Genomic DNA, 114190 nt, shown 5'->3' with positions numbered 1-114190 from the left:
GGCTGGTTCGAGTTCTACGATCTGTTTTTCACCGCCTATGTCGGGCCCGGCCTCGTCAAGACCGGCATGTACGCAACGACCACCGCGTCGTTCTTCGGCGTGTCGGGTCTCGGCGCGTTCGTGGCGGCGTCGTTCGCCGGGCTGTTCATCGGCACGTTCTTTCTGGCGGGCATGGCCGACCGTTATGGCCGCAAGACCGTCTTTACCGTGTCGCTGCTGTGGTACTCCGTCGCCACGCTCGTCATGGCGTTCCAAACCTCGGCGCCGGCCATCAATCTGTGGCGGCTGATCGCCGGCATCGGTGTGGGTGTCGAACTGGTGACGATCGACACCTACGTCAGCGAACTCGTGCCGAAGCATCTGCGCGGCCGCGCGTTCGCGTTCGTCCATCTCGTGCAGTACACCGCCGTGCCCTCGGTCGCGTTCCTTGCGTGGTGGCTGGTGCCACGCACGCCGTTCGGACTCGATGGCTGGCGCTGGGTCGTCATCATCGGCGCATTGGGCGCGGTGGTGGTATGGGCGATTCGCCGTCGCGTGCCGGAAAGCCCGCGCTGGCTCGCGCAACAAGGACGCACCGCCGAAGCCGAGCAGGTGTTGCAGACGCTGGAAGCCAAGGTCGCCGCGCAATACGGCAAGCCGTTGCCGCCGCCCGTGCCGACCGTCGAACCGGCCACGACCAAAGCCGCTTTCCGCGAAATCTGGCAACCGCCGTATCGCCGTCGCGCGATCACGATGCTCGTGTTCAACCTGTTCCAGGCGATCGGGTTTTACGGCTTCGCTTCGTGGGTGCCGACCCTGCTGGTGTCCAAAGGCGTGACGATCACGCACAGCCTGCTGTATTCGTTCGTCATTGCGATTTCGAATCCGTTCGGACCGTTGCTCGGCATGGCGATCGCGGACCGGATCGAACGCAAGACGCTGATCGTGCTGTCGGCACTCGGCATTGTCATTTTCGGCAGCCTCTTTGCCACGCAAACCTCGCCCGCCATGCTGATGACGCTCGGTGTGCTGATCACGTTGTGCGGCACGCTGCTCTCGGTCGGCTATCACGCGTATCAAACCGAGCTCTTCCCCACGCGGTTGCGAGCACGCGCCGTCGGCTTCGTTTATTCGATGTCGCGCCTGTCCGCGATGTTCTCGGGCTTCATGATCGCGTTCGCGTTGCGTCACTTCGACGTAACCGGTGTGTTCGCGCTCATCAGCGTGTCGATGGTGATGGTGATGGGCGCAATCGGCATTTTCGGGCCGCGCACCAACAACCTCAATCTCGACGAAATCTCGCATTGAACCAGAGGCTTTTGACATGACGCTGCCATTGGCTGGAGTCCGCGTACTGGACTTATCGAATGTATTGGCGGGGCCGTTTTGCGCTTATCAACTCGCGCTGCTCGGCGCCGAAGTAATCAAGGTCGAGCATCCCGAAGGCGGCGATCTCGCGCGACGGCTGGGCGCCGACAAGGAAGCGTCGGCGCGCAACATGGGCGCCTCGTTCGTCGCGGTCAACGCGGGCAAGCAGTCCGTCACGCTCAATCTGAAAGATCCGCGCGGCAAGGAAATTCTGCGTGAGCTCGTCAAGACCGCCGACGTGCTCGTCGAAAATTTCCGGCCCGGCGTGATGACGCGCCTCGGGCTCGATTTCGACGCGCTGCGCGAGGTCAATCCGAAGCTCGTGTATTGCGCGATCTCCGGCTTCGGCATGGACGGCGAGTTCGCGAAGCGCCCGGCCTACGATCAGATCATTCAAGGCATTTCCGGTGTGATGAGCGTGACCGGCGACGCCGACAGCGCACCGTTACGCGTCGGCTATCCGGTGTCGGACACCGTGGGCGGCCTCACCGCCGCGTTCGGCATTTGCGCGGCGCTGCTCGACGCGCGGACCACCGGACACGGCCGCATGCTCGACGTGTCGATGCTCGAAGCCACGCTCGCGACCATGGGTTGGGTCGTGTCGAACTACCTGAACGCCGGTGTCACGCCGACGCCGATGGGCAACGAGAATTTCACTGCGGCGCCCTCGGGCACCTTCAAGACCGGCGACGGCCCGCTCAATATCGCGGCCAACGAAAACAAACAGTTCGCGAGCCTGTGCGAACTGATCGGCCGCGCGGACCTGCTCGACGATCCGCGCTTCGCCGAACGCAATGCGCGCAAGGTGAATCGCGCGGCGTTGAAGGCGGAGATCGAAGCCGCCCTCGCGAACGACAGCGCCTCGAACTGGGAAGCGAAGTGCTTCGAAGCGGGCGTGCCGGCCGGCCGCGTGATGTCGGTGCCGGAAATTCTCGCGCATCCGCATCTGGAATCGCGCGCGTTTATCCGCGAATTTGCCGGCACGCAAGACACCGACCGGCAACGCGTGACGCGCGCGGGTTTCCGTCTGCATGACGCGGATACCGCGCCCGCCACCCCTGCGCCAGTCCTTTCGGCGCATACCCGCGAACAACTCGGCGCGCTCGGCTACGACGACGCGCACATCGACCAACTGCGCGCCGAAGGAGTGATCTGACCATGACGCAAACATTCGACGCGGCCAGGCTCGCCGCCGACTATTGGAGCACCGCCATCATCGACATCCACCCGGGGTCGATCAAGGTGCGCGGCTTTCCGATTCAGGAGCTGATCGGCAACGTCAGCTTTCCGCAGATGATATGGCTGATGCTGCGCGGCGAATTGCCCGACGCGGCGCAGGCGCGTTTGTTCGAAGCCGCGCTGGTGGCTTCCGTCGATCATGGCCCCCATGCGCCTTCCATTGCGATTTCGCGGATGGCGACCAGTTGCGGCCTGCCCTTGAACGGCGCGATGGCCTCGGCGATCAACGCGCTGGACGACGTGCACGGCGGCGCCGGACAGCAGGCGGTCGAGCTGTACGACTCGATCGGCGCACTGATGGAAGCGGGCGCGACGCTGGAACACGCGGTCGAACAAGGCGTGGATGCCTTCACCACGGCGCACGGCAAATATCTGCCCGGTTTCGGCCACCGTTTCCATCCGGTCGATCCGCGCGCGGTGCGACTGCTTGCGCTGGTCGACGCGAGCGTCGCCGAGGGGCACATCAGCGGACGCTATGCGACGATCGCGCGCGGCATCGAGGCGCTGCTCCAGCGCCGCAAGAGCAAACCCGTGCCGATGAATATCGACGGCGCGACTGCGGTGATCTACGCCGAACTCGGTTTCGCGCCGGAACTGGCGCGTGGCGTTTTCTGCCTGTCGCGTGCGGTCGGGATTCTGTCGCACGCGTGGGAACAGCGCGGACGCCATGAGCGCAACAAAGGGCCGATGCCGCGTCAGATGGACTACACGTACACGGGCGAGCCGGAGCGTCATCTGCCCTGAGCGGGCGGCCCGCGATGCCCCGATCCACCTTGAGACGCTTGCGCGATTTGTTGAGCTTTTCCCGCGTTTACGGCTATGCCGCCGCCTTTTACAGTACGTCATCGAACGCGTAGGCCAGAACATCGGAGCGCGTCGCAACGACAGTCGGAGGTACGGTGATGAACGGCAATCGTGGGACGATTCCAGTGAGTTTCTTCGGTATCGCGGTGGGCGCGCTGGCGCTTGCCAATCTGTGGCGCGTGGCGATCAAGGTGTGGGACCTGCCCGCCGAAATCGGACCGTTGATGACGGCCGTCGCGCTGGCCGTCTGGCTGGCCGTGCTGGTGGCGTACGGACGTAAATGGCTGACGAATGCCGACGAAGCACGCGCCGAAATGCAGCACCCGGTGCAGTCGTCGTTCGCGGCGCTCGTGCCGGTGTCGAGCCTGCTGGCCGCGCAACTGCTGCAGCCTTATGAGCATCGGTTGGCGCTCGGTGTATTCGGCGCGGCCATGGTGGGGCAACTGGCTCTCGGTGCTTATCTGCACGGACGGCTCTGGAAAGGCGGCCGTAACCCTGAACTGACCACGCCCGCCATGTACCTGCCGAGTGTCGCATCGAGCTTCGTTGCGGGTACGGCGGCGGCCTCGTTCGGTTTTCATCAACTCGGCGTACTGTTTTTCGGCGCAGGCCTGTTTTCATGGCTCGCCATTGAATCGATGCTGCTGCACCGCGCCGCCGTGCTCGAACCGCTGCCGGCCGCGTTGCGCCCCGTGCTCGGCATTCAGCTTGCCCCGCCGGTTGTCGGCGGCGTGGCCTACCTGAGCCTGACCAGCGGTACGCCGGATCTGTTCGCACTGATGTTGCTCGGTTATGGTCTCTACCAGGCCGTGATGCTGCTGCGCCTGCTGCCGTGGATCCGCCAGCAAGCCTTCGCACCCGGTTACTGGGCCTTCAGTTTCGGCGTAGCCGCACTGCCGACAATGGCTGCCCGGATGGTCGAACGCGGTGCGACGGGTCCGATCGAATGGGCTGCACCGATTCTGTTTATCGCCGCGAACGTGATCATCGGCATTCTGGCGGTGAAGACGGTGAGCTTGCTGGTGCAAGGCAAGCTGCTTCCGCCGGCTGCCGCACGGGCTCCGTCGGCGGCACAAGTGCCGGTCGGTTCGAAAATCGCAAAGTGCCACTAAACCGCCAAATATTCACGGCAGCCGATTGAGCGAGGCGCATAACCGGCCTCGCTCAATCGCTTCAACGCCACACCCCTCGCTTCAATCCCTGCAGTTTTCCACACCCCAGTCTGGTCAAACGGACTGCACCACCAACGCCCCCACCTGCGCAATGGCCGCATTGCAGCGCGCCGCGTCGCCATCCGTTCCGGTGAGATAAACCGCCACCAGCACCGGCCCGCGTCCAGGCGGCCACAGAATCGCGATGTCGTTGGCCGTGCCATGATCGCCGGTACCAGTCTTGTCGCCGACGCCCCAATCCTGCGGCAGCTTCGCGCGAATCCGCGCGCCGCCGGTTTCATTCGCCACTAGCCACGCAAGGAGTTGCGCCCGAGAGGATGCAGACAAATGCTCGCCGAGCACCAGTTCGCGCAAGTTGCCAAGCATCGCATTCGGCGTGCTGGTGTCGCGCGGATCGCCGGGAATCGCTTCGTTGAGCGTCGGCTCGATGCGATCCAGACGCGTAATGCCGTCGCCGAGATCACGCGCAAATGCGGTCAATCCGGCCGGACCGCCGAACGTGCTTAGCAACAGATTGGCTGCCGTGTTGTCGCTCAGCGTGATCGCCGCCTTGCACAAATCGGCGATGCTCATGCCCGCTTCGCCGGTTCGCTCACGCGTATGCCGGCTCGTGGCCGGCGAGTTCGGCACCACGTCGCGCTGCGAGAAAACGATGCGACGCGCGAGCGACTCCTGACCGCGATCCACGCGCGTCAGCACCGCGCCCGCTGCCAGCACCTTGAACGTGCTGCACATCGGAAAACGCTCGTCGGTGCGCAGGCCGGCGTGCAGACCCGAGGTCGTATCGACGATCGATACACCGAGCCGGCCGCCGCTTTCCGCCTCGATCCGCGCGAGCCGCCGGCGGATCGTTTCCGCTTTCGCCAGTTCCCGTTCCGGCGGCGCGTTGCCCGTTTTCGGCGCCGCCTTGCCGAACGCGCCCACGCTGCCAACCGCAACGCCAGCTATCGACACACCCAGCATCGCGCCCGCGAATTTCCGTCTCGTGATCATTGCCGCTCCTTATGTGAAGCCGCAACTATCGGTTTTCCGCCGCGCGCTGACAAACGATGATAAGTTAGACGACTCCCAAGAAAAACTTATGACTTCGTCATGCGACCTTATCTGCCGTTGAACGCGCTACGGGCCTTCGAATCGTCGGCCCGACACTTGAGTTTCACGCGCGCGGCGCTCGAATTGAACGTGACCCAGGCGGCCGTGAGCCAGCAGGTCAGAACACTGGAAGAGCGTCTCGGCACCGCGCTTTTCAAGCGCCTGCCGCGCGGCCTCGCCATGACCGACGAAGGTCTCGCGCTGCGTCCGGTCCTGACCGACGCGTTCGATCGCATCGAAGCGGTACTCAAGCAGTTCGAAGGCGGCCACTTCCATGAAGTGTTGACGGTCGGCGTGGTGGGCACGTTTGCGGTCGGCTGGCTGATGCCGCGCCTCAAGTCGTTCCGCGACGCGCATCCGTTTGTCGAACTGCGACTGCAGACGAACAACAACCTGGTCGATCTCGCCACCGAAGGCCTCGACTTCGCGATCCGTTTCGGCGACGGCACGTGGCCCGGTTCGCTCGCCACGCGCCTGCTCGATGCGCCGCTGTCGCTGCTGTGCGCGCCCGAGATTGCCCGGCGTCTGTCGAAGCCCGCCGATCTCGTCGACGAAACCTTGCTGCGCTCCTATCGCAGCGACGACTGGATGAACTGGTTCAACGCGGCCGGCATTCCGCCACGGCCGGTTCGCGGGCCGGTGTTCGATTCATCGCGCTTGATGGTGGAAGCGGCCATGCAGGGCGCGGGGATCGCGCTCGCGCCCGCACTGATGTTCGGTCATGAGATCAACACAGGGCGGCTGGTGCGCCCATTCGATGTCGAGGTCCACGCGGGCAGCTATTGGCTGACCTGTCTGAAGGGCAAACCGATGACGCCGGCCATGCTGCTGTTCAGCCAGTGGATCGTCACGGAAGCGGCAGCCCAACCCTCCAGTTAGGAAAGCGCCGCCCGGCGATGGCCGTTCATGGCCGGCCGCTCGGCTTGCGGCGGGAACACGTTCCACGAGCCGTCGTCGTGGCGAAAGAAGAAGATCGACAGCAAGCCGCCTGGCCGCAACGCTTCCACGCAGACATAGCGCTGATGCGAAGCGCGGTGGCAAAACCGCACGACGCGGGCGGGCATCGACGGGGTCGGGGCGAGCCATTTGTCGACAGCCCAGTGCAAGGTCTTTTCTGCGGCAACCATGATGCTCTCCTCAAAACGTTCGATCTCTGAAATCTGAATTCCGTGTGATGCGCTCACGCCAGTTGCGCGCCGAGTCGGGCGGCAGTCTGAACACCCCGGTTGCCACTTTCGACAAAAGCCTTCACGAGGCACACCAGCGTTTGCATGCCGGCACGCGGATGACGCAAGCAGCAATGCACCTGTTCGCTACGGCTTTCGCCGAGCAGGCACCATGCGCAAAAGTGTTCGCAATTGTTGGTCAGCAGGCGGTAACGGTTTTCACCGAGACGGGAACGCGCGCGGCTCACCGCTTCGTCGCCGACATAGCGGGCGGACGGCGTAGCGCGAACCGTCAGCGGATGGCCGGCGGCGAAGCGTTCTAGTTCCACTTCTTCCACCGGACCGCGATGCGTCGAGCTTGCGAAGCCCGCGTAGTGCACCACGCGGCCGTTGCCGACATAGATGCCGTGATGTTCGTAACCCCGGCGTTGCGTGACGAGGTGCGCGCCGATCGGCAGGTCGATGGTGGACGCTTCTTCGCTGGCTGCGTGATTCGTCGGGAGAAGGTAGGTGTTCATGGCTGGCCTCGCATCAATTTCCAACACTGTTGCGAGAGCTTTTGCATGATCCGGGCCATGCGCGGCGAAGCCTTTGTTTAAAGGGCACAACGCCATACCCACGGCGATTCGGCGGGGCAATGTGTGCGTGTCGAGCCAACAGAATTCGATGCGAAATGTTGGTGCGTGTCACGCTGTTGCGGACACGTTACGGGGTAACAGAGCGGACACTGGCGAAGCGCTACCCGCCGTTTCGAAGTGTTGGGTCCCACACCGGTTCGCGCTCGCGCTTGTTGGCCGAAAGCCGACCTCTAACGCACCGCACATCGCCTTGCAGTTTGGGCTGAGGAGCGCAATCGCCCAGCCACCAACCCGTTGCGGACACAACGTCGAACGCCGCCGCTCATTGGCATAACCCTTGCACCATCGAGTTCAAATCCCAGTTAACAACGCGCATGACGCACGCGGCCAACCGGAGAACGATATGGCTTCCATCACAGTGAACGACCTCACGCTCAACCTCGCGCTCGACCGTAAAGCGATGGCGGCGATCCGCGGCGGCGGCGGCGCGCCGTGGGTATATGGCTGGATTCAACCTTATGTGCGGGAAACGCCGAGCATTGGTCCGGTCGTCAACCTGTACGAGGTGTCCAACAACTTCTATGCTAACCAGATGATCAACCAGTTCCAGTCGGTCGACGTCCACAATACCGGCGCGAATTCGAACATCAACGTTTCCCCCGACGCACGCAGCAGAAACGATACGGTGTAGCCGTTGTGACCTGTGCCAGCCCCTTTCGCTGGACGTCGTCCGCCCGTTCCGACGCCGGACGCGTCCGCGAGATCAACGAAGATGCCTGCCTCGACCAGCCCGAACTCGGACGCTGGGCCGTCGCCGACGGCATGGGCGGGCACGCGGTCGGCGATCTGGCGAGCCGCCTCGTGATCGACACGCTGAGCCGGCTCGCCTCGACCGTCAGCATGAAGACGTGCGTCGCCGATGCGCGTGCGCGCCTGCAGGCCGCGAACCGCCAACTCAGGGACGAAGCCGCGCGTCGCCAGGTGCAGCGTATCGGCAGCACGGTCGTGGCGATGATTGCGTGCGACCGCTTCTGCGCTTACGTGTGGGCCGGCGACAGCCGTCTATATCTGGCGCGCGAAGGCAGCCTGCGCCAACTCACGCGCGATCATAGTCAGGTGGAACAGCTCAAGTCGCTCGGCGTGATTACCGAAGAAGAGGCGCGCCATCATCCCGCGCAACATATGATCACTCGCGCGGTCGGCGCCACGGATTCGCTCGAACTCGACGACGATGCCATTGAAGTCGCGGACGGCGACATCTTTCTGCTGTGCAGCGATGGACTCAGCAACGAGGTTGATGACAATGAAATACTCACCGTGCTAACTACGGCTGCCGGCGACACGGCATCGGAGGAATTGATCGCGCTGGCACTAGCACGGGGAGGTCGCGACAACATCACCGCCGTGGTGGTGCACGCGGAAGATCCCTATGCGTCGGATAAAACGCTGTTGAATCCAGCGCCGTAGCAAATTCATGCGTCGCTGTCTTCCTCATCGTGCCCGTCGTTCTTATTCGCGGCTGCCGTATTCCGATTGCGAAAGTCCTTCGAGTGCAGCCCGTGTTTTTTTAGCAGCATTTGCAAATGCGAGCGGTTCATATCGATGCGCCGCGCCAGTTCGGCCACCGTGCCACTCACTTCGCGCAGGCCTCGCTCGAGAAAGGCTTTTTCGGCGTCGTCGCTGGCGGCACGCTTGGCGTCGCTCAATGACATCAGATTCGCCACGCTGATCGGTTGCTGGCCGTTGGCGCTCGCCGCGTTCGCTAACGACGCCGCCGACCCCGGCGCCGCCGGCCGCATGTCGACCGGCAAGTGATCGATGTCCGCCATGCCGCCGGCGAGACACGACAACCGGTACATCACGTTGCGCAGCTCGCGGATATTCCCCGGGTACGCGTAATTCAGCAGAAAATCGCGCAAACGGGGGGTCAATCTGATCGGCCTGCGTTTCAACGAACCGGCCGCCTCGTCGCCGAACCATGCAATCAGCAACGGTATCTCGTCGCGACGTTCGCGCAATGGCGGCAGCGTGACGTGAATCACACTCAGACGGTAAAACAGATCCTCACGAAACCGGCCCTCTTCGCTGAGTTGCCGCAAATTGCGATTGGTCGCCGCGACAATGCGGGTGTCCACCGCGATCGTTTCGTCGGAACCTACCCGTTGAATCTCGTGCGCTTCGAGCACGCGCAGTAGCTTCACCTGGCCCGCCAGCGGCAACTCGCCGATTTCGTCGAGAAAGATCGTGCCGGTATGCGCGCTTTCGAATTTCCCTTTACGATCATTCGAGGCCCCGGTGAACGCGCCCTTCCGATGCCCGAACAATTCCGATTCAAGCAGGTTGTCGGGAATCGCGCCGCAATTCACCGAAATAAACGGCTTGTCCGCTCGCGATCCGTTTGCATGGACCACTTTCGCCATCAGCTCCTTGCCGGTGCCGCTTTCCCCGTCGATCAACACCGGCAGATCGGTCGGCGCAGCCTTCTCCGCGATTTCGAGCGATTCGAGCAGGCGCGGATTGTCGCCGAACGTGCCTTCGAAAATAAAGCTGCGCTCCAGCAGCGCTTTTCTGCGCGCACTGCGGGAGAGTTCGACACGCTCCTGCGGACCGGCGGCCACGGCCGCCTGCACGAAACGCTCCTTGTGCGAGAGTTGCATCACCTCGTCGCGCAACGACGTGGCTTGCCGCAAGAGCTTGTCGATATCGCCACGCTCCAGCCGCGACGACCAGCGCAGCGTGGAACGCAAAATCTCGATCCGTTCCAGCAGTCCGGCATAAGAAATTGCCGGGCTCGTCTCCTCAATCTGGTCGAGTATTTTCATCATCACGCGCTCAGCTGTTTCTGGACCAGTTGGTAATACATGCCGCCGCGTGCGATCAGTTCGTCGTGACGCCCCTGTTCGACGATCGCTCCCTCATACAGCACGATAATCTTGTCCGCACGCATGATCGTGCTGAGCCGATGCGCAATGATCACCGCCGTTCGGCCCTTCAGAATGTCGTGCATATTGCCGAGGATATTGCTTTCCGACTGCGAATCCAGCGCGGAGGTGGCCTCGTCGAAAACCAGCAGACGTGGATCGTGATACAGCGCACGCGCAATGCAAAGCCGCTGGATCTGCCCGCCGGAGAGCCCAATCCCCCGCTCGCCGACAATCTGCTCATAGCCGAGCGGCATCTTGCTGATAAAGGCGTGCGCGTCGGCCATCTTCGCGACTTCCTCGATACGGCGCCGCTCGGGCGCGTCGTCGCCGCTCGCAATGTTCTCCGCAATCGTGCCGGAGAACAGTAGATTGCTCTGCATCACATAGCCGATCTGCGCGCGGTAATAGGCTTTGTCGACCACACCGAGATCGTAGCCGTCGATCGTCATCTTGCCCTCGCTCGGCGTGTAGAAACCGACTAGTAACTTGGCCAGGGTCGTTTTACCAGAACCGCTGCGCCCCACGATCGCCACCAGCTCACCCGGTTTGATGTCGAAGCTGATGTTCTCAAGCACGTACGACGAATCATTGTCGCCGTAACGGAAATAGACACCGCTCAGGCTGATTTCGCCTTGCAGTTCGGGCAGCATCACGCGCGACGGCAAATCCTGCGGCTTCTGCTCGGGCTCGATATCGAGCACGTCACCGAGGCGTTCCATCGCCACGCCTGCATCATTCAACATGCTCCACAAGCCGACCAGTCCCATCAACGGACCCAGTACGCTGCCCATGAACGCATTAAAGGCAATCAACTGACCGATCGTCATCTCACGCGCCAGCACCAGATTTGCACCGACCCAGAGAATGGCGATGGTCGTTGCCGCATTCAGCAATTGACTGCCAAGGCCGACGAGTATGTTGAATGCGTGAGCGCGATATTGCACTTCAAGCGCCTTTGCGTACTTCTTCTCCCAACGCAATCGCACCGGCCGCTCGATCCCCATACCCTTGATCGTTTCCACCCCGGCGAGCGCTTCCATCAGAAACGACTTCGACTCCGTCGACGCAGTGAAGACCTCGCGCGCGTAACCTTTAATTTTGGGGGTGGCGATCGCGGTCAACGCCATGATCGGAATCACGAACGCGATCAGCACCAGCGTCATCTTCACGTTGTAGACAAACATGATCGTGAAGTAGATGAACACCATCAGCAGGTTCAGCGCCGTGGTCACCGTGGATTCGGTGAGAAACGCGCGAATCGTCTGGTTCTCCTGGAAGCGCGCGAAGATATCGCCGGTCTTACGCTTGGCGAAAAACGAAAATGGCAGCGACAGCGTGTGCTTGAAGAACTGCGACATCATCGCAAAGTCCATGTTGCGCACCATGAAGTTCGCGAGGTAGGCGCGAATCGACGACATCAATTGCGAAAACACGTTGGCGATAATCAGGCCGCCAATCAGCAGATGCAGCAGACTGACGTTCTGATGCACGATCACGCCGTCCAGAATGTTCTGGATAATCAGCGGGGGAATCACGCCTAATACCTGGATCACAAAGGTGGCGAGAAACAGGTGGCCGAGAATCTTCTTGTACGGCGTGAGGTAGCCGACAAAGCGTATCCACGGCGAACGGGCAGCCGACATTTGCAATAGATGCGGGCCACCCGTAAAGAGCAGACAGGTGCCGCTCCAGCCGCGCTCGAAATCCTCGACGCTCAGCTTTCTGAACCCGACCGCCGGGTCCGCCACCCAAACGTAGTCTTTGGAGAGCCCGTACACCACCACGTAGTGATAGCCCTCCCAATGCACGATGAACGGCAGATCGAAGCCCCGCAACGAGTCGAACGTGCACTGCACGCCACGCGCAGTGAAACCGAGCGATTCACCGGCGCGTGCGAGACTGTCGAGTGTCGCGCCCTGGGTCGTGACGTTGGCCAGCTCGCGCAACTTGCCGAGCGTCATGGGAATGCCGTAGTGGCGGCACACCATCGCGAGGCACGCGGCGCCGCAATCCATTTCCTCCGCCTGCTCGACCAGCGCGAAGCGTTTGATGACCTTTTCGCCGAACTCCGGTTTGCTCTGCAAGTCGAGCATCAACGGCAACTTGCGCCGCTGTTCGAGGCGCTTTTGCCGCTGCAATTCACGGTCGCCATAGCGAATCCGCTCGTCGAGCACTTCGCGGAGTTTGGGGTTGCGCTCCAGAATGAAATGGACCGTGCGCTCGGGAATTACCAGCAGGCGCGTATCGGTTACCGCCACGGCCGAGGCCATCTGCTCCTGACGCATCAAACACGCTTTCTCGCCGAATATCTCTCCTTCGCCTAGCGTGGCAAGCGTGTAATCCTGGCCCTCTTCCTGCCGGACGATACGCACTTCACCCTGCCGCACCACGTAGAGCCGCCGGTCGTCGCGGCCCTCCTGTTTGAAAATTTCCTTGCCTGCCGCCACGCGTTTCACGCCGACGCTACGCACGTATTCCTCGAGTTCCGCCTTGTTCAGTTTGCCGCGCAGATCGAACAACTGCGCGACGAAGCCGCCGGCCGAACTGATCGCTACGTAACTGGCCACAAATGCCAACGCGGCCTGGTTGCCGGTGATAACCGGTTCGATCGCCTCGCGCGGAATGAACAGCAACTCGGTTTTCGCCGACGCCCGCACCGACGCCTCGTGGACGTAGGCGCGCAGCATCGCGATGTCGGCGAAGATCTCGCCCGATTTGCGCACGCCGATGCTGGTTTCCTTGCCGTGTTCCTCGGTGAAGAGGCGCACCGTGCCGGAGCGCACCACGTACAGACCGTCGGCTGTCTCACCCGCGGAGCAGACGGTTTCGCCGAACGAATAGAACCGCGCCTGCGCGTAATCGGCGAGACGCTCGATCTCATCGCGCGAAAACGGCGACAGGATTTCCACCGAGGCGAGAAACTCGGCGGCCGAGGGAGCGGTCTGAGGGGCGTCCATGGGTTTGCGGACCTCCGGTCGGCGGGGTGTTCCGTTGCGGCGTTAACGCGCTTCGATGACGTGCTCCTGGGAGCGCGCGATCAGCCAGCTTTCGCGCAACAGGCGCCGGACTTCGGCGGCTACGTCGTCATCGAGCGCGGCCGGATATTTGGCGGTCACCGCAAAAATCTCGAAGCACGAGCGGTCCGCCGACGGAAACGGTCCGAGCAGATCGCCCACCGCCGCGTTGAAGATTTTCGCTTCAATGTCCGCCTTCAGCGAACCGCGCAACACCTTGCCGATCACGCCGCCCGCCTCGCGGGTATCCGCAATGGAATGCTCGCGTGCCATGTCGGCAAAGCTCTCGGGATCATCGTGCAGATACGAGATCATTTCCTTCGCCTTACCCTCGCTGTCCAGCACGATATGGCTCACTTCGATCGCATCGAACTTCGGCGAATTCAGTGCGAAATAGTCTTTGATCGCCGTGTCGTTGCCGACCTCGTCGAGCATCTTCTCCTGATACAGCCCGTCGGTAATGAAAGCCTCGAATTCGTCGAGACTCACATGGAGCGCATCGAGGTATTGATTCATATCCGTCGCGCGGTGCAGTCCACGCACGCGGCGGAACTGATCGGCGCGCTGCTGGATTTCGTCGGCGCTGACGGTCATGCCCTGCTTCTTCGCGGCATGCACGGTAAGCTTGTCGCGCACAATCTGCTCGATCAGGCTCTCGAACTGGCCGGTCAGTTTCAGAAGACGAATGAACTCGGCCACATCCACGACTTCGTCATCGATACGCACTATCGCGGTCATTTCATCCGCTCCTTTTATTGACATGTAATCCGCGCGTTCAACCCGCCACCTGGCGGAACGGATCAAGACCCAGATCGATCAGACGCCGCTCGCGCACCACGATTTCCGCACTCGCCGTCATGCCGTAGCGCAACGGGTAACGGGTGTCGGCAATCTGGTAGTAGTTTCGGTCGAGCGTGACACGGCCCTCGTACACCGGCTGTTTGTCCTGCAGCGACGGCTTCGTGGCCGGCGAAATATAGGCGAGCGTGCCGCTGATCAGCCCATAGCGCTGATAAGGAAACGCGTTGAATTTCAGTTTGACCGGCAGGCCTTCATGCAGAAAAGCACGGTCGTGTTCGGCGATCTCGATCTTCAACACGGGCCGCGCGTCTTTGGGCGCGATACCGCCGAGCGGCGCGTTCGCCTGGATCTTGTCGCCGCGCTGGGTCGACGTGACGTCGGTGATGACGCCCGAGACCGGCGCGAGGATCAGCAGAAAATTGTCTTTATCGATGTTCTCGAAGCGGATTCGCGCCGCCGCTTCGGCGACCAGCCGTGCGCTCTGCAATTGCAGGCGCGCCTTGTCTTCCGCGTCGGTGATGTCGCGGACCGCCGAGTCGTATTGCAGTTGCAGATCGGTCGTCTGCTGTCCGCTCGTTTCGAGTTGTGCATTCGCCTGTGCGTATTCGTGGCTCAGGCGGAAATCCAGTTCCGCGAGTTTCGATTGTGCGACCCGGTAGGCGTTGTCCGCTTCCAGCGCGGCGGTGCGCTTCTGCTCCACCTGCAATTCGGCAATGCCGCCGCCACCTGGTTGCGCGAACAACTGTGAATAACGGTCCAGCTCCTGGCGTGCCGCTTCGCGCGTGCGGCGTGCGTTATCGAGCACGCTGCGCGCTTCGTCGAGTTCGGCTTTTTGCCCTTCGGCGAGTTTGGTGGTGCCTTCGGAAACGCGGTTTTCGTGCAGACGGGATTCCACTTCCATTTGCGCCTTCAGCGCGGCGGCTTTGCGCTCCATCAGCGCTTTCTTCTCAGGAAACTGTTTCCAGTCGCGCTCGGCATCTTCGAGTTTGAGTTGCGCTTGCAATGCATTGCTGGCCGCTTCGATCGCGCCGCGTGCGTTCAGGCGCGCCAATACATCGCCCTTCGACACCGGCTGCCCTTCGGCGATATACAGATCGGCGAGTTCGCCGTCGATCGGTGCATAAATGCGGCGCACGTCCGACTCCGGCGACAAGGTGCCTTGGGCACTGACAATCACGTCCGCGCGCCCCACGAACGACCACAGCAGGCCGGCCACCACCAGCGCGACCATCGCCCAGATCAGCGCGCGCGCGATCCGCACCGGCTCGGCGGTGAGGATCGCGATGCCCTCGACGCTGTGATCCTCCAGCGCTTCGGACAACGGCCTAGGGTGATTGTCGCGTTTCACTCTGCTCGTCTCCGATCAACGCCAACTTGGCCTTCAGCAGGCCCGGATCCAGCACCATGCGCAATTCGGTCAGCGAACGGCGCTGCAAATCGGCTTCGGCGTCGATGTCGGCGAGAAGCCGGTCGAAGTCCGCGGGATGGTCGGCCTTCAACTGCGTAAAAATCCGCATGCCCTGCCGTGCCGCGCTCTGCGCGTCGGACAATAGCCGCGCCGCGCTGCGAAAACCCGGCGAAATCCCCGCTTCGAGCCGCTGCGTGCCGCCAATCGGCCCGTTCGCGCGATATTGTTTCCACAGGCTCTGCGCGCGCAGCAGCAGGTCTTGCGCACGCGCCAGCGCCTTATCGTGCAGCGCGGCTACGTCTTTCTGGATCGACTGCGCGAACCACACGTCGCTGACCGGATCCAGGCTTGCGTAGAACGACAGCAGACGTTCGTCGTAATCCTTGCCGCCACGCGTTTTCTGCAAATCGCCGAATTGGTCGAGCAAGGCCTTCTTATGCGTCTGCTCTGCTGCAAGCACGTCGGACCACGGTCCCGCAGGCATCGCCGCCAGACCCGCCAGCGCCTGCTGCGCATCGCCGCGTTGCCATGCTGCCGTCACCGCTGCCTGCCGCTGAATGACGTCCTGAGAAGGCAGGCGGCTTGCCGCCAATTGCTGAAACTGCGCCTGGAACGGCGGCGTGCTGAAACGCGTGGTTTTCAGCATCGCGAGCAGCGGCACCCATTGCCTGCCGAGCGCGGCATTCAATAGCGCCGTGTATTGCCGCAAATCGCCGCGCACCCGATCCAGCCCCGCGAGACGCGGATAACGCTGCGCGTAATCGTCGAGCACGGCGGGCAACGCGTCCGGTTTGTCGCGCGCCAGCTCGGTGCGGATCGTTCCATTCAGACGGTCGATCGCTGCCATGTACACCGAATCGTCGCTCTCCAGTTTGCGCAGATGGCTGAGCGCCTGCGCGTACGGCTCCGCGAACACCGGCACGTAGGATGCAATGCGATCGAGCGCACGCTGATGACTTTTGGCGTCGTCGTCCCAGCGTTGCAGCAAACCGGTGATGATGGTCTCGTCCGAGTACATGCGGATCGGCGCCTCCACGCCGCCGCGCACCGCGACGAACCGCTCCAGATCGCCTACCCACTGCAATTCGCCGATCAGCGACAGCGCGTCTGCATTGTTCGTGCTCAATGAACGCATCTCGTTGAGCTGCGTGTCGGCCTGATCGAATTGCGCTTTTTGCAGCGTATTCAGCCAGGCGGGGAGGCGCGCCTTCAGTAGCGCCTCGCTTGCCAGCGCGCTGACTTTCGTATCGGCGGGGTGATCCGCCAGGAAGCCTTTCGCTGCCGTGACCGCGCTGTTGTAATCGCCGCTCGCCAGCAGGTTCTTCAATTCGCGCTCGGACGAGCCGCGCAGATAGAGCGTCGACACCAGTGCAATCAGCACGACGAGGCCGACACCGCCCCACATGGCGATTCGCCGTACGCTCGTTCGATCGCCACCCGCGAACGCGTTGCTGAGTTCGCCGGCAATAAGACGCCAACGATGCGTGCGGCCCTTCGCGGCGCCCTTATTATTCGTGCCATGCGAACCACGCGCGTCAGCGGCCTCGTTCGTGCCATTTGCCGCGTGGGCGCCGTTCACATGCTCCGCGATACGAGCGTCACTCAGGCCGTTTCCCACTCGCGCCGCCGAGCCGGTCGCGTCGCGCCTGGTCGGTCCCGACCACGGCTGGGCGGCCTGATTGACTTCGTCTTCGCGTTGCCGCGCCGGATCGACGCAAAAGATATCGAGGAACGAATTCGCCGCGCCGACAAAGGTGGTTTTGTCGGCATCGGCGGTTTCGTCGGCGGCGGGGTGGAACACGAGTTGGGTCACGGTGGGCTCGACTTCAGGAGGCTTCTGCAGCGTCACCCTGTAGACGAAGTGATCGCCCCCAAATGCAAGCAGGTTGCCGTCCGCGAGCGGCAGCGCGGATTCGTCCAGGCGTTTTCCACCGACGAATGTGCCATTCGTGCTGCCGAGATCCTCGACATAGAATTCGCCGCTCTTCAGGAAAATGTGCGCGTGACGCCGCGAAATGTAATTGACCTGATGCGGGTAACGTTCCTTGTAGCGCGAGAAAACCTCGTCGGCTTTGCTGATGAGAAACGGGAAGGCTTGCACTTCGATGGGCTGCAAGCCGAGGTCGTCGCGCTGCGGTACCAATAGCAACGCCGACACGGGCGCTGAACCGGCTTCCGCGACGATCCGCGCACGCGGCTCGATACTCACCCGGTAGCAAAGCTCTCCGCCAAAGCACAACTCGTCGCCGGCGCGCACGCGGGCCGGCGTTTGCCGCACCGCGACGCCATTGACGGTCGTGCCGTTCTTGCTGTCGAGATCGGCGACGTACAACGCGCCCTGTTCCATGAAAACGCGTGCATGCCGACGCGAGAGCCGCGCGATCCGTTCGGCGGGGTAATCGGTGAAAGGCGCCTCGCTGCGGCCGATGGCGAACAGGTTGTCGACGATCCGGATGGCGTCGAGCGCGGGACGCTGCGCGGACGCAACCGGAGACAGCACCACGTCGAAGGCGGCGCCCGCTGTCACGCGCATCTCAGCAATCGGAGCTTCGCCGGTGGCCATTTTATCTGGATCACTAAGCGTTTACCCGTTGCGAAATACACGCAACGAAAACGGCACGAAGTACTACAGCGAAAGGAGCCTGTTCGAGCGAGCCGGGCGACAGCCGGCTTCTTAAGGATTGTAAGTCACGCATGGCGAGTGTCAATTTCCAGATGATCGGTGATAAAAGCAATCGGTACATCATCAGCAGCCGAAATACCCGCGCTGCGCGCCACGTTGCGGTTTCGCTCAGTGTTCCTTTACTTCGGCCTGTACGTCGACGCTCGGCCAACCGCCGCCGAGCGCCTTATAGAGGAGCACGGTGTCGGACAAAATCAGTTGATGGTTGGCGAGTAGAGACTGTTGCGCGTCCAGCAGCGTGCGCTCGGTTTCGAACACCTCCAGTTGCGACACCACGCCGAGACGCAATTGCGACTGGATCTGAGCGGCGACGATCTGCAAGCGGTCCACCTCCTGCTGCAACTCCACGCGCTGCTGTTTGTGAGAGTTCAGATTGACCAGCGCATTCTCCACTTCCTCGAACGCGCCCATCACGGCAACGCGGTACTGCTGTTCGGCCACCGTCGATTGCGCTTTCGTGACCTTCACATGCGCGCGCACGCCGGGATCGAGCAGCGGAATATTGATGCTCGGCATGAATCCGTAGGTAAACGATTTCAGCAAATCGGTCAGTGCGAAGCTGGCCGTACCGCCGTGCCCGGTGAGGCTAATGGTGGGCAATTGCGCGAGTTTCGCCTGGCCGACCAGGTCGTACGCTTCGAGTACTCTGAATTCCGCGGCCACCACGTCGGGACGCCGCGCCAGCAGTTGCGCAGGCAAACCATCAGGGACGGCCGGCAATTGCACGCGTTGCTGCAAATGGCCTTTAGGCAGCTGGAATTCGCCCGCCGGCACGCCGATCAGCGTACACAACGCGTTATTGGCGATATCGCGTGAACGGCGCAGTTCGAGCAACTGGTTCGTCAGGCGATTGATTTCCGCCTGCTGCCGCAGCACCTGGGTCTGCGGCACGATACCGTTGCGGCGCTGGCCCTCGTAGATCGAGAGAATCAGCTTATTGGTGGCGAGGGTTTTTTGCTGCTGCTCGATCTGGTCGTCGAATTGCAGAATCTGAAAGTACGTGCTGGAAACGTTCGATACCAGCTCCAGATAGCCCGCGCGCCAATCCGCTTCGCTGGCGTGAAATTCGGCCTTCTGCGCCTGAACGCCTTTTTCGACTTTGCCCCAGATATCGATGTCCCAGTTCACCTGAGTCGCAACGTTGTACTGCTTCGCGAACGTCTGGCCGGTGCTCTTTTCAAAATCGGCGCCGGCGCCGAGATCCATGGTCGGTAATGCGCCTGCTTTCGCTTCGCCGACTTGCGTACCGGCCACGTCGATTCGCGCGGCCAGCACCTTGATATCGAAGTTGCCGGCGATCGCTTTCGCGATCAACGTGTCCAGATACGGATCGCGGAAACCCTTCCACCAATCGGGTTCGATCGTCGCGGCGGCCGATACCGGCGCGCCTTTCTGGTCCGACCATGCGGTTTTCGCCGGTGTATCGGGACGCTGATACGCGGGCATGCTGACGTCGATACACGCGCCCAGCGAAAGCGCGCAGAGCATCGCCGCGCAAACGGCTCGCAGCGTGCGCACCGAGGCTTGCCAGAAGCGCTGATGGACCGGGAAATCAAGCAACGCGGACACGATGGTCTCCGATGACACCCATTTCGCTGCACGAGCAAAACGCACCTTGCCGATCGGCCATTTCGTGCGCGGCTTCGGTATTGAAGCTTGAAGCGGTGCCGGGAATCGAACGGTAGCGTTGGGGGCGTGAAAAGAACGATTGATCGCAGAATCTTTTTGAGTAGGGATCGGCGGTCGAACCACGGAAGCCCTTGAGGCCTCCGCGGTTCTCAACGCCGTTCAAACGTTGATGTTGTTGCTCGCGCTCACATGCGGGTTGATGGTGGTCGTGACGCCGGCCACGAACGCCGCATTGTTGCCGTTGGCGTTCTGGATGCTCATCGACGTATTGATCAACTGGGTCGCGTCGACGGTCTTGCTGTTGTTCGGCGCGTACACAGGGTCAAAGCTGAAGTACGACGACGACGGGTAGCCGTAGCCGCCGCGCACGGCGCTCATGGCCTTGCTGTCGAGTTGAGCGGTGATGGACAGGTCTTTGATGGTCAGCGTGTTCATGGTCAATCTCCTGGAAGGGAAGCTACACAGTCTTGCGGTTGGGTTCGAGCATCTTGTCTGCTCGAGTGTCACTAATGCATGGGCTGTGCCAGTTTCGCTTCACGCTCCTGAATAAATCAACGAACCGCTGTGGATAAAGGGCTGCGGGGAGCCGTCCCGTTGCTCGGCAAAACATGGCGACGAAGCGGCGTGCCATGGGTGGTGGCTCGTAGCCAACAAACGGTGTGATGCTGTTGGTCACCGTGTGACACTGCGCGGCGCAGACCGTAATCGCACGACGTCATCGCGCGATCACCGTGATCTTCTTCGAGTACACCGGTGGGTTGTGCGGCACATGCATGTCGTCGCCCATCAGCAGTTGCAACGTGTGCTTGCCCGGTGGCAACTGAATCATGGTTTCCGTTTCACCCGCGCCGAAGTGCAGATGATTGCGATCCGATGGAATTTCCTGATCCATCGGCGGCAGGTCGGTATCGATCAGCAGATGATGGTGGCCGGTATTCGGATACTTCACGCCTTTCGGCGCCACGCCCATGTAGCGCAGGCCGAACCAGACGCGGAAGGGTTTATTGGCCGCGACTACCTGGCCATCGTTCGGATAGCCAATATAAGCATGAGCGCCGGCCGGTGACGGTGTCGTACCGGCGACGGCGGGAATCGACGAAATCAAAGCCGCCGACGCCACCAGCGCCGCGACCGCGATGATCTTGAACATGAAGGTCTCTCCGTCCTGACGCGCCCGCGTGGAAGCAGCGAGCAACGCTAGTCTTTTTGCACGGTGATGGTGATTTTTTTCGAGTACACGGGCGGTACATGCGGCACGTGGTTGTGGTCGCCAAGAATGAGTTGCAACGTGTGTTTGCCCGGCGGCAACTCGATACGCGCATCGGTTTCGCCCGCGCCGAAGTGCAGATGATTGCGATCCGACGGAATTTCCTGGTCGAGCGGCGGCAGGTCGGTATCGATCAGCAGATGGTGATGCCCGGTGTTCGGAAACACGACGCCTTTCGGACACACGCCCATATTGCGCAGCCCCATGCGGACCCACAGCTTGCCGCCGTGAATCACCGCGCCGTCCGGCGGCCAGATGATGTACTCCTCGGCGCCCGGCGGCGAGGGGGTTTGCGCGGCGGCCGTCGCTGCGCGCGACACGACGCAAGCGAGCGCGGTGGCGAGAATCGCGCACAAGGCAGTACGACGCCTGGCGAAATGCGCCGCCACGCCATGCTGCCTGTGAGGATCAATAGGGGTGTGAGTTCTTCGCATAGCGCACTCTCCCGGAGAGGGTCATGGCCATCTCGGCCGCGCAAGGCAGACCGAGTGTTCCAGCCGAATTTCGCGGGCGCTCGCTCGATGGGTCGGCCGCCTAGTTAAAACGACCGTACCGCGTTACTTTGTGAATTAGCTTAGGACGTAACTTGCCAAAAAGATACGCCACACTCGTTAACCGTATAGCGCAATGAGGAGAAGCAGACCCTCGTGACGCGCAACGCGCGTGCTATCGTTATTAACAGGTTGCAGATGGATGGTCGATAGCGGCATCGATACCTTGTCCGATGTACTCCGGCGATTGCGGCGTGCGTCGCGGTCCTCGAATGCCTATGTTCTGTCCGGATCAAACAGGATGTGAAGATGTGGCGAATATTCCTGCTGGTATGCATGGCCGGGGCAATTCAGGCGCATTGGGATCATGCTCGTGCCGCGACGCTACGCGACAGTGCGAGTGACACCACGGCGAATGCCGCCGCCGGTTTTAACGGCGCGATTTCGCCATTCAGGCTACGACGGGACGATTCACCTTCGCCGCGTGTTGCGCTCGTGATTGGCAATGGCGAATATAGCCATCAGCCGGGTGCGAAGGTAGATGCGGTCCGCGATAATGCGCCGCGAGATGCGGAGGCCATGCGTGAGAGCCTTCGCGCGCTCGGCTTCGCGGTCATCCTGCGGACGAATGCGTCGCCGTCGCAAATGAGGGAGGCTATTGCGCAATTTCATCGACGGTTGCAAACGGGAGGAGTCGGGCTTTTTTATTTTGCCGGACACGGTATGCAGATCGGCGGGCAGACGTTGCTGGTTCCGGCTGGCCTCGATATCAACGCGCCCGCCGCGTTAGTGCGAAACGGCCTCGACCTGAATGAGGTGATGCAGGCAATGGCTTCGCCGCATCCGCGTCATCGCCAGCTCAACCTCGTGATCCTCGACACGTGTCTGAACAATCCATTCTCGGCAAGCACGCGCTCTGCGGCACTCGAGCTACCGCCCAACACCATAGTTGCGTACGCAACGGCGCCTGGCGGGTTTGCAGCAGACGGCGCACTGCACGGCGTTTATACGAACGCATGGCTGCACGCGCTTCACGATGCGCCAACGGACTCTCTGCCGACTCTGCTGCGACGCGCAGCGATTTACACTCGCAACGCGACCGGTGGCGAGCAAACGCCGCGGATTGCATCGTCGCTACCTCACGAAATCAACGACGCGGAGGCTATTGAACCGTCCGCGAACTCCGCCCCCCAAGAACAGGTCGTCGACTTGCATAGCCGCGGCATTCTTCCGAAAGATAGCAGCGAACAGTATGAAATCACGTTCTGGAATTCGATCAAGGACAGCAACTACCCGGGCGATTACGAAGCGTATTTAAAGGCCTATCCGAACGGCCGCTTCGCCACGCTGGCGCATGCGCGTATCGACCGCTTGCGTGCCGCGTCGGCGGCGAGCGCGCCGACGTCTGCTGCGGTGCCGCCAGGCACACCGGCACCGCAAGCCGGAAAGCCAGTCGCGCCAACCACGCCAACCGCACCGGCTAACCCCACTGCGCAAGAACATCCGCGCCCCGCTCCCACACCCGGCGCCCCACCCGCTGCCGCTGCGGTTGCTGCCGCCGCCGTTGCGCAAAAGCCCACAACCCATCCCCCCACCGCAGGTGAAAGCCGCGACTGTGCCACCTGTCCGATCATGATCCCCATACCGGCCGGCGCGTTCGCCATGGGCAGCAATACCGACGACCCTTCCGAGAAACCAGTCCACCACGTAACGATCGGCGCGCCGTTCGCGATCGGCAAATTCCCGGTAACAGTCGACCAATGGAACGCGTGCGTCGCCGCCAACGCATGTCAAAAACTCACGCCGGAGAACAACCCGAACAAGGCTGCGCCCGCGCGCGATCTCAGTTGGGACGACGCACAGCAATACGTGAAGTGGCTCGGCAAAATCACCGGCAAGCCCTACCGCTTACCCACCGAAGCCGAGTGGGAATACGCGGACCGAGGCGGCACTGTTACGAAGTACTGGTGGGGCGATCAGATGCACAAGGGCAACGCCAATTGCAAAGATTGCGGCGATCCGTGGCACAAGGAAGGTCCTGAGGCCGCCGGTTCGTTCGCGCCGAATCCGCTCGGTCTGTACGACATGAATGGCGGCGTCTGGGAGTGGACCGCCGACTGCTGGCACAACACGTACCAGGGCGCGCCCGCCGACGGTCATGTGTGGGATAACCCCGGCTGCGATATGCGAGTGATTCGCGGCGGCTCATGGCGCGAAGGCGGCGACTACATGCTCAGTGCGACGCGCTTCAAGTACAGCTCGGGGGTACGGCAATCGCAGGACGGTCTGCGGGTCGTTAAAGATATCAAGTGATTCCATCGAGCGCATCGCCACCGCTGCTCGCCGCTCAAGGCGTGGCGGGCTTCGTCGTAATCGGCGCAAAGTCGGCGACGATGCGATCCTGACCATATTTACCGCCGATCTGCGCGAGCCGTGCTTCGAGCGCACGCAGATAATCGGCACGCGGTTCGCTTTCGGGGCGCGGCTTGTCGAATAGCGCGACCGGTGTAATCAGCAACACCACCATCTCCGATCCAAACGGTTTCGAAATGATCCAGTCGCCCGCGCTGCCGATCGTCGCCGAATAGTGCGGCGGCGCCTGATTGTCTTTCGCGCGCGGACTCGGGACCATGTGCACGACGCTGCCATCGAGCTGGTAATAGTCCAGATTCACGTACGAATCGTAGGCCGGCGTGACCACATCGACGACCAGCGGGTTGCCTTCGGTGAGTTGTCCACCGGGCGGCCGCACATGCAGGGCCGCAACGCGTCCGGTTTGCCAGTTGCGCGTCCAGTACGGGGCGAGTGCTTTGACGGTGTCGCATTTGTCGTCGGCGAGCGCGTCGACATCGAGCGCGACCGTATCGACGCCGGGCAATGCCGACAAGGTTTCCTTCAGATGCGCCTCCCCGTAGCGCTGCGAGACATAGCCGCGCACAGACAGCGAATGATCCTGAGTCGAGGCAGAAAGCGCGGAGCATGGCACCTGCGCTAGTGCCGGCGCTATCGCTGCCAAGGTTAGCGCCGGTTTGGGTACGGGCGGTGTGGGCGGTATGACCGGCGGCGCAGCAAGCGCGACGCGAGGCGACGCGCCGGCTGAAGCTGCGGACGCCAACGCGGACGCAGGCACGGACGGCGACGCAGCAGGTGTCGAAAGCGCTGCTGAAACCGGGGCCGAAGACACGGCGGAAGCCGGCGCATCCACGCCACTTGCCGCCGAAGAAGCAGTCTGCTCGGCCGCCGCTTGCGACGCCGCCGACGCAACCGTCTCCCCCTGCCGACTCGGCGCCGACCGCAGTGCAAACACGCCGACCACCGCCGCACACACCACCGCAAAACCCGCGAGCCCCGCTTTCGCCAACGTACCCGACTTCTCCGCGCGCGCTTCATTGTCGAATTCGGCGATGAAGCGCGTCACGCTCGGCATGCGTGTATTGCGATCGAACGACAGCGCGGCGCGCAACGCACGCCACTGTTTCGTGTCGAGATTAGGCGGCCGCTGCAGCTTGAAATCCGCGTTGCGTGCCTGAGTGGCCGACAATCGGTCATACGGGTGGTGGCCCGTCAACAGTTCGTACGTGATGCAGCCCAGCGCATAAATATCGTCACGCGGATCCGGCTCGCGATGCTCGATCATCTCCGGGCTCGCATACGCAGGCGTCAACGCGCCGAGGCTGCCGGGGTCGAAGACCGTCGCGTCGCTCTCCTCTTCCGGCCGCTGAAACACGCGGGCAATACCGAAGTCGATCACTTTCACTTCGGCATTCGTCGTGAGAAACACGTTGGCGGGCTTGAAATCGCAATGGACGAAGCCACGCTCATGCGCATAGGCGAGCGCGCTGCACATGCCGCGCACGATCGGCAGCGCCGCGCGCACCGGCATGCCCTGATAGCCCGGCGTACGCAATAGCTGGCTGAGCGGCTTGCCGGTCAGGTACTCCATCGTCAGATAGACGATCGGTCCGTCGCGATCGAAGTCGTACACCGTGATGATGTTACGGTGCGCGAGCACCTGCGCCTTGCGCGCCTCGCGCTGCAGCGCAACCAGCGAGTTCGGGTTGCCGCGAAACTGGACGTTGAGCACCTTGATCGCAAGATACGGTTTGCGATCCGACGCCTCCAGCTTGCGCAGATCGAGCGCCTTGTAGACAGTACCCATGCCGCCCACGCCGAGACATTCCTCGAGCACGAAGCGGTTGTTCAGCGTGTCGCCGGTGCCTTTGATCTGATCGTGTCCGGCCGCGCCCGGTGCATTGCCGGTGTTGCTCCCGCTCGCCGCGTAGCTGCCGCCCATGCCGTGCAGCGATGGAATCTCGACCGTGGTCTGAATGCCGGTTTCCTCGCCGCCCGCAGCGACGTTCGACACCCGCAACTGTTCGATGCGGCGGCGCACTTCCACGTACAGATCGTCGGGTAACGGCGACTTGCGTTGCGCGCTGCCGAGCATCTCCAGCAGCTGCGTGGGACCGAGTCCTTCGGTCGTCAACGTGCTGTCGAGTTGAGCGACGAACTCGTCACGGGACAGGTCGCCGCTCTGGAAGTCGTGAATCACACGCGCAAGGCTAGCCATGTGTTCGAAGCGCTGCCGCTGCCGTTGAGCCGAATTTCGTGCGGCGGACGCCGCTCCGGCTGGGAGAGAACCTGTCGTAACCAGTTACATGTGCCGGTTCGATACTAGCGCCAGGTCGGCGCTTTCGCAAACCAGGATTGCCCCGCTGCGCACTCGGCGCGGTGGTGTCGTGCGATAGCCAACAGCTTGCGCGTGTTTGTCGGGTGCGCACCGTCAGTCTCGAATCGCGCCGACATGCCGCAGCTACGTGCGTGGCCTGCGCGCTTAACGCGAAAGCCTTACGCAATGGGCCTTCCAAAACTTTATTAGGAACCTTGAATAAAACTGGCACAGCCCATGCATTAGTGACACTCGAGCAGACAAGATGCTCGAACCCAACCGCAACACTGTGCTGTTTTCTTCCAGGAGATTGACCATGAACACGCTGACCATCAAAGACCTGTCCATCACCGCTCAACTCGACAGCAAGGCCATGAGCGCCGTACGCGGCGGCTACGGCTACGGTTACCCGACGAGCTCGTACTTCAGCTTCAGCCCCGTCGTCGCGCCGAACAACAGCAAGACCGTCGACGCCACGCAGCTGATCAATTCGTCGATGAATATCCAGAACGCGAATGCCAACAACGTCGCCTTCGCCACTGGCCTGACCTCGACGATCAACCCGAGCATCACGTCGAGCAACAACATCCACGTGTAATGCCCGGCGCGGCGAAGCATCGGCCCACGTGCTCCCGGTGGCCCGCTTCGCCGCGTCAGGATCCGATTTGTCTTCCGCGCACCTTTGGAGAATCACCATGTCATCCCTCATGATTCGCGATCTGTCCCGCACCCGCGAGCTCGACCGGCGCGCCATGTCGGCGGTAGTCGGTGGCACCGGCAGCAGCGTGCCGGGCCTGCCTTCGATCTCCGGCCTCGGCGGCATCGCCAACGTCAACGTCTCGGTGAACCAGAACCTCACCCAGATGCAGTACGTCAACGTTGCCGCACTCAACAATGTCGGCGTGATCGGCGCGGGCTTCGGGCCGCTGCACCTGGAGGTCAGCCCTTCGCTGTCGGGTGCCAATTTCGCCAGCGTGTAACGAACCGCCGTCGCGATGCGCCGGGGACTGCGTAACACCGCGGCGGCTCGTGCATAAACACCCGGCGAGCCTTAACCAGATTTCCTATACTGCTTGTGCGAGGAGACCTCAGCACATTCAGCAGCACAACGAGCGGCGTCCGGACCATCGCACCGGCCAGCCGCTCGACTTCTCTTACGGAGCCGCCATGACCCAGCTCGTCATCAAAGACCTCAGCGACAACGTCGAACTCGACCGCGAGGCGATGGCCGCCATTGTCGGCGGCGCGCGTATCGGCGCACGTTCGAGCCTGGCCGTGCCCTTGGTGCCGGCGTCGGCCCGCGTCGTCGATTACCCACCCGGCTTTCCGGCCGCGCATCAGGCGATCGTCAAGGCTGCGATGCAACGCAAAACGCCGCGCGCTTAGTCCGCGGCCGAGGCATTGACGTCGCGGCCTTCGGAGGCCGCGCACAGGGCACCTACCTATAGGACGCAAGAGCCGTCCGCAATTTGGAAATACGATGCCCCGTCATGCATTCATGCGTGACGGGGCATCTGCTTTTTCGACCTGGCGATTGTCCGCATGCAGTGACGTTAGCCACGGCGCGCTCACCTATGCCGATAAGGACGCCACGTGGTTCGATGCACGCCGTCCGCCAATCGCCCGCGTTATTCGGACAGCTTGCCGGCGTATCTGTGATTGCGGCGTACCAAATGAGGTCTTCGCGTCTACGCCTGGACATCTCGTTCAAACAAGCGGAAACGCGGCGGGGAACGTTGGTTGGACCGGCGCAAAACCAGTCGCCGGTCCAACGTCGACTTACTTCATGCGGCGTCGGCCTTACGCTCCAGCTCCGCATTCGCCACGTTATACGACGCTTCTATCGCCACTGCTTCGTCGAGGCCGACAAAACGGTTGAAGTCTGTAAATGACGTCAGACGATCCGCGACCGCATCGGTCGACCCTTCGCGCAAGAAGATTTCCATCATCTCCTTGACGGCCTTGTGCGTCGCGAGCATCGATTCGATCGGACAAAGCGTGTAGTCGAAGCCGAGCTTGTATACCTGATCGAGCGTCAGATAAGGGCTTTTGCCGGTGCGCGCCATATTGAACAGGATCGGCTTGCCGAGCGGTTTCAATCTTCGCACCAGTTCCTGCATGTGCTCGATGCTTTCCGGCGCATCCGCATAGAGACCGTCCGCGCCGGCTTCGGCGTAGGCAGTCAACCGGTCTATCGCGTCGTCGATTCCCGTGACGGCAATCGCATCGGTGCGCGCCACCACGAAGAAATCCGGATCGGTGCGCGCGGCCAGCATGGCGCGCAATTTTGCTTGCATCTCTTCCTTGGGAATCACCTGCTTGCCCGCAAAGTGGCCGCATTTCTTCGGCACCGCCTGATCTTCCAGATGCAGCACCGAAGCGCCCGCCTCTTCCCACAACCGAATCGTGCGCTGCACGTCGAGAATGCCCCCGTAACCGGTGTCGGCATCGGCGAAAACCGGCAGCGATGTTGCCCGGCAAATCCGCCGGATGTGGTCGAACATCTCCGTCTGGGTCAGTAGCCCGACATCCGGCTCGCCGGCCAGAATGCCGGACGCCGCGAACCCGCTCACATAGATCGCTTTGGCGCCCGCCTGCTCTGCGAGCTTCGCGGTCAACGCGTCGTGCGCGCCGAGGCAAACGAAAGGTGGGGACTTCAACAACGCTCTGAAACGTGCGGAACGGCTCACGGTGCTTCTCCCAGTCAAGGTCGGATCGGTCGATACTCGTGACACGGGGCTCGCGCAACGGTTCGCGCCGGTCCCATGTCGGCGCGCTATCGCGGCAGGTAAGCCCAGGCACGCCTCGCGCGATCCTCGCGGCGAAAAGCGTCGATGTCGCTCGCGAGACGCAGCGTCTGGTCGACCTCGTCGAGACCTTCGAGCAACACCGCGCGACGCGCAGCGTCGAATTCGAACGGGATCGGCGGCAATCCGCGCGTGCGAATTTCGAGGGCGCGTAAATCGATTTCGATCGATTCGCCGTCCGCCGCGACTGCGGCCAGCGTGTCGATCGCCGCAGCGTCGAGACGCAGCGGCAGCAGCCCATTCTGCAGACAATTGTTGAAGAAGATATCGCCGAACGAAGGCGCGATCACGCAGCGAATGCCAAACTCCTCGAGCGCCCACACCGCCATTTCACGCGAACTGCCACAACCGAAATTCGCGCCGCCCAGCAGAATCGAAGCGCGCCGGAAAGCGGGCTGATTCAGCACGAAGTCTTCGCGCTCGCCCTGCTCGGGACCGCCGTCGCGATAGCGTAGCGTTTCGAATAGCCACGGCCCAAGCTGGCCGCGCACGAGTTGCGAGATTCGTTCGATACGAATGATCAGGTCGGTGTCGACGTTATTGCGCAGCAGCGGCGCGGCCGGACCCTTGACTACCGTGAACGCTTTCATCGTACGACTCCGGCCCGCGCGGGCGCGGCGATATGGCCTGCCAGCGCGCTGGCCGCCGCGACAGCGGGACTCGCCAGATGCGTGCGCGCACCCGGTCCTTGCCGGCCGACAAAGTTACGATTCGACGTCGACACGCAACGCTCGCCACGCCCTACCACGTCGCCATTCGCGCCCACGCACATCGAGCAGCCGGGCTCGCGCCAGTCGAAGCCCGCCGCGCGGAATACTTGCGCGAGGCCTTGCGCTTCCGCTTCCCGCGCGACGCTCAACGAACCCGGCACCACCCACGCGGTGACGCCGTCGGCCACATGGTGTCCCGCGACGACGCGCGCGGCGGCCTGCAAATCTTCGATACGGCTGTTGGTGCATGAGCCGATAAACACGCGGTCGATGCTCAACTCCTCCAGATGCTGCCCCGCGTGTACGCCCATGTAATCGAGCGCGCGTTGCAGCGCTTCACGGCGCGCCGGATCGGTTTCCTCGACGGGGTCGGGCACGGCGGCGTCGATCGCGATCACATGCTCGGGGCTCGTGCCCCACGTGACCTGCACCGCAATCGCCGACGCGTCGATCTCGACTTCGCGGTCGAAGAGCGCGCCTTCGTCGCTCGGCAGGCGGCGCCAGTCTTCCAGCGCCGCGTCGAAGCTCGCGCCTTGCGGCGCGTAGGGGCGCTCGCGCAGATAGGCGAACGTCACGTCGTCCGGTGCGACGAGGCCGAACTTGGCGCCGAGTTCGATTGTCAGGTTGCAGAGCGTCAACCGCGCTTCCATCGATAACGCCTCGACCGCCGCGCCGGCGAACTCGACGGCGTAACCCGTCCCCGCGCTGGCGCCGAGCGTGCCGATCACGTACAGAATCATGTCCTTGGCGGTAACGCCTTCGTCAACGTTGCCGTTGAAACGGACCCGCATGGTGCGCGGTTGCTTCTGACGCACGGTTTGCGTGGCAAGCACATGCACCAGTTCGGTCGAGCCGATGCCGAACGCCAGCGCACCCATCGCGCCATGCGTACAGGTGTGGCTATCCGCGCAAACGATCAACGTGCCCGGCAACGACAAGCCCAACTCCGGACCAATCACGTGCACGATGCCCTGCCTGCCCTCCGCCCCGATATCGAAGAGAGGAATCGCGTGCTGCGTCATCTGCTCGCGCATCGCGTCGACCATCGTCGTGCTCCAGTCCGCGTCGCCGGCGCGGCGTCCGGGTTGCGTGGAGATCACATGATCGAGCGTCGCGAAGGTCAATTCGGGAGCGCTGACCGGCAATTCGCGCGCTTCAAGCACGCGGATCGCTTCGACGCCGGTCAGTTCGTGCATCAGATTGCGGTCCACCTGCAACAGGTCGACGCCACCCGGCAATTTAGCAATCGTGTGGCTGTCCCAAAGCTTGTCGAACAGTGTGCGCGGCGCGTTCATGATGCCGCCTCACCGCTTTGCGCGTGGCGTTTCTCGAACGCCCATACCTCGGGAAAGCCGACCAGTTCGTGCAACTGGTCCATCGTGAACGACGGCACCTGCAAATCTAGCGAGTCGCCGTGTTCCAGCAGATGACGGTACGCGCTGTCCAATGCGGAAGTTGCGGCCGCCATGCCGATCGACGGATAGATCGCGATGCTGAAGCCCCACGCTTTCAGCGTGCTACTTGCGACCACCGGCGAGCGGCCCGTGGGCACCATATTGGCGAACAGCCACGCGCCGCAATCGGCAAGCTCGCCGCCAATCCGCTCGAATTCGTCAGCGCTTTCGGGCGATTCGACGAACACGATATCCGCGCCCGCGCGAGCAAACGCCTTGCCGCGCCGGATCGCTTCGTCGAGGCCGAGCGTGGTGCGTGAATCGGTTCGTGCAATGATCAGCATGTCGTCGCTGCGGCGCGCTTCGAGCGCGACTTCGATTTTCTTCAGCATGTCGTCTAGCGGCACGACCTGACGGCCCTGGGTATGGCCGCATTTTTTCGGCATCACCTGATCTTCCATCTGGATCGCCTGCACGCCGGCGGCTTCGTAACCGCGTACGGTGTGCCGCACATTGAGCAGGCCACCGAAGCCTGTATCCGCGTCCGCGATCAACGGCTTGCCGATACCTTCGGCGATTTGCCGCGCACGTCCCACCATGTCCGCATAACTGACGAGTCCCGCATCGGCCACGCCCAGATAGGAGCCTGACACGCCGTAGCCGGTCATGTACAGCGCCTCGAACGGCAAGCGATCGGCGACCCGCGCCGAGAACATGTCGAATACACCGGGCGCGACGACAAAGCGTCCGCTCTTGAGAATCGCTTTCAGCTTTCCGGGAGTACTCATCGAACGCTCCTGCTCAATTGCTGTGGGTAAGACGCCGTTGCCACGCCAGCAACAGCAGATTGACGAGCGTCGCGAAGACGAACAGCAGCAGCGCGAGTGCCATGATCGTGCTGGTCTCGCTGCGGTTCATCGCAATCATCAGCATGTGGCCGATACCGCTTTGCGACGCGAACATCTCGCCGATCAGCGTGCCGAGCAGCGTCAGCGAAAAACCGATCCGCAGGCCGGCGACCACTTCCGGCACACACGCGGGCAGCAGAATACGACGCGCGAACGCGACGGGACTCAGCCGGTACGTGCGCGCTGCTCGCGTATAAATGGGCGGCATGTTGCGCACGGCGTTCATCGTGAAGATCGTGATCGGTACGATGCCGTGCATCACGCCGAACACGATCTTGGCCCACAGGCCCAGGCCGAACGCGAGCAGCACGACCGGATACAGCGTGACTTTGGGAATCGAGTAGAAGCCCATCATCAGCGGCTCCATGACGTCGCCGGCCAGTTTGCGCGCGCCGAGCAGCATGCCGAGGCACACCCCGCAGATTGCCGAGATCAGAAACGCCGAACCGAACGCGAACGCGGTCACGTACAGGCTCGCCGGGAAATCCGGGTCGCTGACAATATGAACCGCGCGCACCAGCGTACGCCACGGCGTGGTGAGCACGTCCGGACCCAGCATCTCGCTCGATACCTGCCAGAGCACGGCCAGCACGACGAGCAGCACCGCGCCGTCGAGCCAGCGCCGCGCGTGCCGCGGTTTGATTGTGTGCGCAACGACGATCGTGCTCATACCATCTCCCTGCGGATCCGCCGGTACAGACGCGCTTCGGCCGAGCGCAACAACGCGTTGACGGTGCCGACGAACAGCAGCATCAACACCATCAGACCGTACATGGTCGGGTTGTCAAAGTTGTTGTATGCAAAGGCAATCTGATAGCCGAAACCCGAACCCGACAGGACGAATTCACCGGCCACGACGGCGATAAACGCATATACCACCGTCAACTTGATGCCGGTAAACACAAACGGCAAACTCGACGGCAACGTGATCAGGCGAATTTCATCGAACGTATTCAGACGGCACACGCGGGCCGTGCGCAGCAGAACACGCGGCACGCGCTCCAGACCGTTGAGCGTATTCACCGCCATCGCGACCACCGCGAACAGAAAGCCGATGCCCACCAGCGGCCAGCGATTCAGGCCGAGCAGCACGATCAGGATCGGGTAGAGCACGAACACCGGCACGGCGTAATACGACAACAGCAGCGGATCGAGCACACGCCGCACGCGCGGCAACCGGAACAGCAGCACGCCGCCGACAAAACCCACCACCACCGCCAGCGCCACCGCGAGCAACGCGCTGCCGAGGGTTTGCAGAATGTCGGACGTGTATTCGCCGGACACCAGCAGTTGCACGGCGCTCACGATCATCCGCGACGGCGGAATGAACGAAACCGGATTGATCCACGCGGCGCGGCTCGCGATCTCCAGCAGCACGATCAGCCCGACGATCAGACCGAGCCGCCAACGCGCGGCGGTATTCATTGCTGGCTCCCGAGCGCTTTCAGCGCCTCTTCACGCAACAGGCCCCACACTTGCGCGGTCAATTCGCCGAAACGCGCGTCGAGCGCCGTCGTGCTGTCACGCAAACGCGGCCAGCCGGTGTCGATCGTCGCGATGAAGCGGCCCGGACACGCCGACATCACGCCGATGCGGTCGGACAGCAACACGGCTTCGTCAATGGAGTGAGTGATCAGCAACACGGTCGCGCCGGTATCGCGCCAGAGCTTCAAGGTTTCGTCGCCCATCAGCAGACGGGTTTGCTGATCGAGCGCGCCGAACGGTTCATCGAGCAACAGCAGGCGCGGCCGCACCACCATGGCGCGCGCGATGCAAACCCGCTGGCGCATGCCGCCCGACAGTTGCGCGGGGTAGGCGCTCGCAAACCGTTTGAGTCCCATGAACGACAGCGCGTGGTCGACCCTCTCGCGCACTTCCGCCTCGGCGACGCCTGCCTGACGCGCGGCGAACGCCGCGTTGTCGAAGACGTTGAGCCACGGAAAGCTCGCGTCTTCCTGAAACACCACGGCGACTCCGTCCGGCACTTCCGCGCCGACCGGTTTGCCTTCGAACGTCACCGTCCCGCCGCTGGCGGGATTCAAGCCGGCCAGCACATCGAGTAGCGTGGACTTACCGCAGCCTGATGGCCCCACCACGGAGAAGAACTCGCCTGCACGCAATTCGAGGCTCACGGGGCCGAGCGCGTGAAACGGCGGCTTGCCGCCGGTGCCCGGATAGATTCGCGTGACGTCGGTAAGCGTGGCTTCGATACGCTTGCCGTCGGGCGACAGCGCACTCGGCGCGACCACCGAGATATTGGCTTTCTGGCGAGATAGTGCGCTCATCGCGTCCTCACTTCTTGCTACGCAGATCGGCCGGCAACATCGACTCGTCGACGATCTTCGACCAGTCGAATGGCCCTTCGGGAATGGCCTTGACGAGTACCAGGCCTTTGAGTACTTCGTCCATGCTCTTGTAGTCGAGACTGCCTTCGCTCCAGTACTTCGGATCGGCATCGAGCACGTTGTTGATGGCCGACGCCGCCACCGCCGGGTCCATCTTGTACTCCCTGGCAAGGATCTGCGCGGCCTCGGCACGATGCGCGGCCATATAGACCACCGCCTTGCGGCGCGCCAGGATAATGCCGCGAATGACCTCGGGATGCGCCTTCAGATAATCGGTGCGCACAATCCCCACGGTCTGCGTTTCGTTCGGCACGACGTCGTTCGAACGAAACGCGATACGTAGGCCCTCTTTCTTCGCGCTATACGACGGCTCGGTCATATAGCCGACGTCGACCGCGCCCTGCTGAAGCGACGTGAGCATGCCGCTCGAACTGCCTACCGGTTTGCGCTGCACCTGGCCCAGCAGGCCGACGCGGTCGAGCGCGATCGTGGAGATCATGTCGGTTGTCGATTTCGGACTGCTGTAGCCGATCGTCTTGCCCTTCATCTGCTTGATGTTGGTGATCGAGCCGTTCTTCAGTTCGACCCACACGAGGTCGCCGAGACTTTGCACGCCGCCGTGCACGATCGTCAGATCGACGCCCTGCTTCACCGCGGCGATCGCAGCGGGCAACGCCACCTCGCCGTACGGAATGTCCGACGCCATCGCGTTGCGAATGCTGGTGCCACCGCCTTCCGACGTGATGAAACCAGTGACGTCGACTTTCTCTTCCTTGAAGAAACCTTTGTCCAGCGCCACCGCAAACGGCACGCCGTACATACCGTCACCCCAATGCGTCACCGTCAGCGAACTAGCGTGGGCACCGACGCTCGCAAGCGTCAGCGTCGCGCTCAGGCAGATACCCCGCACGACATTGCGAATCGCGTTCATGTGGTTCGTCTCCATCCACGATTGACGGTTGAGTGCCCGTCATTCTCGTTATGCCGCCGCGCGCCGTGACGCCGACGACGGGTCAGAAAACGGCTTCGTCGAGTCGACGTTGCCGTTCACTGTGTAAGTTAATGTATGCATTAAATCGTTAAAAGTACAGAACATCGGTGCGGGAAAACGGTTGGGTTTACCCGTTGTGGCGAAGCGAATTTGTCAGTTTTAAAGGGCTTTTCAAGCCTGATGAATGCCGTGTTGCTGCAGCACCGCAGTCTGTTCGCGCCAGCCGCGTTCACGATGAAGGCGGTATAGGCGGCTCGCCCGCGCTGCATCGCCGCGACGAATCGCGTCGATGATTTCGTAATGCTCGGCAATCGATTTTTTCGGCTGTGGATGCGGCCGCAACTGTTGCGTGAAGCGCCGCACGCGATGCACCTGGTCGCGGCAATTCATGACGACCTGCGCGAGGCGGGCATTGCCGCCGAGTTGCACGAGCGCCTCGTGGAAGGCTTCGTCGGCGGCCGCCCAAGCCTGCATGTCTTGCGTGGCGAGCGCGTCGCTCATCTGCTGGCAGGCGTTGTCGAGCGGACTCAGGTCGACGCCGCCGCGCGCGGCCACCAAACCCGCCGCCGTCGATTCGAGGCTGATCAGCACCTGGTAGATATGGCTGATATCGGATACGGACGTCGGCACGATGCGAATGCCATGACGCGGCACGATCTCGACCAGTCCTTCCCCTTGCAGGCGGATCGCCGCTTCGCGAATCGGCGTGCGGCTCACGCCGAGCATGAGCGCGAGTTCCTGTTCGAGCACGTAAGAGCCGGGTGTCAGCTCGCTTTCTATAATTTTTTGCCGAAGACTTTCATAGGCGAGTTGCGATGAGTTGCCGTTGCGCGCTTCGGGCTGGGTGGCCGATTTGAGTTTTGGCACGACGCTCCTCCAGGCGGCGCCGAAGCGCTCGCGGCTATCCATCTACCGTGCACGGCGCCATGCGCAGCGTGCATGCAGGTTGCGCATACCGCCGAGCGCAACGCGTGAACGTTTCGATGCTAGCACCGCGAGACATGCTGCGGCATGAAGGGAAACGCTTAAATCAATGCGCCACGCCATGAGTGGCAAACGCCAATCACACCGCGCGTAAATGCGCGACCAGCATGCGGCAAGCCATCGGCAACGCCTCCAGCGAACGCACGGCTAACAACAGGTCGCGCTCGGCCCACGCATCGGTCAGCGCAACGATCGACAAACCCAGCTTGTCCGCCTGCTCCCGCGCGATCGCTCGCGGCATCACGCCGAGCCCGAGTCCCGCGGCAATCATCAGACATTGCGCGTCGTAGCTCGTCACCTGAATGCGCAGATTGACCGGACGCGCATGCTCATGCGCCGCGCGGGTGAGCTGCTGACTGATTGCGGTATCGGGCGGCAAGCCGACATACTCGAAGTCGAGCGTGTCCGCGAAAGCGATCGCCTCATGGCGCGCCAGCGCGTGGCCGGCCGGCGTAACGAGCGTCAGCGAATCGCGCCGGTAAGGGAACGTTTGGACATCGTAGCCATGCGGCACGGCGGTGAACACGCCGATATCCGCCGCGTTATCGGCGACCGCTTTTACCACGCCTGTACTGGGCTTTTCCTCGAGCTGGATCTGAATCCGCGGATGCTGCGCGGCGAACGACTGGATCTCGCGCGGCAGAAACTGCACGACCGACGACACGTTCGCCGCCAGCCGGATCAGCCCGCTGGCGCCGCTGGCGTAATCGCGCATCTGCACGGCAATATCGTCGAGTTCATGCAGCGCGCGATGCGCCAGCGCGACCAGTCGTTCACCGGCGGCGGTCGGCATGACGCCTTTGTTGGTGCGCCGTAGAAGCGCCACGCCCAAGGTGGCTTCGATCTCGCTGATGCGCTTGCTGACGGCCGCCGCCGCGATATGTTCGCGCTGCGCCGCGGCCGCGATGGTGCCGGTTTCAGCAACGCTGACAAACAGCCTGAGCGAAAGCGGATCGAGTGTCGGCATGACGTCCCGGGGCAAGTAGCCGAGTTCGCCGATGAATTCGGCGCCCCTCGGTACAGCGTGCGCGTGTCATCACGACTGACACGTTTTCCCGCCATCGTGGCTCGCGATGGCGGCATGGTCAAGCAATGCTTTGCACCGAGGCGCGGCCTGGCAACAATGACATCGAACGGCGGCCTCGTTCGAGGCCAACCGCGCGAAAGGAGACAGCGATGCAAACCGCGACCCACGCAAAGATCAAGGTGTTCTGGCAGCCCGGCTGTTCGTCGTGCTTACGCACCAAGGAGTTTCTGACGAAGCAGGGCATCGAATTCGAATCGATCGACGTACACAACGATCCAGACGGCTCCCGGCAACTGGCCGCGCTGGGCGCGCGCAGCGTGCCTGTGGTCGCGCTCGGCGGCCGCTACACGTTCTGTCAGTCGATCAATGACGTCATCAAGTTTCTGGATCTGAAAACGAAGATCATGACGCCGCTGCCGCCAGAGGAACTGGTCAGGCGTCTCGAGCTCGTGCTTGAATCGAACGCGCGTTATACACGGCAATTCAGCGGCGCCGCGTATCGCGAGCCGTTCAGAAATCGCAACCGGACGCCGGCCGGGCTAACGTTTCACGTCTTCCGCGTGGCCGAAATGGGTATCGAAGCCGCGCAGCAGATCGAGTTGCGATTCGAAGGATTCGATGAAGTGCCGGCCCCCGAGTGGGGACCGCAGGAGATTGCCGCCTGGGGCGACAGAGTGAGGGCGCACTTGCGTGCATGGTGGCAAGCCGAGACGGATCGCTCTCTGAGCTACGACGTGCCGACCTATTACGGACGGCGTCCCATGCACGAAGTGCTGGAACGCACCGCGTGGCACAGCGCGCAACACACGCGGCAAGTCATGCTGATGCTAGAAAGCCAAGGCGTAGCAGTGGACCGACCGCTAACGGCTCAGGATCTCGCCGGTTTGCCGCTGCCGGACGAAGTGTGGGACCGGTAAGGGTCAATCCGGCCGTTCGGCGTTGTGCGGCGCGATAAGCGCCGCATTGAAAGCGTGACGGGGCTTCCCGCGCGGCTCATAAACTGAACCCATCTTCCGCGTCTGCGTGGCAGAATCGCCTTCAATCCGTCGGCGAGACAGAACCACATGACCACGCTGCGCGAAACATCCACCGACTCGGTGTATCAACAGCTGCGCACCAAGATTCTCAGCAACGAGCTTCGTCCCGGCATGCAATTGCTGGAACGCGACCTCGTGAGTCTGTTCGGTGTGAGCCGCACGCCCGTGCGGGAAGCGCTCGTGCGTTTGCAGAAGGAAAACCTGCTGCAGATCGTGCCGCGTCATGGCATTCGCGTACGCCAGGTGTCGCTCGCGGATATCGAAGAAATCAACCAGGTGCAAACCAGTCTCGAAGCGACCGCTGCCGGCATTGCCGCAACGGCGACACTGCGCGCCAAAGAGCTGGCGCCCTTCGATCAGGCCTGCAACGCCATGGAGCGGGCGCGCGAGAAAAATGACCTCGCCGCCTGGAGCGCCGCCGACGAAGCTTTTTACGTGCATCTACTGAAGCTGGGCGGCAACCCTCGGCTTACGCAGATCGTCAACGAATGCTGGGATCAGATTCGACGCGTGCGCGATCTTACGTTGCGTCTCACCGCGTTGGCGGAACTGCCGGCGGCGCAGCATCGGGCGATCGTCGAAGCGATCCGGGCCGGGGACGGCGCGACCGCCGAACGCTTGTGCCGCGACTATCGCGCGAGTTGCCTGCAGTTCGAGATCGAAACGTTGCGGCGATTCCGCATTCTCGACGTGTGAGACCTATCATGCTTATGAACGCCTCGCCCCTTCAGATAGGCACGTCATGACCGCAGCGTCGAGTGCAGCGCCCCCCAACGTCCCCAGCGGACAACTCCTGCCATTCCGCGAATCGCTGCTGGCGATGCTCGGCATCTCGTTCGTCGCGATGCTGGTCGCGCTGGATCAAACCATCGTGGGCACGGCGCTGCCGCGTATCGTCGCCGAGTTGAAGGGCTTCGACCTGTACGCGTGGGTCGCGACGGCGTACATGCTGGCCTCCGTCGTTACGATTCCGATCTTCGGGCGGCTCGGCGATCAGTTCGGCCGTAAGCCCTTTCTGATCGCGGCAATCATCCTGTTCACCGGGGCTTCCGTGTTGTGCGGGCTCGCCGGCAGCATGCTGCTGCTCGTCATGTCGCGCGGGCTGCAAGGGATCGGCGGCGGCATTCTGATCGGCACGGTGTTTGCCACCGTCGCCGATCTGTTCCCCGATCCGAAACGGCGGCTGCGCTGGCTGGTGTTCGTCACGTCCTCGTTCGGCGTGGCCAATATGGTGGGACCGTCGCTCGGCGGCATGCTGACGCAATACGGCGGCTGGCGCCTGGTGTTCTTCGTCAACGTGCCGGTCGGGCTGGTCTCGTTGTTGTTCGTGCAGCGCTTTCTACCGCCCCTGCATGAATTGCGGCGCAAGGGACCAGTCCGGCTCGACTGGCTCGGTGCGGGCGTGCTCGCGCTCACGTTCGGCGCGCTGCAAGTGCTGATCGAACTGTTTCCCAAGCACGGCATCGACACGATGACGATCGCGCTCACCGCCGTTGCGGCAAGTTGCGCCCTGATCCTGTGGTTGTGGGAACGCCGCGTCGGCTATCCGATCGTGCCGGTGGACATGCTGATGGATCGCAAGCTGTCCGCGTTATTCGCCATGTCGGTGCTCGGCGGCTTCGCGCTGTTTTCGCTGGTGTTCTATGTGCCGCTGCTGTTTCAAGGCGGCTATGCGATGTCCGCGCACGACTCGGGCATGCTGATCACGCCGCGGCTGCTGGGCACGACGATCGGCAGCGTGGTCAACAACCGGATCGTCACACGAATCCGCCGCGCCAACGGCATCATGTATGTGGGCTTTGCGCTGTCCGCACTGGCCTGCCTCAGCGTGGTCGCGCTGCACGGCAACGAGCCGCATCTGGTGTGGATGTCGTGCATGGGCATCAGCGGACTCGGCCTCGGTCTGGTCGCCACCAGCCTGACGGTCTGTTCGCAACAGATCGTTGCGCGCGATCACGTCGGCGCGGCGACCGCGCTGCTGCAATCGCTGCGGACCTTCGGCGGCATGCTCGGCACGGTGATGACAGGCGCGCTGCTCGGCCACCTCTACTCGCGCGGCGTGCACCGGTCGCTCGATTCGTATCAGGCGACGCAGTGGTTCAAATCGTTCGCCAGTCCCGAACTGCTGGTGGATCGCGCGGAACAGGCCGCGCTGATCAACCGGCTCGTCAGCGCCGGCCACGCGGGCGACGCGATGATGAATTCCGCCCGCGACGCCCTCGTGCAGTCGATTCACATCGGCATTCTGGTCGCCGGCGCTGCCGCGCTGGTCGGACTTTGCCTTGCCTGGTTCGTGCCGCCGGTGCGAATCAGTTTTCCGGAAACCGCCATCGCGACGGACGATCCGACGCCGGCCGACGCCCCTCCCGCCGTGCCCCGCAGCGCGCTCTGAACACCCGCCACGGCGCGCCGCAGGGCGCCGCGCGACAACCGCCTTCGCCCCCGCTCGAACGACTCCGCACCTGGGCATGCCGTTTGCTGAATGAAGACGTCGATCTGCCGATCGCGAACCCTTCTCACGATGGGCGCTGCGTGGCTAGCGTGACGGCCGATCCTGTCAACCCAAGCGGAGGTCATTAATATGTTGGGAACTATTCTTCTGATTGTGCTGATTCTTCTTCTCATCGGTGCATTTCCGACCTGGCCGCATAGCCGCTCGTGGGGCTACGCGCCGACCGGGGGTATCGGCGTCGTGCTGATTGTGATCATCGTGTTGCTTGTGGCGGGCGTGATATAGCCACTGCAGATTGAACTACCCGGCGCCTCGTTCCAACGGAACTTTGAACCGGGCTGGCCGCCGGATATCGATGCAGTTTCTGCTCGATTATCCGGCGGCCTCATTATGTCGACGCTCGCCATTCCTTCACACACGTTACGCTCGTCACGCTGGAGAATGCGATGGAAAAGTTACTCGCGAATCAGGTTGCCTTGATCACTGGCGCCAGCTCCGGCATTGGTTATGGCGTCGCGAAAGCGCTGGCGGATGCCGGCGCCGCCGTGGTGCTGAACTACCACTCGCATGCGGAAGCAGCGCAACAACTCGCTGAAGAAATCGAGCAGGCCGGAGGCGCGGCGCTCGCGGTTCAAGCCGATGTGGCGGACCCCGCTCAGGTCGACCATATGTTCGGCGCCTGCCGCGCGCGCTTTGGCACGGTCGACATCGTGGTCGCGAATTCGGGCATGCAGAAAGACAGCGCGTTTGCCGACATGACGCTGCAAGATTGGCAAACGGTACTGGCCACCAATCTGACCGGGCAATTCCTGACCGCGCAAGCCGCCGTGAAAGAGTTCCGGCGACGTGGGCCGCGCGACCTGTCCAAAGCGTTGGGCAAGATTATCTGCATGAGCTCCGTGCACGAGGTGATTCCGTGGGCAGGACACGTGAACTACGCGGCGTCGAAAGGGGGCATTCAGATGTTCATGAAATCCCTCGCTCAAGAGGTCGCGCCCGAACGGATTCGCGTCAACTCCATTGCGCCCGGCGCGATCCGCACGCCGATCAATAAAGACGCGTGGGACACCGACGCCGCGCGCGAAAAGCTACTGAAGTTGATTCCGTATGGCCGTGTGGGCGACGTGGAGGATATCGGCAAGGCCGCTGTGTGGCTCGCCTCGGATGATAGCGACTATGTGGTCGGCACGACGTTGTTCGTCGACGGTGGCATGACGCTATATCCTGGCTTTGCGGATAACGGCTGACGGTTACGCGCTTGGCACTTCGTTACCGTTGAGCAGTTGTTCGAACAGATCCGCATCGCCCATTTGACCACCCTTGAGCATGATCTCCATGCCGTCGAGTTCCGCGCGATCGGCATGCAAGCGGCACACCGTGACGCCTGCCGATAATGGCGCGAGATACGATAAACCCCACGCACCGAGCGCGCGCACGGCAAAGCTCGATGTGTCGCCGCCGGCGATGCCGATACGGTGCAGACGTACGGTGCCGAGCACCTGTTGCAGCAAAGCCGCGCAAGCATCGGCGAGTTGGGGGCGGGCGGCTACGGCGGCTGAAGGTGCGTCTATCCGCGCGTTCGCATTCGTACTGACATTCGCCGTCGTTTCGCGATCCGCCGCGCGGCGCTTCGTAAAAGCGAGCACATTGCGCCCGCCGCGCAACGACGCAGCTATCGCTTCCACACGCGCCGCGAGATACTCGGCTGCCGCGTCGCCGGTCATTTGCAAGGGGTCCAACTCGACACGCACATAGGATCGCGCGGCTTCGATCTGTATCGCGGTCAGCGGCGACAGGCTGCCCGCCAGCACGAGCACGGGTCCACGAGCAGGCGCTAGCCTGACGGGTCCGCTGGCCGCTGCGGATCGGCCCGCGCCGCCGCGCGCCAGCGCATACGCCCGCGCGACACTGCTCGCGCCAACCGCCAGCAGCGGCGCCGACATCGCGGCGTAACGCAATATCAAATCGCCGATCGCTTGCAGATGCGATTCGTCGAGCACGTCGAACAGCAGCGCGTCCGGCTTTGAATCGAGCCGACGTCGCACATCCGATTGCAACGCGGCAGCACCGGCTGCATAACTCCGCCAGTCGATCGATTGCACATTCTCCAAGCCTTGCCGCTGCAAATGCACGCGCAAATCGGCTTCCTGCATCGGTGTCACCGGATGGCGACTCATGGTCGGATGACGGTCGATCCGGTAAACCGCTTGCCGCGCATCGTCGGCGCCGGCCGCCGCGAATAACTCGCCGAACACGCAGTAGCGCCGCAAATCCGGCTGCCCGCCGACCACCGCGACCAGTTCGTTCGCGCAATACTCGCGCAAGGTCCGAACCGCCATGCCGATGCTGCCTGTCTGCGGCGCACTGTCGAAGGTGGAGCACACTTTGTAGTGCATAACGCGCACGCCGAGCTTCGCGAATGCCGCACCGACACCGGCGAGCTCACGTTGCTGCACGGAAGGTGCCATGGTCCGCGCCGCGCCCGCGACACCGAGCGCATCGAGCGGGCCCAGCGTCGACAGACGTGCGGCACTCGGCACCTCGAAAAACAGCATCGTGCGCAAACCGGCGCGGGCGAGATGCGCGAGCGTGTCGGTCGCGCCGGTGAAATCGTCGCCGTAGAACACGTAGTCCGGGCCAGCGTCGCGTAGTAGATCGCTCATTGTCTGTCTGCCCCTATACGACGTGTCGATGCACCGCTCACGCGCGGCCGCCGAAAAATTCCAACGCGCGCCGCAGTTCCGGCATGTGCTCCGCGTATACCGGCAACGGCGTGCCGGCCTGCACCGCGGCCCACGCCTGGCGCACGCTCGTCACGCCCGCGGCGGGGCCGTCCGGATGCGCGAGAATGCCGCCGCCCGACATGAATAGCAGGTCGGTGGAACGCACCGCGTCGAACGTAGCCTGCGCGGTGCCCGCCCATTGGCCCGATGAAAACGCCGGCAGCACCACGTCGTCTGCGGACGCGAGCGGTGTCGCGCAGTCGCGTGCCGATTCGATCACTTCGACGTCGCTCTGCGCGAATTTTCCGGCCAGGCCATGCACGTGCATGTGATCGACACCCGTCAAACGCCACAACGTTTGATACGCCTGAAACGACATGCCGAGTGCCGGATCGCGCGACATCATGCCGTAGCCGTTGCGATGCGCGTGGAGCACCAGCGGCGTGGCGCGGCGCAGTGTCTGGATCGCGGAGAAGCCGCACCAGTTGATGCTCGCCATCACGCAACTGCCGCCTTGCTGTTCGACCAGATCGGCGTGACGGCGCATGGCGTCGAGGTCGTCGGTGATATTGAACGCCACCATGACCGGCCGGCCGCTGCGCTCGCGATAGCCGCGCACTTCGGTCATCACCGCGCGCACGCGCTCCGCAAGCGGCGCGTGCTGCGGGTTCGCGCACACCTCGTCGTCCTTGATGAAATCGACGCCCGCTTCGCATAGCTCGCGCACCAGCGCTGCCGTTTCCGCCGCGCTCAGGCCGACGTTGGGTTTGATGATGGTGCCGATCAGCGGTCTGTCGCGTACGGCCGTCAGCGCGCGCGTGCCCTTCACGCCATGTCGCGGCATTTCGAAACGCGCGCGATAAGCGGCCGGCAAGCGCAACGACAACAGGCGCATGCCGGTCACTTCGCCGAGGTCGTACAGATTGCCGGCGACGGTCGCCGCCAGCGTCGGCAGGTTCGCGCCGATATTGGCCAGCGGAAACGACAGCGTGACGCGCGCGCGCCGCCACGGACCGGTTGTGCGCTGGCGCGCGAGCCAGGCGTTCGGCAAGCTCGGTTGCTGGGCGGCGTCGAGTTGCTCGATGCGCAACACGGTCGCGCGACTGCGCGCGCGCAGCGCGTCGGATTCGTTGGCCACGCGCACGAAAGTGCCGCTCGACTGCTCGCCGGCCATCACGTCGGCGACGCGCGCGGGATCGAGCGGCGTCTCGATCAGATAGTCGGCTTCAAGCATGTCGTCGCCGGTGTGCTGTTGCGGGGCGGTGCTCATAACGTGCCCAGATCGGGAAAACGGCGCACCGGCTCACTGCCGTCCCATTCACAAGACGCCGCGTAGATCATGTCGAACAGTTTGCCTTTCGGTCCGGCGATCTCCGACAATTCGATCACCGTGCCGGGATGATTTTCCGTGTCGAAGTAAACGAACCTGCCGTTGCGCCCCACTTCGCCGCTCATCGCGACCTTGAAGCCCTGCCCCTGCAAGCGCGCGAGATCGGCGTCGAACGAGGTAGTCCAATACGCGTTGTGCTGCAAGCCCGTATGACCGGCGGCGAGAAAGTCGCGATACATCGACGGTGCGTCGTTGCGCGTCTGAATCAATTCGACTTGCAAGGGCCCCGAGTTCGCCAACGCGACCGAGTTATGCACCTCGTAAGATTGGCCGCGATACGTGTAGTTTTCGATCGGCACGCGTTCGTTGTAAAACCACGGGCCGACGCCGAGCACGCGGCTCCAGTAATCCATTGCGGCTTCGATATCGCGGACCACGTAGCCCGCCTGACGAATTTCGCCAAAGAAACGACTCATGTAGCTCTCCCAAAGCGCCACAATTGAAGAGACGAGCGACGCCCCGGCGCGGCGATAGACACCGCACCCGTAGGTCGAACGTATAGAGAAAACCTACAGAAACCCGATCGATATCCAGGGAATCGCCGCGACCAGAATCAAGCCGACGATCAACGCGCCCATGTAGCCGACGATCGGCCGAATGCCCGCGTCGGGATTGACCTTGCTGATCGCGCAAGCCGAGTAGTAACCGACGCCGAACGGCGGTGAAAACAGGCCCACGCCCATTGATAGAATCACGACGATCGCGTAGTGCACCTCGTTGACGCCGGCCATTCGCGCAATCGGAAACAGCAGCGGTCCGAACAGCACGATCGCGGGGATCCCTTCGAGCACACTGCCGAGCATCACGAACACGACGATCGACACCGCGAGGAAACCGTACGCGCCGCCGGGCATGGCGCCCATCCATTGCGCGAGGTCCTGCGAAAAGCCGGATTGCGTGAGTGCCCACGCCATCGCCGTTGCGCATCCGATGATAAAAAGAATCGCCCCCGACAAGGTTGCGGCATCCACCAGCATGCGGCCGAGCCGCCGCCATTCGAAGCGGCGATAAATCAGCACGCCGACCAGCATCGAATAGGCGATGCCGATGGTCGATACTTCGGTTGCAGTCGCGATCCCTTCGACCACCGCCATGCGAATCACGAACGGCAAGGCCAGCGCGGGCAACGACACCAGGAACAGTCGCCCGATCTGCGCGCGCGTGAAACGCTGCGCACCGCTCAGATCTTCCTTGCGGTAACGCCACCACACCACGGCGCACAGAATCAGCGCGAGCACCGCACCCGGCAGCATGCCCGCCGTGAACAGCGCTGAGATCGACAAGCCGGTGACCGAGCCGATCGTAATCAACACGATGCTGGGTGGAATGGTCTCGCTTTGCGCGCCGGTGGTGGCGAGCAGCGCGACCAGATCGCCTTCGGAGGCACCGCGTTTTTTCATCTCGGGGAACAGCACCGGCGCGATGGCCGCCATGTCCGCCACTTTCGAGCCGGAGATACCGGACACCAGATACATCGCGCCGATCAGCACGAACGACAACCCGCCATGCACGTGACCGACGAGGCTCGCGAGGAATTCGATCATCGCGCGCGCCATGCCGGTCATTTCGATCAGCAGGCCGAGAAACACAAACAGCGGCACCGCCAGCAACACGAGGTGCGACATGCCCTCGTCCATACGGCCGACCATCACTTCGAGCGGCGTAAAGGTCGAGAGACCAAGATAGCCGAAGGTGGCCAGCGCAAAGGAGAAGCCGATCGGCACGCCCGAGAAAATCCCGACCGCCACGACGCCGACAAAGAAGATCACGAGATTGGTCTTGCCCAGGGTCTGGAACCAGGGACCGGCGAACATCGCCACCACGCCGAGCAGCGCCGCGATGGCGAGCACGATCAGTACGTCGCGCATGCGGCTCACCTGCGCAAGACGAAGCAGGCCGACCAGCAGCATGAGCGCCGCGCCGATGGGCAACGCGAGCGCACGCCACGCGTTGCTGATCTGCAGAGCGGGCGTCACGATCGCGGCCTCTCCGGACGCGTAGTCATAGGCCGGCGCGATCAAGAGCGCGAGAAACGCAACCGACGCCGCGATCGCCAGCGTATCGACGAACGCGCGCCGCGACGGCGACAAGCGGCTGACCAGCGCTGTCATCCGCATATGTTCGCCGCGTCGTAACGCCAGCACGGCGCCGAGCATGGCGAGCCACAGAAACAGAATGCCCGCGAGTTCATCCGACCAGACGAGCGGTTGATGCAACACGTAGCGCCACACCACGCCCGCGAGCATGACGACGATTTCCATTGCCAGCAGCGCGGCCGCGCAGATTTCGACGAGCGCGATCACACCGCGATCGAAGCTTCGCAGCCAGCGGCGCGGCGCGCTTGCCGCGTGCAACGGCACGTGCGCTTCCGCTGGGTTCAACGCGTGATTCGCCATCCTTGCGCCTCCTCGCGGGTGCTCGCCGCGCTTCGTCTCTTCACCGGGTGCTCACTGCTTTGCAGCGCGCACATTCAGGCCAGTTTGCCGACCGACTGTTCGAGTAGATCCCACGCCTGATTGCCGAATTTGCTTTTCCATTCGGCGTAGAAACCCGCCTGGCGCAATGCCGCACGGAAGGTATCCGGCCCCGGACGATTGATCGCAAGCCCCTTGCTTTGCAAATCCGCGACGGCCGCGTCGTTCAGCTTGCGCACGTCCTCACGCTGCTTGAGCGCCGACTGATTGAACGCGTCGCTCGCGATGCCTTGCAGGTCTTTCGGCAGGCGCTGCCATGCGCGCGGGTTCAGCACGAACCAGTAGCCGTCCCACATGTGATTGGTCAGCGAACAGAACTTCTGCACTTCGTAGAGTTTCGCCACTTGCACGATCGGCAGCGGGTTCTCCTGCGCATCGACAATATGCGTTTGCAGCGACGAATAGACTTCGCTGAATTGCAGACTGGTGGGCGACGCGCCGAGACCCTTGAACATGTCGATGCTGAGCGGACTGACCGGCACGCGAATCTTCAACCCGTGCATGTTCTGCGCACTCGTAATCGGTCCGGTGCTCGTGGTCGTCTGACGAAAGCCGTTGTCCCACATCTTTTCGAACGACTCGAGGCCGGCCTTCTGCATCGCCGCGCGCACGTAGGCGCCGAGCTTGCCGTCCATCGCGCTCCACACCTGGTTGTAGTCGCTGAACGCGAAACCGACGGCATTGATCGCAACCGACGGCGCGAGCGTCGACACCACCAGCGCCGACGGCGTGAACATCTCGATGCCACCGCTGCGCACCTGCGCGAGCATGTCGGTATCGCCGCCCAACTGGTTGTTAGGGAATATCCGGATCTCCATGCGCCCCTTCGACGCCTCGCGGATCTGGTTGGCGGCCTCCTGCGAGCGCACGTTCAGCGGATGCGTGAGCGGCAGGTTGTTGCCGTACTTGAACACGAATTCCGGGCCGGACGCCGCACGTACGATCGCCGGAAAACCCAGCGCGCCAGCTAGCGGCACGGCGGCTGCGGCGCGTAGTACGGTGCGTCTCGCGAGGTTGGTCATTTGAGTGTCTCCTTGCCTATAATTGATGTGACGGTCTAATCCATCAAAAACCATCATCGTTCACGGCAACCGGTGCGGCTGTTATGGACTACGCTTTGATTTCGGGTCCGCGGCGTTTGGTCGTTGCGTGATAGCTGCAAGACTAGGCGTGTGCGGCAAGCGCTGTCAAACCGCGAACTTGATGGTTTTTGATTGACCTCTCCCTGAAGGACCGCCATGTCCGCACCGCTTTCCGCTGCCGTCGCCAACCTCGCCGCACGCGCGCGCATTCCCGATATCGCGCGTGCCGCCGGGGTTTCCACCGCCACGGTGGATCGCGTGCTCAACGGTCGCGAGAACGTGCGCGCCGTCACGGCGCAGCGCGTGTTGCAAGCGGCGGCCCAACTCGGCTATCTGCTCACGCCCAGCGCGCCCGCCGTCACCGCGTCGAAACCCATGCGAATAGCTTTTCTGTTGCCCGCCGGCACCAATCGCTACCTGCACATGCTCGGCGACTACATCGACTTCGCGCACGATCAGTGGAACGCGCTCGATATGAAATGCCGCGTGCACTACGTCGAGAGTTTCAATCCGAAGGAACTCGCCGACCGTCTGTTGCATTACGGACAGCGCGCGGATGGCGTGGTGTTCATGGCGCTCGAACATCCGCAGGTGCGCGACGCGGTGAATGCGCTAGCGGATCAGGGCGTGCCCGCCATCACGTTGATTTCGGATTTATCGAACGCGCGGCGGCTGGCTTATGTGGGTATCGACAACCGTTCGGCCGGGCGCACCGCGGCATTGTTGCTGGGGCGTTTCATGGGGCCGCGGCCCAGCGGCAAGATCGCGATGCTCGCGGGCAGTCTCAACTATCGCGGGCACGAAGAGCGCGAGATCGGCTTTCTGCATCTGATCGAATCGACGTTTCCGCACGTGCATGTGATCGGATTGCGTGAGGGGCACGACGATAGCGAACGCAACTATATGCAGACGCGCAAGCTGCTGGAACAACATCCCGATCTCGCGGGCATTTATAACAGCGGCGGCGGATCGGACGGTGTTGCGCGGGCGATTGTCGAAGCGCGTTCCGACCAGAAAATTCTGTTCGTCGGTCATGGCTTGACGCCGGATACGCGCGCCTTGTTGATCGACGGAACGATGGACGCATTGCTCACGCAAACGCCGCAAGCGATGGTGGGGAATTGTCTGCGGATTTTCCGCAACGTGCGAGAGAAACGCGAGGCAATGCACGACGTGAAGCCAGTGCAATTCAGTATCGTTCTGCGGGAAAACCTGCCGTGAGCGAAGTGCGGGGTGAAGCAACGCCAGCAGGGCCGGCCGCGCCAAACTTAGGCTTGTGTCGGGTCAGGCACGCGGGATGCTCAAACACTTTCGTATTCAAACTTCGATACGAAAGGAGATCACATCATGCCTTATCTTCTCGGCTGGCTTCTCGGTGTCCCGCTGATCGTCCTGGTGATCCTGTATCTGATTTTTCATTGATCCCAGCAAGGTTCGCGCGACGCCTGTCGCGCTGATTCGCAAAAAAAGGCGACGCCCGCAATTCGCGGCGTCGCCTTTCGCGCGTCCGTTATCGTGGTTGGAAAACCCGATGGCAGGGAGACGCCGAGGCCGGCAAGCATTCGAGGAACATGCGTCCATGCCCGGCGAGCGCGCCTTCCGGCGCGGTTGACGCCGGAATTCGCCCGCGTGCCGCCTTCCTGCTGTGAAGACGGCGAGACACCGGATACAGCTTGTGGCTGAACGAGGCCGCGAGCCCGAAGCCCGCAACCCGGGCGGTTGTCCCGGACATGAATGCACCCTGAAAATATAACCGGAGGCAGGCTGGATAGGCTTCTTAAAGAAGTGCGCTTGCCGCGCGATATCGGGACGATATTCCGCTAAAATCCAGTTCACCAGAACAAACTCCCGACAACCTCATGACAACCCGAAATCGTCCACTGGACAACCAGGATCGCAAGATCATGCGCGAGTTGCAGAAAAACGCGCGTCTGAGCAATGCGGAGCTGGCCGAACTGGTCGGCATGTCGACCACTGCGTGCTGGAATCGCACGCGTCAGTTGGAAACGGAGGGCTACATCCGCGGCTACGTGGCTTTGCTCGATCAGCAAAAGCTCGGTTTCGCGGATGTGGTGCTGCTCGAGGTCACGCTCGACCGTCACGACGACGATGCCCTCGCCCGCTTCGGCGCCGAACTCGCCATGCTGTCGGAAGTGCTCGAGGCGTATCTGGTGTCGGGTGACTACGACTATCTGGTCAAAGTGGCCGTGGATGGCACCGCGGGTTACGAGCGGTTTCTGCGCGAGAAGCTCTACAAGATCGCCGGCATCCGGCATAGCCGCTCGATGTTCGCGCTCCGCTGCATGAAAAGCATTCCGTCGATTGCGGTTTAATGGATCGATGCATCGGCGGCGTTGGCTTTATCTGCGCCGTACGCCGACCGCATGCCACGCTCACGCGGCGTGCGCTTCCGCCATCGCCACGACAATCCGCCGCGGCCCCGAAAACGGCGCGCGGCCGTGCGTCAACAGCATGTTGTCGAGCATCATCACGTCGCCGCGTTGCCACGCGAAATCGAGTCGATGTGCGTCGTACACCGCGCGCACGCTATCGAGCTCCGCGTCGGAAATCGGCGTGCCGTCACCGTAGTAAACATTGCGCGGCAAATCCTCTTCTTCGACGAGATCGAGCAGCGCCTCGCGCGTCGTGTCTTCCAGCGACGACACGTGGAACAGATGCGCCTGGTTGAACCACACGTCCTCACCGGTACGCGGATGCCGCGCGACCGCCTGGCAAATCTGCCGGGTGCGCAGATCGCCGTCCTCTTTCCATTCCCACTCAATCTGATGCGCGCGGCAATAAGCTTCGGCGACCGCCGTGTCGTCGGTGTTGAAGACCTGCTGCCAAGACAGATCGAGTCCGCCGCCATAATTGCGCACGTACATCAGCTTGCGACTCGCGAAGCGTTCGCGCAGCGCGGGATCGATACCTTGATACACGGCGCGCGCGTCGGCCACTGGTGTTTCACCGCGATCGCCAGGCGCGACGTCGCAGTAGAACCAGATCTTCATGGGCCAGTTCGTCGTGTACGCCTGCTCGTTGTGCTGCGGAATCCACTGATGAGCCGGATAGTCGGTCGACGAATAGACGCCTTTCGTCACTTCGCTGCGCGGCGTCGAACCGAACTCATACGAGAGCAGCGGTGAGCCGAAGCTCCTGGCGAAATCGTGAAAACGTTCGATGCTCATGTCGGCGAATCCGCGCAGCAGCACACCGCCGTCGCGGGCGAGATGCGCGTCGATCGACGCGTGCCAGCCATGATCGAGAATGTCGCTGGCGCCGGTGGGGGCGTTCACGACCGGCAAACGCGTGCGGCCTTTCTGAAAAACGGTATCGGCGAGCTGAATCTCGGCGGGTGCTTCCCGGATGTCATTCGACATACGTGGCTCCTGACAGAATTGAGTGAGTCGATTCGCGCTGCCCGGCGCACCGGCCGACGCACGCGTGCGTCAGCGGGTTCGATGCCGCTTTCGGATGACTCGGCGAATACAACCCGGTGGTAAATCTATTTTTGCGATGATACTGATAATGATTCTCATTTGATAGAGGCGCGCAGCGGCTTCTGACACGCGGCCAGCACCGCGCCGGCCGCGAGCAGCAGCGCGGAATAGACCAGCCCACGCGCAAGGCCGGCGCCGTCGGAGACCCAGCCGATTACCATCGGCCCGACAATCTGCCCGAACGCGAAGACGATCGTGAAAGCGCTGATGCCTTTTGCCCAGTCGCTCGCGGGCAGGTTGTGGCGCACGAACGCGGTGGTCGACGCGACGGCCGACAGGAAGGTCGCGCCGAACAGCACGCCGGACAAAAAGGCCACCCACGGCTGCGTGAACAGCGCGGGCAGTAATGTGGCGAGGGCGAGCAGCGCGTTGAGCACGGCGAGCGCCTGGCCGCCACGCATACGGTCGAGCAGGCCGGACCATACGCGCGCCGACACCACCGTCGCCACGCCGAGCAGCAGATAGAAGCCGGTGACGACCACCGCACTCATGCCGGCATTGCGCAGCAGCGCCACGATGAACGTCATGTAGCCGATGTAGCCGACACCGAACAGGCCGTAACCCGCCAAGGCCAGGCTGAAACGCGGCCAACGCGGCGCCTCGGCGTGAGCGGATACGCGCGTCGCCGGATGCGCGGCGGGATGCACGCGTTCAATCTTGCGCGCCGCCTGGATCGCCACGGCGGCGAACGCCGCGCACGCGACGGCCAGCGCGAACCACGCGAACTGCCAGCCGTGCGCGGCGTTGACGATCGTCAGCGGCACCAGCACCGACGACGCCACGATTCCCCATCCCGTGCCGCCGTAATACAGGCCGAGTACGAGCCCGGCGTCGTGCGGTCTCGCCGACGCCAGGCGCGCCGCCAGCACGCCGCCGCTAATGAAAATCGCCGCGCTGGCCGCGCCGGTGATCACTCGCAACGCGAGCAGCGAATGGGTGCCCGCGAGCAGACCACTGACGCCCATGAGCAGCGTCGTGGCCGCGCAGCCGACGCCGAACAAAACGCCCGACGACCAGCGGCGCGCAAGCGGCGGGAACGCTAGTGCGCCGAGCAGATAGCCCAACGCATTGGCGGTGTTCATCGCGCCGGCCTGCGCGAAGCTCCAGCCGAGGTCGAGCTTCATCGACGGCAAGAGCAGCGCGTAAGCGAAACGGGCGAGTCCCAATGCGATCGCGCTGCCTAGCGAAAGCGCGGCGGCCAGCATCAGGGTCGGGAGACGGTGCGCCGCTTCGGAGTCCGTGGCGGGCACGGCGGCGTCGAGTGAATTTGTCGGCATGGGCTAGCGGAAGTGGGCAGGGATGCTGCAGACAGGTCGTGCCGAAAAGGCGGATTCCGGCACCTCGCCATCATATCCGGGGGCGCCGGGCGGGGCTGACAGTTAGTTGCTTTTTATGACCCTCACGCCATGCCCTCCGGCTCTCTGACCCGCAGCGCGCGGCCTACGGGACAAGCCCGAGGCCAACAACTATCAGGATTGACACCAAAACTAAATGCGAATGATTTGCATTTACGAGATAATTAGCCCATTATTCAGCCCATACCTTCAGTCGAATACCCATCATGACCACGCTAGACATCAGCCGCCTCGAACCCGCACCTTCCACGACCGCGAAACCTGGTGCCACCGCCCAACCTTATGCATCGGCAGCGCTCGAGGTGCTGCTGTCGCGCCAATCGCACTGGCCGCTCACCGAGCCCGGCCCTGCCGACGCCGAACTCGATCTGATCTTCGACGCCGCGATGCGCGCGCCCGATCACGGCAATCTGCGGCCGTGGCGCTTCGTCATGATTCGCGGCGAAGCGCGCGGCGCGCTCGGCGACCTGCTGGTCGATCTGGCCAGCGCGCGTGCCCCCGAGGAACCGCGCTCCGCGCACGCGCATCGGCGGCAAAAGGCGTTCGCGGCGCCGCTCGTGATCGCACTCGGCGCGGCCGTCGCGGCGCATCCGAAGGTGCCCGAAATCGAGCAACTGCTGGCCGCCGGCGCAGCGACGATGAACCTGCTCAACGCGATTCACGCGCTCGGCTACGGCGGTTTCTGGGCTACCGGGCCGGACAGCTATGAAACGCGTCTGCACGACGCGCTGGGCTTCGCATCGAACGAGCGTCTGCTCGGCTTTCTCTTCGTGGGCACCGCGAAAAACCCCGGTCAGGCACCGGTGCGGCCGTCGCACAGTGCGCACGTGCGCGAATGGTTGCCATCGCAACCAGCCCGAACCTAATGCAAGTCATTGACGCACGCGTTGCGTCATCGCCCTTGCGTCGCAAGCGACAAGCGCTGGCCTGCGACGCGGCAGCTACTCAATCAGGCCGGCGCGACTCATGGACTGTGTCCATTCAGGAGCCTCGATGAACTTCCGCTCTCACTACAGCAGCCGTCCCGAACTGATCGACGACCATCCGACCGATACCACCGATGCGCCCGAGCGCACCGTCCTCAGCGCCGTTCGCACCTGGCTGCGTCCCGCCTGCGAATCGGCGCGCGGCGGCGTCCAATGGCGCGACATTTTGAGCGGTGTCGGCTTGCGACAGGACGGTATAGAACATTTCGATTTGCTGATGCGTTCGCTGATGCACGTGTCATACCGTCCGCTCGACATGCGCTGCCGTTGCGCCAGCGATCTCGGCAAGGACGAAGCGGTCATTTTGCAGACCATCGCGCTGCTGCAAAAAACGCATAGCGGCGCCGCGTTGCGCATGTTGAGCGAATGGCTGCCCTCGCCTGCGGTCAGCGGCGTGCTGAAGCTGATCCGCTGGTTTGCGATCGACTTGCTCGACGCCGGTATGGAACTCGACGTGCAAGCGCGTCGCGTGACGTACATGCATTGAGGACGCAGCCCATGTCACTGGAATTGGACCTGGCTGCCCGGACGTCCTCCCGCGTGCGCGACAGCGGCGACGTGCGTGCAACCGAACGCGCGGCGAACGCCGCCCGGATCGCGCACGCCATCGTCACCGCCACGCCGCCCGTTTTCTCGTCTCACTCACTGACGCGCCACTATCCGCGTGGCGTCACCGCGCCGCGCGCGGGCGAGTTGCATCTGTGGCGCTTTCGCTGTGAATGGTTGCCGGTGCCGGTGCAGGAGGGCGACGGCTGGCTGTCGAAGAGCGAACGCGAACGCGCGCGGTTGCATCCGAACGCCGCGTTGCGCAAGCGCTTTGTCAGTGCGCGCGTGGTGGTGCGCTGGATCGTCGCGAATCTATTCGACTGCGCGCCACGCGATGTCGATCTGCAAGACGACGGCCACGAGAAACTGCGCGCGCGCCATCCTCACGATGGCCGCGGCATCACCATCGACATCGCTTATGGCGGTATCTGGATCGTGGTCGGCGTTGCGTCGGCGTCGCTGGGTCTGAGCGTCGTCGTGCCGTCACCCGGCGCACGTGCCGACGAGACGCCGGAAGGCGCGCGCCGGCGTGCACGTTATGGCAGCCTCTGTAATGCGCTGCGTTACGCGCCGGTGGATATCGACGTGGATCTGCTGTTGAGCAACACCGCGAGTTGCGCATTCGACCTCGCGGAGCATGGTCACTGGCATGTGTTCGATCTGCCGATGGGCGGCAAGATTCGCGCGGCGGTGGCGCTTGCGCAGCCGGTTACACAAGTGCATACGTTCGGTTGGCCGAAGTCTTTGGCGATCGGCGAAAGCAACACTTAACCCGCTGACGTCTATCGCATGAAGGTTGCGGTCGACCACGCCACGCACGCTGAGTAACCGTCGGGCGCCGCGATCCACTGTGCGGCGATTGCGCGCATATCGTCCGGAATCAGATTGCGCAACGTCACCCGGCTCCCTTCGCGCGGCAGCACCGTCAGATGCCGCAAACCACGCGAGATGCCTGCGCCCGTCGTCTTGACGAACGCTTCCTTCGCCACCCAGGCGTCGTAAAACGCGGCGCTCTGCTGCGTAACATCGCGGCGTTCGAGCCATGCTACTTCGGTCGGCTCGAGCGTCAACGCCGCAATCGAACGCCAATCGAAGCCATCGCGGTGCTGTTCGATATCGACGCCGACGCGCCGAACCGGCGACATCGCGATCAATCCATGCGCGCCGGCATGCGATACGTTGAAATCGAACCGGGACGAATCCGCCAGATGCGGACGGCCTTTTTCGTCCTGGACGAAACGCACGGTGTGAGCGGCCATGCCAAGACACCGCGCGAGCAACTCACGCAGCACGGCGCGCACGCTGGCGAAACGTATCGTGTCCTCGTGATGGAGAAATCTGCGGGCACGGGCTCGCTCTTCGTCGCTGAGGGAAGCGAACGCGGACGCGTCGTTCAGCGACGCGTCGAAAGGGAAATCGATCCGCCACAACGAGATATCGGACGGACCGTCGTGCGGTAAAAGGACAGGGTCGATGGAATGCATCGCAATGAGTCAGGCAATCTGGCTGCGGTAGGAAAGGAACACGAAAAGAACATTCGCGACTCTACCCGATATCACGCCCGACTCCGCCTCGTTCTTCAGATGCGTTTCATGTCCTTCGGCACACCGAGCAGCAACGCCACGCCGCTGACCAGCAGCAACACGCTCAGCAGATACAGCGCGTTATCCATGCTGCCGGTGTGCGTCTTGATCAGCCCGATCACCCACGGACTCACAATGCCACTCGTAATGCCGATGCTGCTAATCAATGCGATCCCCGCCGCCGCGGCCGTGCCGGACAGATAACCAGACGGCACCGTCCAGAAAATCGGCAAAGCCGCGAAGATCAGCACGGCGGCCAGCGAAAGAATTGCGAGCATGGCAGGAAAGCTGTTCAGATGGAGCGTCAGCAGCGACAGTGCAACGCCGCCGCCAATCGTGCAGAAGGCAAAATGCCGGCGGCGTTCGCCACGCCGATCCGAATGACGCGCAATCAGAATCAATCCGACCGCGCCGATAGCATTTGGAATCACGGTGTAGAGGCTGATTGCCAGCACGTCATGCACGCCAAAGTCGCGGATCATCAACGGCATCCAGAAGTTCAGCGTCAACGAGGCGCACGTCAGCGAGAAGTAGATGAACGCGAACAGATAGACTCGCGGATTGCGCAACGCGTGCAGAAACGAACGCGACGAATGCGCGTCCGACGAAGCGCGACGGCCTTCGTCGCGTTGTGCGATCAGTTGCGCTTTTTCGTCGGCGCTCAGCCAACTGGCGTGCTGCGGACCGTCCACCAGATAGAACGCGGCGAGCAGGCCGAGCACGATCGCGGGCACACCTTCGATCACGAACATCCACTGCCAGCCGAACAGGCCCAGCACGCCGCCCATGTCGCGCATGATCCAGCCGGAGACGAGTCCGCCGAGCACACCCGCCACCGCGACACCTGCGAAGAAAATCGACAACACGGCCGCACGCCGCCGCGCCGGATACCAATACGTCAGATACAACACGATGCCGGGAAAGAACCCCGCTTCGAACACGCCGAGCATGAAGCGCAGCAGATAGAAGTGCGACGGCTTCGACACCAGCATCATGCCGACCGACGCAATACCCCACAGCAGCATGATCCGCGTGAACGTGCGGCGCGCGCCGAAGCGCGCGAGAAGCATATTGCTGGGCACTTCGCAGATCACATAGCCGACGTAGAAAACCGCCGCGCCGAGACCATACATGGCATCGCTGAAACCGAGATCGTGCTTCATCTGCAATTGCGCGAAGCCGATATTGATGCGGTCGAGAAACGACACCACGTAACAGAGAAACAGAAAAGGAATGATCCGCAGCGAGACCTTGCGATAGAGCAGGTCGTCGTGCGCGGCAGCGGAGGCGCCCGGCTCGAGCGCGGGGGCAAGGGATTGGCTCATCGATTATCTCCAAACGTGAGGGTCCAACGGACCCGCCGGGTCCGGCGTCTTGATGCGCCGCGTTGTCGTTATCTAAGGGGACGGCAGGCGGCGTTGTGAGGCCGCGTTGCCGCTGTGGGCTTAAGCCGCGAGTGAATGCGCCTGCGCGTCGCGCGCTGACATGTCGATTACCCCGTCGCGTGCATGCTGCATCGCTTCGAGCAGCGTCGCGTGATCGCCGATATGGTTGGCGAGCAGCAGAATCAGTTGCGCATTCGCCGACTGGCTCTGCGCCTCGTCGAGATCGCGATGCATGTCGATCAGCGCTTCGTAGAAATCGTCGGGGCGCGTGAGGTTCGGTTGCGTGTTCAGTGTCATGTCTGTCTCCTGCTATTTTTCGCCGATGCGTTGTGGTTGTCGCAAGTGCTTCGCGTGCCCGGGTTCGGGGTCTTGGGCCCGGGTTTCAGGCCATCGCTTCAACACACAAAGCGCGTTTCAACGCCTGCGTGACCGCATCCACATCGAGCTGCCGCCAGCGCGCACACACATGCTGGTCCGGCCGGATCAGATAGAACGTGCCGGGTTTGGCGTCGTAGCGTGCGTTCGCATGACCTTCCGCGTCGTGTGCGACTTTCGTACTGGTCGAATGCGAAACAGAAATCGATGCGGATGCCACAACAGCCGCCTGAAGTTCGCCACGCGTCACCACGACAAGCTTCAACGGAATCGGCCCGACACTCAGCGCATCCAACGCGGCGCGCGTCGCCTGATCGACACCTTGCTCGCCGCAGAACAGCACACCGGTGAACTGCTGACCGAGTTGCTGCAACAGCCAGGCCGGTTGCGCGGCCACCAGAACCGGCGCGTCCACGCACGACGCACCCGGCGCCATCGTCCCTTCGAAGCAATCTCCGTCCGCGGTATTCAGCGGCGAATCGCGCAGCACCGCCGGCACCGACAGGCGCCCGCTATTCGTCAATTGCCGCGCGAACGGATGTTGCCGCGAGAGCTTCAGCACCGCATCGCGGAACACGCGGCTCACGGGACTTTTCGGCGTGATGAAATCGGTGGAACGGGTGGAGTTGCGGATGTTTTCATCGGCGGCGAATTCGCGTTCGCTCGCGTACGTGTCGAGCAGCGCGTCGGACGCCTTGCCTTCGAGTACCATCGCCAGCTTCCACGCGAGATTCTCCGCGTCCTGCACGCCGCTATTCGCGCCGCGTGCGCCGAACGGCGACACGCCGTGCGCGGAATCGCCCGCGAACAGCACGTTGCCGTGCCGGAAGCGCTCCATGCGCAAACACGAAAACGTGTAGACGCTCACCCATTCCAGTTCGAACCTGGCGTCCGCGCCAAGCAACGCGCGCACGCGCGGAATCACACGTTCCGGGGTCTTTTCAAGCACCGGATCGGCGTCCCAGCCCAACTGGAAATCGATCCGCCACACGTTGTCCGGCTGACGATGCAGCAACACCGACTGATTCGGATGAAACGGCGGATCGAACCAGAACCAGCGCTCGGTCGGAAAGTCCGCTTCCATCTTGACGTCGGCGATCAGGAAACGGTCCTTGAACGTGACGCCCTTGCTGTCGAGTCCCATCAGATTGCGCATGGGGCTGCGCGAGCCGTCGGCCGCGACGACATAGCGGCCGCGCAACGGGTATCGTCCTTGCGGCGTCTCGATCGTCAACGTCACGCTGGCGTCGTGCGAACCCGGCGCGCCATTCTGCTGCACGCCGACCACTTTGCTTTTCCAGCGGATCTCGAGATTCGGCAATTGCTGCGCACGTTCGAGCAGAAAACCCTCGACGTAATACTGTTGCAGATTGATAAACGCGGGCCGGTTATGACCCGCTTCCGGCTGCAGGTTGAACGTGTACACCAGTTCGTCTTTCAGAAACACCTTGCCGACGTTCCAGCTGATGCCTTTCTCCACCATCCGTTGGCCGCAACCCAGGCGGTCGAAAATATCGAGCGAGCGCTTCGAAAAGCAGATGGCCCGCGAGCCGGTGGACAACGAACAATCGTCGTCGACCAGCACGACCGGCACGCCCTGCTGCGCGATATCGATCGCGGTGGCCAGACCCACTGGGCCCGCCCCGACCACGATCACCGGATAGGCCGCCTGCTCCGCGCCGCTTTGTGCGCTTTGCTCGCGGCACGGCTGGTAGTCGAACGACAGCGTCTGGTAGTTGATGCTCATCTTGTGTCTCCGTCCTGCTCTTCTCGGCGTCGCTATAGCGCGTTGGGGATCAGGCTTGCAGCGCGTCCCACATGTCCTTGTCGCGTTGCGCGGTCCAGATGCGCGGATGCGTGATGCCGCTCGCTTCGTCGAATGCGCGCGACACGTCGAACGGCAGGCAATGCTCGTAGATGAACACGTGGCCGAACTTCGGGTCCATGGCCTTGCGCGTGTGCGCCATCGCGGCCTTCAGATCGAGTTTCTGTTCGACGGCTTCGCGGCCTTGCTGCAGCAGCGTGGTGACGAAATCTTTCGTGTAGTCGAGACCCTTGTTGACATCTTCCGGCGTGGTCAGCGCAGGGCCGCGGCCCGGCACGAGCTTGTCGGCCTGCAACGCGCGCAGCGCTTCGAGCGTGGCCGGCCATTGTTCGAGTTGGGCGTCGCCGCAATAACACGCCGCGTCGTACTCGACCAGATCGCCGGAGAACAGCACCTTTTGCGACGGCAGCCACACGACCGTGTCGCCCTTCGTGTGACCGGCGCCGAGATGCGCGATACGCACTTCAAGCTTGCCGAGGAACAGCGTCATTTCCTTCTCGAACACCAGCGTCGGCCACGTCAGGCCCGGCACCGTTTCGACGCCGGCAAACAGACGCGGGAAGCGTTCGATTTCCGACTTCATGTCCGCTTCGCCGCGCTCGACGATCATCTCGTACGTACCGCGGCTCGCGATCACCTGTTGCGCGCCTTCTGCGAAATACGCCGACGCGCCCAGCACGCGCACCGCGTGGTAATGCGACAGCACGACATATTTGATCGGTTTATCGGTCACGCTGCGAATCTTCGCGATGAGGTCTTGCGCCATGGCCGGCGTGGCGGTGGTGTCGACGATCAGCACGCCGTCGTCGCCGATGATCACGCCCGAGTTCGGATCGCCTTCAGCGGTGTACGCGTAGGCGTTCTCGGACAACTTCGTCCACGTGACTTTCTTGACTTCCAGATCGGCCTGGGATGCGAATGCCTTTGCCATGCTTGTCTCCCTCAAAAGTTGGACGTGAGGCGAGACGGCCGGCTGCGCACGGTGTGCGCGAGCTGACGGTATTGGAGGATTGTCTCGCCCCGTTTTGACTCTGTGACTGCGCCGGTGTGTCGGGGTGAATGCATAGTAGGGCTGCGCGAGTTTATTTGTCAATAGCGAAATGCATCGCTATACGCAAATCATTAGATGCCTAAGATGAAGGCAGAACGAGGCGGCTGCATTTAGGCTTTCGGCCAGACCATCGGTTAACATGGACCCTTTTTTACGGACGGGCGCGAGTGTGAGCAAAGCAGCGAAACCGGCCGTGGGCAAAGGCGCGGGCGGCGACGAAAGCGCGCCGGGCGGCAAGCCGCAGCGCGGCATCCAGAGCGTGGAAGTGGGCGGCCGCGTGCTGCTGGCGCTCGCGCAGGCGCGCACGCCGCTGGCCTTGTCGGACCTCGCTACGGCCGCGCAACTCGCGCCGGGGCAGGCGCACGCCTATCTGGTGAGCTTGAGCCGGCTGGGTCTGATCAAGCGCGACGAACTGTCGGGTCGCTACGAACCCGGGCCGTTGTCGTTGCGGCTCGGTCTGCTGCATCTGGAAAACCAGCCGGCGTTTCGCGCCGCCGTGCCGCGCGTCGCGGCGCTGGCCGAAGCGATCGGCTTCAGCGTGGCGATCTGTATTGCCGGACCGCAAGGGCCGACGATCGTCCGCTACGAGCACGCGGGATTTCCGCTGCACGTCAATTTGCATGTGGGCACGGTGATGTCGCTGCCGGCTACCTCGACGGGACGCGTGTTTTGCGCTCATCTGCCGCGCGAGGTGCTGGACGCGATGTGGGCGAATCAGTCGGGCGCGGTGAATGATGCAACTGGCGTGATGAGTGCAATGACGCCGCCCGACGAAAGCGCCGCGTTCGAAACCGCGTTGAACGAAATTCGCGCGCGCGGTCTGGCACGTAGCGTGGATGCGCCGAGTCCGGGCATCAGCAGTTTGAGCGCGCCGGTGCTCGATCGCGACGGCGGGTTGTCGCTCGCGTTGACGGTGATCGGCTCGACCGGCGCGATCGACGTCGCCGCCGACGGTCCTATCGCCCGCGCATTGCTCGCAGCCGCTCACGACATTAGCGCTGAACTCGCCGCTACGCCTTCCCAGTTAGCTTCTTCCACCGCCACCACGTGACAGATCATCTCGTCCCCTCTCCCGCCGCTTCGGCCGATGCAAAACCGCAGCGCGGCATCCAGTCGCTCGACAGCACCGGCGAATTGCTGGCGGCGCTGGTCTCGGCGGCACGTCCGCTGAATTTGCGCGATCTCGCGGCGGCCGCCGGCATGCCGCCGGCCAAAGCGTTTCCGCATCTGGTCAGTCTGCTGAAAATCGGTTTGCTCAAGCGCGACGCGTCGGGCTGTTTCGAAGCCGGGCCGCTCGCGCTGGAACTCGGGTTGATCGGCTTGCAGCGACTCTCGCCGGCGCGTGAGGCGGAACCCGAGGTGGTCGAACTGGCGGCGTCGACGGCGATGAGCGTCGCGATGGCGGTGCTCGGACCGCTTGGGCCGACCGTCGTGCGTCTGGAGGAATCGGCGCGGCCGCTGCATGTGAGCTTGCGGGTCGGCACGGTGATGTCGCTGGTGAATACGGCGATTGGTCGCGTATTCGCCGCTTATGTTGCCGACGACGTGCGCGCCGGTCTTCTGACGCAGGATCATCTTCGGCTGGCGGGGGCGGACGCGGCGGATATTTTTGCCGCGAAAGCGCGTGCCGCTGGAGCCAGTGTGTCGAAGGCGGTGGACCCAAACGCCGGCGCGAACTCCGCGCTAACGCCGCTGACTCAAGCCTACGCGCAACGCCTCGCGCAAATCCGCGTGAACGGTATCGATACTGCGTTGAGCCGCCCTGTGCCCGGTATCAATACGCTGGCCGCGCCGGTGCTGGATCACACCGGCAGCATCTGTCTGGTGCTGGCGCTGATGGGACCGAGCGGCAGCTTCGATAGCGATCTGACAGGCGGCCCAGCGCAGACCTTGCGCGCTGCGACGCTGAGATTGTCGCGGCGGTTTGGGTGGATCGCAGAGGCGAGCGGCACCGGACAACGATGTTGATTGCGTCATTCGCCGCGGCCGGCCGCAGTCCGCCGCGCCGTCCTCCGCCGATACCACCACCAACCCACCCCCATCAACCCGGCCAGCACCAGCCCCCCAATCGCCGCAGCGCGCTTCTTATGTCGCCCGACATCACGCCGAGCGTCGCGCCACGCCTGCGTATAAGTGAACGTCGCCGCCGCCTTGAAATCCGGCTCCGGGCACAACGCCCCGAACGAACCACCGCCGAAGTCCACATACGCGCCTTCCTTCACATAGCGCTTGTAAAAACCCTGCGCGCGTTCGGGATCGTAGTTGTGCATCCAGTCCGTCCCGCGGCACAACACGGCGGCAAACGCCTGCGAGCGCGCGGGCAATGCGTCGGCCGCTTTTGCGATGTATCCGGCGGCAATCTCGCGGTAGTGAAAGCGCGTCAACGGCTGGCTTTCGCTTGCCGCGTAGCGGCGCTTTTCATCGGCGGTGACGAACGGTCCCGCCAGATCGTCCGCCGCGCGCGTCGCCGGTGTATCCGGCGATTTCGCCGCGGAAGCTGAAGCAGCCGCGTCGCTGGCCGCGTTCGCGTCCGAACCCCGCGCCACGCGCGCGCCGATCACGCCCGAGCGTCCCGAGCCGCCTTCGAAATCGCCGTCGATGTCGTGATAATCCGGTCCCTGCTCGTAGCCCATCAATTCCATGCCGAACTGTTTCGCGAGCGTCGCCGCGGCAAACCAGCCACGCGCGCGATTCGTGCGGGTCCACGCATGCTGCGTCTGGTCGAGCGCGGCGCCATAGTCGTGCGCGAGCTCACGCAGATGGAGTTGCGTGCGCACCGTTTGGCCGTTTTTCCAGTCGTAGGCGCTGTAACGCGGATCGTCGTCGGCGGGGAAGTATGGCAAGGCGTCATCGATACGGCCCTCTCTCACGAGGCGGCGTGCCAGCAGATAACGCAACGAGTCGCCAGCGGACGGCCGCGCCGAGTAATACGCGTTCGGATCGGTCGGCAGCGGCGGCGCGGCGGACCATGTCGGCACCCGCGTATCGACAAAGTGCTTCAGCTCGTCCGTGGTGAGCACGCGCTCAGCGATATACGCCATATCGCTGCCGTACGCGATTTCGGTCACCGAGTCTTCGTTCGCGCTCACGTCGTTGCGCCGCGACGCGGCGTCGAACAGATAACCGAGCGCCTCGACATACTGTCCACGCGACAAGGTCAGCACGGCCTGCTCGCCTTTGATCAATCGCACGCCCGCCGGCTCCACGCTCGAATCGGCGGTCGGAAAACCCTTCGAGGCCTGCGCATACGCCTGCACGGCCGCAGCCGTATCGCCCCGGCGTAACGCGAGTTTCGCGCTCACCCAGCTCGCCAGCGCGCTGTGCTCGCGCGCCGCCAGCATGCCGGCGAAGTCGTAGCGGCCGACTCGATAAGCCAGCGCGGCCAGACGATCGGCGCCCGCCACATGATCAATGCCACGCTGCCGGATCGACTCCACCAACGAGACCAAGGCCGGATTCGCCTTGATGCCTTTGTCGCCGCGTGCGGCGTCGGCATAGCCGGTCGGCCCGAAGCTGTTGTCGTAGCCGCCGTAGTATTCGGACGCGCTCGCCGGCTGGTCGTTGACGATATCGCCTTCGCGCGCGAGCGCGTACGCCACCAGCAGGCGTTGCGCGATTGGATCGTCGATCAGCGACGCAACCCTCGTTTTGCCGGCCAGCGCCCATGCCGCGATGAACTGCAGCGACTCCACGCCGCTCACGCCGCCGCGCGCCGCCTGTTGCGCATAGAGCCCGATGGCCCGCTTCAGGTTCGCGGGCGTGATCGCCGCCGCGCAAGGTGTGTCGTTCAGGAAGCTGCGGTAATCGCACTGCTTGTCCGATTTCTGATCGTACAGATAGGTCAGCGCTTCATCGCCGAAACTCGCGACCGCGAGACCTTGCGGGTCGGGCGCGCCGTTCGCGGCGAGGGTGCGCGGGCGCGCGTAGGCAGCGGGCAACGCGGCGGTAAGGGTCTTGCATGCGCCGGCATCGGTGCAGGAGTCGGCACGCGCCTGCGCAATCGCCGCGAGTTCGGTGGCTGCCGCTACCGAACGCGGCGCACTGGATGAGCCGGGTAACGCGAATATCGCTTCGAGGCGGGTCGCGGCGCGGGTCAGGAGAACGTTTTTGCTGGCGCAAGCGGCTGGCGTGGTGGCGGTGCTCGACGACGACGCATTGCTGGGGTCGGGCGCGGTTTGATTCGATGCGTTCGCATCGGAAGCCGACGAGCTCGATGCCGCTGCGTTTGGCGTCGCGCTTGCCGCTGCCGCATTGGCTGCCGCTGCCGAAGAGCCGGAGGCCGCTGAAGCCGACCCTGGCGCCGCTGAAGCCACCGCCGTACTCGCGCACCCCGTCAGCGCGTGCGTATAGTCCACGTCGGCCGCGCCATAGAGACGTTGCGCGTCCGGCACACCGGCTCCTAGCGCATACGCCGCATCGCCATCGTTAGCTTTGGCCATCGCGGCAAGTGTCGCGATCTGTGCAGGCGTCAAACCGCTCAACACCGCCTGCGCCGGATCCGCCGCTTGCGCACCCGCCGCAACCGGCACCGCTTCGGGCGCCAGCAAATGATCGCCTGGCGTCACGAGCCGCGCCACCTCATAAGCGAACGAATTGTTCGGCGTGCCGGATAGCGTACCCGCGCGATTGTCGAGCAATTGCAACGGAAAAAACGGTCCACAAGCGTGGACGATCACGGCACCGGCCAGCAGCACGAACGCGCCGCCGAATGCGACATATTTACGGTTCAACATGAACGGAGACCTTGTGGTGATCGGTTTCGCCGCAGCGAAGCCAGCCGATGTCGCGGCGCATGCCCGCGCGCAACAAGCCGGGTTGTACGCGACGCAGCAGCATGCCGCGCGCGTCGTAATCGAGTGCATAACCGTTGATGCCATCCGCGGCCTGGCAGGCGGCGTCGGTGCGTACGACCGCCGGCAGCGTCGAGTCGGCGTTGCCGCTGCTCACTAGCGACACGTCGAACAAGCCAGGCTGTTGCGCGTTCGGATGAACGTCGACGGTCACGGCCGAAGTCAGCGGCGCATGGCTCAAGATTGCGCGCCAGGTGGTCGAGCTCCACGCGCGCGCGTCGGCGTCGGTGGGTAAGCGGAACCAGACGACGCCCGCCAGACCGCGCAATTCATCGCCTTCGATCTGCGTGACGAACGCGGCAATCTGCTCGGGCTGCGCGACCAGTTCATGCGATAGGCCCTGCGCGGAGCCGTTCGCGAGCAGCATGGGACGTTCGCTTTCAATGCCGGCCACGCGCCCCTCTTCGCCCCACGTCACGCGCGAGCCGTAAGTGGGCAACGCGACGCGCCATGGCCGCTGCGTGCGGCGCGCGAAAGCATGCAGCCACGCGCGCGCTTGCGCAGGATCGAACAGGCCTTGCACCGGGTTCATCACCGCGTGGACCTGAAGAATGGAGGTATCGGCTTGCGCCAGCAGCGCGTCGAGCGCGCGGCTGTCGAGCCAGGTGGGCAGCGCGGTGATCGTCAGCTTGACGGCGGGATCGAGTTGCGCACGCAGTGCGGCGAGAAACCGCGTATAGGCCGCGAGTTTCGAGGTCGCGCAGTCGTGGTCGATTTCGATGGCCGCGAGTGGAACGCCATGCTGTTTCCAGTCGTCGGCGAGTTGACCGATGCGCGCGGTCGGCAAGCTGTTCAGATCGTCGAGTTGGCCGTCGATTCGCACCACGGCCGTGATCGGCGCACCCGTTGCCGCGAGCGTGGCCCAATCCGGCGACACGACGGTCCAGTCATTCCGGCTGTCTTTCTCGGCGGCCAGCACGTGCCACGATTGCACCAGGCCACGGCTATGCTGGATCGCCGCTGTGACCGACGGCGTCCATTTACGCTGCCAGACGTAGGCGTCGTTCGGCAACGGCGTCACCGGGCGGCTGCACGCGGCGCTCAGAACGACAAGCGACAACGCGACAAAAACGGCGAACGCGCGCCGCTTTTGCCGCGATGTGCCGCCATCACTCATAGTGCAGGGCTTTCGGCACGCTGTAGGCTGTGCCGTTGTAGTTCAGCGTGGTGGTCGCGCGTTTCGGCGCGCCCTCCTTCGACACGCAATCGCTACTCGTCTGCTTGCTCACGCGATCTTTCGATGTTTCACCCACGCGCAACGTTGCATAACCGGAAGCGTTGGCCGGACCGACGGCGAGCGAACGCGCGACCGACGAAAACGTTCCCGCGCAATTGCCGTCCCATTCGCCGGAGTCGCTCGCGACGACCATGTCGTCGAGCACGCGACGCAGCGTGTGGCCGTCCTGTACATACAGGCTCAGCGCCTGCGCTTCGTACGGATTGACGCGCGACGAACCCTCGTACGTCACGCGCACGCCGAACGCACGTAGTTGCGGCGTCAACTGATAGCGGGCCGTGTCGAGATCGATCGAACTGAAGCGGATCGCGTCGGACGTAATCGCCGACGGTTCGTAGAAGTGCGCGACGATCGCGCCGGACTTGCTATCGGCGACCAGCACTTCGACGTCGTACACGGCTTGATCGTCGGTGGCGCCGGCCTGGGGCATCGGCTGCACGGCCAGCGTCAGCGACGGGTCCGCCGGCCAGACCTTGCACGCCGCGTGCTCGCTGTCGAGTTGGCGGCCGGGGTGCAACGTTTTCATCCATTGGGTCAGATTGGCTTGGCAAGCGGTCCTCGCATCCGTATCGGCATCGGCATGCGCGACCAGGGGCAGGCACAGCGCGACTAAGGCGGTGAGTTTTTTCATTGTTCTCCCGGTTTGCTTTATTTGACGTTCTGCGGCGGGCTCGCGAATCGAGCTAGTGCGGCGGATTTTAGGGCGAGCGGTGTCCGTTGTAAAACGGTGATGAGGCGGGAGTGTGAATATGGGCGTTTCAGCGCGGTATCGCTGATAGCCAGCAGATGGGATTTATGCGGAGCGCAAAGAGCGGGGGAAAGTCAGCAGGTTCCACGAACGGCTACGTGACGATCATTCCCCGGTCGCCTCCGGCTCATGCGACGCCAACCTGGCCTTCGCATGCCGCATCTTCTCCAGCGTCTTCGGACCGGCTTTCAGCGCGACGCCGATCGCAAGCGCGTCCATGATGCACAGATGCACGAGCCGCGACACGCCCGGCGTGTTCGGATCGATCGGACTCGGCACGCGCAGCAGCAGCGGAATATCGACCAGCCACGCCAGCCGCGAACCGACGTTGGTCAGCGCAATGGTGGTCGCGCCACGCTCTTTTGCAATCTGCATGCTTTCATTCACTTCGACGCTGCGGCCCGAATGCGAAATGGCGAATGCCACGTCGCCCGGCTCCATCAGCCCCGCGTACAAACGCTGCAAGTGGCCGTCCGTAAACGCGGTCGACGCAATGTCGAGCCGCAGGAAGCGCAATGCCGCGTCTTGCGCCACAAGGCCCGACCCCGAACCGACGCCGAAGAAGAACACGCGTCCTGCGCTCGACAGCGCCGCGATCGCGCTCTCCACCACGGCGGGGTCCAGCGCGCCGCGAGCGTGCGTGATGCCGTCGATCGCCGCTTCGCCCACCTTGTCCATCAAGGTCTGCACGTCGTCGTCGCGCGCCACCGCGGTCGACGCGTACGGCATGCCGCCTGCCACGCTCTGCGCTAGTTGCATCTTGAAGTCGCGCAGACCATGCGCCCCGATCGCGCGGCAAAAACGCGTGACGGAGGGCTCGGACACGTCGGCGCGCTGCGCGAGTTCGGTGATGCTCGCACGCATGGCGAAGTCGACGTCGCTCAGCACCATATCGGCGACCTTGCGTTCGGCAGGCCGCAAATTGGCCAACGCGCTGCGGATGTGGGGAATCAAGTTCGGTGCGGACACCCGGTATTCCTTAAAAGCGCCCTCAGACTTGTCGCTTCGCGCCGGCCTCCGAAGGGGACTTCCTGCGGGGCGATGGACTGACTGCGGAGCGGAAAACGCGGGACGTCCCAGCGTTTTCTTACGGGTTAAATGAATCCGCGTCGCAGTCTCAGTCAGATTCGGACGGCAACACGCGGCTTAGACCAGCCTGCGCCCACTCTCCGTATCGAACAGATGAATATGTTCCGCCGGAAAACGCAGCGCGACACGCTGGCCGGGCTCGATTTTCGAGCGCTGGCGCGTCGTCACGCACCACGTGCTGCCGCCTATTTTCCCGTACAAGTGGGTCTCCGCGCCAGTCGGCTCGACCACTTCGACTTCCATCGTGGCGTCCGGCGTCTGCGCCATGGTCTCGATGTGTTCGGGGCGCACGCCGAGCGTGACCTTCGCACCGACCGCCGCCGAAGCCGACGCGCCTTCCAGCACGATCTCGCCGCCGCCGGTCAGTTTCAACATGAGGCCTGGGCCTTGCGCGCCGCTCGCCACCACGCCTTCGGCAAAATTCATCGACGGCGAGCCGAGGAAGCTCGCGACGAACAGATTCGCCGGACGATCGTACAACTCCAGCGGACGCCCCATCTGTTCGATCCGCCCCGCGTTCATCACGACGATGCGATCGGCCATGGTCATCGCTTCGATCTGATCGTGCGTGACGTAGATCACCGTATTCTTCAGGCGCTGATGCAGCGCCTTGATTTCCGTGCGCATCTGCACGCGCAGCTTGGCGTCGAGATTGGACAGGGGTTCGTCGAACAGAAACAGCGACGGCTCGCGCACCACCGCGCGACCCATCGCCACGCGTTGCCGTTGACCGCCCGAGAGCGCACGCGGCAAGCGGTCCAGATAGCCGCCGAGATTCAGCATCTTCGCGGCGGCTTCGATCCGCGGCTTGAAGCTCGCCGACGACTCCTTGCGAATGCGCGGTCCGAAGGCAATGTTTTCGTAGACCGACAGGTGCGGATAGAGCGCATAGCTCTGGAACACCATCGAAATATTGCGTTGCTGCGGCGCGAGCGTGTTCGCCCGTGTGCCGCCTATCATCAGGTCGCCGCCGCTGATTTCCTCGAGCCCGGCCACCATCCGCATCAGCGTGCTCTTGCCGCAGCCCGACGGCCCGACCAGCACGACGAACTCGCCGTCGTCGATGTCGAGATCGATGCCGTGCACCACTTGCGTGTCGCCGTAGCGTTTGAAGATGCCGCTCAGTTGCACTGCTGCCATGCTGTCCTCATCGTCTTGCTTCGTTGATTCGACCGGGGCGGCGGGTTTTCTGTTCGGGCGTCGCCGTGCCGTTGTGGTTAAAGCTGTTCTAGCGTCAGTTCTTCCGCCATCAAACGATTGCCGGCCATCAGACCACCGTCCACCGGCAGCGCGACGCCGGTGATCACGCGCGCCATCGGCGACGCGAGAAACTGCACGGCGTCGGCAATGTCGTCGGGCGTCGCGAAGTCGCGCAACGGGTACCACTTCTTCAGATCCTCGAACACCTGCGAGTTCTTGTCGACGCGCGCCTGCCATGCCTGCGTCTTCACCGTACCCGGACACACGATGTTGGCGCGAATACCGTAGCGGCCGAGTTCCATGGCCAGCGCTTTCGTGTAGCTGATGAGGCCGGCCTTTGCCGCGCTATATGCGGGGTGCCCGAGCGCGGCCATACCGTTCACCGAGCCGATCAACACCAGCGCGCCGCGTCGGCGTTCGATCATCGACGCCCGTACCGCTTCCACCGTGTGATACGTGCCGTTCAGATTCAGGTGAATGTCGCGCTGCCAACTCGCGGCGTCGGTGCTGGCGAGCGTCAGGCCCTGCGCGGCGCCGGCGTTCGCGACCAGCACATCCACCGGACCGCGCGTCTTGGCCGCGGCCGCCACCGCTTGCGGCACCGCGGCGGCGTCGCCGAGGTCGACCGCGACCGGCGTGACGTGCGCATCGCCGAGTTGCGCGGTCAATGCGTGAAGCGCTGACGCGTCGATGTCGAGCGCCAGCACGGTGTCGCCCTGCTCCACGAAACGCTTGCACAACACGCTGCCGATACCGCCGCAAGCGCCCGTTACCAACACCACACGATTCATGTCCGCCTCGCTCATCAACCGGTCATGCGCACCGGATTAGCGTGTAAATTTCCTACAAACCGATGCAGGCTAGTTGTCTAGTCATCCCGAAGATTGGGTATCCGTGACTTCGCGTTTACGCAGAATACCCCTGCTTTACAGCATCTTATGCACAAAACTCGCTGCAAAAAAATATGGCAGACCCTACGTGACAAGCTATTTTTCGTCATGTAGGATTTTTTCAAACAATTTAACCCAAAGCGGCCGGCGACGGCAGCAGACCACCCCACCCTCATCGGATGGGACCGGAGTGAGCGCTCAAGCGCCCACTCCGATCGACAACAGGAGAGAGAGAATGTCGTTGCATGCCCGTGCTTCCCTCGCGCTAGGCAAAGTTGCCGTGGCGCTCGCGTTTGCAGGTATCGCCGTCGCGGCTCACGCCGACACGGTCCGCGTCACGGTCGCGCACTACAGCGACGCGACGGCGCCGTACTTCGAGAAAATGGCCCGCAACTTCGAGAAGGCCAATCCCGGCACGACCATCAAGATCGAAGACGTGAACTGGGACACGCTGCAACAGAAACTCCAGACGGACATTTCCGGCGGCGCCAATGCCGACCTCGCGATCGTCGGCACGCGCTGGTTGCTCGACTTCGTAAAGGACGACGTGGCCGAACCGCTCGACGGTTACATGGATGCGAGCTTCAAGAGCCGCTTCATCGGTCCGTTCCTCGCGCCGGGCGAAATCAACGGCAAGGTGTACGGCCTGCCGATCGCGGCTTCCGCGCGCGCTTTGTACTACAACAAGGATCTGCTGGCGAAGGTCGGCTATCCCGACGGTCCGAAAACGTGGAACGATGTGATCGACGCGTCGAAGAAACTCAAGGCGCAGGGCATTGCCGGCTTCGGTCTGCAAGGCAAGGAAATCGAAACGGACGTCTACTATTACTACGCGCTGTGGACCAATGGCGGTGACGTCGTCGGCAAGGACGGCAAGGCGGCGTTCAATTCGCCGGCCGGTATCAAGGCGGCCACGCTGTACAAGTCGATGATCGATCAGGGTCTCACGCAACCCGGCGTGACCGGCTATAGCCGCGAAGACGTGCAGAACCTGTTCAAACAGGGCCGTGTCGCGATGGTGATCTCCGCACCGTTCCTGTCGAAGCAGATCAAGAAGGAAGCGCCGAACCTGAAGTACGGCATCGATCCGATTCCGATGGGCACGACGCACGCCACCTACGCCGTCACCGATTCGATCGTGATGTTCAAGAACTCGAAGGTGAAGAAGTCGGCCTGGAAGTTCCTCGACTATCTGTTCACGAAAGAACCGCGCGTCGAGTTCACCACGACCGAAGGTTTCCTGCCGACCACCAAGGCTGAAGCGACCGATCCGGCGTTCAACGATCCGGACACGAAAGCGTTCGTCGCGTTGCTGCCAACGGCTCATTTCGCGCCGACCGTGACCGGCTGGGAAGACACCGCAAAGGCCGTGACCGATGCAATGCAGTCGATCTACCTCGGCAAGGCGAAGCCGGCTGACGCGCTGAATGCGGCGGCCACGCAAGCGAACAAGTCGCTCGGCCATTGATCGCGTTTTGATCGCTCGTTCTGATCACTGAGCGATCTCGAGGTGATTTGCCGAACACGGAACGCGCGACGCCGAAGTGAAGGCGGTGCGCGTTTCGGTCGTAATGCACCATCCGGCCCATTCCGGCGCGCGCGCGAATGAACGCAAACGCGTCTTACGATCGAGCACGCATGAGCCGTTCTGCTTCTTCGCGCCTGCAGGCGCCCTGGTTGCTAATTGCGCCGAGTCTGGTACTCGCGCTCTTTATTATCAGCTATCCGATTTTCAACATCGTGTGGCAATCGCTGCACGAGGTCTCGCGTTTCGGTGCGATTCGCGACTTCACCGGCCTACAGAACTTTTATACGATCTTCGGCGACCCCGCGTTTCTCGCCGCCGCGCGACGCACCGTTGTCTGGACCGTGTGCGTGGTGGGCGGCACCGTACTCATTTCCGTGCCGGTCGCGTTGATCCTGAACCAGGACTTCTACGGCCGTGGTATAGCGCGCACGATCGTCATGCTGCCGTGGTCCGTCTCACTGACCATGACCGCCGTGGTCTGGCGCTGGGCTTTCAACGACGACTACGGCATGGTCAACGTCACGCTGCAAAGGCTAGGGCTGATCAGCGGCCCGATCCATTGGCTCGCGACGCCGGAACTTGCGTTTCCGGTGGAGATCGCCGTCGGCATTCTGGTGTCGATACCCTTTACGGTGACGATTCTGCTCGGCGGGTTGTCCTCCGTGCCTGGCGACATTTACGAGGCGGCGCGCATGGACGGCGCGAGCGCATGGCAGCAGTTTCGCAAGCTCACCATGCCGTTGCTGCGGCCGTTCATCAACATGACGATCCTGCTGAATGTGATCTACGTGTTCAACTCGTTTCCGATTATCTGGGTCATGACGCAAGGCGGACCGGACAACGGTACGCATATTCTGGTCACGTACCTGTATGAGTTGGGCTTCCGGCTGGGACGCCCTGGTGAAGCAGCCGCGGTGTCGCTGATCATGCTCGTCATGCTGTTCGTTTTCTCGATCGCCTATCTGCGCCTGCAGCCCGCGAAAGAAGGAGATCCATCATGAGTCTCAGCATCAAGATGAAGCGCTCGCTGTGGTGTTGGCTCGCGCTGTCGCCGCTGGTTGTGGTGGTGCTGTTTCCGTTTGCCGTGATGCTGTTCACGGCATTGAAGCCGGCCACGGAGATTTTCGTTTATCCGGCGCGCTGGTTGCCCGTACATTGGCAATGGAGCAATTTCGCCGACATGTGGCAAGCGGCGAATTTCGGCGTGGCGTTACGCAATAGCACGGTGATCAGCTTACTGTCGACAGCGCTCGCTTTGGCCGTGAGCTTGCCCGCCGCCTACGCGTTGGCCAGATTCCCGTTTCGCGGACGCGGTTTGTATCGCCAGTTCCTGCTCGTCACGCAAATGTTGTCCCCCATCCTGCTCGTGGTGGGTTTGTTCCGCCTCGCCGCCATGATCCCCTATGGCGACGGCAATCTGGTCGACTCGAAGATCGGCGTGATCGTCTCTTACGCAGCGTTCAATATCGCATTCGCCGTATGGATGTTGTCTTCGTACTTTCAGACGGTGCCTCGCGATCTGGAAGAGTCGGCGTGGCTCGAAGGATGCGGACGCACCAGGGCCGTCTTCAAGGTCTTCCTGCCGCTCGCCGTACCGGCGATCGTGGTGACCGCCATCTTCACGTTCATCAATGCGTGGAATGAGTTTGCTGTTGTCTATACGCTGATCCGTTCGCCGGAAAACAAAACACTCACTGTGCAGGTAACGGATATGGTGGCGGGCAAGTACGTCGTCGAATGGCATCTTGTCATGGCCGCAACCTTATGCGCGACGTTGCCGGTCTCGATCGTGTTTGCGTGGTTGCAGCGATTCCTGGTGAAGGGCCTGGCGCTGGGAGCGGTGAAGTAAACTGCGGGCGCGCTGCCGATTACAGGCTCGCGCCGCCCGGCTACAGCTGAACGCCGTTTCACCCTCAATTTTTAATTAAATTAGGGTTCGAATTAAATAAAATATCGAATAAAAAAGTGACGTAACACGAATTATCTGTTCGCACCCCATCTGATTTCCATCAATTCGAATAGTGCGCACCTATTGATAATATTAATATAAAAAGACGTGCTTTCCGACCCACTACCACCCATCCACAATCCGCTGACAAATCAAAGATTTATCTTTTCCAGCGGATCGTGAGGCAGAGATTTTCCTCCACACCACCTTTGGTTGGTCATAAGCCGCCTCAGCCGATCGATTCTCGGCATTATCACTTATCGTCTCGAATTCCCGCCACGTTACATCGGTGAAACGTTTATAATTCCTCTGCCGAAAGGATCTGTAAGTAATACCAGATTCACAAGAAAGCAACCAATGTCGGCAATAATTGCATTGGTGCAGGTTGCGCGACGTTGAGCGTTAAGTCTGATCTTTGGGCGAGCCTCAATTGTTGTCGTAACGTCGCGTTCTTATCGGCGCCAGGCCGTCAGTTGCGAAGGAATGGGACCTAGCTTGACCATCAGCTGTCCTGATTTCCTTCGTTGCGCGTGCCTACCAGAAATTTGTTTTCACATTCAAGGCGCGCCGTTGTATCAACGCGAGCCCTGCCAGAGTTTTACGAGTCACGTCATCGGCATGTCGTCAAGGGTTGTGCCGTTTATCCGGTCGCGCGTCCGCGAGTCGGAGGACGAAGGCTGGGAAGTCGACTGAGCTTTCACACAACGAGTGGGTACGCTGAAGTGCTGCTATATGCCGCGCTCGATGCGTGGCATTGCCTATTCAAAGGTGTGACCACCTGGAACGCTTTGTTGAATAAGCCTTTCGTAGTTAATAGTAAGTATTACGTAATATAAACGCCGACCGGCACGTGATTGATTGTTAAGCATTCAATCGACTGACAGGTCGTCGCACGAACGGCTGTCTAACGGCTCTCGTTCTCATAACAACGGCGCGCTCGAGCGTCGGCTTCTTCAGCAATGAACGCGGTTTCGGCGCGTTCTCTGGTTGACCTCTCTCTGCAGTCATAACGCCAACGCGGACGACTTTGATCGATCTTGCTGATTCCTCGGGGAAAACCTGCTTTTAGCGATACACGGACAATGATGAGATATTGGAAACTTCTAGGCGTTGCCTCGGCAACGGTGTTGGCATCGTTTGGTGCGGAAAGCGTGCAGGCTGCTCAAAGCGGCACCATCACTGTGGCGGGCCAGCAGTACAAGCTGTGTGGACAAGAGAACGGCAACTGCTCGTTCCTCGGCACGGGCTCCGTAGTGTTCGGCGCGGTTCCGCCCAATTCGCCGTCGGTCATGCTGACCGCGCCGAAGACCTTTAGCAATGGCGTCGGCTGCTATGTCGGCGCGGTTTCGCAGACTGATCCGGCCTATGGTTATGGCAAGTCGTGCTGGGTGATGGCAGTTGCCGCTACGCCGACGCCTACGCCTACGCCGACGCCCACCCCGGCACCAACTCCGTCCAAGACACCCACACCGACGCCAGCCCCGACGCCGACGCCGACGCCGACGCCGGCTCCGACACCTACCCCGGCTCCCGCTCCGACACCGACCCCAACGCCCACCCCGACGCCGACGCCCACCCCTACCCCGTCGCCGGCACCAGGCAGCGCCACGCTTTCGTGCAGCACGCCGACGCAAACCGCAGGCGGCACCGCAAACGGCGTAATCAGCGCCGACACGCCGACCACCGACGGCATGCGCATTTTCCAGAACAACGCAGCGTTCAAGCTCGCGATCACGACCAACGTGCCGAGCGCGGACACGGTCGTCTGGTCCGTCGCAGACTCGAATGGCGCGATCAAATCGCAAGGCAGCTTCGCGGTTAAATCCGGCGTGCAAACCAGCACGATTCCATGTACGTCGACGTGGTCTGGCTACGGTGCACTGACTGCGACGCTGCGCTCGAACGGCGGCACGTTGCCGAGCAGCGGTACGCGTCCCACGGGCATTGCCACGTTCGGCGTGTTGCCGAACCTGAGCTCGGTACTGGGCACCGTTACATACGCTCATCAGGATCAGCATCGCTTCGGCATGCAGGGTTTCAACGGCAACATCGCCGCCTTGCATGATCTTGGCATTACGTGGACGATCGACGATCGCGAGCAATCGGCCATGGAACCCAATGGTCCGAACACGTACACGCCGAGCGTGAGCGACCTCGATCCGTTCTACAAGGCGAATCCGGATCAGATGCGCATTGTGCGTCTCGACGGTATTCCTGCATGGGATTCGAAGACCGGCCAGTTCAACGACAGCTACTACGCTCCGGTTAACATGAGCGAGTTCCAGAGCTTCATGGCCAAGGTCGGCACCGACACAAGCCAGATTCGTGCGGCAAACTACCCGAATCAGCAGAGCAACTACTACCAGGTGACGTGGGAACCGAGCCTCGGCTGGGCCGATAGCGATGCGAATTTCGTCGCCATGTACAAAGCGGCGTATCAGGGCATTCACTCGACCGATCCGAATGCTGTCGTGATGGGCACGGCGAACCCGTTCGCGTCGAACTGCGACACGTGTACCACCGGCTATCTGCAGAAGTACGGCGCGCTGGGTCTGTGGAATTACATCGACGCAGTTGCCACGCACGGCTACTGGAATGCGGGCACCTATCCGGCGCATCCGCCTGAGTTGCAGGACTCGGACCCGAGCACGGCGAATCAGGCCAATGCGCTCGACAATCAGATGACGCAATTGCGCGCGATCATGCAAGCGGGCAAGCCGAACATGAAGCTCTTCTTCACCGAAGCAGGCGTGAGCTACGATCCGGGTCTCAACTACGGTCCGACGGTACCGTCGCAGAACCAGTTGTTTGCGCAAGCAGCAGTGGGCGTGCGGGCACATATCATCGTGCTGGGTGGCGGCGCGCAACTGACGACGCTGTTCTACGGTCCGGACTATCCGGGTGAAGTGGGTTACGGTACGTTCTTCGACCTGAACGACGCGCAAGGCGCATTCGGTGCGACGAACCTGTCGCCGAAGCCGGAAGCCATGGTATTTGCGACGATGACGCGCGCACTCGACGGTACGAACACGTTGGGCCGCGTGAACGGCACGCCGCAAGGCACCTACGCTTACTCGTTCCAGCAACTCGGCAACGGCAAGGTCGTGACCGCGGCATGGGCGCACAGCAATGCACAGTGGCCGACGAGCGCTGGCGTCTACAGCCAGAGCTACTCGACCAGCTACAAGCTGACGGTGGATAACGCCGGCACGTCGGGCAATGTGACGGACATCGACGGTTATGGCAACATGACCACGCTGCCCTACACCAATGGCCAGGTCACGCTGACGCTCACCGAAGTGCCGCAGTACATCGTGTCGAGCAACGCAACGGTTGCCAAGGCCAATTCGACTGTTCCAGTCGGATACACCGGGCAATAAGCCGCCCGGCAACCAGGTCGACAGTCATTGAAGACCTTGGACGCGCCGCCGCTCACAGCGGCGGCGCATGGATAGAGCGAGTCAGGTATCTCCCGCCTGCTCGCTCTATCGTTTTATATGCGCATTCACACTCTCCAGCAGATCGACCCGTTGCGCGCCTTCGTCATCACACGAACTAGCCGACGACTACGCTCGCCAATAGATCGATTGGCGCTTTCCATATACGCAGACTGCACAATGCGTGGCGCGAACCAACGCTGTCTCACTCAAACCGTTGCTACGACTCCGGCCTCGTACTTTTGAGCATGAAGATCACGCATTTTTCATCGATCGATAGCAGATTTAATTGATTGATCCAGGGCGCATCCCTGCCATAAATTCGACCTGTGCGTCGCCAACTTTGCCGACAGGCCACCGGAGTCCGCTCCGGTTTGCGAACGAACAGGGAATCGATATGAGCGAGCGTCAGGAAGAGTTGAAATTTGCGTACTGGGTGCCGAACGTCAGTGGCGGCCTGGTTGTCAGCACGATCGAACAGCGCACCGACTGGAGTGTCGAGTACAACCAGAAGCTCGCGCAAGCTGCCGAGCGCGCCGGTTTCGACTACGCGCTGAGCCAGATCCGCTTTACCGCGGGCTACGGCGCGGACAACCAGCACGAATCCGTGTCGTTCAGTCAGGCGCTGCTGCACGCAACGACGAAATTGAAAGTACTCGCCGCGATCCTGCCTGGCCCGTGGAGTCCGGCCGTGGTCGCGAAGCAGATTGCCACGATCGACCATATTTCCAACGGGCGTATTGGCATCAACGTGGTCAGCGGTTGGTTCAAAGGTGAGTTCACCGCGATCGGCGAACCGTGGCTGGAGCACGACGAACGCTACCGTCGCTCACGCGAGTTCATCGAAGCGCTCAAGGGTATCTGGACGCAAGATAACTTCACCTACCGTGGTGACTTCTATCGCTTCAACAACTACACGTTAAATCCGAAACCGGTACAGAAACCGTATCCGGAAATCTTCCAGGGCGGCAGTTCGCGCGCAGCCCGCGATAACGCTGCGAGCGTGTCCGACTGGTACTTCACGAACGGCAATACGCCAGAGAATCTCAAGCTGCAGATCGACGACATTCAGGCGAAGGCGGCGCAAAACGACCACAGGGTGCGCATTGGCGTGAACGCGTTCGTCATTGCGCGCGATACCGAAGAAGAAGCACGTGCCGTGCTCGACGACATCATCGCCCACGCACACGTGGAAGCCGTGCATGCTTTCGGCAATGCGGCCAGACAGGCAGGTAGCGCGTCGCCTGAAGGCGAGGGAAACTGGGCGAAGTCGAGCTTCGAGGACCTGGTGCAGTATAACGACGGCTTCCGTACCAATCTGATCGGCACACCGCGTCAGATTGCAGAGCGGATCGTCGAACTGAAGGCCGTGGGTGTCGACCTCATCCTGGCCGGGTTCCTGCATTTCATCGAAGAGGTCGAATACTTTGGGGAAAAAGTACTGCCAATCGTACGCGAGCTCGAAGAGGCCGCGCTTCGTCGCAAGGCAGCTTGATGCGGTGGTGCCGGCACCGTCGACTATATTTCACAACATCACGCGGGTTTCACGCCCGCGTGGTATGTCTCATGGGCAGAGTAATTCGTCGCAATGAATACAACGTATTCCTTCGTGCGTAGCGAACCAGACAGCCGGGGCTCGCGTATGATGGAGCGACGTCTCAAGCGCTCATGCCTGCGATCCCCCTCAGGCGCGGCCCCTTCCATTGCGCCTTGCGCGGTCGTTACCGCGACCAAGGTGCGGCTTCTGCCCAACTATGACAGCCAGCCCGTCCCCTTACAATTCCCAGTTCATTTCATGCATCATCTGCGCGTATAACGAAGCGCCACGAATTGCAAAGGTACTCGCAGTAGCCGCGGTGCATCCCGCGTTGGGTGAGGTCATTGTCGTCGACGACGGTTCCAACGACGGCACCGCCGACATCGTCAAACAGTTTCCCTCTGTGCGCCTGATCGTGCGCGGTGCGAATGGCGGCAAGAGCGCGGCAATGGTAGATGGCATCGCCGCTGCACAAGGTGATCTGCTCATGCTGCTCGACGCCGATCTGAAAGGGCTCGCCGCCGAGCATATCAGCGAGCTGGCGGCCCCCGTGCTCAAAGGGCGTGCGGAAGTCAGCATCAGCCTGCGGCAGAACAGCCTGACGCTGTTTCGCGCTATCGGGCTCGATTTCGTTTCCGGGGAACGCGTCGTTAAGAAGGCGCTGCTGCACGCGGCCCTTGAGCAAATCCAGGCGTTACCGCGCTTCGGGATCGAAGTGTTCATGAATCGACTGATCATAGAGCGGCGTTTGCGAATCGCGGTGACGCACTGGCCTCATGTGACCCAGGCCCGCAAAACCGAAAAGCTTGGCTATTGGCGTGGTGTCCGCGCCGAATGGCGAATGATCGCCGACCTGCTGAAAGCGGTTTATCCGCTTGCATTGATTACACAGACGGTTCGATTGCTACAACTGCGCATCCGCCACGGACGAGCTTCTTTCGCGACACGCATGAAAGGATCGCCCGATAGTCCGCGGTAGTCTGTGGAATCTCCGCGGCATGCCGCTTCTTCGCCACGACGCGCGACGTTCAACTCCGTCTATTCACACGTGCAACCGCCAGGGCAAGCATGCCGATGGCGCCCAACACGAGAGGACAGAACAACGTCGCGAAACGCCACAGTATGAGTGCCGCCCCGACTGCGGCATGCGGCACCCAGCCGCCGAATGCGGCGGCGAGCCCAAGATCGCCGCCGCCACCACCGGCCGGAATACCGGTCCACAGCGCAGCGTGCAAAACCAGCGCCTGAACGGCCACCACGAAACCGGGCGGCAACGAATAACCCTGTTCCAGCAGAATGAACCACAACGCGCCATAACGCAGCAGCCATTGCGTCGTTGTCAGTACAAGCAATGCACCGAGCCGCCAGCGCGACCCCGATAGCAGATGCCGCCATTCGTCGCGCACATTGGCGACGAATGTCGTCCAGCGTGCGGGGGGACGTGTCGGCATCCCAGCACGCCTGATCGCGCCACCCGCACCCTCCGCGAGTTTGCGCCGGCAGGTCCAGATCGCGCACGCTAGCGCGACAGCACCGATCGATGCACCCGCCACGATATGCAAGGACTTCGGCGTAATCAGCCCGGCGATCAGGCCGATGCACGACACGAACGAAACGGGCACCGCGACGGTGAAGAACGCGAGGTCGAGTGCCTGATCGCCGCTCACCACGGTGGTGGCTTGCGTCCATGAAGCGCCCGCACGTTGCAACAGCCCGAGGTTCACGCCATATCCGGCGGCGCCAAACGGAGAGCTGAGGAACGCCGCGTCGGTAATGAAGGTGATGGCGAGCGTGCGCCGGAATCGTATGCGAAGACCCAGGGCCGTTTGCATCAACTGCTGTTTGCCGGCCTTCGCGGCGGCACTCACGAAAGCGCTCGCCGCCAGCATGACGATGAGACGGGCCGACGCCGCCTGCAGGCCGGCCAACGTGGCATGAACACCCAGCAGAAACGGCGCGCCAATTGCAAAGACGACGCCCACGATGGCAAGAAGTACGGTTACACCGAAGGCAAGCGGCTTCGTCAAGAGAGTGTCCCTGGCAAGGCCATTGGGTGAACAAAGTCGATTACGCGAGCTATCCGTCGCAAGCGGCTACGAGCCTCCATGCTTTAGCGCTTCAGCATGGCGCGGGCCGCTTTTGCGGCGCCCGGGCGGCCCATATCCACCGCGACGAAATGCGCGATCTTGCGCTCACCGAGGTCGACCGCGACGTAGTCGTTCGGCGCTTTTGCGGTCAGACCGTCCGAAGCCGAATGGTATTCAATGCGTAATTGCGAAGCGGTGACGACGAGCCGAAGATAACCGTAATTGGTATCGTCATAGTTCTCGAGCACCACCAGGTCGCTATTCGCCGATGCCGCCTGCAAAACCTGTGGCGCGCGAATCGGCGCAGCGCCGCTCGGCACCAGCTTGATCAGTCCATGCCCACCGTTACCGCACACAATGTAGGGAATCTGTGTGCCGTCCGTGCGACGGGTGCGTGTGAAGCGCTGATAGTTGTGCGCGTGTCCGGACAGAAACGCATGCGGCCAAACGCCATTGGCCTCGCAGATCTCATCGATCTGCTGCAACATCGCGGTACTCGACCCGTGACCGCCCGCGCAATAGGGCGGATGGTGATCGGCGATCAATAACGCCCCCGTGAATTTCTCCGCTTTCACGCGTTTGAGCGCGGCATCCAGATAGTCGAGCTGGCTGCGCCCAATATGCGGGTCCGAAATCACACCCGGGTCTTCCAGCGTATTGCTGTAGATCACCAGCACACGCACGAACGGCGCCTCGAACGTAAAGAACACGCCGGGCTGTATTTGCGCGGTACGCGTTAAACCACCCGCCTCCGGCGTCACGACGAAATCTTGTGCGCAGAAGTTACGCAGAAATGCCGCGAGACTTTTTGCATGTGCCTCGGGCGAGACCATACCGTCGTGGTTGCCCGCGCATGCAAGAATCGGCGCCGGATAGTTGCGATAGGGCTCGTAAAACTGATCGTAGTAGTACTTGCTCTCGCCGAAACTGTAGACCACATCGCCGAGTAGCAGCGCGAACTGCGGGATCTCGGCCGCGTTCGGCTCGGCGAAGTCAGCCGTCATTTTGTCGGCGACTTCATTCTGCGTGGCGGGCCCCGTTGTGTTGCCGCAATCGCCGAGCGCGTGAAAGACGAGTTGTCCCGACACCGTTACCGTATCGATCGCACCAGAATTGCCGCCAAACACCTCGGCCAGCGATAGTTGCGGCTCGACGCCGCCGCGCGGCGCGGGAAACGGCAGCGGAAAGAGCTTGTGTTCCGCATTGAGTTTATCGATCTCTTTGTACGCCGCGTCGTCCGATGGATGAGGAATGCGGAACACAGTCGGGTCGGCCGTCGGTTGCGGCTGAGCAAACACGGGATGTGTCAGCGCGCGCTCGCGCAGCGTGACAGGTGCGTCGATACTGCCCGGCTGAGGCACAGGCGCGGCCGTAGCAGTCGACGCGTCCGAACGAGCCGCCGCCTTGCCTTCACGCGGCGCCTTTCGCTTCGCTTTCTTGTCGCTGTCCTTCTGTTCACTCTTCTTCGACTCGCGTTTTGCCGGCATGTGCGCCTCTTTCAAACTGATCGGTCGGGAATCTGGCAGGCAACGGTGTTCGTTGCAGACATAGAACGTTACGACACACGCGTGTCGGAAAAGTGTCCGATCGAAGGCAAAGAAGGGAGGAGCACACTATTCAACACCGGCAGCATTGAACACACGAGGTATCAGCGGAAATCAAGCGCATCGCACCGATCGGAGGCTGACTTTAAATTGTCATAACCGCCGACTATTTTTTAAGGCTCGCATTCACGGAGCAACTGGCCGACATCCGCGAATTTTTCCCCACTGGTGATATGCGTCGTCATGGTCCTCGCATTCGAATCGACCAACGATTTTCACGACTCTTCCAATGCCGTCGCGACGGTCATCTACACGCAATCGTTGAAACCGGCTCAGGCGATGGTCTGGTCCGGGTTGATGAATTTTATCGGCGAGTGGTTCGCACGCTCGGTGAACGGCTGGGCAAACAACACATGACGCCGGGGCAAGGCGCCAGCACCGAACTGGTCGGCTCGCTGCTGATCGGCACTGCGGGGTTGACTGGCCTGCCGTTGAGTACGACCCACATCATCATGTCCGGCATCGCCAGAACAATGGCCGCAGGCGGTCAAGGCCTGCAGCGCGGAATGCTGGTGCGCATTGTGCTCACGTGGCTGGTGACCTTGCCGGTCACCAGCCACGCTCGCATCGACTTCAATTCGTCGTCGCCCCCAGCAGAACCATGCTGTGTATCCCCGTCAACGCCTGCTGCCACGAGTCGCTGTTCCGTTCCGCCTGTCCGCCTTCGAATAGCGGCTTCAACAACGCCAGCAAATCTTTCGACTGCGATGAACTGGAAGGCGTGGTCACATCCGAAACCAGCACACCTCGCACGTATTCGGATTGACGCGTCGATTGACTCGACGACTGGCTCAACGACGCACTTAGCAACTTGCCCTTTTCAGTGGCGATCTGGGTGGTGCTGTCGGCGTCGTCGTTGATCTGCATGTAGTAGTAACTCTGCGATGACTTCGACGTGTTGAGTAATGGCGCACCCGTTCCCGTAAGCGCCTGGTGATAGCTCGCGCTCAGATGCGATTGCTGGGTTTGCGAGATCGTGCCCTTCAGCAGATTGCCTTCGCTGCGGGTGCTTTGCGATAGCTGATACGAGAATGCATCCACCTCGCCTAAACGGAACGGATTCGACGACACCGGCGTTTCGGTAACCGACGCGCTGAAATCGGCGAGGCCCGTCAACATAGCGTGATCCGATTGGGCCAGCCAGGGGGCGTAAGCCGTGCCGGCGAGTTGTTGCGACGGCGTTCCGTCACTGCTGTTCATCTGCGCGAACGCATCTTTGAACATGCTCATCAACGCCGCGTTACCGTGACCACGCGCGGTCGCATTGTCGATCTGCTTCAGATAGCTTGCAATGGCCTGGTTGCGCTGCGCGTCCGAGCCCCACAGCGTGGAATTGCTGGTGTCGACATCGACGTTCATCTTGCCCGCCGCGCCCGAGATACTCAGGGTTCGGGCGGCGCTGCTCGTGGAAAAATCGACCGCCAGATTGTTTGGCCCGTCATTCGTGACGTTGAATTGCAACCTCACCGAAGACAGCACCGCCGGATCCGTGTCCATCAGACCGCTGAGATCGACAGTGGGCGGTACCGCACTAAGGCCGTCGATTGCGTGCTGAAAACCGTCGGCCATTTTCGCCAGCGCGCTGCGCTCGGCATCGCTGAGTTTGCCACTGCTATGCATGCTGACGGAGAGTGTGCCGCCGCTGCTATCCAGTGCAATATCCACCTCTACGCCGCTCGCGGTTTTAACCGTCAGCTTGATATCGCCTTGCGGACTTTGTGCCGATTGTTCCAGGCCGCTGACGCCACCGGTCGATGCAACATTGACCGATTGCGAGAAATCGTTGCCCGTCGTTTTGAAACGATCCAGCAGCGCGCTCCCGAGGCCAGAGAACTGACCGGAGATGGACTGCGACATGTAATTACCCGCCATCGCCATAGTCACGGCATCCGTGCTGCTTCGAGCCCACGTGACGGTCGGCGCTACGTTCGCCAGTTTGCCCTCTGGCGTGTAAACCACGGGGGCGTCGACGCCAATCATCGACGGAATCGTCACGATGGTCGAGGCGGCTGCCGTGACCGATTCTTGTGAAGCAGTGGCGCTCACGGAAGCAACGCTTGCGCTTGCGTTCGATAGCGGCGTCACTGCCAGTGCTGGAAGTGCGTTCAACGACGACAACGTGGTCATATCGAGCGTGCCTTATTTCCTGGTATGTGTAGAGGACGTCCGGCCGACATCCGCTTTATCAATCACTATATCGGCACGCGATACAGGATCTTTATATGTCTTACGAATGTTATGCGAGATAACTTGAAGTAAAGCTTTGAAACTACGTGGTGGCGTAGCGGAGAAATTTTGACGGATCCTGCTCACCCGGCTCTGCAGCAGGATCCTCCGTGCGCACTATTCAGCTACCAAAGTACAGATTGCAGTAGCTGACCGGGCCCACACAACCGGCGTTCATCGTCATATGCACAGGTCGCCCAGACGAAGAGCTGCCGTTCTGAGCCACACCGCCGTACGAAGATTGCGTCGTTTGCTGCGTGTCTTGCGCGGCAATTTTCGCCTCGGCTGCCTGAATGTCCGCAGGGTAGGTGGCGTCGTCGCTGGTTGACGGGTTATAGCCAGCCTGTTCGACACGGACCAGGTCAGCACGCACTTCAGCGCGCGTCACCGGCGCATTCGATTGAGCGAAGCTGAGAACAGGGGTAGCCAATGCGCCAGCGGCGAGAGCGAAACAAACGAGAGCGTTTTTCATGATTCAGTTTCCTTTAAGACGTAGTGAATTAACGGGCAACGATTGCCCCAGTGAAGTTGATACGTTAGCTACCAAAGTAAGGCGTGCAGTAACCTGCGGGGCCGACGCACTGCTGCGTTTTCGTGTGAGCGACTTCCTTCGCCGAAGCCGGTGTCATGACGCCGGCCGAGGCAGCGACGACCAGCGCGAGAACGATAAAGAGTTTTGCTTTCATCTGGATGCCTAACTAGTCAGAGATTGAATATACCTATCTGCGTGATTGATAAAACCTCCTCGCTCGCTTACCGCTGCGTACTACTCGCGAGGCGAAGGCACTCCTTCCGCCCTTGTGCCCTCGTTCGCGGCGTTGGTGTTTTTCGCCGTCCATGCAAGGGTAAACATATCGAATCGCCGCTTTATTCCCACTTATTTTTTTGTCGATCAAACAGCCCGAACCTTACATTCCCCTGAACAAATGGGCGTACAAGCGGCTAACGACCAGCCGGGTCGGATTGCCGCGCAAAGTCAGCGTCAATTTGCCCGCATCGTCCCGCTGGGCGGTCTGGATGGCTTCGCAGCGCACCACGGCGCCACGGTGGATCTGCCAGAACTGCTGCGGGTCGAGTTGCGGCAACAGTTCCCGCAACGACAGCCGGATCAGATGCTCGCGATCCGCCGTCACGACACGAATGTATTTGTCGGCGGCTTCGAAGAAAACAATGTCGTCGATGGGAACCATCGTGATGGTGTTCCCGGCGCTCGCCTGAATCACGCGCAATGGCGCCGCGGCAGGCACTCTGCGCGACGATTCCGGTTGACCGGCGGCAAGCAGTTCGCGCATCTGATCGACAACGGCATTGAGCGAAGCGACCGCGACTTGCGGCGGCTTGCGGTCCTCCAGGCGGTCCTCCAGGCGGTCTTGCAAACGGTCTTGCAAGCGCTCTTGCAGACGCGCGCAGGTTTTCGCGAGGCGCTCGGTCTGTACCGGTTTCAGCACATAGTCGAAGGCCGAGCGCTCGAATGCCTGCAGCGCATATTGGTCGTACGCGGTCACGAACACGATCAGCGGGAACCGCTTGCCGTCTTCGGGCCAATCTTCGGTCAGCGCTTCGGCGCACTCCAAGCCCGTCATACCCGGCATGCGGATATCGAGGAACAGAATATCGGGCTGCAACGTCAGCGCCTGTTCCGCCGCGCTCTCGCCGTCGCCGACACTGGCGACGATCTCCAGATCAGGCCACAACCTGAGTAATTCGGCTTGCAGATTGGCGGCCAGCAGCGCCTCGTCTTCCGCAATCAAAGCTGTCGTGTTCATGATGGTTTTACCGTTGATACGGAAGCGTGACGGTCGCGAGAGCGCCCCCTTCCTTGTCCGTTGCGGGAATCAGTTCAATCTGGCCTGCTCGGCCGTATAGTGCTTCGAGGCGCTCGCGGACCTGTTGCAAGCCGAAGCGGGCGCCATGTTCCGGCAGCGCGTCGAGCCCCACGCCTGTGTCGCGTACGCAGAGTATCAGCGCCCCACCGTGAAGCCTGGCCGTTACTTCTACCCGGCCGCCTTTCACCTTCGGCTCCAATCCGTGCTTGATCGCGTTTTCGACCAGCGGCTGCAGAAGCAAAGGTGGCAAGGGTAGCGTGGCGAGTTCCGCCGGCAGTTCAAGCCGTATTTGCAGCCGCGCCCCCATGCGAATCTGCATCAACGCGAGGTAGTCGGCGATCCGCTCGAATTCGGTTGAAAGCGGATGCAGTCCGGTACGCGACGCCTCGAGCGTAGCCCGTAGATAGGCAATCAAATGATCGAGCATGCCTTGCGCACGCGGTGCGTCATGGCCGATCAGCACACGCAGATTAGCCAGCGTGTTGAACAACATATGCGGCTCGAGCTGCGACTCCAGCAATTTCAGGCGATTCTCCGCCGCTGTGCGCAGTGCCGCTTGTGTACGGGTTTCCATGGCAGCCATGCGAGCACGCGCGTAAAGAAAGTAGTTAATGCCGACGGCAGGAACCAGTGCCACGACAATGCTGAGAAAAACCATTCGCGTGTCCGCCGCGATGATCAAAGGCTCGCGATGAGTGCCCGTGAGCAGATCGCCGAGATCGACACCCGCGAAGTACCCCACGATCAGCGAGCCGATAATCCACGGCGCCATCAACGCCCAGCCCGGCCAGTTCCGCTTCGCGTCGAGATTCTCGGGAAGGCGCCGACGCAGCCAGTAGGACAGCCCGTGACGGCCCGCGACGATCAATGCCTGCGTGATCGATACGACGAGAAAGGCGTACATCAGATCCTTCATGAACGACTCTTCGTAAATCGTGCTGTACAGCCACGCGCTACCGACCGTGGTCGGAATCGTCACCCGAAGCGTTCGCAACAGCCATCGGGGTGGGGTCGGAAGTAGGTTCATTGCGCAGTATCGAATCCGGGGGTTGATCAATAACTCAGATAACAGGTCGATGCTTATCACATTTCCGGCCATATCGACGAATCTTGTTCGTCGTGTGGTGGAAGAAAAGCTCGTCGGTGGCATGTTGGCGTCCCGCTATCTGTGGTGTGAACCTGCTGTGACGCCATCTTCGCGGACACGCCGGTCACCCACCACCGCGTTGCGACGAACAGCGCCTGCGCGGCGCGAAATGAAGCTCCGCGTCGCGAAGTGCGGGTCCCATTGCCGCAGCGTTGCAGGGGAGCGTAACGAAACCGAAAGATGAAAACTCGCGAGCACGCGTGTCGTTGCCTGATCGCCTGATCGTGTAACTGCCCGAAAGATAGATTTCCCGGCAGGCGAACATCGGCTTCAAATAGGGCAATGCCGTTATGTCGGCTATGCGAGCGATTTCCCATAGGCCTTTTCCGCTTCTCGCGTACCTCTCTGTTTTGGCAGCTACGTGGCTCAGGAGGTGCGACCTATATTTCGTCTGCGGTTCGCCCGGACTCTGCCGCGACAACGTTACGGCACGCATGATCCTCGTGCATGGGCGGCCGCGCGATGCGAGTTCGTGCTGCGGCAAGACCCTCTACTTTAATTAGGAGTTCCTATGTCACGCGTGACCGATGTGCTCGTCTCATTCGATACAGCAACCATTCTGCAGAAGTACCCGAACCCCAGTAAGAACCCGAACGCCCCCACGCAGATCGATCCGCGCTATGTCTACATGATTACCAACCAGGATAATGTGATCTCAGGCCAGGCGGGTGGAGAACTCGACATCAAGGCTCAGGTGGGCGATCTGATCCGCTGGCGCGAAACGAGCCTCTCGTTGGGCTTCGAAACACAGGCGATTTTCTATCGCTTCATCGGCAACGTGGGCAACGAGCTGATCTCAACGCCGACGCCGCGCATGGCGGAAGCCTCGATTCCGGTGCCGAACACGAGCTCGCCGGCCACGCCGACTTGCCAGAAGGTCGCGAACTATTACTGGTCGTCGGAAATGCTGAAGGTGGGCCGCGTGACTTACCACTTCAATTTCCAGATTATCGACCGTAATTGCCAGTCCAACGGCTGCTTCTCGTGGGATCCGTTTATTTCGATCCACAACTGATACTGACGGGCGGGCGATTGCTGCACGGCGATCGTCCGTTTCCTTTGCTTGTCACACCGGAGAGTGCTCATGCCAGGTCAGCATGACGATGTACTCGTCATCGTCGACGCCGCGACACTGCTCGCAGCGCATCCCGACGCCAGCCTCGATGCCGACGCGCCGACGCCGATAGGCGGCCAGCACGTCTACGTGATGAACGCCGGCGACGCACAACAGATCGGTCGCAACGACAGCCGGATAGTGGTCAAACTCAGCGCGGGAGACGAATTGCATCTACGCGAGAGCGCGTTGTCGTTGAGAGCGGAAGAAAGCGTTGTCTTTTACCGTTTCGCTTTGGCGGACGGGAGCGTCATGAGTTCGTTAGAGGTAGTGGCAGACCATGCAACGCTGTCCGTGCCGAATCCGCAAGACTTGCTGCAGCCGAAAACCCAGAAGACAGGCGGTCATTTCTGGCGTGGCGAAGTGCTGACCGCGGGTAGCACGACGTGTGAGGCGGATTTCGTCGTGCTCGGCAGCGATGAGAAGATAAAGGGCTATTTCCGCTGGAAGATCAGCATCGACATTGAGAGTTGACGCCGCACCTACACGCCGTTGAGAACTCGAGTCGCCCAGACTCGTGCAAAGGCTCGCTCAACGCGGATGTCCTGTCATCGCGTACTATCTGGACTATCGAATTCGCCTGGCCGCTTCTCCGCCGGGCCGTCCTTTCGCGTTGCTCGTCATCCCGTCAAGGTGAGACCTATGTTCCAGCATTTCCTGAAGCCGTCCCTCGCAACCGCCATGCTGTCTGTGCTGGCAGCGTGCGCGATACAGCCATCCGCTCCCGTCAGTTTGTCCGCGAGTTCATCCATTACGCCGCCACATGGCACGCGGGAGATGACGTTAGCCGCGTCCGGCGTGCAGAACTATTCGTGCGAGTTCGACTCGCAGCATCGTCTGGGATGGGTATTCAAGAGTCCGCAGGCGATACTGTTCGATACGAGTGGTCATGCCGTGGTTCATCACGGCGCGGGGCCGTCGTGGGAAGCGGAAGACGGCAGCAAAATCGAAGGTCATGTGCTCGCACAGCAACCGAGCGAGACGCCGGCCAGCATTCCCCAACTGCTGCTTGAAACGCACGGCACGGGCGCCAGCGGCACCCTTGCGGAGGTCCGCTACGTGCAACGTCTGCATACCGTCGGCGGATTAGCGCCCCAGGCACCGTGTTCGACTGAGCATCAGGTCGGAAGCTCGCCCTATCTCGCCGATTACGTGTTCTACCGGTAATAGCTCAGTTCAACGCCCAAGGAGAGTGCTTTGCCAGAAGGTCGTCTTCGTCTTTACACCGACGCGCAATTTATCAGCCCTTACGCCATGTCGGTCTTCGTAACGCTTCAGGAGAAGCGTTTGCCGTTCGATCTTTCAACGATCGATCTCACCAATAACGCGAATCACGAAGCGGGCTATGCCGCCCAATCGTTGACGCAGCGCGTTCCTACGCTCACACACGGCGATTTCGCTCTGTCGGAGTCGTCGGCGATCACGGAATATCTCGACGAGGCGTTTCCCGAAACGCCCGTCTATCCGCAAGCGCGTTTTCACAAAGCGCGAGCGCGCCAGGTCCAGGCGTGGCTTCGCAGCGATCTGATGCCGATCCGCAAGGAGCGCTCCACCCTGGTCGTGTTCTATCGCGCGCCGGCCGCGCCGCTGTCCGCTTCCGCTAACGCCGCGGCGCAAAAGTTGTACTCATTGGCCGGGTCTCTGCTCTCCAGCGATTCGCCGAATCTGTTCGGCGAGTGGTGCATTGCCGATCTGGATCTTGCGTTGATGCTGAATCGCCTCGTGCTGCATGGCGACCCCGTGCCTGAGAAATTGGCCGACTACGCCACGCGTCAGTGGCAACGACCGTCGGTGCAGCGCTGGCTCGAACTGGCGCGCCCTCCGCTGTAAATGCGGCGAAGAGAAATTCCTACTGTACCCGTTAGTTTCGCTAGCAACTACACGCACCCGATACAACCGGTACAGCACCGCATTAAGCCGACGCCGCCAGTCGCGGGCGACTCCAACGTTTGACGAGACTGGCGGCCATACCGATCGTCACGACCGCGATGCCGGCCAGCGTAAGCGAATGCGGTTGCTCTTTCAACAGCAATGCGGCTTCAATCGTGGCGAGGAGCGGCACGAGCGCGGCGAACGTCGCGCCAATAGCCGGCCCCAGGATCGAAACGGCCTTACTGAAGAAATAAAGCCCCAGTATAGAGACCAGCACACCCTGATAGATCGCCTGAATCGCGACGGCGGCAATCGGCGCATGCAATAGCGGCGATAGACCTCGATTTAGCACATAGAACGGGCTATAGAAAAGCGCCGAGCCGACCGACACGATCGCCGTCGCGCGAATCGCGCTGACGGCGTAGCGCTTCGTGGTGACGTTATAGATCGCCCAGAGCAGTCCGCCCAAAACGAACAGCGTGATGGAAAACGCGCCGCCCGTGTTGGACAGAACATCGAATGCGGCCATGCCCATGCCGAACAATACGGTCAGAATGCCGATTTTCTGCGCGGTGGAAAGCGTTTCCTTGATGACGAACCTGCCGAGAATGGCCGTGAATGCAATCATGCTGCCGGGCGTCAGCGCGAAATAACCGACCGGCGCGCGGCTCAACGCAGTGGCCACTAGCAGGATATAAGGCGCGCCCACGCCAACGACCATCACCAGAGCAGGCACCAGACCGAGTCCGTTGGGTTTGCCTCGAAGCAGCACCGGTAATAGAAGAACGCCGGAAACGACAAAACGAATGAAGACGATGTCATAGGAATCCAGCGTCGAATGCGTAACGCCGAGACGCGTCACGACCGGAAATCCTCCCCAGATCACGGCTGCAATCAATCCATAGCCGATGCCGGCCAGTCTCTCGTTTTTCATTGTTTTCCTTCGTCACGTTCCGTACCGTCAGCCTACGGGTTCGACCTCATGCCGGAAGGATGCAGCGGCTCACAACATGCGTCCAATACATTGTTGACGCGCTATTAGGTCGGAAAAGCTCTTAGTGCTCCGGCGCCGGCTCCCCCCGGCCCTCCGCCGACTGCGCACTCATCCGAAATCGCCCCGGACTCACCCCCGTATGGCGCTTGAACGCAATACTGAACGCCGTGTCCGACTGATAGCCGATTCGCGAAGCGATCCCCGTCAACGATTCGTCGGAATGCTTGAGCGCGGAACGCGCGATCGTCATGCGCCACTGCGCGAGATATTCGACCGGCGCAATTCCCACCTGACTCCGAAACCGCTGCGCAAATGCCGTCCGCGACATGCCGACCGCCGATGCCAGACTCTCCACCGTCCAGCGCTCGCCGGGCTGCGCATGCATCATCGACAGCGCGCCGCCTATCTTCGGATCGGCCAACGCGCCGAGCCAGCCTTCCGGTTGTCGCGCCGACGCCAGATAAGCGCGCAGCACGTGGACCAGCACGAGCGCCGCCAAACCGCTGCGCGCCACATCCGCGCCCACATGCAGGTCGTCCGTCTCCCAGTTGAGCAGATCGAGCACGCGCGATAACGCATGCGTGCCGACATCCGACGCGCGCAGATGAATCAGCGGCGGCAAGTGCCGCAGCAACAGGTCGCCGACGTCGTTCTCGAACGTGAAGCGACCGCTCGCCAAGCTGACGTTTTCGTTATCGCCCTCGCCTTGAAAACGCACCACGCCACTGCTGCTGCGGAGCGGCTGAAATGCAGTGGGACCGTCGAGTGCGGGCCGGTTCGGGTCGCTCGCGGAATAGAACGGCTGACCGTCGGTCAGCATGTAGAAGTCGCCGCGTTCAAGCACGACCGGTTCCGCGCTCCCTTCGATCCACAGAAAGGAGCGCCCTTCCAGCATTCCACCGAATTTGATGTGCTGATACGAAGGAAACCGGAAGCTCCACGCGCCTCGTCCTTCGAATCGCGATGTCAGGATGCTGCTCACGCGCAGCATGGAGAGTACGTCGGACAGAGCATCCATAAATGTACGATCGAATAGGAATCAGACCGTTTTAATTATAGTCAGCAACAAAGGCCAGCGCGATCATAGGCTCACTTTCACGACGCTATCTGCTGTACGGGTCGTGATCTAAACCCTATCAAGGAGCATCCGCATGAAAGCCTGGCAACTCGAACGTCTCGGTGGAACACTCGGCCTGACCGACCTGCCCATTCCCGAACCGCGTGCAGGCGGCGTCGTGGTTCGTGTCGAGGCGTCGTCATTGCTGTCGTATATGAAAGACTATGTGGACGGCAAACTGCCTATCTATCACACGCCGGATCGCCCGTTCATTCCCGGCGGTAACGGCATCGGTATCGTCCACGCAGTGGGTTCCGGCGTCTGGCATCTGAAGCCCGGCCAGCGCGTGGTGTTGTCGTCCCATTTCGTTGCGCAGGAGAACATCCAGGCGCCGGCGGAAATGCTGCTCGGTATCACGGCGATCAGCCCCGACTCGGGCCCGATGCAGTCGGACTGGCCGGACGGCACGCTGGCCGAATATGCATTGTTTCCGGCCTCCGCCGTGACACTTGCTGAGGACCTGGCGCCACTCAGCGCTATCCAGCTAGCCATGACGACGCGCTGCATCGTGCCATTCGGCGGACTGCTTCGCGGCAGGCTCGCAGCCGGCGAGACGGTCGTCGTCTCGGGCGCGACGGGCGCCTTCGGAACAGCGGCGATCATGGTCGCCCTGGCGATGGGCGCGGCGCGGGTCGTGGCGCTCGGGCGCAACGCGCGTGCGCTCGAAGCCGTCGCACAACTCGCCCCCGGAGGGCGCGTGACGACCGTCGCGGCAACTGGCGACGTCGACGCGGACCTCGACGCGATCCGCCGCGTGTGCGGCGGTGGCGATGGCGCGCATCTCGCCTTCGACATGGTCGGCAACGCCGGCGATCCGAACATGACGCTCGCCGCGTTGCGCAGTCTGTCGAGAGGCGGTCGCCTCGTCGTGATGGGCAGTATGAGCGTGCCGCTGCCGGTGCCGTACACCGAAGTGATGTTGAACGGTTGGGAGATCCTCGGCCAGTTCATGTATCCGCGCGATGCCTACCGGCGTCTGCTGGACCTGATCCGCGGCGGACTGCTCGACGTCGCGCCGCTACGGCCGCTCGTTTATCCGTTGAACGCGTTGCCTGAGGCGATGGCAGCCGCGGCCCATGCCGGCAATCTCGAATGCGTCGTCATGGATCATCGTGATGAATAAGGCCTGGCGGCCCTAACTGCCGGCGGCGTGGTTCTGCGCGGGTCTGCATCACGACAATGCGCGCGCTAAGGCGATCACCCCCGACGCAATATCGTCGACACCGACCGACGCAAATCCAAGCACCAGCCCCGCCGGCGCCGGTCGGTCGACCGCGTGGCGCGACAGCGCCCGCGTTTCGATGCCTTCGAGCGCCGCGCGGCGCACGACTTCGTTGTCGTCGGTGCCGCGCGGCAAGAAGGCCGGCGCGTCGAGTCCCGCGATGATCGGCGGCATCTCCAGCAAGCCGGCAAGATGCTGCACCACGCTAGCCGTCAACGCTTCGGCACGTTCACCGTAAAGCACACGCATACGCCGGATATGCCGGCCAAAATGGCCCTCGGCGATGAACTCGTGCAGCACCGATTGCTGATCCAGCGGAACGTGCCGCGCCGTCAACGACAACGCGGCCACGAAGGGCTCGACGAGACGCTCGGGCACGATCGCATACGCGGTCCGCAGCGCGGGAAACAGCAGCTTGCTGAAGGTGCCGCAGTAGATCACGTGGCCGTCGTCGTCGAGGCTCTTCAACGCGGCGAGCGGATTGCCCGCGAAACGGTACTCGCTGTCGTAGTCGTCTTCGATGATGACAGCACCGCGCTCACGCGCCCATTCGAGCAACGACAACCGGCGTTCGAGCGCGAGCGGTGGTCCGAGCGGCGCTTGCCGACCGGCCGTCACAAACGCGAGGCGCGCGTCGGGCGCATGCCGGCGCGCCCATTCCACATCGACGCCGCCCGGGTCGACCGGCACGCCGACCACGCGCGCGCCCGCAGCCTCGAGCACGAAGCGCGCGCCAACGTAGCCGGGATCCTCGATCCACGCGGCGTCGCCCGGATCGAGCAGCAGACGCGCAGCCAGATCGATCGCCTGCTGAACGCTGCCAAGCATCACAACGTGATCCGCCGAACACGCGATACCACGCGACATACCCACATAAGCGGCAATCGCTTCGCGCAGCGGCCGATACCCTTGCGCTTCGCCATCGCCCAACAGATCGCGTTGCGTGCGGCGGGCGCGTTTGGCCGCAATACGCGCCCACAGGTCGAACGGAAACGCGTCGAGATCCGGCTGGCTCGCCCGGAAAGCCCGCGCCGGGATCGAGCGGCCGCTCAGTTGAAATGCGCTGCGGGCGAGCAGGCGGCCGCGGCGGGAGAGCGCGACGACGGGTCGCTGCGGATCGCTCTCGCCGGGATTTTTTCGTGCGCTTTCACGGACCGACGAGCGGCCATCGCGCTTCTTGATCGACGTCGCCGCGGCGCGATCACCACTGTCGATGCGCCGATCCGGCAACTCAGCCGCGACGAAACTGCCGCGCCCTACCGCGCCCGCCAGATACCCTTCCGCGTCGAGTTGCGCGAACACGCCCAGCACGGTTCCGCGCGACAGGTCGAAGCGCGCCGCGAGATCGCGCGTGGAGGGCAACCGCGCGCCCGGCGGCAAGCGACCGCTCAGGATCGCGGTGCGCAACTCGTCATAAAGCCAGCGCTGCAGCGACATGCCTTCAGGTCTCGGCGCTAATGCAAGGTCAATCTGTTCTGCCCGTCGCACTGGCTTTCCTATCAAATTGGCTCAATTAATTTCTCAATAATGGACCTTTTTATAGACCATTAACAGCCCTATTCTGCTCTTCGTCGGAAGCACGGCACGCCGTCGCGGACGTTCGCTATCGCTCACGGGAGAGAAAAGGCATGGCACATAAGGTATTTGTTGCGGGCGCAACCGGCGCGATTGGCGCAGCGCTCACGCCACTGCTGATCGAGGCGGGCTACGAGGTATTCGGCAGCACGCGGCGAGTGGAGCGCGCGAAACAGCTCGAAGCGACAGGCGTCGTGCCAGTCGTCGTCGATGTATTCGACGCGAATGCGCTGCGGGAGACGCTGCGTTCCATCGCGCCGCACAGCGTGATCCATCAACTCACGGATCTGCCTGCGGGACTCGATCCCGCCCGGATGGTGGAGGCCGTGTGGAACAACGCGCGGATACGCGACGAAGGCACCCGCAACCTGATTGCCGCCGCGATCGCGGCCGGCAGCAACCGGTTGATCGCGCAAAGTATTGCGTGGGCGTATCGGCCAGGCGCTACGCCGTATGACGAAACCTCGCCACTCGATGTCGACGCGGAAGGTGCGCGCGGTATCAGCGTGCGTGGCGTCGCGGCGCTGGAGCAGCAGGTGCTGGAAGCCGCGCCGCTGAACGGCACGGTGCTGCGCTATGGACAGATCTATGGCCCCGGCACTGGCACCGATGCGCCGACGGGTTCGAGTCCATTGCACGTCGAGGCCGCGGCGTACGCGGCGTTGCTGGCGCTTCAGCAGGGCGCCGCGGGGGTGTACAACATCGCGCAGGACAACGCGGAAGTCACCTGCGCGAAGGCAAAACGCGAGTTGCGCTGGCGAGCAAGCCTGCGTTGGACGGCACGTGTATGAACGTGCGCATGTTGTCGTGCCTGTCGTATCGGCCGAGTCTGACGACCGGCAAGCCCGCGCTGTTTGCCGCGCTCGCCGTGACCGCGATGTCGCTCGGTCCGGCGACGCCTCGCTCGGCGTTCGACTGGTTCACCACGCTTTGCGGCGGTGGTCAGAGCAGCGGCCCATTGTTGTCCAGCGGCTCGCTGAATACGAACACGAATGCCAATGCCGCGAGCCGGCCCGCGTCGGTTATCAAGGTGTTGTCGTGTGAAGCGCTGCCCAACGCGCCGGGCAAATCGATCACGACGATCACCGTCGACTATCCGCCGCTCGCGTTCACACCGGCGCATCGTCACCCGGGTTCGGTGACGGCCGTCGTGCTGCAGGGAACGGTGCGCTCGCAACTAGGCGGCGGCGCGGCGATCAATTACGCCGTGGGCCAGACCTGGTTCGAGCCGCCGGGCACGCTTCACGTGTTCGCCGAGAATCCCGATCCGGTTCATCCGGCGAAACTGCTGGCGACGTTCGTGACGGATACGGGGTGTGGGGCGTTGGTGTTGCCGCCGGATTAGCGGCTCGACTCGCGGATTACCGCGTGGATACGCCGCTGGTTGGCTATGGAGCCGAGCCGTCGGCGTAGCGCACCGACGTGAATGTCGCTATGCGCCTCTAAAGGTGCTGAACAATGTCTTCGCCAGCGAGGTCATGTCGTCGCCGCCCTCACGCAGCGACGCGATCCCGGCACCGACAGCCAGCGCCTTCTCCACTTTGTTCGCGTGACCTCGTTGGACGCTTTCGCGAATAGCCAGCGGAAGTGCCGCGATCTGATCGACAACCTGGAAATCGCCGAGTCCGCCGAGCATCGGATTGTCGGAACCACTGAGCATGGAGCGCGCGTCGGCCTTGAAAAGAACCAACGGCTTGCCCGCATGCCATGCGAGCGACGCCTCGACGACAGTGCCCTCATCCGCGACTCGTCCGTTCAGATTGGCGACGACCACATCGCAGCGTTCGAGCAGTTGATAGGTATCCAGACTGAAGATCGCGCGATCGAGAATTTGCGCGGCCTCTTCTACCGACGCGCCCAGCTTCTCCAGTTCCGGTTTGAGTCGCGCGAATTCCAGACCATCGCGATGCGGAAGAAACGTCGCAAAGCCCGCTGCTTCCAGTGTGTGAGCAATCGAATCCATTTCCGCACGTTCGGCTGCATTGAACAGCGGACCTGCGCAGTACACGCGTAGCATTTTTTGCGTCTCCTGAAGGGTGGCCTTGAATTGTCCCACTGCGAGAAGCTTAGCGCCCCGCCCCCTTCACCGCATTAATCGTAGTGACGATGCCGATGATGCCGCTTGCCCGACCGGTAGCCGCGCGAATAGTCGTCCGAGTACGAGTTGGAACGCGACATGTTGCCACCGAGCGCCGACCCTGCGCCGCCACCCAACGCCGCGCCGACGAGGCCACCGCTGCGGCCGCCCATCGCATTGCCTGCCGCGGTGCCCGCGCCACCACCCAGCGCGCCGCCGATAATCGCGCCCGTGCGCTCGCGACGATTCGACGTGACCGCACCGCCCGCGCCGCCGCCGACCGCGCCACCGAGAATAGCGCCGGTACTGCCGCCGACCGCACCGCCCAAGGCAGCGCCGGCCACACCGCCGAGCGCGCCGCCAAGGGCGTTGTTCATGTCGCCGGCCATTGCCGGCAACGAGGCCGCGGCGCTGAGCGCTGCGATAGCGAGCATCTGAACGAGTTTGTTCGACATAAAAAAGCTCTTTTGTGTTTAGGACGGCGCCGAGTATAACCGGCAATTTGAAAGCTTTTTGTAACCGCCCAAACACACGTCCGTAAGACGTGTAACAAAAGATCTATGCCGCTCTGCCGGCTTTATCCGCGCCGTCTCTTTTTCAACTCGATCGTCTCGAACAGCTCGTAGTTCTGCGTCGGCGTCTGGTCCGCGCCGGGCGCGTGATAGTAGTTCATCGTGATGGTGGTCTCGCCGCCGTGCTCGCCTGGATCGTGATCGAACACCGCGATGCCATAGCCCGTGCCGGTGTCGCGTTGCGCGGACCAGATCGCGTCTTCAACCGCATCCGCACCGGCGCGCACGAAGGTGCCTGCCGTCGTGCCCGCAACCGGACGGTTCGGCCGGGTGAAAAGACGCGCTTGTGGCATGCCGGTGCCGGCGTCCATGCCGTACACGTCCAGCGGCGCGCTCGTGCCGCCGCCGCCGAGAATCAGGTGAATCGTGCCGTGACTCGTATCGAACGTCGACGCGCCCGACGACACCGCCGACATCACCGGTTTCGGCTGCAACGTATCGACCGGACGGCCCGTGGCGATGTCGGTGCCTTTGTTGTGATTGCAACCACGCACGGGGTAGCTGCGCTCGTAGTCGTGATCGTGACCGCACAGCACAAGGTCGACACCATAGCGATCGAACAGCGGCAGCCACGCTTCACGCAGCCCCTTGTCCGAACCGTTACCGGTCTTCGACGAACTCAGCGCGTCCTGATGCATCTGCACGACGATCCAGTCGACTTCGCTGTCCTCGGCGGCATGGCGAAGGACTCGCTCGAGCCAGCGGGTTTGTTCGCCGTCGCTATAGCCGCGTACGTACAGCGAAGTGCCCGGTTGAATCGGCGGATTGCCGGTGCTGGCCACCGGTACCAGCGGGTCCGGGCCGGCGACGAAAGCGGCAGCGTCCTGATAGACGATATCGTCGGCATCGAGCGAGATGAACAACACCGAGCTCACGCGGAAGCTGTACCAGCGCCCCTGAAAACGCGTGTGATTGTCCGGCAGCGTATAGCGCGCGAGGTACGACGCGAGGCCCTGTTCGCCGTTGTGAAATTCGAGTTCGTGATTGCCGGGACACGGCATCCACGGACGGTTGGCCGCCGACGTCTGGCAGTTGTTGCCGAAGTCGCGCCACACATCCGGCTGATGCATCGGGTTCAGATTGGCGTAGCAGAGATCGCCGTTGAGCAGATGGAACAACGGCTCGAAACGCTCGACCGCCTGCACCGCGAAACGGCTTTGTGGCGACGACAGGACCCAACCTGTATTGGGCGTCGCGAGATCGCCGTAGCTGGTCCAGCGAAACGCCGCACGGCCGCGCGGCGCAGTGCGAAAGTTCGCCGTGAAAGGCTGCGCCGCGTTGCTGTCGTTTTCGGCGGTGACTTCGTATTCGTAGCTCGTGTCTGACTTCAGATCACGCAGGCGCGCGTGATACGCGAACACCACCTCGCCGTTGATGCCGTCGGTGTACGTGCTTTGCACTGCATGCACCGTATGCCTGTTCCCACCCGCGGCGCCGAAACGTACTTGCGGCTTCACTGCTTGCGCAAGCGTCGCCCATGACACGGTGGCCTCACTCGACGGATCGTTGCCCCACGTCAGGTGGATCTGCTCGGGCGTGCCGTCGGGCACGCTACCCGCGGCGCGCGCCGTCGACGCGAATGTGCTGGCTGCGGTGGCGAGGCTGGAGGCACCAGCAAACTTCAAAAACCCACGACGCGAAACGATGGAAGCGCCCTGTTCGGACGGCACAGCATTGGCGATTTTCTTGTTCGACATGTCTGGTATTTTTCTATGGGGGTGGAAGGATGCCGGCGATTACGCGGAGAGACCGTGCTGCGGCGTAGGCGGCAAGGCTGCTGCTGCTGAATGTGCACCACGAAGGTGACCTGCGATCCTAGCCGTGAAGCTATGACACCCGGATGAAAACAGTCGGACGAAAAGTGCCGTGAATCAGCGTGCGATTGAGAATGGCGAACCAGAATAGGTTGCTTCGATATCAGGCGAATAATTCTTACGGATAACCGACATGGATAGCACGACGGTTACAGCAATGAAAGGCAAATGGGTGCGCGCGTGGGCGAGGTGATGTGATGCGGAGTGATGCGTTGATCGCGAGGCCGCCGGGGCATGAATCCGTCATACGGATCATGTTTCCGGCGGCCTGCGTTCGTTCAGGCCTGCGGGGCGGAGTCGTCGGTGGCTTGCGTGTCTGCAGCTGCGTCTTGAGGCTGGTCGTCTTTCTTTTCGACCATTTCTTCCAGCTTACCAGCGCCTTCGAAACCGGCTACGGCCGCAATGCCTTTCGTCAGCAAACCTGCGCCCGGATCCACTTTTTCTGCTGCTTCAACAGCGGCGAATGCCCCTGCAATCTTTCCTGCTTCGTCCAAGAGTCCCATGGCGCTCTCCTCGAAAAAAAGTGAATTAGCATCGTCTCACGAACTTGGCGGCTTGTCGTCAAATGTAAATTGCACATGACGTTTCGCGGATAAGTGGCGGCGATGCGCTACCGCTTCGGCGGTTGCGGATTGTTCGCAGGATTCGTATCGAACCGGGCGACGCTTTTAATTCCGTCCTCACTAACCAGCTTCAATAGGTCGATCTCCATCTCATCCGCAATGCGCTTGCCGTAGATCTCGTCGCCATTCATGTAGACCGTGAACGATTGAAGATACTTCGCCTTCTTCTGCGGATTCTCGATCGTCTCGCGCGTCCATTGATACAGCGGATAGTTTTCCGTGCCGAGTTTCTCCGCTTCGCTGACGTAATCGGCGAACGCATCGAACTGACACTTCAGCGCTGCGTTGTGTCGACGCAGCACATCACGCAACGCAGCGTGCGACGCGCCCGTCGGATCGGCGCGCAAAGCATCGGCCAGTCCGGACGCAACCGTTATTCTGAGTTGGAATTGCAACGTGGATTCCATGTTTGCCTGAGTGTCGGAGTAGTGGGCGCGAGGCTTGTCGTGCTCAGCCTACGAAGGATACTCCCGCGCTCCGCGTCGGCCGTCCCGGCGTGGCCTGTAAAATGAATGCGTATCCGCAATCGATCGCTCTGCCTGAGCGATCGATTGGCCTAAGCATCGGCCGCCGCGCAAGCATACCTTTCGCCGCTCGCGCAAAGCCACCCCAACGCTCTGAAGACCTTATGGACAACCCAACTCGTTCCGAACGCTCCCGCCGCGCAGCGCTTCAAGCGGCGCTGACCATCATCGCGCGCGACGGCCCGGGTCAACTCACGTTCGACGCGATCTCACGCGAAAGCGGCATCAGCAAGGGCGGGTTGATGCATCAGTTCCGCACCAAAACCGAAGTGCTGAAAGCGCTGCTCGAACACGATATCGAGCACTTCGAAAACTTCTCGCGGCAATATCTCGCGAAGGTTGCCGACACAACGCCCGAAGCCAACCTCGCGACCGAGATCGCGACCATGCGCGAAGCGGCGGAGAACCCGCAGGCGGGCGGCTTTGCCGTTCTCGCGGCGTTGGTCGAGGACCCCACGCTGCTTTCCTCCACTAACGAAAAGAGCGCGCAGAAGGTCAAACGCATTAAAGCCGAAGCCGCCGATCCTGACTTGGCGTTGCTTCGTTGGGCCGCCGCACGAGGTCTCGTTTTCACAAGCCTGCTGGGACTCTGCCCATTTTCCGGCAAGGAGCGCGGGCGTTTGTTCGATCGTTTGCTCGACGATAGTCAGTGGGCCACCACGCCCCCGAAACCCGCTGCGAAAGCGAAACCCCGCGCTGCACGCGCACCGCGCGCCACTAGGAAAATCGCCAAAGAAGCTTGAACAAAGCGCGTCGGCCACGCGCCGACGCCGTGTCATATCGCATTGTTCGACCCACAAACAAACCGCCTGGTCGGTTTACATCCTGAAGTTGCAATGTTAGGCTTGAGCCCGCCATGAACTGTCGCGCCTGGATCGGCCAGGAAAGACAGGCTCGAACCCGCAAACGGAGATAGGCATGGAAAAGTTAGTGAAGATGCGTCACGTGTTGATGGCGGCCGCTTGCGCCGCGCTGATCGGCTGTTCGAGCGTGACGCCGGTCGCTTATTCGGGAATCGCGTCGTCGCCTTATTTGAGGCCTAATCCGCAAGACGACTCGGGCCGCGTGCCGTATCGCTTCTCGTCACAAACCGATTGGCAGCAGTACACGAAAGTGATCGTCGATCCCGTCGTCATTTATCGTGGCGCCGACAATCAATTCGGCGACATGCGCGACGAAGATAAAACAGCGCTCGCAAGCTACATGCAGACGCGCTTCGCGGAAAAGCTGCGCGGCCGCTTCGAGATCGCTACCACGCCGGGTCCGAACACGCTGCGGCTGAAACTCACGCTAACCGGCGCGAAGACCAGCACGCCGGTGATTAGTACGTTGTCGCGCTTCGACATTGCGGGCGGCATTTACAACGGCGTCCAGACCGTGCGTGGCCGCGAAGGTGCCTTCACCGGCTCGGTGATTTACGCCGTCGAGATCTACGACGCGGCGAGCAACCGCCTCATCAACGCGTATGTCACCAAGCAGTATCCGAGTCCGATGAATATCGGCGCGAGCTTCGGTTCTCTCGGCGCGTCGAAGACAGGCATCGAAAAGGGCGCCGATGCGCTGGTCGCGCAACTCAAGTGACGCGGCAGCGAGCGGGCGGTTGTCGTCGCTCGTTTGGCTAATTCCACTCGCCGCCGCTTTCATCTGTGCCGCGCTGGCCTATCAGTCGGTGAGCCGGTGCGGCCCAGCCATCACCATTAGCTTCCTTAACGCGGAAGGCCTCGAAGCCGGCAAGGCAGCGGTCAAATACCGTGACGTGGAGATCGGCTCCGTCGAAGCCGTCACGCTCGCACCGGACCGCTCTCACGTTTTGGCCAAAGTGCGGTTGACGGAGGACGCGCGTCGCTTCGCAGTAAAGGGCACACGTTTCTGGGTAGTTCGTCCGCGTGTCGATGCGGGTGGTATTTCCGGCTTGGGTACGGTGTTATCGGGCGCCTATATCGGTGTCGCCGCGGGACACTCACGAGAGACCGAAACACACTTCACGGGACTGGAAACGCCCTCCGCCGTACGCAGCGATGACGAGGGCGCGCGTTATGTCCTGCATGGCGAGTCGCTCGGCTCGGTCGATGTCGGCTCGCCCGTCTACTACCGGCGCGTCCAGGTCGGCCGGATAAGCGGCGTCACGCTGGACAAGAAGGGGACTGGCGTCGCGCTCGATGTCTTCGTCGACCGGCAATATCAGCAATACGTCGGCACGAATACGCGCTGGTGGCAGGCAAGCGGTCTCGACTTACGGCTCGACGCGAATGGTCTCACGCTCAATACACAATCGCTTGCCGCGGTGATGCTCGGCGGCATTGCATTCCAGACTCCGCCAGGCGAATCGATCGGCCCCGCAGCGCCAGATGGCGCCGCATTTCCGCTTGCCCAGGACGAGACCCGCGCCATGCGTCATGCCGACGGTCCAGCGGCCCCAGTCGTGATGAAATTCACGCAATCGCTCCGGGGATTAACGGTCGGCGCGCCAGTGGACTTTCGCGGCATTCAACTCGGCGAGGTGACGCGAATCGGCGTCGAATTCGATGCCAGGACGCGTGAATTCACGTTGCCTGTCACGCTCAACCTCTATCCCGATCGGCTCGGACGGCGCTATCTGGAATCGGTCCAACACGGCGATACGAACGCCGGCAAAGCCCTGCTCCTGAAGCTGGTCGCAAGCGGCTTACGCGGACAATTACGCACCGGCAATCTATTGACCAACCAGCTTTACGTCGCGCTCGACATGTTTCCGACAGCACCGCCGGCGCACATCGATTTAAATGTACAGCCGATTGAGTTACCCACGGTGCCGAATACGCTCGAAGAACTACAGGTTCAGATCGCCGACATCGCGAAGCAACTCGCTCAGGTTCCGTTCGATCAACTCAGCCACAACCTCAACGAAGCTTTGCAGAATGCCGACCGGCTGCTCGGGCAACTCGACACGCAACTGGCGCCGCAGGCGCGCGGCACGCTGGCATCCGCCGAGAAAACCTTCAACGCGGCCCATGCGGTCCTGCAACAGGATTCACCGATGCAAACGGATCTGCACGAGGCGCTCACGAAATTGACGCAGACACTGCGATCGCTGAACGCATTGGGCGATTATCTCGAGCGGCATCCAGAATCGCTGGTGTGGGGCAAGGCGAAAAGCGAGCGGTAAGGCGGCGTAAAAATCTGCTGCCGCTTACTCCTTATCCGCTGAATGAGCGATAACCGCTTCGTCGATTCGCGCGATATCGCTGCCGCGCACCGGTCGGCCGAGCAGAAAGCCCTGAGCGTGCGTGCAACCGCACACCCGCACGAAGTCCAACTGCTCCTGCGTCTCGATACCTTCCGCCGTGGTGGGAATGCCGATTTCGCGTGCCAATGCAACGATCCCGCGAACCACCGCGGCGGATTCGCGGCGATGCACCGACTCCTTGACGAAGGAGCTGTCGATCTTCAGCTTGTCGAACGAGAAGCGTACGAGCGTCGACATGGTCGAGAAGCCGGTGCCGAAGTCGTCGAGCGCGAGTCCAATACCCAATGCGCGCAGCCTCGCGACGTTGCGCCGCGTGACGATGTCGTCATTCAGCAGCACGGTTTCCGTGACCTCGATATTCAATCGCACGGGCGGCAGCTTCGTTTTACGAAGAATTGCAGCCACACTCGACGCAAACGACTCCTCCCGCAATTGCACCGGTGACACATTCACGGCGACCGTGACCTTATCCTGCCAGGTCACGGCTTCCTTGCACGATTGCAGCAACGCCCATTCGCCCAAGGCGAGAATCAGCCCGGTACGCTCGGCAGTCGGAATGAATGCGGAAGGCGGCAGTTCGCCGCGAGTGGGATGCGTCCAGCGAATCAGCGCTTCGCGGCCGGACACGGCGCCGCTACTGAGATCGACAATCGGCTGGTACTCCATGCGCAAACCGCTATACGACTGCAGCGCGCCTTCCAGATCACTGCGAAGCAGGCTCAGACTCTCGTCCGACGCGTGCTTGCCGGCGTCGAACAACGCGAAAGCGCTTTTGCCGTTGCGTTTGACCGAATACAACGCGCGGTCGGCGCAGATCAGCAATTGCGGCCCGGTTTTCGCGTGTTCCGGATAGAGCGAGACGCCCACGCTCGCGCCGATATGCACCAGCGCCTCACGCAAAGCGAACGGGCGTGCCAGTGTTTTGACAATGCGATCCGCCAGGATACGCACGTCGCGCGCTTGCCCCGTTGCGTCTGAAATAGCGACGAACTCGTCGCCCGCCAGCCGTCCGACGAGATCGCCGCCCGGCAGGACTTCGCGCAGGCGGATCGCGGCTTCCTGAAGGATCTGATCGCCCGCCGCATGACCCAGGCTGTCGTTGATCGCCTTGAAACCGTCCAGATCGATCAGCAGAACCGCGAATTGTTGATCTTCGCGTAGCGCGCCCAATTCGGTGCGCTCCAGCAGCAACTCGCTGAGCCGTGCGCGATTCGGCAGGCCCGTGAGACTGTCCTGACGCGCAAGCCGATGACTGTTTTCGCGCGCCAGCAGCAAGGCCACCGTATCGCGATTGCTGCGTAGCGCCACCGTGAAAAATCCGGCGGCGCAGAATGGCGCCTGAAACAGCAACACGAGTTTGCCGGAGCCGGGCGACAGCGCCGCCCCCACACCCAGCAGTCCGAGAATGAATGTAATCTGCAATAGCACGAGCCGAGGCGTGCCAGCATTGCGTCCCGCCAGACCGCCGATCACACCGACAGCGCAAACGTTTCCGAGCAGGAAGAGCGTCGCGTCTCCGCTCGTATTGCAGAGCAATGTGCCGAATCCAAATAGCGCACTCCAGAGCAGGCTCGCGAATAGAAACGCGGAAGTTGGAGTCGGCTGGCCGCGCGCGCTCCGGGTGCAGTTCAACCAGATTAGCGCGAGGCGGGCAATCAGTAACGCGACGACAGCGATGCCCCAGCCGGCGTAAAGTGCGCTCGGATAAAGGTAGAACGCCGTTGCGCACACGCTGATTTCACAGATCGACGCGAATATGATCGACGCGGTGCGTGTGAAAAGATTGGCAAGCAGTACCTGCCGATTGTCCGCGCTCAGGTTCTGAGCGGAAGAGACGATCCACTTAAAAAACGGAGACCTTGGTTCGCTGAAAGCCATGACCTGCACATTTTTGTTGGTAAGTGGATCGGTATGCTGCGCGATTATTACGTAAACACAATGAATCGGGTTGATTCAGCTGTGGGAACCGCGCATTGGGACAATGAGATGGAGAGTGGCCGAACGGCCATTCTGGAAGATAAAGATGTCAAGCTCAACTGCCTATTCGATTCACTGGAATAAATTCGTCCTGACGTGCGGATAGTAGTCACCAATGGAAACAGCCGGCTAGAAGCCGGCTGTGCGTTCTCCAAGATTCCGAACCAATTGGTTGCGCATGCACGGTTTCGGGCATACGCGGTTTAGATGGCACGAACCTGACACAGCGATGGCTGTATCGACCGGGTACGTGTGCCAGATGTGTCTATCGGCTAGATGTATTGACAGCGAATCGACAGGAAAGACGCTTGCGTGATGCCAACTACGACGCTCTGGCCAGTTTGATCGCGCGTTCGGGACAGGCCGTCACGCAGAGTCCGCACGAACGGCACGCGTCGGCGTTCGGCGTGTAGGCCACTTTCATGCCATGCACCCGCAGCTTGAAGCGATTCATTGCGCCGAGTTTCTTGTAGTCGGCGTCGTCGATCCGCCGGATCTCGAACACGTTCTCGGGACACACTTCAAGACAGTCCCCCTTACCTTCACAGCGGCGCAGGTCGACCACGGGCACGATCACCCCCGCGTCCTGCTTGCACTCGGCCGTCGCTTTCTGGCGCATGCTCATTCTCCCTTGCGTCGGCCGAAACGGGTTTGCCAGGTTGCCTGGAATTGTTCGCGTTCTTCAGGCGTCATAGCCTGCCATTTGCGCCAATGCCGCCGTTCGCGCCAACCGCCACCGTGCCCGCGAAAACCGCCGAACAGAATGCGGCTCAATACCAGCAGACCCAATGCGTGCCAGAAGTCGATCAGACGAGCGCCGACGAACAGTGCCGGCACCACCCAATTCCACAACGTCATCACCGCCCATCCGAGCACGGCGACGCCCACCACCACGAGCGGCACCAGCGCAATACATTTGATTCGAGATTTCATCCGTCGACTCCTTTAAAGATCCAGTTCGTCATAAACCACTTGCAGACGGGCGCGCAAATGCAACACCGCATAGCGTTTGCGCGCCAGCAGGGTGTTGATCGCAACCCCCGTTTCCGCTGCCATATCCTTGAACGTGCGCCCATCCAGTTCGTGGGCGATGAATACGTCGCGTTGATTGGGCGGTAATTCGTCGAGTGCGTCCTGCAAGGTTTCAAGCAATGCGGCACGCGCGTACAGCGCTTCCGGACCCGCGTCGTGTGCGGGCAGCGCGAGATCGAGTCGATACTCGTAATCGGCCTCATCTCCGTCGTCGACGAGTTCCGATAGCGGTTGCTCTTTCTTCTTGCGAAAACGGTCGATGATGCGATTACGCGCCGCGCGAAACAACCACGCGCTCGCCTGCTCGATGGGAGCGGGGAGCCGGTACGCCTGCACGAATTCGTAGAAGACGTCCTGCAAGATGTCCTCGGCCTCGCCCGGATCGCGCACACGACGCCGGATAAAATTCCCGAGCTTCATGCGCTCACGCACCACAGTCGCGGTGATATCGCTATCTCGGTCTTTCATCGTGGTCGGGGTGGGCTGCGGTTCCATGCGTCTGAAGACGTTTCAGGATCGCGGATATTGTGGGCTGTTTGAAGAATCTTTGGGATCTGCCGAACGGCGGCCAGGCATGGTGTGGCGCAAAGCGGCATGCCAGCCGCCGCGCCACGTGGTCAGACGGTGTAGTACCCGGGTTGATCGATATCGGTGAGCAGATCCGGACCGGTCGGCGACCAGCCGAGCAACGAGCGCGTGCGCGCGCTGACGCCGGCCATGTCCGCACCGACGAAGCCCGCGAACCAGCCGAAGTGCTCGCGGCCACGCGATTCGACCGGCACACCGAGCCGGCGTCCAATCACCTCGGCGAGATCCTTGAACAACACGCCCTCGTCCGCGACCGCATGGTAGACGGACTCGGTCACACCCTGTTCGACCGCCAGCCGGTAAACACGCGCGGCATCGAGTCGATGCACGCCGCCCCAGCGATTCAGGCCTTCGCAGAGATAGGCGGACACACCCGTCTCGCGCGCCATGCGGATCAGCATCGGGACGAAACCATGGTCGCCGGTGCCATGAACCGACGGCGCGAGACGGACCGTCGCGGCACGCACGCCGCGCTCCGCCAGCGCTCTCGCCGTGGCCTCGGACTGGCGAGGAAACGACGGATCGGGCACGTCCGCTTCGGTCGCGGCACGGCCTGATGCAATGTGCGCGAGTCCCGAGGTCACGAGAAGCGGGCGGTCCGAGCCTTGCAACGCGCTTCCGAATGCCTCGATTGCGCGCCGTTCCTGCTCGGCGTTCTCGACGAATTTGGAGAAGTCGTGATTGAAAGCGGTATGAATCACTGCATCTGCCGCCGACGCGGCGCCGTGCAACACATCGAGATTGTCGAGCGTGCCGCGAACAACCCGCGCGCCGGTCGCGGCCAGCGCGGCCGCCTTGTCATCGGAACGGACAAGGCCCGTCACACCGTGGCCGGCGTCCAGCAACTCACGGACCACGGCGGATCCAACCCATCCGGTGGCTCCGGTTACGAATACTTGCATGCTAAAGCTCCTGCACTTCCGCGCGGCCATGGGCTACGGCGGAAATGCGATTGAAGATGTCAACGGTCGAAGGTGCCGCGAAACTGTTCATCGGCGTCCGATCGGGTATTGATTTCGACGAGTACGCCGCCGGGTACTTCACAGAAAAACCGCGAGCCGCGCTCGTGTTTGAACACGCCGGTTTTCATCACGACGCCGGCCGTGGCCATGCGGTCGTAGAGCGCGCGCACGTCGTCGAGAGTGCCCAGTTCGAAGCCGATGTGAAAGTTGTGCGGCCATGCAACCAAATGGTCAGCGGCGTCTTCGATCACGATGTCGAAACCGGGGCGTTTGAGAATCCAGCTCCCGTGCCGGCCGGCCACCGTGCAGCCGAGATGCTGTTCGAAGAAGGTCGCCGTCGCGCTAACGTCGGACGAGGGGAAGCTCATGTGATTGAGCTTCATGGTGGTGCTATCGGTCATGTCGATCTCCGTTGATGCGGATCGCTCGTTGCGTTCCGTACGGAGAATGTTACGAGTAAAAGCTCGCGTTCAATACTCGCGTCGCCCTGACCTGTTCCGATGGTCGCTCAGGCCCGTGCTACGGGCGTTTCCGGGTGCGCGACGGGTTCTTGCGCGGGGCTTGCTCGCGTTTATCCTGCGATGGCGGCGATTCTTCCGCGAGCGAAGCCGAAGAATCCGGCGCCGCAGCGGTGCCTGTGGCGGACATCATCGTGAGGTAGCCGAATACGGCGGCCGTCACGCGGCGAATGAGTCCGGCCATGTCCGTTTCTTCGCGTTCGCCCGCCGCGTCGACCAGGCCGCGGATCATAGCCAGCAGATCGCGCGCGGCGACCAGCGTGTCCTCTTGCGGCGGCAGGCCGTCCCGCGCGAGGATTTCCGTCAGCAAGACGCGTATCGAGCCCTTCGTGGAGAGCGCCGCGCGCATGTGCGGCCTGCTCTCTTCGACGTCGAGCAGGCGCGCGAGCGTAGGCCGTGCGAATTGCTGCCGCACCGATACGCCAATCAGATGATCCAGCGCGACCGGTCCGCTAGCGTGGTCGAGTGCGGCCAGCGCCTCCTGATAGAAGCCTTCGCTTTCACGCTGCATCAGCGCGAACGTGAGCGCGTCTTTGCTCGGGAAGTACTGATACAGCGAGCCGATGCTGACACCGGCGCGCTCCGCCACCGCGTTCGTATTGAAACCTTCGAGCCCCTTGTTTTCGAGAACCTGGGCGGCCGCTTCGAGCAGCGTGGCGACCATACGTTCGGAGCGGGCCTGGCTGGGCGCTCTGCGCGGTTTAACCGGCGACGAATTGGACTGTCGAGGCATACGGCGAGTGGAGTGGAAAAGTGATTGGCGTTAAAGACGCAGTCTAAGCAATATCGGGCGGCGCGTTAATAGCGATTGAACAATGTCCTGCCGCGCGGGTGTCACGCGGTCGTGGCGTATCAAGGCCGGTCGGCGAACACCCACGGATAGCAACGATTCCGTCACTTCCGAACATAAGGTTTGCATAAGGTTCTTCGTTGCATAGTCGGTGCGCTGACTGAGCGTGATCGCGCGACTCGCCACGTCGCGCCAGGCGCTTATCAATGGGAGAATCACCGTGCTAGAGACCTCGAATTATCGTGTTGCCACGATGAGCAACAAAGTACCCGAGGCGACACTCGTCTTCTGGTCGATCAAGATCATGGCCACCACCGTCGGCGAAACCGGCGCGGATTATCTGGCCGTGCATGTCGGCCTCGGCACCGCGGTGACCGGCGGCATGATGCTCGCGTTGCTGCTGACCGCGCTCGCGGGGCAGCTTCGCATGCGCAAATGCGTGCCGTGGATTTACTGGCTGACCGTGGTGCTGGTCAGCGTAGTCGGCACACAGATCACCGACGCATTGACCGACAAGCTCGGCGTGAGTCTGTACGCAAGCACGATTACGTTCGCGCTGGCGCTTGCCGCCGTGTTTGGGCTTTGGTATCGCAGTGAACGCACGCTGTCGATTCACACCATCAACACGACGCGCAGAGAACTCTTCTATTGGGCGGCCGTGCTGTTCACCTTCGCTTTGGGCACGGCAGCGGGCGATCTCGCCACCGAAGCGCTAGGCCTCGGCTTCCTGATCGGCGTCGTGGTATTCAGCGCACTGATCGCGCTAGTCAGCACGTTCTATTACGCCAGCGGCAATCCGGTATTGACGTTCTGGCTCGCCTACATTCTGACGCGGCCACTGGGTGCTTCATTTGGCGACCTGCTTTCCCAATCGCGTGCGTATGGCGGTATCGGACTCGGCACCATCAACACCAGCCTGCTCTTTCTCACCGCGATCGCTGTACTGGTCGTCTTCGCGAGCGCGACAGCGGCGCGAACCTTAAGCACGCCTGCCTCGAAACGTGCTTCCAAGTAGTCCGCCACTCATCCAATCCCAATCAAACAGACGAGAATCATCATGAAACAGGCCACGCTCAATAAAGCGGTCATCGCTTCGTTTATCACCGTTTCCGCACTCAGCTTCGGCCGTCTCGATGCAGGACGGCTCAGCGTGTTGTCGGCGAACGCCGCTGAATCGGTCAAAACCTCGAAGCTCGGCGATTTGACGCCATTCCGCAAGATCGCCGCCGACACCAAGGCTCTGGTCGATAAAGGCGATCTCACGGGCGGCAAAGCGCGCATCAAAGATCTCGAACTCACCTGGGACGATGCCGAGCCCTCGCTGAAGCCACGCGCCGCCGCAGACTGGCACACCGTCGACAAAGCCATTGACCGCGCGCTGAGCGCATTGCGCGCAGGCACGCCGAATGCGGCCGAATGCAAGCAGTCACTCGCGGATCTTCTGGTGATCATGGACAGGATGAGCGTCAAAGCTTGACGCCCTGCTCAATGCGCCCGATCTGAAGATCGGGTTAAGTCGTCGACTCAACCGGCCGGCGCCGATCGCGCCAGATCGCCGACCAGTTTGCCGCGCGGCTTCCCGTCGCGCGGCTTTCTGCCGTTCGAAACGGTCGCTTAAGGTTCCCTTAAGGAGCGGGCACGCATAGTTCGGCCACTGGCGGTTCGCCCCCTGCTCGCGGAGCGAAGGTATTCACCTGACTTCCTCGACTCGACGACACCCCTGAATGTGTCGTCCGGCCTCGCGGCCTTCCGCCCGCCGCCCTCCGTTTCCACCCAATCCATGAACACTCACAGAATTCTTGAGCGAGCCGGTTTGCGCCCCACGTTTCCTCGCGTCCTGGTGCTGGAATTTTTTCAGGCGCACGCTCACGAACATCTCGCTGCCGAGGCGGTTTACGTTCGTCTCAACGAAGACTCGCGCAACATGAGTCTGGCAACGGTTTACCGGGTTCTGGCTCAACTGGTGGACGCACAGTTATTGTCCAACGTAGCTTTCGGCGACGGCCGCATGGTCTATGAACTGAACGACGGCAATCCGCACGACCACATAATTTGCAATGCGTGCGGCGGCGTTCATGAATTCTTCGATGCTGAAATCGAGGCGCGGCAGCAGGCTGTCGCGGAGCAATTCGAATTCGCGGTGTCGGGGCGACGATTGGTGCTTTTCGGCTTGTGCGTCAATTGCAAAAAGCTCACCGCACCGGTCAAGCGGACGATCCGGAAATAACGGTTCGCTCCGCCTTTGCGTAGCTGCCCTCTTCGCGACAGTCGCGACAGAATTGACTGCGCGCCCCTACTCCTTTCACGGTTTTCCTTTAAGCGTGAACGGAGCCAGCAGCGCCTGCACGTCCACCCGCTGCCCCTGAAGCAGGAGCAGCCGTGCATGAAGCACCGTGTTTTCAAGTACCAGCTTGGCGGTGCTCAACAGGTAAAGCGCGTGAATGTCGGACACGGCCATATTGCCGGCCTCGACCTGGTGGTGACGCTCAACCAGAGAACTCATCACAAGTTGCCTGAGTTCCTGCTCTCCAAATGGCAGGTCCGCGTAATCGATCGGGTCGTCGGCTTCGACCTCTCGCAGCATCTCAACGAGCGTTTCCGTGCTTACTTGCATGTTTCGGCTCCACGTTGTCGGTTAGGGCCAGCATCACCAAGTTACGTCGTCCAGCACGTCTAGCCTACTGCTTCGATTTGACCGCGTCCAGCGGACTGTCGTTTGCCGCGTTCGCGGTGTGTAACACGGAAGAAACAAAGCTCTGGAAGCCAGGCTCCCAGATCGGAATCGCACGGTCGACGGCGAACATGCCGTGACCATCGCGGCCAAACGGTTGCTCGATCACCAACTGCCCCTGACCGCCCGCCGCCTGAAACGCGCTGAACCAGGTGCGAACGACATCGGGCGCGAAAAAATTGTCGTTCTGGACGTAGTGCCAATAAACCGGAACATGCGTTGTCGACGCATAGTGTCCAATCGTCTCGGCCATTCTGTCCGGCCCGCAAGGGTCGCCGGGATTGGTGACGGGAC

Annotated in this window: 108 protein-coding genes and 1 pseudogene (2 of these 109 only partly in view); 44 read left to right on the top strand and 65 right to left on the bottom strand. The window is 62.2% G+C overall.

The features are described from left to right. The 4 genes from B0G83_RS01575 to tehA all read left to right on the top strand — a co-directional run. Positions 1-1287, top strand: partial view of an MFS transporter gene (locus tag B0G83_RS01575; RefSeq protein WP_105505677.1) — the 3' portion only. The gene continues 147 nt to the left of window position 1, outside the view; 1287 of the gene's 1434 nt are visible here — the last part of the coding sequence; the start codon falls outside the window, past its left edge; its stop codon occupies positions 1285-1287. Positions 1288-1303: 16 nt separating this feature from the next. Then, on the top strand, positions 1304-2503 hold the full coding sequence (locus B0G83_RS01570; RefSeq protein WP_105505676.1) for a CaiB/BaiF CoA-transferase family protein: 1200 nt from the start codon (positions 1304-1306) through the stop codon (positions 2501-2503). 2 nt (positions 2504-2505) lie between these two features. Further along, positions 2506-3330 (top strand): citryl-CoA lyase, encoded by an 825-nt coding sequence (locus B0G83_RS01565; RefSeq protein WP_181156658.1) that lies wholly within the window; start codon positions 2506-2508, stop codon positions 3328-3330. A 158-nt stretch (positions 3331-3488) separates the two neighbouring features. Beyond that, a complete protein-coding gene (gene tehA / locus B0G83_RS01560; RefSeq protein WP_105505674.1) occupies positions 3489-4502 on the top strand; it encodes a dicarboxylate transporter/tellurite-resistance protein TehA in 1014 nt (337 codons plus the stop codon). A gap of 114 nt (positions 4503-4616) precedes the next feature. On the opposite strand, the gene bla is transcribed toward tehA, so the two are convergent. Next, a complete protein-coding gene (gene bla / locus B0G83_RS01555) occupies positions 4617-5555 on the bottom strand; it encodes a class A beta-lactamase (protein WP_105505673.1) in 939 nt (312 codons plus the stop codon). Between the two features lie 99 nt (positions 5556-5654). On the opposite strand from bla, the gene B0G83_RS01550 reads away from it, so the two are divergent. Next, positions 5655-6533 (top strand): LysR family transcriptional regulator, encoded by an 879-nt coding sequence (locus B0G83_RS01550; RefSeq protein ID WP_105505672.1) that lies wholly within the window; start codon positions 5655-5657, stop codon positions 6531-6533. Here the strand turns inward: B0G83_RS01550 and B0G83_RS01545 are convergent. Then, complete coding sequence (locus B0G83_RS01545; protein ID WP_105505671.1) at positions 6530-6781, bottom strand: hypothetical protein; 252 nt, start codon at positions 6779-6781, stop codon at positions 6530-6532. The two genes, B0G83_RS01550 and B0G83_RS01545, sit on opposite strands and share 4 nt — an antisense overlap. Before the next feature lie 53 nt (positions 6782-6834). Continuing rightward, positions 6835-7338 carry a lecithin retinol acyltransferase family protein gene (locus B0G83_RS01540; protein WP_105505670.1) on the bottom strand — a complete coding sequence of 168 codons (504 nt, stop codon included), beginning with the start codon at positions 7336-7338 and terminating at the stop codon, positions 6835-6837. 463 nt (positions 7339-7801) lie between these two features. On the opposite strand from B0G83_RS01540, the gene B0G83_RS01535 reads away from it, so the two are divergent. Then, complete coding sequence (locus B0G83_RS01535; RefSeq protein WP_035559792.1) at positions 7802-8089, top strand: hypothetical protein; 288 nt, start codon at positions 7802-7804, stop codon at positions 8087-8089. Between the two features lie 5 nt (positions 8090-8094). Continuing rightward, a complete protein-coding gene (locus B0G83_RS01530; protein ID WP_105505669.1) occupies positions 8095-8865 on the top strand; it encodes a PP2C family serine/threonine-protein phosphatase in 771 nt (256 codons plus the stop codon). A 5-nt stretch (positions 8866-8870) separates the two neighbouring features. On the opposite strand, the gene B0G83_RS01525 is transcribed toward B0G83_RS01530, so the two are convergent. From B0G83_RS01525 to B0G83_RS01485, 9 genes are all read right to left on the bottom strand, one after another. Next, positions 8871-10223, bottom strand: a complete 1353-nt coding sequence (locus B0G83_RS01525; protein ID WP_105505668.1) for a sigma-54-dependent Fis family transcriptional regulator — start codon at positions 10221-10223, stop codon at positions 8871-8873. After that, positions 10223-13279: a peptidase domain-containing ABC transporter gene (locus B0G83_RS01520; RefSeq protein WP_105505667.1), complete on the bottom strand. Its 3057-nt coding sequence runs from the start codon at positions 13277-13279 to the stop codon at positions 10223-10225. Before B0G83_RS01520 ends, B0G83_RS01525 begins: the two co-directional genes overlap by 1 nt. 42 nt (positions 13280-13321) lie before the next feature. After that, a complete protein-coding gene (locus tag B0G83_RS01515) occupies positions 13322-14074 on the bottom strand; it encodes a peptidylprolyl isomerase (RefSeq protein ID WP_105505666.1) in 753 nt (250 codons plus the stop codon). A gap of 37 nt (positions 14075-14111) precedes the next feature. Beyond that, complete coding sequence (locus B0G83_RS01510) at positions 14112-15485, bottom strand: HlyD family efflux transporter periplasmic adaptor subunit (RefSeq protein WP_105505665.1); 1374 nt, start codon at positions 15483-15485, stop codon at positions 14112-14114. After that, positions 15463-18108 carry an FHA domain-containing protein gene (locus B0G83_RS01505; RefSeq protein ID WP_105505664.1) on the bottom strand — a complete coding sequence of 882 codons (2646 nt, stop codon included), beginning with the start codon at positions 18106-18108 and terminating at the stop codon, positions 15463-15465. Before B0G83_RS01505 ends, B0G83_RS01510 begins: the two co-directional genes overlap by 23 nt. A 228-nt stretch (positions 18109-18336) precedes the next feature. After that, positions 18337-19716, bottom strand: a complete 1380-nt coding sequence (locus B0G83_RS01500) for an efflux transporter outer membrane subunit (RefSeq protein WP_105506526.1) — start codon at positions 19714-19716, stop codon at positions 18337-18339. A gap of 300 nt (positions 19717-20016) precedes the next feature. Further along, positions 20017-20292, bottom strand: coding sequence for a hypothetical protein (locus tag B0G83_RS01495; protein WP_105505663.1), 276 nt, complete (start codon positions 20290-20292; stop codon positions 20017-20019). Between the two features lie 280 nt (positions 20293-20572). Then, the gene (locus B0G83_RS01490; protein WP_105505662.1) at positions 20573-21007 is read right to left on the bottom strand and encodes a DUF4399 domain-containing protein; all 435 of its coding nucleotides are present in this window, start codon (positions 21005-21007) and stop codon (positions 20573-20575) included. A gap of 47 nt (positions 21008-21054) precedes the next feature. Next, on the bottom strand, positions 21055-21558 hold the full coding sequence (locus B0G83_RS01485; protein ID WP_105505661.1) for a DUF4399 domain-containing protein: 504 nt from the start codon (positions 21556-21558) through the stop codon (positions 21055-21057). A 366-nt stretch (positions 21559-21924) separates the two neighbouring features. On the opposite strand from B0G83_RS01485, the gene B0G83_RS01480 reads away from it, so the two are divergent. After that, positions 21925-23928 (top strand): SUMF1/EgtB/PvdO family nonheme iron enzyme, encoded by a 2004-nt coding sequence (locus tag B0G83_RS01480; protein ID WP_105505660.1) that lies wholly within the window; start codon positions 21925-21927, stop codon positions 23926-23928. A 34-nt stretch (positions 23929-23962) separates the two neighbouring features. On the opposite strand, the gene B0G83_RS01475 is transcribed toward B0G83_RS01480, so the two are convergent. After that, complete coding sequence (locus B0G83_RS01475) at positions 23963-26185, bottom strand: serine/threonine protein kinase (protein WP_105505659.1); 2223 nt, start codon at positions 26183-26185, stop codon at positions 23963-23965. Between the two features lie 415 nt (positions 26186-26600). Between B0G83_RS01475 and B0G83_RS01470 the strand changes: the two genes are divergently transcribed. The 3 genes from B0G83_RS01470 to B0G83_RS01460 all read left to right on the top strand — a co-directional run bounded on the left by B0G83_RS01470 (position 26601) and on the right by B0G83_RS01460 (position 27670). Further along, positions 26601-26882 carry a hypothetical protein gene (locus B0G83_RS01470; RefSeq protein ID WP_105505658.1) on the top strand — a complete coding sequence of 94 codons (282 nt, stop codon included), beginning with the start codon at positions 26601-26603 and terminating at the stop codon, positions 26880-26882. A 97-nt stretch (positions 26883-26979) separates the two neighbouring features. Next, positions 26980-27264, top strand: a complete 285-nt coding sequence (locus B0G83_RS01465; protein WP_105505657.1) for a hypothetical protein — start codon at positions 26980-26982, stop codon at positions 27262-27264. Between the two features lie 187 nt (positions 27265-27451). Further along, positions 27452-27670, top strand: a complete 219-nt coding sequence (locus B0G83_RS01460) for a hypothetical protein (RefSeq protein WP_105505656.1) — start codon at positions 27452-27454, stop codon at positions 27668-27670. A gap of 398 nt (positions 27671-28068) precedes the next feature. Here the strand turns inward: B0G83_RS01460 and B0G83_RS01455 are convergent, their stop codons facing one another. The 10 genes from B0G83_RS01455 to B0G83_RS01410 form a co-directional block, all read right to left on the bottom strand. After that, positions 28069-28974, bottom strand: coding sequence for an oxaloacetate decarboxylase (locus B0G83_RS01455; RefSeq protein WP_105505655.1), 906 nt, complete (start codon positions 28972-28974; stop codon positions 28069-28071). A gap of 86 nt (positions 28975-29060) precedes the next feature. After that, positions 29061-29681 carry a 3-isopropylmalate dehydratase small subunit gene (leuD, locus tag B0G83_RS01450; protein ID WP_105505654.1) on the bottom strand — a complete coding sequence of 207 codons (621 nt, stop codon included), beginning with the start codon at positions 29679-29681 and terminating at the stop codon, positions 29061-29063. After that, positions 29678-31096: a 3-isopropylmalate dehydratase large subunit gene (gene leuC, locus B0G83_RS01445; RefSeq protein ID WP_105505653.1), complete on the bottom strand. Its 1419-nt coding sequence runs from the start codon at positions 31094-31096 to the stop codon at positions 29678-29680. Before leuC ends, leuD begins: the two co-directional genes overlap by 4 nt. Then, entirely contained in the window at positions 31093-31983 is an 891-nt protein-coding gene (locus B0G83_RS01440) for an oxaloacetate decarboxylase (RefSeq protein WP_105505652.1), read from the bottom strand. Before B0G83_RS01440 ends, leuC begins: the two co-directional genes overlap by 4 nt. Before the next feature lie 13 nt (positions 31984-31996). Next, positions 31997-32773 (bottom strand): ABC transporter permease, encoded by a 777-nt coding sequence (locus B0G83_RS01435; protein WP_105505651.1) that lies wholly within the window; start codon positions 32771-32773, stop codon positions 31997-31999. After that, a complete protein-coding gene (locus B0G83_RS01430) occupies positions 32770-33528 on the bottom strand; it encodes an ABC transporter permease (RefSeq protein ID WP_105505650.1) in 759 nt (252 codons plus the stop codon). Before B0G83_RS01430 ends, B0G83_RS01435 begins: the two co-directional genes overlap by 4 nt. Further along, complete coding sequence (locus B0G83_RS01425) at positions 33525-34388, bottom strand: ABC transporter ATP-binding protein (RefSeq protein ID WP_035559865.1); 864 nt, start codon at positions 34386-34388, stop codon at positions 33525-33527. The genes B0G83_RS01430 and B0G83_RS01425 overlap by 4 nt, the downstream gene beginning before the upstream one ends. A gap of 7 nt (positions 34389-34395) precedes the next feature. Beyond that, positions 34396-35379, bottom strand: coding sequence for an ABC transporter substrate-binding protein (locus B0G83_RS01420; RefSeq protein WP_105506525.1), 984 nt, complete (start codon positions 35377-35379; stop codon positions 34396-34398). 231 nt (positions 35380-35610) lie between these two features. Beyond that, positions 35611-36306: a GntR family transcriptional regulator gene (locus B0G83_RS01415; protein WP_105506524.1), complete on the bottom strand. Its 696-nt coding sequence runs from the start codon at positions 36304-36306 to the stop codon at positions 35611-35613. A 196-nt stretch (positions 36307-36502) separates the two neighbouring features. Continuing rightward, positions 36503-37390, bottom strand: coding sequence for a LysR family transcriptional regulator (locus B0G83_RS01410; RefSeq protein WP_105505649.1), 888 nt, complete (start codon positions 37388-37390; stop codon positions 36503-36505). 209 nt (positions 37391-37599) lie between these two features. Here B0G83_RS01410 and B0G83_RS01405 point away from each other — a divergent pair, with 209 nt between their 5' ends. From B0G83_RS01405 to B0G83_RS01385, 5 genes are all read left to right on the top strand, one after another. Next, positions 37600-38367 (top strand): glutaredoxin domain-containing protein, encoded by a 768-nt coding sequence (locus tag B0G83_RS01405; RefSeq protein WP_105505648.1) that lies wholly within the window; start codon positions 37600-37602, stop codon positions 38365-38367. A 147-nt stretch (positions 38368-38514) separates the two neighbouring features. After that, entirely contained in the window at positions 38515-39183 is a 669-nt protein-coding gene (locus B0G83_RS01400; protein ID WP_105505647.1) for a GntR family transcriptional regulator, read from the top strand. A gap of 46 nt (positions 39184-39229) precedes the next feature. Further along, positions 39230-40879: an MFS transporter gene (locus tag B0G83_RS01395; protein WP_105505646.1), complete on the top strand. Its 1650-nt coding sequence runs from the start codon at positions 39230-39232 to the stop codon at positions 40877-40879. A 189-nt stretch (positions 40880-41068) separates the two neighbouring features. After that, positions 41069-41224, top strand: coding sequence for a DUF3309 family protein (locus B0G83_RS01390; RefSeq protein WP_035559900.1), 156 nt, complete (start codon positions 41069-41071; stop codon positions 41222-41224). 161 nt (positions 41225-41385) lie between these two features. After that, a complete protein-coding gene (locus B0G83_RS01385; RefSeq protein ID WP_105505645.1) occupies positions 41386-42186 on the top strand; it encodes an SDR family oxidoreductase in 801 nt (266 codons plus the stop codon). A gap of 3 nt (positions 42187-42189) precedes the next feature. Here the strand turns inward: B0G83_RS01385 and B0G83_RS01380 are convergent, their stop codons facing one another. From B0G83_RS01380 to B0G83_RS01360, 5 genes are all read right to left on the bottom strand, one after another. Next, positions 42190-43602 carry a four-carbon acid sugar kinase family protein gene (locus tag B0G83_RS01380; RefSeq protein WP_105505644.1) on the bottom strand — a complete coding sequence of 471 codons (1413 nt, stop codon included), beginning with the start codon at positions 43600-43602 and terminating at the stop codon, positions 42190-42192. A gap of 37 nt (positions 43603-43639) precedes the next feature. After that, positions 43640-44932, bottom strand: a complete 1293-nt coding sequence (locus B0G83_RS01375) for a ribulose-bisphosphate carboxylase large subunit family protein (protein WP_105505643.1) — start codon at positions 44930-44932, stop codon at positions 43640-43642. After that, entirely contained in the window at positions 44929-45468 is a 540-nt protein-coding gene (locus tag B0G83_RS01370; RefSeq protein WP_105505642.1) for a VOC family protein, read from the bottom strand. Before B0G83_RS01370 ends, B0G83_RS01375 begins: the two co-directional genes overlap by 4 nt. A gap of 93 nt (positions 45469-45561) precedes the next feature. After that, positions 45562-47448: a TRAP transporter large permease subunit gene (locus B0G83_RS01365; protein ID WP_105505641.1), complete on the bottom strand. Its 1887-nt coding sequence runs from the start codon at positions 47446-47448 to the stop codon at positions 45562-45564. Between the two features lie 74 nt (positions 47449-47522). Then, positions 47523-48548: a TRAP transporter substrate-binding protein gene (locus B0G83_RS01360; RefSeq protein WP_105505640.1), complete on the bottom strand. Its 1026-nt coding sequence runs from the start codon at positions 48546-48548 to the stop codon at positions 47523-47525. A 216-nt stretch (positions 48549-48764) separates the two neighbouring features. Between B0G83_RS01360 and B0G83_RS01355 the strand changes: the two genes are divergently transcribed. Then, the gene (locus tag B0G83_RS01355; protein ID WP_105505639.1) at positions 48765-49829 is read left to right on the top strand and encodes a LacI family DNA-binding transcriptional regulator; all 1065 of its coding nucleotides are present in this window, start codon (positions 48765-48767) and stop codon (positions 49827-49829) included. A gap of 638 nt (positions 49830-50467) precedes the next feature. Next, complete coding sequence (locus B0G83_RS01350; protein WP_105505638.1) at positions 50468-50941, top strand: Lrp/AsnC family transcriptional regulator; 474 nt, start codon at positions 50468-50470, stop codon at positions 50939-50941. 60 nt (positions 50942-51001) lie between these two features. Here B0G83_RS01350 and B0G83_RS01345 read toward each other — a convergent pair whose 3' ends face one another. Both B0G83_RS01345 and B0G83_RS01340 read right to left on the bottom strand, forming a co-directional pair. Next, on the bottom strand, positions 51002-51988 hold the full coding sequence (locus tag B0G83_RS01345; RefSeq protein ID WP_105505637.1) for a TauD/TfdA family dioxygenase: 987 nt from the start codon (positions 51986-51988) through the stop codon (positions 51002-51004). 155 nt (positions 51989-52143) lie between these two features. Then, the gene (locus tag B0G83_RS01340) at positions 52144-53385 is read right to left on the bottom strand and encodes a YbfB/YjiJ family MFS transporter (RefSeq protein WP_105505636.1); all 1242 of its coding nucleotides are present in this window, start codon (positions 53383-53385) and stop codon (positions 52144-52146) included. A 284-nt stretch (positions 53386-53669) separates the two neighbouring features. Here B0G83_RS01340 and B0G83_RS01335 point away from each other — a divergent pair, with 284 nt between their 5' ends. From B0G83_RS01335 to B0G83_RS01325, 3 genes are all read left to right on the top strand, one after another. Continuing rightward, a complete protein-coding gene (locus tag B0G83_RS01335; RefSeq protein ID WP_105505635.1) occupies positions 53670-54329 on the top strand; it encodes a nitroreductase in 660 nt (219 codons plus the stop codon). Between the two features lie 127 nt (positions 54330-54456). After that, positions 54457-54936, top strand: coding sequence for a hypothetical protein (locus B0G83_RS01330; protein WP_035559925.1), 480 nt, complete (start codon positions 54457-54459; stop codon positions 54934-54936). Positions 54937-54947: 11 nt separating this feature from the next. Beyond that, a complete protein-coding gene (locus B0G83_RS01325; RefSeq protein WP_105505634.1) occupies positions 54948-55766 on the top strand; it encodes a 4'-phosphopantetheinyl transferase superfamily protein in 819 nt (272 codons plus the stop codon). Between the two features lie 11 nt (positions 55767-55777). Here the strand turns inward: B0G83_RS01325 and B0G83_RS01320 are convergent, their stop codons facing one another. The 5 genes from B0G83_RS01320 to B0G83_RS01300 form a co-directional block, all read right to left on the bottom strand. Continuing rightward, positions 55778-56479: a 4'-phosphopantetheinyl transferase superfamily protein gene (locus B0G83_RS01320; RefSeq protein ID WP_105505633.1), complete on the bottom strand. Its 702-nt coding sequence runs from the start codon at positions 56477-56479 to the stop codon at positions 55778-55780. Positions 56480-56574: 95 nt separating this feature from the next. Further along, positions 56575-57903, bottom strand: a complete 1329-nt coding sequence (locus tag B0G83_RS01315; RefSeq protein ID WP_105505632.1) for an MFS transporter — start codon at positions 57901-57903, stop codon at positions 56575-56577. A 120-nt stretch (positions 57904-58023) separates the two neighbouring features. Further along, positions 58024-58260, bottom strand: a complete 237-nt coding sequence (locus B0G83_RS01310) for a DUF2783 domain-containing protein (protein ID WP_105505631.1) — start codon at positions 58258-58260, stop codon at positions 58024-58026. 85 nt (positions 58261-58345) lie between these two features. Further along, a complete protein-coding gene (locus tag B0G83_RS01305) occupies positions 58346-60085 on the bottom strand; it encodes an FAD-dependent oxidoreductase (protein ID WP_105505630.1) in 1740 nt (579 codons plus the stop codon). 49 nt (positions 60086-60134) lie between these two features. Further along, complete coding sequence (locus B0G83_RS01300) at positions 60135-61094, bottom strand: MBL fold metallo-hydrolase (RefSeq protein WP_105505629.1); 960 nt, start codon at positions 61092-61094, stop codon at positions 60135-60137. Positions 61095-61353: 259 nt separating this feature from the next. Between B0G83_RS01300 and B0G83_RS01295 the strand changes: the two genes are divergently transcribed. Then, positions 61354-62265, top strand: a complete 912-nt coding sequence (locus B0G83_RS01295; protein WP_105505628.1) for an IclR family transcriptional regulator — start codon at positions 61354-61356, stop codon at positions 62263-62265. Next, positions 62262-63182 (top strand): IclR family transcriptional regulator, encoded by a 921-nt coding sequence (locus tag B0G83_RS01290; protein ID WP_105505627.1) that lies wholly within the window; start codon positions 62262-62264, stop codon positions 63180-63182. Before B0G83_RS01295 ends, B0G83_RS01290 begins: the two co-directional genes overlap by 4 nt. 5 nt (positions 63183-63187) lie before the next feature. Here the strand turns inward: B0G83_RS01290 and B0G83_RS38450 are convergent, their stop codons facing one another. The 6 genes from B0G83_RS38450 to B0G83_RS01260 all read right to left on the bottom strand — a co-directional run bounded on the left by B0G83_RS38450 (position 63188) and on the right by B0G83_RS01260 (position 71129). After that, the gene (locus tag B0G83_RS38450; protein WP_181156656.1) at positions 63188-65947 is read right to left on the bottom strand and encodes a hypothetical protein; all 2760 of its coding nucleotides are present in this window, start codon (positions 65945-65947) and stop codon (positions 63188-63190) included. Further along, on the bottom strand, positions 65934-67181 hold the full coding sequence (locus B0G83_RS01280) for a DUF3142 domain-containing protein (RefSeq protein ID WP_105505626.1): 1248 nt from the start codon (positions 67179-67181) through the stop codon (positions 65934-65936). Before B0G83_RS01280 ends, B0G83_RS38450 begins: the two co-directional genes overlap by 14 nt. Further along, on the bottom strand, positions 67174-67932 hold the full coding sequence (locus B0G83_RS01275; RefSeq protein WP_105505625.1) for a hypothetical protein: 759 nt from the start codon (positions 67930-67932) through the stop codon (positions 67174-67176). Before B0G83_RS01275 ends, B0G83_RS01280 begins: the two co-directional genes overlap by 8 nt. 222 nt (positions 67933-68154) lie before the next feature. Next, positions 68155-69018, bottom strand: coding sequence for a MurR/RpiR family transcriptional regulator (locus B0G83_RS01270; RefSeq protein ID WP_105505624.1), 864 nt, complete (start codon positions 69016-69018; stop codon positions 68155-68157). 177 nt (positions 69019-69195) lie between these two features. Next, positions 69196-70278, bottom strand: a complete 1083-nt coding sequence (locus B0G83_RS01265; protein ID WP_105505623.1) for an ABC transporter ATP-binding protein — start codon at positions 70276-70278, stop codon at positions 69196-69198. A 77-nt stretch (positions 70279-70355) separates the two neighbouring features. Beyond that, positions 70356-71129, bottom strand: a complete 774-nt coding sequence (locus tag B0G83_RS01260) for an SDR family oxidoreductase (protein WP_105506523.1) — start codon at positions 71127-71129, stop codon at positions 70356-70358. Between the two features lie 334 nt (positions 71130-71463). Between B0G83_RS01260 and B0G83_RS01255 the strand changes: the two genes are divergently transcribed. The 6 genes from B0G83_RS01255 (at position 71464) to B0G83_RS01230 (ending at position 80657) form a co-directional block, all read left to right on the top strand. Beyond that, positions 71464-72696 (top strand): sugar ABC transporter substrate-binding protein, encoded by a 1233-nt coding sequence (locus B0G83_RS01255; RefSeq protein WP_105505622.1) that lies wholly within the window; start codon positions 71464-71466, stop codon positions 72694-72696. A gap of 170 nt (positions 72697-72866) precedes the next feature. Beyond that, on the top strand, positions 72867-73757 hold the full coding sequence (locus tag B0G83_RS01250; RefSeq protein ID WP_105505621.1) for a carbohydrate ABC transporter permease: 891 nt from the start codon (positions 72867-72869) through the stop codon (positions 73755-73757). Beyond that, entirely contained in the window at positions 73754-74605 is an 852-nt protein-coding gene (locus B0G83_RS01245) for a carbohydrate ABC transporter permease (protein WP_105505620.1), read from the top strand. Before B0G83_RS01250 ends, B0G83_RS01245 begins: the two co-directional genes overlap by 4 nt. A 1181-nt stretch (positions 74606-75786) precedes the next feature. After that, positions 75787-78084, top strand: coding sequence for a hypothetical protein (locus tag B0G83_RS01240; protein ID WP_105505619.1), 2298 nt, complete (start codon positions 75787-75789; stop codon positions 78082-78084). A 454-nt stretch (positions 78085-78538) separates the two neighbouring features. After that, positions 78539-79636 carry a dimethylsulfone monooxygenase SfnG gene (gene sfnG, locus B0G83_RS01235; RefSeq protein ID WP_181156655.1) on the top strand — a complete coding sequence of 366 codons (1098 nt, stop codon included), beginning with the start codon at positions 78539-78541 and terminating at the stop codon, positions 79634-79636. Positions 79637-79895: 259 nt separating this feature from the next. Further along, complete coding sequence (locus B0G83_RS01230) at positions 79896-80657, top strand: glycosyltransferase (protein ID WP_105505618.1); 762 nt, start codon at positions 79896-79898, stop codon at positions 80655-80657. A gap of 49 nt (positions 80658-80706) precedes the next feature. Here B0G83_RS01230 and B0G83_RS01225 read toward each other — a convergent pair whose 3' ends face one another. Together B0G83_RS01225 and B0G83_RS01220 are read right to left on the bottom strand one after the other, a co-directional pair. After that, positions 80707-81705, bottom strand: coding sequence for a flippase-like domain-containing protein (locus tag B0G83_RS01225; protein ID WP_105505617.1), 999 nt, complete (start codon positions 81703-81705; stop codon positions 80707-80709). Positions 81706-81788: 83 nt separating this feature from the next. Next, positions 81789-83252 carry a metallophosphoesterase gene (locus B0G83_RS01220; RefSeq protein ID WP_105505616.1) on the bottom strand — a complete coding sequence of 488 codons (1464 nt, stop codon included), beginning with the start codon at positions 83250-83252 and terminating at the stop codon, positions 81789-81791. A 300-nt stretch (positions 83253-83552) separates the two neighbouring features. Here B0G83_RS01220 and B0G83_RS38875 point away from each other — a divergent pair, with 300 nt between their 5' ends. Together B0G83_RS38875 and B0G83_RS39515 are read left to right on the top strand one after the other, a co-directional pair. Further along, positions 83553-83726, top strand: coding sequence for an inorganic phosphate transporter (locus B0G83_RS38875; RefSeq protein WP_219849008.1), 174 nt, complete (start codon positions 83553-83555; stop codon positions 83724-83726). Continuing rightward, positions 83723-83863: pseudogene (locus tag B0G83_RS39515) on the top strand (hypothetical protein); the annotation flags it as partial. The gene B0G83_RS38875 and the pseudogene B0G83_RS39515, both read left to right, overlap by 4 nt. 79 nt (positions 83864-83942) lie before the next feature. Here the strand turns inward: B0G83_RS39515 and B0G83_RS01210 are convergent. From B0G83_RS01210 to B0G83_RS01195, 5 genes are all read right to left on the bottom strand, one after another. Then, the gene (locus tag B0G83_RS01210) at positions 83943-85415 is read right to left on the bottom strand and encodes a hypothetical protein (protein ID WP_258167638.1); all 1473 of its coding nucleotides are present in this window, start codon (positions 85413-85415) and stop codon (positions 83943-83945) included. Positions 85416-85716: 301 nt separating this feature from the next. Beyond that, a complete protein-coding gene (locus B0G83_RS01205; RefSeq protein WP_105505614.1) occupies positions 85717-86067 on the bottom strand; it encodes a DUF4148 domain-containing protein in 351 nt (116 codons plus the stop codon). 64 nt (positions 86068-86131) lie between these two features. Beyond that, positions 86132-86281 (bottom strand): hypothetical protein, encoded by a 150-nt coding sequence (locus tag B0G83_RS38445; protein WP_181156654.1) that lies wholly within the window; start codon positions 86279-86281, stop codon positions 86132-86134. Between the two features lie 222 nt (positions 86282-86503). Then, positions 86504-87361, bottom strand: coding sequence for a LytTR family DNA-binding domain-containing protein (locus B0G83_RS01200; protein WP_105505613.1), 858 nt, complete (start codon positions 87359-87361; stop codon positions 86504-86506). 7 nt (positions 87362-87368) lie between these two features. Next, positions 87369-88448, bottom strand: coding sequence for a sensor histidine kinase (locus B0G83_RS01195; RefSeq protein WP_258167637.1), 1080 nt, complete (start codon positions 88446-88448; stop codon positions 87369-87371). 631 nt (positions 88449-89079) lie between these two features. Here B0G83_RS01195 and B0G83_RS01190 point away from each other — a divergent pair. The 4 genes from B0G83_RS01190 to yfcF all read left to right on the top strand — a co-directional run bounded on the left by B0G83_RS01190 (position 89080) and on the right by yfcF (position 91512). After that, positions 89080-89583: an inclusion body family protein gene (locus B0G83_RS01190; protein ID WP_105505612.1), complete on the top strand. Its 504-nt coding sequence runs from the start codon at positions 89080-89082 to the stop codon at positions 89581-89583. Positions 89584-89652: 69 nt separating this feature from the next. Beyond that, complete coding sequence (locus tag B0G83_RS01185) at positions 89653-90156, top strand: AidA/PixA family protein (RefSeq protein ID WP_105505611.1); 504 nt, start codon at positions 89653-89655, stop codon at positions 90154-90156. A gap of 168 nt (positions 90157-90324) precedes the next feature. Continuing rightward, positions 90325-90849, top strand: coding sequence for a DUF3455 domain-containing protein (locus B0G83_RS01180; protein WP_105505610.1), 525 nt, complete (start codon positions 90325-90327; stop codon positions 90847-90849). Between the two features lie 30 nt (positions 90850-90879). Beyond that, the gene (gene yfcF / locus B0G83_RS01175) at positions 90880-91512 is read left to right on the top strand and encodes a glutathione transferase (RefSeq protein ID WP_105505609.1); all 633 of its coding nucleotides are present in this window, start codon (positions 90880-90882) and stop codon (positions 91510-91512) included. Positions 91513-91594: 82 nt separating this feature from the next. On the opposite strand, the gene B0G83_RS01170 is transcribed toward yfcF, so the two are convergent. After that, complete coding sequence (locus B0G83_RS01170; protein ID WP_105505608.1) at positions 91595-92488, bottom strand: DMT family transporter; 894 nt, start codon at positions 92486-92488, stop codon at positions 91595-91597. A gap of 121 nt (positions 92489-92609) precedes the next feature. Then, positions 92610-93566: an AraC family transcriptional regulator gene (locus B0G83_RS01165; RefSeq protein WP_105505607.1), complete on the bottom strand. Its 957-nt coding sequence runs from the start codon at positions 93564-93566 to the stop codon at positions 92610-92612. A 133-nt stretch (positions 93567-93699) separates the two neighbouring features. Between B0G83_RS01165 and B0G83_RS01160 the strand changes: the two genes are divergently transcribed. After that, positions 93700-94788, top strand: a complete 1089-nt coding sequence (locus B0G83_RS01160) for a zinc-binding dehydrogenase (protein ID WP_105505606.1) — start codon at positions 93700-93702, stop codon at positions 94786-94788. Positions 94789-94836: 48 nt separating this feature from the next. Here the strand turns inward: B0G83_RS01160 and B0G83_RS01155 are convergent, their stop codons facing one another. Continuing rightward, entirely contained in the window at positions 94837-96324 is a 1488-nt protein-coding gene (locus tag B0G83_RS01155) for a PLP-dependent aminotransferase family protein (RefSeq protein ID WP_258167636.1), read from the bottom strand. 191 nt (positions 96325-96515) lie between these two features. On the opposite strand from B0G83_RS01155, the gene B0G83_RS01150 reads away from it, so the two are divergent. Both B0G83_RS01150 and B0G83_RS01145 read left to right on the top strand, forming a co-directional pair. Continuing rightward, positions 96516-97253, top strand: a complete 738-nt coding sequence (locus B0G83_RS01150; protein ID WP_105505604.1) for an NAD-dependent epimerase/dehydratase family protein — start codon at positions 96516-96518, stop codon at positions 97251-97253. Next, positions 97250-97807: a cupin domain-containing protein gene (locus tag B0G83_RS01145; RefSeq protein ID WP_258167635.1), complete on the top strand. Its 558-nt coding sequence runs from the start codon at positions 97250-97252 to the stop codon at positions 97805-97807. The genes B0G83_RS01150 and B0G83_RS01145 overlap by 4 nt, the downstream gene beginning before the upstream one ends. An 87-nt stretch (positions 97808-97894) precedes the next feature. On the opposite strand, the gene B0G83_RS01140 is transcribed toward B0G83_RS01145, so the two are convergent. The 5 genes from B0G83_RS01140 to B0G83_RS01120 all read right to left on the bottom strand — a co-directional run bounded on the left by B0G83_RS01140 (position 97895) and on the right by B0G83_RS01120 (position 101955). Continuing rightward, positions 97895-98479, bottom strand: a complete 585-nt coding sequence (locus B0G83_RS01140) for a nucleoside 2-deoxyribosyltransferase (RefSeq protein WP_105505603.1) — start codon at positions 98477-98479, stop codon at positions 97895-97897. A 74-nt stretch (positions 98480-98553) separates the two neighbouring features. Beyond that, complete coding sequence (locus B0G83_RS01135) at positions 98554-98994, bottom strand: hypothetical protein (protein ID WP_105505602.1); 441 nt, start codon at positions 98992-98994, stop codon at positions 98554-98556. 122 nt (positions 98995-99116) lie between these two features. Then, a complete protein-coding gene (locus B0G83_RS01130; RefSeq protein ID WP_105505601.1) occupies positions 99117-100808 on the bottom strand; it encodes a metallophosphoesterase family protein in 1692 nt (563 codons plus the stop codon). A gap of 395 nt (positions 100809-101203) precedes the next feature. After that, the gene (locus B0G83_RS01125) at positions 101204-101428 is read right to left on the bottom strand and encodes a hypothetical protein (protein WP_105505600.1); all 225 of its coding nucleotides are present in this window, start codon (positions 101426-101428) and stop codon (positions 101204-101206) included. 107 nt (positions 101429-101535) lie between these two features. Beyond that, positions 101536-101955, bottom strand: coding sequence for a hypothetical protein (locus B0G83_RS01120; RefSeq protein ID WP_105505599.1), 420 nt, complete (start codon positions 101953-101955; stop codon positions 101536-101538). A 221-nt stretch (positions 101956-102176) separates the two neighbouring features. Between B0G83_RS01120 and B0G83_RS01115 the strand changes: the two genes are divergently transcribed. The 3 genes from B0G83_RS01115 to B0G83_RS01105 all read left to right on the top strand — a co-directional run bounded on the left by B0G83_RS01115 (position 102177) and on the right by B0G83_RS01105 (position 105217). Beyond that, on the top strand, positions 102177-102815 hold the full coding sequence (locus B0G83_RS01115; protein WP_105505598.1) for a TetR/AcrR family transcriptional regulator: 639 nt from the start codon (positions 102177-102179) through the stop codon (positions 102813-102815). 175 nt (positions 102816-102990) lie between these two features. Then, entirely contained in the window at positions 102991-103653 is a 663-nt protein-coding gene (locus tag B0G83_RS01110; RefSeq protein ID WP_105505597.1) for a DUF3313 domain-containing protein, read from the top strand. After that, on the top strand, positions 103628-105217 hold the full coding sequence (locus B0G83_RS01105) for an intermembrane transport protein PqiB (RefSeq protein ID WP_105505596.1): 1590 nt from the start codon (positions 103628-103630) through the stop codon (positions 105215-105217). The genes B0G83_RS01110 and B0G83_RS01105 overlap by 26 nt, the downstream gene beginning before the upstream one ends. Before the next feature lie 24 nt (positions 105218-105241). Here the strand turns inward: B0G83_RS01105 and B0G83_RS01100 are convergent, their stop codons facing one another. From B0G83_RS01100 to B0G83_RS01070, 7 genes are all read right to left on the bottom strand, one after another. Beyond that, positions 105242-107176, bottom strand: coding sequence for a bifunctional diguanylate cyclase/phosphodiesterase (locus tag B0G83_RS01100; RefSeq protein ID WP_105505595.1), 1935 nt, complete (start codon positions 107174-107176; stop codon positions 105242-105244). Positions 107177-107597: 421 nt separating this feature from the next. Then, positions 107598-107894, bottom strand: a complete 297-nt coding sequence (locus tag B0G83_RS01095; protein WP_105506519.1) for a 4Fe-4S dicluster domain-containing protein — start codon at positions 107892-107894, stop codon at positions 107598-107600. Positions 107895-107896: 2 nt separating this feature from the next. Continuing rightward, a complete protein-coding gene (locus B0G83_RS01090) occupies positions 107897-108208 on the bottom strand; it encodes a hypothetical protein (protein ID WP_105505594.1) in 312 nt (103 codons plus the stop codon). A 12-nt stretch (positions 108209-108220) separates the two neighbouring features. Further along, positions 108221-108802 carry an RNA polymerase sigma factor gene (locus B0G83_RS01085; protein ID WP_181156653.1) on the bottom strand — a complete coding sequence of 194 codons (582 nt, stop codon included), beginning with the start codon at positions 108800-108802 and terminating at the stop codon, positions 108221-108223. A 122-nt stretch (positions 108803-108924) separates the two neighbouring features. Then, positions 108925-109797, bottom strand: coding sequence for an SDR family oxidoreductase (locus tag B0G83_RS01080; RefSeq protein ID WP_105506517.1), 873 nt, complete (start codon positions 109795-109797; stop codon positions 108925-108927). 59 nt (positions 109798-109856) lie between these two features. Further along, complete coding sequence (locus B0G83_RS01075; RefSeq protein WP_105505593.1) at positions 109857-110258, bottom strand: VOC family protein; 402 nt, start codon at positions 110256-110258, stop codon at positions 109857-109859. 118 nt (positions 110259-110376) lie between these two features. Beyond that, a complete protein-coding gene (locus B0G83_RS01070; RefSeq protein WP_308701372.1) occupies positions 110377-111039 on the bottom strand; it encodes a TetR/AcrR family transcriptional regulator in 663 nt (220 codons plus the stop codon). Between the two features lie 379 nt (positions 111040-111418). Here B0G83_RS01070 and B0G83_RS01065 point away from each other — a divergent pair, with 379 nt between their 5' ends. The 3 genes from B0G83_RS01065 (at position 111419) to B0G83_RS01055 (ending at position 113392) form a co-directional block, all read left to right on the top strand. Next, complete coding sequence (locus B0G83_RS01065) at positions 111419-112180, top strand: hypothetical protein (RefSeq protein ID WP_105505591.1); 762 nt, start codon at positions 111419-111421, stop codon at positions 112178-112180. A 42-nt stretch (positions 112181-112222) separates the two neighbouring features. After that, entirely contained in the window at positions 112223-112642 is a 420-nt protein-coding gene (locus B0G83_RS01060; protein WP_105505590.1) for a histidine kinase, read from the top strand. Positions 112643-112891: 249 nt separating this feature from the next. Then, a complete protein-coding gene (locus B0G83_RS01055; RefSeq protein ID WP_146120139.1) occupies positions 112892-113392 on the top strand; it encodes a Fur family transcriptional regulator in 501 nt (166 codons plus the stop codon). A 75-nt stretch (positions 113393-113467) separates the two neighbouring features. On the opposite strand, the gene B0G83_RS01050 is transcribed toward B0G83_RS01055, so the two are convergent. Both B0G83_RS01050 and B0G83_RS01045 read right to left on the bottom strand, forming a co-directional pair. Then, on the bottom strand, positions 113468-113779 hold the full coding sequence (locus tag B0G83_RS01050; protein WP_035560047.1) for a hypothetical protein: 312 nt from the start codon (positions 113777-113779) through the stop codon (positions 113468-113470). Positions 113780-113843: 64 nt separating this feature from the next. Continuing rightward, positions 113844-114190, bottom strand: the 3' end of a protein-coding gene (locus tag B0G83_RS01045) for a dienelactone hydrolase family protein (protein ID WP_258167738.1). The gene runs 469 nt beyond the window's last position; the window shows 347 of its 816 coding nt (coding positions 470-816); the start codon falls outside the window, past its right edge; its stop codon occupies positions 113844-113846.

It is taken from the genome of Paraburkholderia sp. BL21I4N1, from assembly GCF_002973525.1.
Lineage (GTDB): Bacteria > Pseudomonadota > Gammaproteobacteria > Burkholderiales > Burkholderiaceae > Paraburkholderia.
The sequence above is the reverse complement of the archived record's forward strand: the minus strand, read 5'-3'. Positions and strand labels throughout refer to the sequence as shown.

Excerpts from the sequence above, each read along its gene's own strand:
- B0G83_RS01570 (WP_105505676.1), top strand. The coding sequence starts at position 1,304 with ATGACGCTGCCATTGGCTGGAGTCCGCGTACTGGACTTATCGAATGTA.
- B0G83_RS01565 (WP_181156658.1), top strand. The coding sequence starts at position 2,506 with ATGACGCAAACATTCGACGCGGCCAGGCTCGCCGCCGACTATTGGAGC.
- tehA (WP_105505674.1), top strand. The coding sequence starts at position 3,489 with ATGAACGGCAATCGTGGGACGATTCCAGTGAGTTTCTTCGGTATCGCG.
- bla (WP_105505673.1), bottom strand. The coding sequence starts at position 5,555 with ATGATCACGAGACGGAAATTCGCGGGCGCGATGCTGGGTGTGTCGATA.
- B0G83_RS01550 (WP_105505672.1), top strand. The coding sequence starts at position 5,655 with ATGCGACCTTATCTGCCGTTGAACGCGCTACGGGCCTTCGAATCGTCG.
- B0G83_RS01545 (WP_105505671.1), bottom strand. The coding sequence starts at position 6,781 with ATGGTTGCCGCAGAAAAGACCTTGCACTGGGCTGTCGACAAATGGCTC.
- B0G83_RS01540 (WP_105505670.1), bottom strand. The coding sequence starts at position 7,338 with ATGAACACCTACCTTCTCCCGACGAATCACGCAGCCAGCGAAGAAGCG.
- B0G83_RS01535 (WP_035559792.1), top strand. The coding sequence starts at position 7,802 with ATGGCTTCCATCACAGTGAACGACCTCACGCTCAACCTCGCGCTCGAC.
- B0G83_RS01525 (WP_105505668.1), bottom strand. The coding sequence starts at position 10,223 with ATGATGAAAATACTCGACCAGATTGAGGAGACGAGCCCGGCAATTTCT.
- B0G83_RS01520 (WP_105505667.1), bottom strand. The coding sequence starts at position 13,279 with ATGGACGCCCCTCAGACCGCTCCCTCGGCCGCCGAGTTTCTCGCCTCG.
- B0G83_RS01515 (WP_105505666.1), bottom strand. The coding sequence starts at position 14,074 with ATGACCGCGATAGTGCGTATCGATGACGAAGTCGTGGATGTGGCCGAG.
- B0G83_RS01505 (WP_105505664.1), bottom strand. The coding sequence starts at position 18,108 with ATGGCCACCGGCGAAGCTCCGATTGCTGAGATGCGCGTGACAGCGGGC.
- B0G83_RS01500 (WP_105506526.1), bottom strand. The coding sequence starts at position 19,716 with ATGCTCTGCGCGCTTTCGCTGGGCGCGTGTATCGACGTCAGCATGCCC.
- B0G83_RS01495 (WP_105505663.1), bottom strand. The coding sequence starts at position 20,292 with ATGAACACGCTGACCATCAAAGACCTGTCCATCACCGCTCAACTCGAC.
- B0G83_RS01490 (WP_105505662.1), bottom strand. The coding sequence starts at position 21,007 with ATGTTCAAGATCATCGCGGTCGCGGCGCTGGTGGCGTCGGCGGCTTTG.
- B0G83_RS01485 (WP_105505661.1), bottom strand. The coding sequence starts at position 21,558 with ATGCGAAGAACTCACACCCCTATTGATCCTCACAGGCAGCATGGCGTG.
- B0G83_RS01480 (WP_105505660.1), top strand. The coding sequence starts at position 21,925 with ATGTGGCGAATATTCCTGCTGGTATGCATGGCCGGGGCAATTCAGGCG.
- B0G83_RS01475 (WP_105505659.1), bottom strand. The coding sequence starts at position 26,185 with ATGGCTAGCCTTGCGCGTGTGATTCACGACTTCCAGAGCGGCGACCTG.
- B0G83_RS01470 (WP_105505658.1), top strand. The coding sequence starts at position 26,601 with ATGAACACGCTGACCATCAAAGACCTGTCCATCACCGCTCAACTCGAC.
- B0G83_RS01465 (WP_105505657.1), top strand. The coding sequence starts at position 26,980 with ATGTCATCCCTCATGATTCGCGATCTGTCCCGCACCCGCGAGCTCGAC.
- B0G83_RS01460 (WP_105505656.1), top strand. The coding sequence starts at position 27,452 with ATGACCCAGCTCGTCATCAAAGACCTCAGCGACAACGTCGAACTCGAC.
- leuD (WP_105505654.1), bottom strand. The coding sequence starts at position 29,681 with ATGAAAGCGTTCACGGTAGTCAAGGGTCCGGCCGCGCCGCTGCTGCGC.
- leuC (WP_105505653.1), bottom strand. The coding sequence starts at position 31,096 with ATGAACGCGCCGCGCACACTGTTCGACAAGCTTTGGGACAGCCACACG.
- B0G83_RS01440 (WP_105505652.1), bottom strand. The coding sequence starts at position 31,983 with ATGAGTACTCCCGGAAAGCTGAAAGCGATTCTCAAGAGCGGACGCTTT.
- B0G83_RS01435 (WP_105505651.1), bottom strand. The coding sequence starts at position 32,773 with ATGAGCACGATCGTCGTTGCGCACACAATCAAACCGCGGCACGCGCGG.
- B0G83_RS01430 (WP_105505650.1), bottom strand. The coding sequence starts at position 33,528 with ATGAATACCGCCGCGCGTTGGCGGCTCGGTCTGATCGTCGGGCTGATC.
- B0G83_RS01425 (WP_035559865.1), bottom strand. The coding sequence starts at position 34,388 with ATGAGCGCACTATCTCGCCAGAAAGCCAATATCTCGGTGGTCGCGCCG.
- B0G83_RS01420 (WP_105506525.1), bottom strand. The coding sequence starts at position 35,379 with ATGAACGCGATTCGCAATGTCGTGCGGGGTATCTGCCTGAGCGCGACG.
- B0G83_RS01410 (WP_105505649.1), bottom strand. The coding sequence starts at position 37,390 with ATGCCGACACTCGATCCGCTTTCGCTCAGGCTGTTTGTCAGCGTTGCT.
- B0G83_RS01405 (WP_105505648.1), top strand. The coding sequence starts at position 37,600 with ATGCAAACCGCGACCCACGCAAAGATCAAGGTGTTCTGGCAGCCCGGC.
- B0G83_RS01400 (WP_105505647.1), top strand. The coding sequence starts at position 38,515 with ATGACCACGCTGCGCGAAACATCCACCGACTCGGTGTATCAACAGCTG.
- B0G83_RS01395 (WP_105505646.1), top strand. The coding sequence starts at position 39,230 with ATGACCGCAGCGTCGAGTGCAGCGCCCCCCAACGTCCCCAGCGGACAA.
- B0G83_RS01390 (WP_035559900.1), top strand. The coding sequence starts at position 41,069 with ATGTTGGGAACTATTCTTCTGATTGTGCTGATTCTTCTTCTCATCGGT.
- B0G83_RS01385 (WP_105505645.1), top strand. The coding sequence starts at position 41,386 with ATGGAAAAGTTACTCGCGAATCAGGTTGCCTTGATCACTGGCGCCAGC.
- B0G83_RS01380 (WP_105505644.1), bottom strand. The coding sequence starts at position 43,602 with ATGAGCGATCTACTACGCGACGCTGGCCCGGACTACGTGTTCTACGGC.
- B0G83_RS01375 (WP_105505643.1), bottom strand. The coding sequence starts at position 44,932 with ATGAGCACCGCCCCGCAACAGCACACCGGCGACGACATGCTTGAAGCC.
- B0G83_RS01370 (WP_105505642.1), bottom strand. The coding sequence starts at position 45,468 with ATGAGTCGTTTCTTTGGCGAAATTCGTCAGGCGGGCTACGTGGTCCGC.
- B0G83_RS01365 (WP_105505641.1), bottom strand. The coding sequence starts at position 47,448 with ATGGCGAATCACGCGTTGAACCCAGCGGAAGCGCACGTGCCGTTGCAC.
- B0G83_RS01360 (WP_105505640.1), bottom strand. The coding sequence starts at position 48,548 with ATGACCAACCTCGCGAGACGCACCGTACTACGCGCCGCAGCCGCCGTG.
- B0G83_RS01355 (WP_105505639.1), top strand. The coding sequence starts at position 48,765 with ATGTCCGCACCGCTTTCCGCTGCCGTCGCCAACCTCGCCGCACGCGCG.
- B0G83_RS01350 (WP_105505638.1), top strand. The coding sequence starts at position 50,468 with ATGACAACCCGAAATCGTCCACTGGACAACCAGGATCGCAAGATCATG.
- B0G83_RS01345 (WP_105505637.1), bottom strand. The coding sequence starts at position 51,988 with ATGTCGAATGACATCCGGGAAGCACCCGCCGAGATTCAGCTCGCCGAT.
- B0G83_RS01340 (WP_105505636.1), bottom strand. The coding sequence starts at position 53,385 with ATGCCGACAAATTCACTCGACGCCGCCGTGCCCGCCACGGACTCCGAA.
- B0G83_RS01335 (WP_105505635.1), top strand. The coding sequence starts at position 53,670 with ATGACCACGCTAGACATCAGCCGCCTCGAACCCGCACCTTCCACGACC.
- B0G83_RS01330 (WP_035559925.1), top strand. The coding sequence starts at position 54,457 with ATGAACTTCCGCTCTCACTACAGCAGCCGTCCCGAACTGATCGACGAC.
- B0G83_RS01325 (WP_105505634.1), top strand. The coding sequence starts at position 54,948 with ATGTCACTGGAATTGGACCTGGCTGCCCGGACGTCCTCCCGCGTGCGC.
- B0G83_RS01320 (WP_105505633.1), bottom strand. The coding sequence starts at position 56,479 with ATGCATTCCATCGACCCTGTCCTTTTACCGCACGACGGTCCGTCCGAT.
- B0G83_RS01315 (WP_105505632.1), bottom strand. The coding sequence starts at position 57,903 with ATGAGCCAATCCCTTGCCCCCGCGCTCGAGCCGGGCGCCTCCGCTGCC.
- B0G83_RS01310 (WP_105505631.1), bottom strand. The coding sequence starts at position 58,260 with ATGACACTGAACACGCAACCGAACCTCACGCGCCCCGACGATTTCTAC.
- B0G83_RS01305 (WP_105505630.1), bottom strand. The coding sequence starts at position 60,085 with ATGAGCATCAACTACCAGACGCTGTCGTTCGACTACCAGCCGTGCCGC.
- B0G83_RS01300 (WP_105505629.1), bottom strand. The coding sequence starts at position 61,094 with ATGGCAAAGGCATTCGCATCCCAGGCCGATCTGGAAGTCAAGAAAGTC.
- B0G83_RS01295 (WP_105505628.1), top strand. The coding sequence starts at position 61,354 with ATGGACCCTTTTTTACGGACGGGCGCGAGTGTGAGCAAAGCAGCGAAA.
- B0G83_RS38450 (WP_181156656.1), bottom strand. The coding sequence starts at position 65,947 with ATGTTGAACCGTAAATATGTCGCATTCGGCGGCGCGTTCGTGCTGCTG.
- B0G83_RS01280 (WP_105505626.1), bottom strand. The coding sequence starts at position 67,181 with ATGAGTGATGGCGGCACATCGCGGCAAAAGCGGCGCGCGTTCGCCGTT.
- B0G83_RS01275 (WP_105505625.1), bottom strand. The coding sequence starts at position 67,932 with ATGAAAAAACTCACCGCCTTAGTCGCGCTGTGCCTGCCCCTGGTCGCG.
- B0G83_RS01265 (WP_105505623.1), bottom strand. The coding sequence starts at position 70,278 with ATGGCAGCAGTGCAACTGAGCGGCATCTTCAAACGCTACGGCGACACG.
- B0G83_RS01260 (WP_105506523.1), bottom strand. The coding sequence starts at position 71,129 with ATGAATCGTGTGGTGTTGGTAACGGGCGCTTGCGGCGGTATCGGCAGC.
- B0G83_RS01255 (WP_105505622.1), top strand. The coding sequence starts at position 71,464 with ATGTCGTTGCATGCCCGTGCTTCCCTCGCGCTAGGCAAAGTTGCCGTG.
- B0G83_RS01250 (WP_105505621.1), top strand. The coding sequence starts at position 72,867 with ATGAGCCGTTCTGCTTCTTCGCGCCTGCAGGCGCCCTGGTTGCTAATT.
- B0G83_RS01245 (WP_105505620.1), top strand. The coding sequence starts at position 73,754 with ATGAGTCTCAGCATCAAGATGAAGCGCTCGCTGTGGTGTTGGCTCGCG.
- B0G83_RS01240 (WP_105505619.1), top strand. The coding sequence starts at position 75,787 with ATGATGAGATATTGGAAACTTCTAGGCGTTGCCTCGGCAACGGTGTTG.
- sfnG (WP_181156655.1), top strand. The coding sequence starts at position 78,539 with ATGAGCGAGCGTCAGGAAGAGTTGAAATTTGCGTACTGGGTGCCGAAC.
- B0G83_RS01230 (WP_105505618.1), top strand. The coding sequence starts at position 79,896 with ATGACAGCCAGCCCGTCCCCTTACAATTCCCAGTTCATTTCATGCATC.
- B0G83_RS01220 (WP_105505616.1), bottom strand. The coding sequence starts at position 83,252 with ATGCCGGCAAAACGCGAGTCGAAGAAGAGTGAACAGAAGGACAGCGAC.
- B0G83_RS38875 (WP_219849008.1), top strand. The coding sequence starts at position 83,553 with ATGGTCCTCGCATTCGAATCGACCAACGATTTTCACGACTCTTCCAAT.
- B0G83_RS01205 (WP_105505614.1), bottom strand. The coding sequence starts at position 86,067 with ATGAAAAACGCTCTCGTTTGTTTCGCTCTCGCCGCTGGCGCATTGGCT.
- B0G83_RS38445 (WP_181156654.1), bottom strand. The coding sequence starts at position 86,281 with ATGAAAGCAAAACTCTTTATCGTTCTCGCGCTGGTCGTCGCTGCCTCG.
- B0G83_RS01200 (WP_105505613.1), bottom strand. The coding sequence starts at position 87,361 with ATGAACACGACAGCTTTGATTGCGGAAGACGAGGCGCTGCTGGCCGCC.
- B0G83_RS01195 (WP_258167637.1), bottom strand. The coding sequence starts at position 88,448 with ATGAACCTACTTCCGACCCCACCCCGATGGCTGTTGCGAACGCTTCGG.
- B0G83_RS01190 (WP_105505612.1), top strand. The coding sequence starts at position 89,080 with ATGTCACGCGTGACCGATGTGCTCGTCTCATTCGATACAGCAACCATT.
- B0G83_RS01185 (WP_105505611.1), top strand. The coding sequence starts at position 89,653 with ATGCCAGGTCAGCATGACGATGTACTCGTCATCGTCGACGCCGCGACA.
- B0G83_RS01180 (WP_105505610.1), top strand. The coding sequence starts at position 90,325 with ATGTTCCAGCATTTCCTGAAGCCGTCCCTCGCAACCGCCATGCTGTCT.
- B0G83_RS01170 (WP_105505608.1), bottom strand. The coding sequence starts at position 92,488 with ATGAAAAACGAGAGACTGGCCGGCATCGGCTATGGATTGATTGCAGCC.
- B0G83_RS01165 (WP_105505607.1), bottom strand. The coding sequence starts at position 93,566 with ATGGATGCTCTGTCCGACGTACTCTCCATGCTGCGCGTGAGCAGCATC.
- B0G83_RS01160 (WP_105505606.1), top strand. The coding sequence starts at position 93,700 with ATGAAAGCCTGGCAACTCGAACGTCTCGGTGGAACACTCGGCCTGACC.
- B0G83_RS01155 (WP_258167636.1), bottom strand. The coding sequence starts at position 96,324 with ATGTCGCTGCAGCGCTGGCTTTATGACGAGTTGCGCACCGCGATCCTG.
- B0G83_RS01150 (WP_105505604.1), top strand. The coding sequence starts at position 96,516 with ATGGCACATAAGGTATTTGTTGCGGGCGCAACCGGCGCGATTGGCGCA.
- B0G83_RS01145 (WP_258167635.1), top strand. The coding sequence starts at position 97,250 with ATGAACGTGCGCATGTTGTCGTGCCTGTCGTATCGGCCGAGTCTGACG.
- B0G83_RS01140 (WP_105505603.1), bottom strand. The coding sequence starts at position 98,479 with ATGCTACGCGTGTACTGCGCAGGTCCGCTGTTCAATGCAGCCGAACGT.
- B0G83_RS01135 (WP_105505602.1), bottom strand. The coding sequence starts at position 98,994 with ATGTCGAACAAACTCGTTCAGATGCTCGCTATCGCAGCGCTCAGCGCC.
- B0G83_RS01130 (WP_105505601.1), bottom strand. The coding sequence starts at position 100,808 with ATGTCGAACAAGAAAATCGCCAATGCTGTGCCGTCCGAACAGGGCGCT.
- B0G83_RS01125 (WP_105505600.1), bottom strand. The coding sequence starts at position 101,428 with ATGGGACTCTTGGACGAAGCAGGAAAGATTGCAGGGGCATTCGCCGCT.
- B0G83_RS01120 (WP_105505599.1), bottom strand. The coding sequence starts at position 101,955 with ATGGAATCCACGTTGCAATTCCAACTCAGAATAACGGTTGCGTCCGGA.
- B0G83_RS01115 (WP_105505598.1), top strand. The coding sequence starts at position 102,177 with ATGGACAACCCAACTCGTTCCGAACGCTCCCGCCGCGCAGCGCTTCAA.
- B0G83_RS01110 (WP_105505597.1), top strand. The coding sequence starts at position 102,991 with ATGGAAAAGTTAGTGAAGATGCGTCACGTGTTGATGGCGGCCGCTTGC.
- B0G83_RS01105 (WP_105505596.1), top strand. The coding sequence starts at position 103,628 with ATGCGCTGGTCGCGCAACTCAAGTGACGCGGCAGCGAGCGGGCGGTTG.
- B0G83_RS01100 (WP_105505595.1), bottom strand. The coding sequence starts at position 107,176 with ATGGCTTTCAGCGAACCAAGGTCTCCGTTTTTTAAGTGGATCGTCTCT.
- B0G83_RS01095 (WP_105506519.1), bottom strand. The coding sequence starts at position 107,894 with ATGCGCCAGAAAGCGACGGCCGAGTGCAAGCAGGACGCGGGGGTGATC.
- B0G83_RS01090 (WP_105505594.1), bottom strand. The coding sequence starts at position 108,208 with ATGAAATCTCGAATCAAATGTATTGCGCTGGTGCCGCTCGTGGTGGTG.
- B0G83_RS01085 (WP_181156653.1), bottom strand. The coding sequence starts at position 108,802 with ATGGAACCGCAGCCCACCCCGACCACGATGAAAGACCGAGATAGCGAT.
- B0G83_RS01080 (WP_105506517.1), bottom strand. The coding sequence starts at position 109,797 with ATGCAAGTATTCGTAACCGGAGCCACCGGATGGGTTGGATCCGCCGTG.
- B0G83_RS01075 (WP_105505593.1), bottom strand. The coding sequence starts at position 110,258 with ATGACCGATAGCACCACCATGAAGCTCAATCACATGAGCTTCCCCTCG.
- B0G83_RS01070 (WP_308701372.1), bottom strand. The coding sequence starts at position 111,039 with ATGGTCGCCACGCTGCTCGAAGCGGCCGCCCAGGTTCTCGAAAACAAG.
- B0G83_RS01065 (WP_105505591.1), top strand. The coding sequence starts at position 111,419 with ATGAGCAACAAAGTACCCGAGGCGACACTCGTCTTCTGGTCGATCAAG.
- B0G83_RS01060 (WP_105505590.1), top strand. The coding sequence starts at position 112,223 with ATGAAACAGGCCACGCTCAATAAAGCGGTCATCGCTTCGTTTATCACC.
- B0G83_RS01050 (WP_035560047.1), bottom strand. The coding sequence starts at position 113,779 with ATGCAAGTAAGCACGGAAACGCTCGTTGAGATGCTGCGAGAGGTCGAA.